Source organism: Streptomyces sp. UC4497, from assembly GCF_054871485.1.
Window position 1 is genome coordinate 1 of record NZ_JBTYHB010000016.1, and the last position, 115,343, is coordinate 115,343.

The 115,343-nt window shown below is 70.0% G+C and carries 86 protein-coding genes and 2 pseudogenes (1 of these 88 running past the window's edge); 51 read left to right on the forward strand and 37 right to left on the reverse strand.

Annotated elements, in window-relative coordinates; all coding sequences use genetic code 11:
• Window positions 1-186: 186 nt before the first annotated feature.
• Window positions 187-858 (reverse strand): potassium channel family protein, encoded by a 672-nt coding sequence (locus ACYSUO_RS22545; protein ID WP_306318135.1) that lies wholly within the window; start codon window positions 856-858, stop codon window positions 187-189.
• Entirely contained in the window at window positions 858-1,526 is a 669-nt protein-coding gene (locus ACYSUO_RS22550; protein WP_266715003.1) for a potassium channel family protein, read from the reverse strand. The genes ACYSUO_RS22545 and ACYSUO_RS22550 overlap by 1 nt, the downstream gene beginning before the upstream one ends.
• Window positions 1,527-1,807: 281 nt before the next feature.
• Between ACYSUO_RS22550 and ACYSUO_RS22555 the strand changes: the two genes are divergently transcribed.
• The 4 genes from ACYSUO_RS22555 to ACYSUO_RS22570 all read left to right on the forward strand — a co-directional run bounded on the left by ACYSUO_RS22555 (window position 1,808) and on the right by ACYSUO_RS22570 (window position 8,856).
• Window positions 1,808-3,853 (forward strand): APC family permease, encoded by a 2,046-nt coding sequence (locus ACYSUO_RS22555; protein ID WP_461778022.1) that lies wholly within the window; start codon window positions 1,808-1,810, stop codon window positions 3,851-3,853.
• A gap of 126 nt (window positions 3,854-3,979) precedes the next feature.
• Window positions 3,980-5,308 (forward strand): class I SAM-dependent RNA methyltransferase, encoded by a 1,329-nt coding sequence (locus ACYSUO_RS22560; protein WP_461778023.1) that lies wholly within the window; start codon window positions 3,980-3,982, stop codon window positions 5,306-5,308.
• 190 nt (window positions 5,309-5,498) lie between these two features.
• On the forward strand, window positions 5,499-6,740 hold the full coding sequence (locus ACYSUO_RS22565) for an ATP-grasp domain-containing protein (RefSeq protein ID WP_461778024.1): 1,242 nt from the start codon (window positions 5,499-5,501) through the stop codon (window positions 6,738-6,740).
• A 52-nt stretch (window positions 6,741-6,792) separates the two neighbouring features.
• The gene (locus ACYSUO_RS22570; RefSeq protein ID WP_461778025.1) at window positions 6,793-8,856 is read left to right on the forward strand and encodes a hypothetical protein; all 2,064 of its coding nucleotides are present in this window, start codon (window positions 6,793-6,795) and stop codon (window positions 8,854-8,856) included.
• Here ACYSUO_RS22570 and ACYSUO_RS22575 read toward each other — a convergent pair.
• The gene (locus ACYSUO_RS22575) at window positions 8,819-9,847 is read right to left on the reverse strand and encodes a LacI family DNA-binding transcriptional regulator (RefSeq protein ID WP_461778026.1); all 1,029 of its coding nucleotides are present in this window, start codon (window positions 9,845-9,847) and stop codon (window positions 8,819-8,821) included. The two genes, ACYSUO_RS22570 and ACYSUO_RS22575, sit on opposite strands and share 38 nt — an antisense overlap.
• Window positions 9,844-12,246 (reverse strand): glycoside hydrolase family 2 protein, encoded by a 2,403-nt coding sequence (locus ACYSUO_RS22580; protein ID WP_461778027.1) that lies wholly within the window; start codon window positions 12,244-12,246, stop codon window positions 9,844-9,846. The genes ACYSUO_RS22575 and ACYSUO_RS22580 overlap by 4 nt, the downstream gene beginning before the upstream one ends.
• Before the next feature lie 223 nt (window positions 12,247-12,469).
• On the opposite strand from ACYSUO_RS22580, the gene ACYSUO_RS22585 reads away from it, so the two are divergent.
• The 4 genes from ACYSUO_RS22585 (at window position 12,470) to ACYSUO_RS22600 (ending at window position 16,745) form a co-directional block, all read left to right on the forward strand.
• On the forward strand, window positions 12,470-13,792 hold the full coding sequence (locus tag ACYSUO_RS22585) for an ABC transporter substrate-binding protein (RefSeq protein WP_461778146.1): 1,323 nt from the start codon (window positions 12,470-12,472) through the stop codon (window positions 13,790-13,792).
• 162 nt (window positions 13,793-13,954) lie between these two features.
• Window positions 13,955-14,806, forward strand: coding sequence for a carbohydrate ABC transporter permease (locus tag ACYSUO_RS22590; RefSeq protein WP_461778028.1), 852 nt, complete (start codon window positions 13,955-13,957; stop codon window positions 14,804-14,806).
• Complete coding sequence (locus ACYSUO_RS22595; protein ID WP_461778029.1) at window positions 14,803-15,678, forward strand: carbohydrate ABC transporter permease; 876 nt, start codon at window positions 14,803-14,805, stop codon at window positions 15,676-15,678. Before ACYSUO_RS22590 ends, ACYSUO_RS22595 begins: the two co-directional genes overlap by 4 nt.
• Entirely contained in the window at window positions 15,675-16,745 is a 1,071-nt protein-coding gene (locus ACYSUO_RS22600) for a LacI family DNA-binding transcriptional regulator (RefSeq protein WP_461778030.1), read from the forward strand. The genes ACYSUO_RS22595 and ACYSUO_RS22600 overlap by 4 nt, the downstream gene beginning before the upstream one ends.
• Here the strand turns inward: ACYSUO_RS22600 and ACYSUO_RS22605 are convergent.
• The 8 genes and pseudogenes from ACYSUO_RS22605 to ACYSUO_RS22640 form a co-directional block, all read right to left on the reverse strand.
• Window positions 16,735-17,766 (reverse strand): glycosyl hydrolase, encoded by a 1,032-nt coding sequence (locus ACYSUO_RS22605; protein ID WP_461778031.1) that lies wholly within the window; start codon window positions 17,764-17,766, stop codon window positions 16,735-16,737. The two genes, ACYSUO_RS22600 and ACYSUO_RS22605, sit on opposite strands and share 11 nt — an antisense overlap.
• 146 nt (window positions 17,767-17,912) lie before the next feature.
• The gene (locus ACYSUO_RS22610; RefSeq protein WP_461778032.1) at window positions 17,913-18,338 is read right to left on the reverse strand and encodes a DUF3237 domain-containing protein; all 426 of its coding nucleotides are present in this window, start codon (window positions 18,336-18,338) and stop codon (window positions 17,913-17,915) included.
• A gap of 12 nt (window positions 18,339-18,350) precedes the next feature.
• Window positions 18,351-19,067 (reverse strand): annotated as a pseudogene (locus tag ACYSUO_RS22615) (ABC transporter ATP-binding protein); the annotation flags it as partial.
• A gap of 103 nt (window positions 19,068-19,170) precedes the next feature.
• Window positions 19,171-20,139 carry an ABC transporter ATP-binding protein gene (locus tag ACYSUO_RS22620; RefSeq protein WP_461778033.1) on the reverse strand — a complete coding sequence of 323 codons (969 nt, stop codon included), beginning with the start codon at window positions 20,137-20,139 and terminating at the stop codon, window positions 19,171-19,173.
• Window positions 20,136-21,008 carry an ABC transporter permease gene (locus ACYSUO_RS22625; protein ID WP_461778034.1) on the reverse strand — a complete coding sequence of 291 codons (873 nt, stop codon included), beginning with the start codon at window positions 21,006-21,008 and terminating at the stop codon, window positions 20,136-20,138. The genes ACYSUO_RS22620 and ACYSUO_RS22625 overlap by 4 nt, the downstream gene beginning before the upstream one ends.
• Entirely contained in the window at window positions 21,005-21,955 is a 951-nt protein-coding gene (locus ACYSUO_RS22630; protein WP_461778035.1) for an ABC transporter permease, read from the reverse strand. The genes ACYSUO_RS22625 and ACYSUO_RS22630 overlap by 4 nt, the downstream gene beginning before the upstream one ends.
• Window positions 21,952-23,616 (reverse strand): ABC transporter substrate-binding protein, encoded by a 1,665-nt coding sequence (locus ACYSUO_RS22635; protein WP_461778036.1) that lies wholly within the window; start codon window positions 23,614-23,616, stop codon window positions 21,952-21,954. The genes ACYSUO_RS22630 and ACYSUO_RS22635 overlap by 4 nt, the downstream gene beginning before the upstream one ends.
• The gene (locus ACYSUO_RS22640) at window positions 23,592-25,367 is read right to left on the reverse strand and encodes a CocE/NonD family hydrolase (protein WP_461778037.1); all 1,776 of its coding nucleotides are present in this window, start codon (window positions 25,365-25,367) and stop codon (window positions 23,592-23,594) included. The genes ACYSUO_RS22635 and ACYSUO_RS22640 overlap by 25 nt, the downstream gene beginning before the upstream one ends.
• A 111-nt stretch (window positions 25,368-25,478) precedes the next feature.
• On the opposite strand from ACYSUO_RS22640, the gene ACYSUO_RS22645 reads away from it, so the two are divergent.
• Together ACYSUO_RS22645 and ACYSUO_RS22650 are read left to right on the forward strand one after the other, a co-directional pair.
• Window positions 25,479-26,054 carry a TetR/AcrR family transcriptional regulator gene (locus ACYSUO_RS22645; protein WP_461778038.1) on the forward strand — a complete coding sequence of 192 codons (576 nt, stop codon included), beginning with the start codon at window positions 25,479-25,481 and terminating at the stop codon, window positions 26,052-26,054.
• 115 nt (window positions 26,055-26,169) lie between these two features.
• Complete coding sequence (locus tag ACYSUO_RS22650) at window positions 26,170-27,621, forward strand: amidase (RefSeq protein WP_461778039.1); 1,452 nt, start codon at window positions 26,170-26,172, stop codon at window positions 27,619-27,621.
• Between the two features lie 15 nt (window positions 27,622-27,636).
• On the opposite strand, the gene ACYSUO_RS22655 is transcribed toward ACYSUO_RS22650, so the two are convergent.
• From ACYSUO_RS22655 to ACYSUO_RS22685, 7 genes are all read right to left on the reverse strand, one after another.
• A complete protein-coding gene (locus ACYSUO_RS22655; RefSeq protein WP_461778040.1) occupies window positions 27,637-29,193 on the reverse strand; it encodes an AbgT family transporter in 1,557 nt (518 codons plus the stop codon).
• A 14-nt stretch (window positions 29,194-29,207) separates the two neighbouring features.
• A complete protein-coding gene (locus tag ACYSUO_RS22660; RefSeq protein ID WP_461778041.1) occupies window positions 29,208-30,167 on the reverse strand; it encodes a CE1 family esterase in 960 nt (319 codons plus the stop codon).
• A 78-nt stretch (window positions 30,168-30,245) separates the two neighbouring features.
• Window positions 30,246-31,019, reverse strand: coding sequence for a creatininase family protein (locus ACYSUO_RS22665; protein WP_461778042.1), 774 nt, complete (start codon window positions 31,017-31,019; stop codon window positions 30,246-30,248).
• On the reverse strand, window positions 31,016-31,714 hold the full coding sequence (locus ACYSUO_RS22670) for a FadR/GntR family transcriptional regulator (protein WP_461778043.1): 699 nt from the start codon (window positions 31,712-31,714) through the stop codon (window positions 31,016-31,018). Before ACYSUO_RS22670 ends, ACYSUO_RS22665 begins: the two co-directional genes overlap by 4 nt.
• Before the next feature lie 75 nt (window positions 31,715-31,789).
• The gene (locus ACYSUO_RS22675; RefSeq protein WP_461778044.1) at window positions 31,790-32,422 is read right to left on the reverse strand and encodes a response regulator; all 633 of its coding nucleotides are present in this window, start codon (window positions 32,420-32,422) and stop codon (window positions 31,790-31,792) included.
• Entirely contained in the window at window positions 32,419-33,630 is a 1,212-nt protein-coding gene (locus ACYSUO_RS22680) for a sensor histidine kinase (RefSeq protein ID WP_461778045.1), read from the reverse strand. Before ACYSUO_RS22680 ends, ACYSUO_RS22675 begins: the two co-directional genes overlap by 4 nt.
• Window positions 33,631-33,635: 5 nt before the next feature.
• Entirely contained in the window at window positions 33,636-35,816 is a 2,181-nt protein-coding gene (locus ACYSUO_RS22685; RefSeq protein WP_461778046.1) for an MMPL family transporter, read from the reverse strand.
• A gap of 175 nt (window positions 35,817-35,991) precedes the next feature.
• Between ACYSUO_RS22685 and ACYSUO_RS22690 the strand changes: the two genes are divergently transcribed.
• The 5 genes from ACYSUO_RS22690 to ACYSUO_RS22710 all read left to right on the forward strand — a co-directional run bounded on the left by ACYSUO_RS22690 (window position 35,992) and on the right by ACYSUO_RS22710 (window position 39,749).
• The gene (locus ACYSUO_RS22690) at window positions 35,992-36,813 is read left to right on the forward strand and encodes an ABC transporter ATP-binding protein (protein WP_461778047.1); all 822 of its coding nucleotides are present in this window, start codon (window positions 35,992-35,994) and stop codon (window positions 36,811-36,813) included.
• A gap of 106 nt (window positions 36,814-36,919) precedes the next feature.
• Window positions 36,920-37,300 carry a cell division protein SepF gene (locus ACYSUO_RS22695; RefSeq protein ID WP_422411687.1) on the forward strand — a complete coding sequence of 127 codons (381 nt, stop codon included), beginning with the start codon at window positions 36,920-36,922 and terminating at the stop codon, window positions 37,298-37,300.
• A gap of 182 nt (window positions 37,301-37,482) precedes the next feature.
• Window positions 37,483-38,649: an AAA family ATPase gene (locus ACYSUO_RS22700; RefSeq protein ID WP_461778048.1), complete on the forward strand. Its 1,167-nt coding sequence runs from the start codon at window positions 37,483-37,485 to the stop codon at window positions 38,647-38,649.
• The gene (locus tag ACYSUO_RS22705) at window positions 38,646-39,062 is read left to right on the forward strand and encodes a nucleotide pyrophosphohydrolase (RefSeq protein ID WP_461778049.1); all 417 of its coding nucleotides are present in this window, start codon (window positions 38,646-38,648) and stop codon (window positions 39,060-39,062) included. The genes ACYSUO_RS22700 and ACYSUO_RS22705 overlap by 4 nt, the downstream gene beginning before the upstream one ends.
• A gap of 183 nt (window positions 39,063-39,245) precedes the next feature.
• Window positions 39,246-39,749, forward strand: a complete 504-nt coding sequence (locus ACYSUO_RS22710) for a DUF6099 family protein (protein ID WP_267068879.1) — start codon at window positions 39,246-39,248, stop codon at window positions 39,747-39,749.
• A 133-nt stretch (window positions 39,750-39,882) separates the two neighbouring features.
• On the opposite strand, the gene ACYSUO_RS22715 is transcribed toward ACYSUO_RS22710, so the two are convergent.
• Together ACYSUO_RS22715 and ACYSUO_RS22720 are read right to left on the reverse strand one after the other, a co-directional pair.
• A complete protein-coding gene (locus ACYSUO_RS22715) occupies window positions 39,883-40,071 on the reverse strand; it encodes a hypothetical protein (protein WP_461778050.1) in 189 nt (62 codons plus the stop codon).
• A 217-nt stretch (window positions 40,072-40,288) separates the two neighbouring features.
• Window positions 40,289-41,212: an LLM class F420-dependent oxidoreductase gene (locus tag ACYSUO_RS22720; protein WP_461778051.1), complete on the reverse strand. Its 924-nt coding sequence runs from the start codon at window positions 41,210-41,212 to the stop codon at window positions 40,289-40,291.
• Between the two features lie 105 nt (window positions 41,213-41,317).
• Here ACYSUO_RS22720 and ACYSUO_RS22725 point away from each other — a divergent pair, with 105 nt between their 5' ends.
• The 5 genes from ACYSUO_RS22725 to ACYSUO_RS22745 all read left to right on the forward strand — a co-directional run bounded on the left by ACYSUO_RS22725 (window position 41,318) and on the right by ACYSUO_RS22745 (window position 49,407).
• Window positions 41,318-42,820 carry a 3' terminal RNA ribose 2'-O-methyltransferase Hen1 gene (locus ACYSUO_RS22725; protein WP_461778053.1) on the forward strand — a complete coding sequence of 501 codons (1,503 nt, stop codon included), beginning with the start codon at window positions 41,318-41,320 and terminating at the stop codon, window positions 42,818-42,820.
• Window positions 42,817-45,375 (forward strand): polynucleotide kinase-phosphatase, encoded by a 2,559-nt coding sequence (locus ACYSUO_RS22730; protein ID WP_461778054.1) that lies wholly within the window; start codon window positions 42,817-42,819, stop codon window positions 45,373-45,375. The genes ACYSUO_RS22725 and ACYSUO_RS22730 overlap by 4 nt, the downstream gene beginning before the upstream one ends.
• A gap of 108 nt (window positions 45,376-45,483) precedes the next feature.
• The gene (locus ACYSUO_RS22735) at window positions 45,484-46,722 is read left to right on the forward strand and encodes an arginine deiminase (protein WP_461778055.1); all 1,239 of its coding nucleotides are present in this window, start codon (window positions 45,484-45,486) and stop codon (window positions 46,720-46,722) included.
• A 97-nt stretch (window positions 46,723-46,819) separates the two neighbouring features.
• Window positions 46,820-47,815 (forward strand): ornithine carbamoyltransferase, encoded by a 996-nt coding sequence (gene argF, locus ACYSUO_RS22740; protein ID WP_461778056.1) that lies wholly within the window; start codon window positions 46,820-46,822, stop codon window positions 47,813-47,815.
• A 119-nt stretch (window positions 47,816-47,934) separates the two neighbouring features.
• Window positions 47,935-49,407 (forward strand): amino acid permease, encoded by a 1,473-nt coding sequence (locus ACYSUO_RS22745; protein WP_461778057.1) that lies wholly within the window; start codon window positions 47,935-47,937, stop codon window positions 49,405-49,407.
• Here the strand turns inward: ACYSUO_RS22745 and ACYSUO_RS22750 are convergent.
• Window positions 49,367-49,825: an ATP-binding protein gene (locus ACYSUO_RS22750; RefSeq protein WP_461778058.1), complete on the reverse strand. Its 459-nt coding sequence runs from the start codon at window positions 49,823-49,825 to the stop codon at window positions 49,367-49,369. The genes ACYSUO_RS22745 and ACYSUO_RS22750 overlap by 41 nt on opposite strands.
• Window positions 49,826-50,082: 257 nt before the next feature.
• Here ACYSUO_RS22750 and ACYSUO_RS22755 point away from each other — a divergent pair, with 257 nt between their 5' ends.
• Window positions 50,083-50,913, forward strand: a complete 831-nt coding sequence (locus ACYSUO_RS22755) for an enoyl-CoA hydratase family protein (protein ID WP_461778059.1) — start codon at window positions 50,083-50,085, stop codon at window positions 50,911-50,913.
• A gap of 7 nt (window positions 50,914-50,920) precedes the next feature.
• A complete protein-coding gene (locus tag ACYSUO_RS22760) occupies window positions 50,921-53,209 on the forward strand; it encodes a bifunctional salicylyl-CoA 5-hydroxylase/oxidoreductase (RefSeq protein WP_461778060.1) in 2,289 nt (762 codons plus the stop codon).
• Window positions 53,210-54,061: 852 nt separating this feature from the next.
• Here the strand turns inward: ACYSUO_RS22760 and ACYSUO_RS22765 are convergent.
• Together ACYSUO_RS22765 and ACYSUO_RS22770 are read right to left on the reverse strand one after the other, a co-directional pair.
• A complete protein-coding gene (locus tag ACYSUO_RS22765; RefSeq protein WP_461778061.1) occupies window positions 54,062-54,946 on the reverse strand; it encodes a PaaX family transcriptional regulator in 885 nt (294 codons plus the stop codon).
• 4 nt (window positions 54,947-54,950) lie between these two features.
• On the reverse strand, window positions 54,951-56,591 hold the full coding sequence (locus ACYSUO_RS22770) for an AMP-binding protein (RefSeq protein ID WP_461778062.1): 1,641 nt from the start codon (window positions 56,589-56,591) through the stop codon (window positions 54,951-54,953).
• Window positions 56,592-56,741: 150 nt separating this feature from the next.
• Here ACYSUO_RS22770 and ACYSUO_RS22775 point away from each other — a divergent pair, with 150 nt between their 5' ends.
• From ACYSUO_RS22775 to ACYSUO_RS22785, 3 genes are read left to right on the forward strand one after another with little or no spacing between them, the layout of a single operon-like run.
• A complete protein-coding gene (locus ACYSUO_RS22775; protein ID WP_461778063.1) occupies window positions 56,742-57,872 on the forward strand; it encodes an acyl-CoA dehydrogenase family protein in 1,131 nt (376 codons plus the stop codon).
• Entirely contained in the window at window positions 57,869-58,312 is a 444-nt protein-coding gene (locus ACYSUO_RS22780; RefSeq protein WP_461778064.1) for a RidA family protein, read from the forward strand. Before ACYSUO_RS22775 ends, ACYSUO_RS22780 begins: the two co-directional genes overlap by 4 nt.
• A gap of 26 nt (window positions 58,313-58,338) precedes the next feature.
• Window positions 58,339-59,184: an alpha/beta fold hydrolase gene (locus ACYSUO_RS22785; RefSeq protein ID WP_461778065.1), complete on the forward strand. Its 846-nt coding sequence runs from the start codon at window positions 58,339-58,341 to the stop codon at window positions 59,182-59,184.
• Here ACYSUO_RS22785 and ACYSUO_RS22790 read toward each other — a convergent pair.
• The gene (locus ACYSUO_RS22790; RefSeq protein WP_461778066.1) at window positions 59,181-60,710 is read right to left on the reverse strand and encodes a UDP-N-acetylglucosamine 1-carboxyvinyltransferase; all 1,530 of its coding nucleotides are present in this window, start codon (window positions 60,708-60,710) and stop codon (window positions 59,181-59,183) included. The two genes, ACYSUO_RS22785 and ACYSUO_RS22790, sit on opposite strands and share 4 nt — an antisense overlap.
• 82 nt (window positions 60,711-60,792) lie before the next feature.
• Window positions 60,793-60,990 (reverse strand): DUF4236 domain-containing protein, encoded by a 198-nt coding sequence (locus tag ACYSUO_RS22795; RefSeq protein ID WP_461778067.1) that lies wholly within the window; start codon window positions 60,988-60,990, stop codon window positions 60,793-60,795.
• 355 nt (window positions 60,991-61,345) lie between these two features.
• Between ACYSUO_RS22795 and acnA the strand changes: the two genes are divergently transcribed.
• Window positions 61,346-64,060: an aconitate hydratase AcnA gene (gene acnA / locus ACYSUO_RS22800; protein WP_461778068.1), complete on the forward strand. Its 2,715-nt coding sequence runs from the start codon at window positions 61,346-61,348 to the stop codon at window positions 64,058-64,060.
• 63 nt (window positions 64,061-64,123) lie between these two features.
• Here acnA and ACYSUO_RS22805 read toward each other — a convergent pair whose 3' ends face one another.
• Both ACYSUO_RS22805 and ACYSUO_RS22810 read right to left on the reverse strand, forming a co-directional pair.
• The gene (locus ACYSUO_RS22805; RefSeq protein ID WP_461778069.1) at window positions 64,124-64,369 is read right to left on the reverse strand and encodes a DUF397 domain-containing protein; all 246 of its coding nucleotides are present in this window, start codon (window positions 64,367-64,369) and stop codon (window positions 64,124-64,126) included.
• A complete protein-coding gene (locus tag ACYSUO_RS22810; protein ID WP_404074552.1) occupies window positions 64,366-65,190 on the reverse strand; it encodes a helix-turn-helix domain-containing protein in 825 nt (274 codons plus the stop codon). The genes ACYSUO_RS22805 and ACYSUO_RS22810 overlap by 4 nt, the downstream gene beginning before the upstream one ends.
• Window positions 65,191-65,294: 104 nt before the next feature.
• Between ACYSUO_RS22810 and ACYSUO_RS22815 the strand changes: the two are divergent.
• The 4 genes and pseudogenes from ACYSUO_RS22815 to ACYSUO_RS22830 form a co-directional block, all read left to right on the forward strand.
• Window positions 65,295-65,675 (forward strand): annotated as a pseudogene (locus ACYSUO_RS22815) (ATP-binding protein); the annotation flags it as partial.
• Window positions 65,676-65,751: 76 nt separating this feature from the next.
• Window positions 65,752-68,937, forward strand: a complete 3,186-nt coding sequence (locus tag ACYSUO_RS22820) for an NACHT domain-containing protein (protein ID WP_461778070.1) — start codon at window positions 65,752-65,754, stop codon at window positions 68,935-68,937.
• 106 nt (window positions 68,938-69,043) lie between these two features.
• A complete protein-coding gene (locus ACYSUO_RS22825) occupies window positions 69,044-71,200 on the forward strand; it encodes an ATP-binding protein (RefSeq protein WP_461778071.1) in 2,157 nt (718 codons plus the stop codon).
• A complete protein-coding gene (locus ACYSUO_RS22830) occupies window positions 71,200-72,720 on the forward strand; it encodes an ABC transporter substrate-binding protein (RefSeq protein WP_461778072.1) in 1,521 nt (506 codons plus the stop codon). The genes ACYSUO_RS22825 and ACYSUO_RS22830 overlap by 1 nt, the downstream gene beginning before the upstream one ends.
• Before the next feature lie 33 nt (window positions 72,721-72,753).
• On the opposite strand, the gene ACYSUO_RS22835 is transcribed toward ACYSUO_RS22830, so the two are convergent.
• Entirely contained in the window at window positions 72,754-76,620 is a 3,867-nt protein-coding gene (locus ACYSUO_RS22835; RefSeq protein WP_461778073.1) for a GH92 family glycosyl hydrolase, read from the reverse strand.
• Window positions 76,621-76,880: 260 nt separating this feature from the next.
• Here ACYSUO_RS22835 and ACYSUO_RS22840 point away from each other — a divergent pair, with 260 nt between their 5' ends.
• A complete protein-coding gene (locus ACYSUO_RS22840; RefSeq protein WP_461778074.1) occupies window positions 76,881-77,945 on the forward strand; it encodes a PP2C family protein-serine/threonine phosphatase in 1,065 nt (354 codons plus the stop codon).
• A 25-nt stretch (window positions 77,946-77,970) separates the two neighbouring features.
• Here ACYSUO_RS22840 and ACYSUO_RS22845 read toward each other — a convergent pair whose 3' ends face one another.
• Entirely contained in the window at window positions 77,971-78,822 is an 852-nt protein-coding gene (locus ACYSUO_RS22845) for an SDR family oxidoreductase (protein ID WP_461778075.1), read from the reverse strand.
• Between the two features lie 92 nt (window positions 78,823-78,914).
• Here ACYSUO_RS22845 and ACYSUO_RS22850 point away from each other — a divergent pair, with 92 nt between their 5' ends.
• From ACYSUO_RS22850 to ACYSUO_RS22900, 11 genes are all read left to right on the forward strand, one after another.
• Complete coding sequence (locus ACYSUO_RS22850; protein ID WP_461778076.1) at window positions 78,915-79,286, forward strand: winged helix-turn-helix transcriptional regulator; 372 nt, start codon at window positions 78,915-78,917, stop codon at window positions 79,284-79,286.
• Window positions 79,287-79,687: 401 nt separating this feature from the next.
• Window positions 79,688-81,097: an N-acetylglucosamine/diacetylchitobiose ABC transporter substrate-binding protein gene (ngcE, locus tag ACYSUO_RS22855; RefSeq protein ID WP_461778077.1), complete on the forward strand. Its 1,410-nt coding sequence runs from the start codon at window positions 79,688-79,690 to the stop codon at window positions 81,095-81,097.
• A 7-nt stretch (window positions 81,098-81,104) separates the two neighbouring features.
• Window positions 81,105-82,166, forward strand: coding sequence for a carbohydrate ABC transporter permease (locus ACYSUO_RS22860; protein WP_461778078.1), 1,062 nt, complete (start codon window positions 81,105-81,107; stop codon window positions 82,164-82,166).
• Window positions 82,163-83,053, forward strand: coding sequence for a carbohydrate ABC transporter permease (locus ACYSUO_RS22865; RefSeq protein WP_461778079.1), 891 nt, complete (start codon window positions 82,163-82,165; stop codon window positions 83,051-83,053). Before ACYSUO_RS22860 ends, ACYSUO_RS22865 begins: the two co-directional genes overlap by 4 nt.
• Before the next feature lie 195 nt (window positions 83,054-83,248).
• Window positions 83,249-84,460: an ROK family transcriptional regulator gene (locus ACYSUO_RS22870; RefSeq protein ID WP_461778080.1), complete on the forward strand. Its 1,212-nt coding sequence runs from the start codon at window positions 83,249-83,251 to the stop codon at window positions 84,458-84,460.
• Between the two features lie 133 nt (window positions 84,461-84,593).
• A complete protein-coding gene (locus tag ACYSUO_RS22875; RefSeq protein WP_461778147.1) occupies window positions 84,594-85,700 on the forward strand; it encodes an ABC transporter substrate-binding protein in 1,107 nt (368 codons plus the stop codon).
• Between the two features lie 179 nt (window positions 85,701-85,879).
• Window positions 85,880-86,671: an ATP-binding cassette domain-containing protein gene (locus ACYSUO_RS22880; RefSeq protein ID WP_461778148.1), complete on the forward strand. Its 792-nt coding sequence runs from the start codon at window positions 85,880-85,882 to the stop codon at window positions 86,669-86,671.
• Between the two features lie 17 nt (window positions 86,672-86,688).
• Window positions 86,689-87,978, forward strand: coding sequence for a sugar ABC transporter permease (locus ACYSUO_RS22885; RefSeq protein WP_461778149.1), 1,290 nt, complete (start codon window positions 86,689-86,691; stop codon window positions 87,976-87,978).
• Window positions 87,979-88,231: 253 nt separating this feature from the next.
• Window positions 88,232-90,154 carry a 1-deoxy-D-xylulose-5-phosphate synthase gene (dxs, locus tag ACYSUO_RS22890; RefSeq protein WP_461778081.1) on the forward strand — a complete coding sequence of 641 codons (1,923 nt, stop codon included), beginning with the start codon at window positions 88,232-88,234 and terminating at the stop codon, window positions 90,152-90,154.
• A gap of 147 nt (window positions 90,155-90,301) precedes the next feature.
• Entirely contained in the window at window positions 90,302-91,819 is a 1,518-nt protein-coding gene (locus ACYSUO_RS22895; protein ID WP_461778082.1) for an amino acid permease, read from the forward strand.
• A 39-nt stretch (window positions 91,820-91,858) separates the two neighbouring features.
• Entirely contained in the window at window positions 91,859-93,421 is a 1,563-nt protein-coding gene (locus tag ACYSUO_RS22900; protein WP_461778083.1) for an ArnT family glycosyltransferase, read from the forward strand.
• Here the strand turns inward: ACYSUO_RS22900 and ACYSUO_RS22905 are convergent.
• Window positions 93,377-93,730: a PIN domain-containing protein gene (locus tag ACYSUO_RS22905; RefSeq protein WP_461778084.1), complete on the reverse strand. Its 354-nt coding sequence runs from the start codon at window positions 93,728-93,730 to the stop codon at window positions 93,377-93,379. The two genes, ACYSUO_RS22900 and ACYSUO_RS22905, sit on opposite strands and share 45 nt — an antisense overlap.
• 51 nt (window positions 93,731-93,781) lie before the next feature.
• Here ACYSUO_RS22905 and ACYSUO_RS22910 point away from each other — a divergent pair, with 51 nt between their 5' ends.
• A complete protein-coding gene (locus ACYSUO_RS22910) occupies window positions 93,782-94,807 on the forward strand; it encodes a hypothetical protein (RefSeq protein WP_461778085.1) in 1,026 nt (341 codons plus the stop codon).
• A 155-nt stretch (window positions 94,808-94,962) separates the two neighbouring features.
• Window positions 94,963-96,084 (forward strand): PLL family lectin, encoded by a 1,122-nt coding sequence (locus ACYSUO_RS22915; RefSeq protein ID WP_461778086.1) that lies wholly within the window; start codon window positions 94,963-94,965, stop codon window positions 96,082-96,084.
• 22 nt (window positions 96,085-96,106) lie between these two features.
• On the opposite strand, the gene ACYSUO_RS22920 is transcribed toward ACYSUO_RS22915, so the two are convergent.
• Entirely contained in the window at window positions 96,107-97,207 is a 1,101-nt protein-coding gene (locus tag ACYSUO_RS22920) for an LCP family protein (RefSeq protein ID WP_461778087.1), read from the reverse strand.
• Between the two features lie 408 nt (window positions 97,208-97,615).
• Here ACYSUO_RS22920 and ACYSUO_RS22925 point away from each other — a divergent pair, with 408 nt between their 5' ends.
• From ACYSUO_RS22925 to ACYSUO_RS22950, 6 genes are all read left to right on the forward strand, one after another.
• Window positions 97,616-99,232 (forward strand): stealth family protein, encoded by a 1,617-nt coding sequence (locus tag ACYSUO_RS22925; RefSeq protein ID WP_461778088.1) that lies wholly within the window; start codon window positions 97,616-97,618, stop codon window positions 99,230-99,232.
• A 15-nt stretch (window positions 99,233-99,247) separates the two neighbouring features.
• Window positions 99,248-100,861, forward strand: coding sequence for a sugar phosphotransferase (locus ACYSUO_RS22930; protein WP_461778089.1), 1,614 nt, complete (start codon window positions 99,248-99,250; stop codon window positions 100,859-100,861).
• A 2-nt stretch (window positions 100,862-100,863) separates the two neighbouring features.
• Window positions 100,864-102,621 (forward strand): stealth family protein, encoded by a 1,758-nt coding sequence (locus tag ACYSUO_RS22935; protein ID WP_461778150.1) that lies wholly within the window; start codon window positions 100,864-100,866, stop codon window positions 102,619-102,621.
• Window positions 102,618-104,714 (forward strand): glycosyltransferase family 4 protein, encoded by a 2,097-nt coding sequence (locus tag ACYSUO_RS22940; protein ID WP_461778091.1) that lies wholly within the window; start codon window positions 102,618-102,620, stop codon window positions 104,712-104,714. The genes ACYSUO_RS22935 and ACYSUO_RS22940 overlap by 4 nt, the downstream gene beginning before the upstream one ends.
• 70 nt (window positions 104,715-104,784) lie before the next feature.
• Complete coding sequence (locus tag ACYSUO_RS22945) at window positions 104,785-106,764, forward strand: hypothetical protein (RefSeq protein ID WP_461778093.1); 1,980 nt, start codon at window positions 104,785-104,787, stop codon at window positions 106,762-106,764.
• An 81-nt stretch (window positions 106,765-106,845) separates the two neighbouring features.
• Window positions 106,846-107,703, forward strand: a complete 858-nt coding sequence (locus ACYSUO_RS22950) for an endonuclease/exonuclease/phosphatase family protein (protein WP_461778094.1) — start codon at window positions 106,846-106,848, stop codon at window positions 107,701-107,703.
• Between the two features lie 121 nt (window positions 107,704-107,824).
• Here ACYSUO_RS22950 and ACYSUO_RS22955 read toward each other — a convergent pair whose 3' ends face one another.
• The 5 genes from ACYSUO_RS22955 to ACYSUO_RS22975 form a co-directional block, all read right to left on the reverse strand.
• Window positions 107,825-109,957: a 3-hydroxyacyl-CoA dehydrogenase NAD-binding domain-containing protein gene (locus ACYSUO_RS22955; protein ID WP_461778095.1), complete on the reverse strand. Its 2,133-nt coding sequence runs from the start codon at window positions 109,955-109,957 to the stop codon at window positions 107,825-107,827.
• The gene (locus tag ACYSUO_RS22960) at window positions 109,954-111,180 is read right to left on the reverse strand and encodes a thiolase family protein (RefSeq protein WP_461778096.1); all 1,227 of its coding nucleotides are present in this window, start codon (window positions 111,178-111,180) and stop codon (window positions 109,954-109,956) included. The genes ACYSUO_RS22955 and ACYSUO_RS22960 overlap by 4 nt, the downstream gene beginning before the upstream one ends.
• Before the next feature lie 309 nt (window positions 111,181-111,489).
• Window positions 111,490-112,791: an HRDC domain-containing protein gene (locus ACYSUO_RS22965; protein ID WP_461778097.1), complete on the reverse strand. Its 1,302-nt coding sequence runs from the start codon at window positions 112,789-112,791 to the stop codon at window positions 111,490-111,492.
• Window positions 112,792-112,890: 99 nt separating this feature from the next.
• Window positions 112,891-113,553: a response regulator transcription factor gene (locus ACYSUO_RS22970; RefSeq protein WP_266602921.1), complete on the reverse strand. Its 663-nt coding sequence runs from the start codon at window positions 113,551-113,553 to the stop codon at window positions 112,891-112,893.
• Between the two features lie 308 nt (window positions 113,554-113,861).
• Window positions 113,862-114,485, reverse strand: a complete 624-nt coding sequence (locus ACYSUO_RS22975; protein WP_461778098.1) for a DUF3000 domain-containing protein — start codon at window positions 114,483-114,485, stop codon at window positions 113,862-113,864.
• A gap of 214 nt (window positions 114,486-114,699) precedes the next feature.
• On the opposite strand from ACYSUO_RS22975, the gene hemE reads away from it, so the two are divergent.
• On the forward strand, window positions 114,700-115,343 hold the 5' portion of the coding sequence (gene hemE / locus ACYSUO_RS22980) for a uroporphyrinogen decarboxylase (RefSeq protein ID WP_461778099.1). The gene runs 445 nt beyond the window's last position; only the first 644 of its 1,089 coding nucleotides appear in the window; it begins with the start codon at window positions 114,700-114,702; the stop codon falls past the right edge of the window.

Below are 115,343 nucleotides of genomic sequence, written 5' to 3' on the forward strand. Positions count from 1 at the left end.
CCGGTCAGGGCCGACCGGGGGGTGCCACGGGCGGGGGGCCCCCCGCCGGGGGGGGCGGGCCTGGGCGGGGGGTTCTCCCCAGCTCCCCACCTCACACCCCCCCCCCACCGCCCCGCCACCCACCCGGGGGGGCCCCCCCGCAACGCGCGGGGCCCCGCCTCCTTGTGTGTCTGACTGAGCAGAGCGTTACGCGTCCTCGCGCCGCACCGACAGCAGGTCCTCCAGCTGCTCCTCGCGCGCCTGCGCCGCGACGAACAGCAGCTCGTCGCCCGCCTCGAGGGAGTCCTCCGGACTGGGGGCCAGCACGCGCGTGCCGCGGATGATCGTCACCAGGGACGTGTCCTGCGGCCACTGGACGTCACCGACCCGCGTGCCCGCCAGGGCCGACTCCTCCGGGAGGGTCAGCTCCACCAGGTTCGCGTCGCCGTGGCTGAAGCGGAGCAGGCGGACGAGATCGCCCACGCTGACCGCCTCTTCGACGAGCGCCGACATGAGGCGCGGCGTCGAGACGGCCACGTCCACGCCCCACGACTCGTTGAACAGCCACTCGTTCTTCGGGTTGTTGACGCGGGCGACGACCCGCGGGACCCCGTACTCGGTCTTCGCGAGCAGCGAGACGACCAGGTTGACCTTGTCGTCGCCGGTGGCCGCGATGACCACGTTGCAGCGCTGGAGCGCCGCCTCGTCCAGGGACGTGATCTCGCAGGCGTCGGCGAGCAGCCACTCCGCCTGCGGGACGCGCTCGACCGAGATGGCGGTCGGGGCCTTGTCGACGAGGAGGACCTCGTGACCGTTCTCCAAGAGCTCGCCGGCGATCGAACGACCGACCGCTCCGGCTCCGGCAATGGCGACCCTCATCACTGACCGCCTTCCTCAGGGCCCTCGGCGAACGCCGCCTCGACCTTCTCGACGTCGTCCGTGCGCATCATCACGTGCACGAGGTCGCCCTCCTGGAGCACCGTCTGCGACGTCGGCAGGATCGCCTCGCCGAGCCGGGTCAGGAACGCGACGCGCACGCCGGTCTCCTCCTGGAGGCGGCTGATCTTCTGGCCGATCCAGGACTCCGAGGCGTGCACCTCGGCGAGCTGGACGCCGCCGGTGGGATCGCGCCACAGCGGCTCCGCGCCGGACGGCAGCAGGCGCCGCAGCATCTGGTCGGCGGTCCAGCGGACCGTGGCGACCGTCGGGATGCCCAGGCGCTGGTAGACCTCCGCGCGGCGGGGGTCGTAGATGCGCGCCGCCACGTTCTCGATGCCGAACATCTCGCGGGCCACGCGCGCGGCGATGATGTTCGAGTTGTCACCACTGGAGACGGCGGCGAAGGCGCCGGCCTCCTCGATGCCCGCTTCGCGCAGGGTGTCCTGGTCGAAACCGACTCCGGTGACGCGACGGCCGCCGAAACCCGAACCCAGGCGACGGAACGCCGTCGGGTCCTGATCGACCACGGCGACCGTGTGGCCCTGCTGCTCCAGGGTCTGGGCGAGTTGGGACCCTACTCGGCCACAGCCCATGATCACGATATGCACGGCCCTACCCCGCACTCCTCATAGGCCTTCTGACCTGTGTAAACGTCCTGCTCATGGCTCTCTCTCGCGGGATGGTCCAGCCGGTGCGGCTCGATCTCGGGCACGATGCGGGCTGCTGTGCGGCTCGCGCTCTGGACCACCGTATCGGCTCTGTAAGAGATCTCCCCCTTCGCGTCGGTGGACAGTCGGTGGACGCATCCGCGCAGGCGTGGCACAGAGCACGAAGCTGAATGGGGGTGGTGGGTGGGCGGCCCCCCGTTCGAACGCTTACGATCCTCTCCGTGTCCAAACTGACCGACGTGCCCAAACGGATCTTGATCGGGCGCGCACTGCGCAGCGACCGGCTGGGAGAAACGCTCCTGCCGAAGCGCATCGCTCTCCCCGTTTTCGCTTCCGACCCGCTGTCCTCCGTGGCCTATGCGCCCGGTGAGGTCCTGCTGGTCCTCTCCATCGCGGGCGTGTCGGCCTACCACTTCAGCCCCTGGATCGCGGTCGCGGTCGTCGTGCTGATGTTCACGGTCGTCGCCTCCTACCGCCAGAACGTCCACGCCTATCCGAGCGGCGGCGGCGACTACGAGGTGGCGAACACCAACCTCGGGCCGAAGGCCGGCCTCACCGTCGCGAGCGCGCTGCTCGTCGACTACGTCCTGACGGTGGCCGTGTCGATCTCGTCCGGCATCGAGAACCTCGGCTCCGCGATCCCGTTCGTGATCGAGCACAAGGTGCTCTGCGCGGTCGCCGTGATCGTGCTGCTCACCTTGATGAATCTGCGCGGTGTGAAGGAGTCGGGGAAGCTTTTCGCCATTCCCACGTACGTCTTCGTGGCCGGCGTCTTCATCATGATCGCCTGGGGTGCGTTCCGCGGGCTCGTCCTCGGTGACGCCATGCACGCGCCCACCGCCGACTTCCACATCAAGGCGGAGCACCAGGGCCTCGCGGGCATCGCGCTCGTCTTCCTGCTGCTGCGCGCCTTCTCGTCCGGATGTGCGGCGCTCACCGGCGTCGAGGCGATCTCCAACGGTGTCCCGGCCTTCCGCAAGCCCAAGTCGAAGAACGCGGCGAGCACGCTCGCGCTGATGGGCGGCCTCGCTGTCACCATGTTCTGCGGCATCATCGGGCTGGCGCTCGTGACCGACGTGCGGATGGCGGAGAACCCGGCGAAGGACCTGATCCACAACGGTGCCGCGGTCGGCTCCGGCTTCATTCAGGACCCGGTGATCTCGCAGGTCGCCGAGGCCGTCTTCGGCGGCGGCAGCTTCATGTTCCTGGTCCTCGCGGCCGCCACCGCCCTCGTCCTCTTCCTCGCGGCCAACACCGCGTACAACGGCTTCCCGCTGCTCGGCTCGATCCTCGCCCAGGACCGCTACCTGCCGCGCCAGCTGCACACCCGCGGCGACCGCCTCGCGTTCTCCAACGGCATCGTGCTGCTGGCGGGCGCGGCGGCCCTCCTGGTCGTCATCTACGGGGCCGACTCGACGCGCCTGATCCAGCTGTACATCGTGGGCGTGTTCGTCTCCTTCACGCTCAGCCAGATCGGCATGGTGCGGCACTGGAACCGGCACCTGGCCACGGAGCGGGACCCCGCCAAGCGCCGCCACATGATCCGCTCCCGCGCGATCAACACGTTCGGCGCGTTCCTGACCGGCCTGGTCCTCGTGGTCGTCCTCCTCACGAAGTTCACGCACGGCGCGTGGGTCGCGCTGCTCGGCATGTGCATCTTCTTCGTGACGATGACCGTGATCCGCAAGCACTACGACCGGGTCGCCGAGGAGATCGCCGCGCCGGAGACCCCGACGGACGACAGTGTGCGGCCCTCGCGCGTGCACTCCCTCGTACTCGTGTCGAAGATCCACCGGCCGACGCTGCGTGCGCTCGCGTACGCCAAGTTGATGCGTACGGACACCCTTGAGGCGTTGAGCGTCAATGTTGATCCGGCAGAGACGAAGACGTTGAGGGACGAGTGGGAGCGTCGAGGCATTGACGTGCCGCTCAAGGTTCTTGACTCGCCGTACCGGGAAATCACCCGGCCGATCATCGAGTACGTCAAGAATCTCCGTAAGGAGTCCCCGCGCGACGCGGTCAGCGTGATCATCCCCGAGTACGTCGTGGGTCACTGGTACGAGCACCTGCTGCACAACCAGAGCGCGCTGCGGCTGAAGGGGCGACTGCTCTTCACCCCCGGCATCATGGTCACGTCCGTGCCGTACCAGCTGGAGTCCTCCGAGGCCGCCAAGAAGCGGGCCCGCCGACGGTCCGAGTGGAACGCGCCGGGTGCCGTGCGACGCGGTCCGGTCGAGAAGCGCCCCAAGGAGCCCACCCCGAAGTAGCCGGGTGGCCGCCTTGGTGAGCGGCCGGACGACAGCCACGTAAACTGGTGGGCTGTTGTCCGGCCGCTCTTCCGTTTTCGTGGCCGCGACGCCGAAGACTTTCCCCTTACGTACTGGAGCCCCGCCATGCAGGCAGAACCGACGACGTCACTGGTGGGGGAGGAGTACGAGGTCGAGGTCGGCCCCGTCGCGCACGGCGGCCACTGCATCGCGCGCACGGCCGAGGGCCAGGTCCTCTTCGTCCGGCACACGCTGCCCGGCGAGCGGGTCGTGGCCCGGGTGACCGAGGGCGAGGAGGGCGCGCGCTTCCTGCGCGCCGACGCCGTCCAGGTCATCGAGGCGTCCAAGGACCGCGTCGAGGCACCCTGCCCCTACTCGGGACCCGGCCGCTGCGGCGGCTGCGACTGGCAGCACGCCAAGCCCGGCGCCCAGCGCCGCCTCAAGGGCGAGGTCATCGCCGAGCAGCTGCAGCGCCTCGCGGGCCTCACGCCCGAGGAGGCCGGCTGGGACGGCACGGTCATGCCGGCCGAGGGCGACAAGCTCCCGTCGGGCGAGGTCCCGCAGTGGCGCACGCGCGTCCAGTACGCGATCGACGCCGACGGCAACGCGGGGCTGCGCCGCCACCGCTCGCACGAGGTCGAGCCGATCGAGCACTGCATGATCGCCGCCGAGGGCGTCTCCGAGCTCGGCATCGAGAAGCGTGACTGGTCCGGCATGGAGTCGGTCGAGGCGATCGCGGCGAGCGGTTCGCAGGACCGCCAGGTGATCCTCGCCCCGAAGCCGGGCGCCCGCCTGCCGATCGTCGAGCTCGACAAGCCGGTCTCCGTGATGCGGGTCGAGGAGAAGGACGGCGGCGTGCACCGCGTCCACGGCCGCCCCTTCGTGCGCGAGCGCGCCGACGACCGTACGTACCGCGTCGGCAGCGGTGGCTTCTGGCAGGTCCACCCGAAGGCGGCGGACACGCTGATGCGCGCCGTCATGCAGGGCCTGCTGCCGCGCAAGGGCGACATGGCGCTCGACCTGTACTGCGGCGTCGGCCTGTTCGCGGGCGCGCTCGCGGACCGGATCGGCGACAAGGGCGCGGTCCTCGGCATCGAGTCCGGCAAGCGCGCGGTCGAGGACGCCCGGCGCAACCTGGAGGACTTCGACCGGGTCCGCATCGAGCAGGGCAAGGTCGAGGCGGTCCTGCCGCGCACCGGCATCTCCGAGGTCGACCTCATCGTCCTGGACCCGCCGCGCGCGGGCGCCGGCAAGAAGACGGTCACCCACCTCACGACGCTCGGCGCCCGCCGCATCGCCTACGTGGCCTGCGACCCGGCCGCCCTCGCGCGCGACCTCGGGTACTTCCAGGAGGGCGGATACCGGGTGCGGACGCTGCGCGCGTTCGACCTGTTCCCGATGACGCATCACGTGGAGTGCGTGGCGATCCTGGAGCCGGCCAAGAAGGACGCCTGACCTGCGAGGCAGGCGCTGCGGGCGTGTCTTGGCGCTGAAGTGACGCTCGCGGCGCCCGGCTTGACGGGACGTCAGGCGCGGTGGGGATGACAACTGGACAGGATCAAGGTCGGCGTTTGTGTGTCGGATCGGCGGGAAGGCGAGTCAGCCACACCCCCGATGGGCGCACGCGCCGAAGGAGAAACTGTCTATGCCGCAGCGCGAACCGGTCACAAGGAACCCCGACAAGGGCTACGTAGCGCTTCTTGGCTGGAGTCTCAACGCGGTGGAAGCCCTCGACCGGTTCGATCGGAGATACGTCGTGGTGGCCCCGGAGTGGGCCGAGGAGTACTGCGTCGAGCACGACATCCCGTACGTGCCGTGGAATTTCGAGCGGCTCAACGACCGCTCCGTGGAGATCGCCGAGACGCTGCAGAACGAGGGCGTCGACGTCGCGATCCCGCTGTACGAGGAAACGGTCGAGTGGGCGGGGGCGATCAACTCCGTTCTGTTGGGCAACCCGCGGCTGTACGGGCAGGCCATGCTGCTGCGGGACAAGGCGCTGATGAAGCGCCGCGCCCAACTCGGCGGCATCCGGGTCGGCATCTTCGAGGAGGCGCACGACCGGGACGACGTGATCCGCTTCCTCAAGCGCGTCAACCAGACGCTGCTCAAGCTGGACGGCGACCCGAACGACCCGATCCACCTGAAGGCGTTCGACAAGGCGGGGTGCCTCGGGCACCGCGTCATCCGCACCCCGGACGAGATCGACTCGATTCCGGACGAGGAGTTCCCCGTCCTCATGGAATCCCACCTCGACGGCTGGGAGTTCGCGGTCGAGGCGTGGGTGCACAACGGGAAGATCAAGTTCCTCAACATCTCCGAGTACGTCACGCTGGGGTACTCGGTGTTCGTGCCGGCGACCCCTGAACTGGAGCGCTACCGCCCGCAGATCACGGCGCAGATCGAGAAGCTCATCAAGACGTTCGACATCGAGTTCGGCTTCGTGCACCCGGAGTACTTCGTCACCAGTGACGGCGAGATGTACTTCGGCGAGGTCGCCTACCGGCCGCCGGGCTTCAAGGTGTTCGAGCTCCTCGAGCGGGCATACGGCTTCAACGCGTACCAGGCGCTGGTGCTGGCCTTCGACCCGAAGACGACCGAGGAGGAGATCGACGCCTTCTTCCCGCGCGAGGTCGTCGACGCGTCCGGTGTCGCCGGCTGCTTCGGCGTCTACCCGCGCCGCCGGGTCGTCAGCGAACTGGAGATCCCCGAGGAGACCGAGGACGACGACTACTACGAGTCGCACGACCTCTCGACGCCGCTCGAGGAGACCGTGACCAAGAGGACCGCGTTCGGAACCCACTGGGGCCTGGTGTACTTCTTCGGTGACGACCCCTACCGAATGCGCGACCTGTTGAAGAAGCAGGAAGAGCTCGACTTCTACGTCTGACGGCCGCCCTGACGACCGTGTGGACGCAGGAGGCCAACCCGAGGGAAACCCTTTGAATCCGACCGCCGACGCCAATGGTGGGGCCACGACGCTGGAGAAGCGCGTGGCCTCACTCGACGACGCCATCCAGGCCATGGCCGAAACCCGTGACTTCGGCAAGCACACGAAGCTGCGGCGGCTCCTGGAAGCACTGCGGCGGGTGCTCGTACAGCCGGGCGGCGCCGCGGCGGTCCAGGCCAGGGCGCAGGCGCTCGAGGAAGCCGGCCTCTTCCAGGGGACGGACTGGGCGACACCGGAGATCCTGATTCCGGCGCTGGTCGGCCCGGGGCTGCACAGCGGGGACGCGGACACCGTCGTCATGGAGGCGACCAGTGAGCTGCGGATGCTCGCCGTCGCCCGCGGTGACTTCGCGCATCCGACGCTGCCCGCCGAGGACGCCCGCCAGTTTCTGTCCCAAGTGCTGGGGGCGAACCTGGAGTTGCTGTTCAACGTGCCCAGCGAGGCGGAGCGGATCCAGCAGGGCAGGACCGCGCAGCTCGTCCGTGACCTGTTCCGCCACCTCGCCGACGAGATCGGCTACGACACCGTCCTCGACAAGCTGGTGGACGAGATCTGGCGGATCCTGCGCCAGCGTCCGATCCAGGTCGAGGCGGCGCAGGCCCTGATCACCCGGATCTCGATCTACCGCAACGACCCGGACGTCGCTCTCGGCGTGTCGTCGGGGCAGGGCATAGACCGGCTCATCTCCAGCCTGTTCGGGACCACCGAGGCGTGCCGGGAGGACCCGGGCCTCGACGTCTTCCGCTCACGCCTTGAGGCGATGGACGCCGTCGGCCTGCAGTACGAGGCGACGGGGTTCGCGCGGGCGATGCACGACACCGGCCTGGTGTCGCCGTACCACGCGGAACTGCTCCGTTTCCTGCTGAGCGAGAGCGAACACCTCTACCTCGTCGGGGAGGCGCTCGGCCTCTCCGACACCGGCCGCAACTGCCTGATGCGCTACAGCCAGTTGGTGCACCGGCTGATCGAGGTGGCCGTGCACCCGCAGACCGCGCAATGCGTCTACGGGCTCGCGCTGCTGCTCGACCGCGGCATCCTGTACGAGCCGCCGGTGGTGCCCGCGCTCTGGCGCCAACTGGCGCTCGAACTCTCCCCGGTCGCCCACGAGCGGCTGACGACCGTCTTCGGCGACACGCCGGGGCCGCGGGCACGCCTGGTCGCCGGAGTGCTCTCGGTCCTTGGCCTGCCGCTCGGTGTCGGCCAGGGCGACAACCCCACCTGCCAGTCGGCCCGCGCGCTGTCGATGTGGGCCTACAACGACCCGGACTACCTGCTGCAAGTGGTGGTCTGGGCCGCCCGCGACGACGAGATCCTCATGCACTTCGAGGGTCAGCCGATCTCGTCGAAGGACAGCGGGGCCGGAGTCGCGAGCACGCTGCCGACGGACCTGGACCCCGTGTCGCTGCTCGTGGTGCCCCATCTGGACCGGATCTACGCCGAGATGGGGCGGCGCTGCGTCGATCGGCCGGGGGACCCGCACCGGTGGGTCAACCCCGAGTTCCACGGCTGGTGGACGGCCCGCGGGTTCCACATCAACGTCGACGTCGCGACGGGGAATCTGGTCGAACTCGACGAGTTTCTAAGGCAGTTCCACGCCAGCTACCACCCGTTCTACAACGGTGAGCAGCCGCTGATCCATCCGCAGCCGGCCGGTGTCGCCGTCACCGACAGTGCGGCCCGCTACGTCGGCTGGCACGCGATCACGATCCTGCGGGTCGCGCCGGACCCGCAGGACGTCATGCGGGTGTACTTCTACAACCCGAACAACGACAGCGGCCAGGACTGGGGCGACGGCGTCGTCGTCTCCACCGCGGGCAACGGCGAGCGGTTCGGCGAGGGTTCACTGCCGTTCGACCAGTTCGCCTCGCGGCTCTACATCTTCCACGCCGACCCGCTCGAGCACGGCGAACCGGAGCGGGTACCCGCCGAGGACGTCGCGCGCATCATCGGCTACATCGAGCGCAGCTGGGGCAACGACCGGCTGCCCGCGGGGATGCTGCAAGCCGTCGAAGGACCCGTCACGCCCGTGGTGGCGCCGTGGACCCCCGAGGCGTGAGCGAGGGCGTCGGTACGGGGCCCGGGTTCGCCGAGTTGCCCGCGATGATGTCGAAGAGGACGCGGGTGACCTGGGCCCCGAAGCTGTGCACGTCGTGGCTCATCGCGGAGAGCGTGGGGTGGGTGAGGCGGCAGAGCTGGGAGTCGTCCCAGGCAAGCAGCGACAGGTCGTCGGGGACCGCCACCCCCATCTCCGCGGCGACCCCGAGCCCGGCCACCGCCATGATGTCGTTGTCGTAGACGATCGCGGTCGGCCGGTCCGGGCGGAGCAGGAGCGAGCGCGTGGCGCGCGCCCCCTCCTCGTCCGCGAAGCCGGTGTTGAGGTGCAGGCCGGTGTCGAGGCCGAGCCCGCGCAGCGTCGACTGGAACGCCTCCTCGCGGATCACGCTGTGCCCGAGGTCGGCCGGGCCGCCGACGCGGGCGATCCTGCGGTGGCCGAGCGCCGCGAGGTAGCGGACCGCCTCGGTCATCGCGGTGGCGTCGTCGGTCCACACGGAGGGCAGGCCGCCCGTGAGGTCCGGGTGGCCGACCGCGACGGCCGGGAGCCCGAGGCGGGAGAGCGGTTCGACGCGCGGGTCGTCCTGGTGGAAGTCGACCAGGACGCTGCCGCCGATCTGCCGTTCGCGCCACCACGTCTGCTGGAGCGCGATCTCCTCGTCGAGGCTGCTGACCAGGCGCAGGAGCAGAGAACAGGAGTGTTCGGCGAGGACGCTCTCGATGCCGGAGATGAACTCCATGTAGAAGGGTTCGAGGCCGAGCAGCCGGGCCGGGCGGCACAGGGCGAGACCGATCGTGTCCGTGGTGCGCCGGGAGAGGCTGCGCGCCGAGGAGTTCGGTGCCCAGCCCAGCTCCCGTGCCGCGGCGAAGATCCGCTCGCGGGTGGCATCGGAGAGCCCCGGCTTCTGGTTGAACGCGATCGACACCGCGCCCTTGGACACCCCGGCGGCGGCCGCGACGTCCTTGATGGTGACGTTGCGGATCGGGGCGGTCATGCCGGTTCCACGCAGAAGAGGGCGGAACGGATCGCATTGGCGCCCGCGCCGCCGGCGCCGGTGAGGCGGATCCGGGCCCGCTCGCCGGGCAGCAGCGTGACCAGTCCGCGGTCGGCGCGCGCGTGCGGGGCGACACGGTCGGGCTGGAGCAGCAGGTCGCGTACGAGGGTCTGGGCGGTCACCACGACGTCGACTGTATCCGGGTCCCCGCCGACGGTCTCGGTCACGACCGTGAAGCGGGGCTCGGGGTACCCGAACTCCTTGTCCCGTACGGGGAAGTGGAGCGCGCGCGAGCCGTCCGCGTCCGCGACCAGGAACTCCTTGGCCGAACCCGCGGCGGGCACCACGGAGGGCGGAACCGGTATGCGGACCACCTCGCGCGCACCCGCGGTCGCCCGCAGCCGGGTCTGCCCGGCCATGCTCCCGTCGGCGCGCATCAGGCGCAGGGTGACGGTGGTGTCCCATGGTGCGGGGCCCAGGTTGGAGAGGACCAACTCCGGTGTCTCACGCGCTGGTTGCAGTGTCAGGAGGTGGTCCGCGTAGACCCGGCGCAGTTCGTGGTGGAGGGGCTTGAGGCGGCCGTCGCCGTCGACGGCGGACCAGGAGCTGACCGGCCAGCAGTCGTTGAGCTGCCATACGACGGTGCCGGCGCAGCGCGGCCAGTTGGCGCGCCAGTGCTCGATGCCGGTGGCGACGGCGCGGGCCTGGACGACCTGGGTCAGGTAGTGCCAGCGGTCGAAGTCGCCCTCGGGCGAGGCGAAGTGGCGTTCCAGGCCGCGCTGAAGCTTGCCGTTCCCGTCCTCCGCCTTCTGGTGGTGCAGCATGCCGGGGGAGTCGGGCGCGAGCTTCTCGCCGGGCAGGGCGCGGCGCAGGGTGGCCAGCGCCGGGGGCGCCTGCCAGCCGAACTCGGCGACGAAGCGCGGGACTTCGGACAGGTACTCGGTGTAGTCCAGCCGGTTCCACACCTCCCACGAGTGGAACGTGCCGTGGTCGGGGTCGTTGGGGTGGTGGTCCCAGGAGCCGGACCAGGGACTGCCCGCCGTGTAGGTGCGGGTGGGGTCCAGCTCGGCGACCACGCGGGGGAGCAGGCCGAGGTAGTAGCCCTCGCCCCAGGAGTCCCCCGCGAGTTCGTCCTCCCAGCCCCAGTCGCGGAAGCCCCACAGGTTCTCGTTGTTGCCGTTCCACAGGACGAGGCTGGGGTGCGGCATGAGGCGCACCACGTTCTCGCGGGCCTCGGCCTCCACCTCGCCGCGCAGCGGCTGCTCCTCGGGGTAGGCGGAGCAGGCGAAGGGGAAGTCCTGCCAGACCATGAGGCCGAGCTCGTCGCACGCGTCGTAGAAGGCGTCGTCCTCGTAGATCCCGCCGCCCCAGATGCGTACGAGATCGACGTTGGCGTCGGCGGCCTGGGTGAGGCGGGTGCGGTAGCGCTCGGGGGTGATGCGGGAGGGCAGGACGTCGTCGGGGATCCAGTTGATGCCGCGTGCGAAGATGCGGACGCCGTTGACGACGAAGGTGAAGCCGGTGCCGTGTTCGTCGGCGCTCTGGTCGATCTCGACGGTGCGGAAGCCGATGCGGTGCTGCCAGGTGTCCAGCTCCCGGTCGCCTTCGAGCAGCGTCAACCCGACGTCGTACAGCGGCTGTTCGCCGTAGCCGCGCGGCCACCAGAGATGTACGTCGGGGACGTTCAGGACGAGTGTCGCCGCGTCACCTTCGAAGGTGACGCGCGTCTCGACGCCCGCCACCGTGGCCCGCGCCGTGAGCGGGCGCCCGGCTCCCTGCTGGGTGCGCTCGATCTCAACTCGCAGCTCTACTCGTCCTGTTGAGCCCTTGACCGTCACCAGCGGTCGCACCCGTGCGAGGCGCGCGGTCGACCAGTGCTCGATCCGGACCGGGCGCCACAGGCCCGCCGTCACCACGGTGGGCCCCCAGTCCCAGCCGAACGAGCAGGCCATCTTGCGGATGTACTGGGACGGCGCCGGATAGACGTTGGGGCGCCCGCCGGTCAACTCCCTTACGGCGGCGGCCTCTTCGTAGGCGGAGGCGCACTCCACCCGCAGTTCGCCGGAGCGGCCGGTGACGTCGAAGCGGTACGAGCGGTGCATGTTGCGGGTGCGGGCGAGGGGCTTCCCGTCGAGGGTGATGTGGACCGCCGTGTCGATGCCGTCGAAGACCAAGTCGGCGCGCTCGTGCGGACCTTGACGCGCTTCGAGCGTGCGGGTGTACGTCCAGGAGCGCCGGCCCACCCACTCGATCTCGTGCTCGTTCGTGCCGAGGAACGGGTCCGGGATCAGGCCCGCGGCCAGGAGGTCGGTGTGGACACAGCCGGGGACACGGGCGGGGAGCCCGGTCCCGTCGTGGTCGAGGCACCAGCCCTCGTCGAGCTGGACGGCGTCCTTCATAGTGCGGCTCCCATCGTGCGACTCCCATCGGACGTGCGGCGGGCCTGAGTTCGCGATCCGCGCCAACCTAACTCCGGTTGAGTGAACCGGTCTAGTCCCTTCACAGATGGCGATTTGAAAGCCGACTGCTTCAAGGCCTTTACCGGTTCACAGTTCGCTGCCATAGTGCCGTCAGCCGCTGGGCCGGAGCCGTCAAACCCTCGAAGGAGTGGGGCACATGAGGATGAAGCCGAGCAAGCCGTTGGGCGTCGCGCTGCTCACCACCGCGATGCTGGCAGCCGCAGGGTGCAGTGGAGGAAGTACCGGGACGGGCGGGGAGGCGAAGGCGCCGACCGACCCCAAGGACGTGTCGGGCACCATCACCGTCCTGACCCACCGCACGGACCTCGTACAGAGCGGGGCGATGAAGAAGTACGCCGCCGAGTTCAACAAGACGTACCCGAAGGTGAAGGTCGAGTTCGACGGCATCACCGACTACGAGGGCGAAGTCAAGATCCGCATGAACACCGAGAACTACGGTGACGTGCTGATGATCCCCGCGGTTATCGGCAAGAACGACTACCCCAAGTTCTTCGCCCCGCTCGGCGACACCGCGGACATGGAGAAGAAGTACCGCTTCACCGACAAGACGGACGTGGGCGGCAAGACGTACGGGGTGGCGAGCTTCGGCACGGCGAACGGCTTCCTCTACAACAAGGCCGTGTGGAAGAAGGCCGGCGTCACCGAGTGGCCCACCACGCCGCAGGAGTTCCTCGACGACCTGAAGGCGGTCAAGAGCCGGACCGACTCGGTGCCGTACTACACGAACTTCAAGGACGGCTGGCCGCTGAGCAGCCCGTGGTCCAACTCCATCGGCTCGGTGAGCTGCGACGTGAAGGCCAACGACAAGCTCGCGTCCGACAAGAAACCGTGGGCCGACGGCAGCGACCTCAACGTCATCGACACGCTGCTGTACGACATCGTCCACGACAAGTACGCCGAGAAGGACCCGACCACCACCAACTGGGAGAACTCCAAGAACCTGCTGGCCAAGGGCAAGATATCGAGCATGCTGCTCGGCTCCTGGGCCGTCACGCAGATGCAGGACGCCGCGAAGAAGGCGGGCGAGAACCCGGACGACATCGGGTTCATGCCGTTCCCCGTCCAGAAGGACGGCACGTTCTGCGCCACCCTGCTGTCCGACTACCAGCAGGCCGTGAACATCCACTCCGAGCACAAGGCCGCCGCCCGCGCCTGGCTCGACTGGTTCACCGAGAAGTCCGGCTACGCGGCCAAGGAGGGCGCCGTCTCCGCGCTGCGCTCCGCGCCGATGCCGGCCACGCTCAAGCCGTACGAGGACAACGATGTCAGGTACATCGAGCGGTCGGAGGCGAAGACGGGGCAGGTCAACGCGATCGACAACGCGTCCGAGATCGGGCTCAGCAAGCAGGACTATCGGCAGAAGCTGATCGACATCGCGCGGGGTGCGCAGAAGGGGTCGTTGGAGGGGTACTTCGACGAGCTCGACAAGCGGTGGGGCGAGGCGTCTGCGGCTGCGGGTGGGTGAGTGATGGGTTCCGACGCGAAGTTCACTTCGAGGCCCACCGTTCCGACGTCGCGGGGCTCTGCCCCGGGCCCCGCTGCTCAATCGCCGCAGGGGCTTGAAATGCCCGCTGCTCAATCGCCGCCGTGGGTTGAAAAGCCTGCTCGAACGTCGCAGGGGCTGAAGATGGTCACCCCGTGGCTGTTTCTGCTGGTGCCGCTCGCGCTGCTGATCACGTTCACGTACGTCCCGGTCGGGAACATGATCTATTACAGCTTCACGGACTGGGACGGGGTCAGCCCCGACCGGAATTTCACCGGGGTCGACAACTACACCCAGCTCTTCACGCGGCCCGAGCTGTTCAGGGTGTTCTTCGTCAGCTTCTACTATCTGGCCGCGTCCGCCGTGCAGATCGTGATCGCGCTGTACTTCGCGACCGTGCTCAGCTTCGACCTGCGCTTCCGGAACCTCTTCAAGGGCATCCTGTTCTTCCCGTACCTGATCAACGGTGTCGCCATCGGCTTCGTCTTTCTGTACTTCTTCCAGGACGGCGGCACCCTCGACTCGGTGCTCTCGTGGTTCGGGGCCGGCGGCGACCATGCATGGCTCGGTGACGCGGAGTCGGCGAACACCTCGCTCGCGGGGGTGTCGGTGTGGCGGTTCACCGGGCTCAACTTCGTGCTCTTCCTCGGGGCGATCCAGTCGATCCCGGGGGAGTTGTACGAGGCCGCGCAGCTCGACGGCGCCTCGCGGTGGCAGCAGTTCCGGCACATCATCGCGCCGGGCATCAAGCCGGTGCTCAGCCTCAGCGTGATCCTCGCGATCTCCGGCTCGCTCGCGGTCTTCGAGATCCCGTACATCATGACCAGCGGCGCGACCGGAACATCGACCTTCGTCATCCAGACGGTCAAGCTCGCCTTCCAGTTCAACAAGACCGGGCTCGCCTCGGCCTGCGCCGTGGTGCTGCTCCTGATCATCCTGCTGATCACCTGGATCCAGCGACGCCTTGTGCCCGACGAGAAGGTGGACCTCGTATGACCGCGCTACCTGTACCTGTAGGGGACCGAGCTGCCACCGCCCGCAGGCGGCCGCGCGTCGGGACGGTTCTCACCTATCTCTCGCTGGTCGTCGCCTCGCTCGTGGTCCTCGTCCCGCTCGTCGTCGTACTGCTCACGTCGTTGAAGTCGTCGCACGAACTCACCGACGGGGGCGGGGCGTTCAGCCTGCCCGACGACTGGCTGAACCTCTCCAACTACGTGACAGCCTTCCGCGACGGCAAGATGCTCATGGCTTTCGGGAACACGGCGTTCATCCTGCTGTTCTCGATCACCGGCACCGTTCTCATCGGCTCGATGACGGCCTACGCGATCGACCGCTTCCAATTCCGGATGAAGAAGACGGTCATGGCGCTGTTCCTGTTCGCCACGCTCGTGCCGGGGGTGACGACGCAGGTCGCCACTTTCCAAGTGGTCAACAGCTTCGGCCTGTTCGACTCGCGGTGGGCTCCGATCCTGCTCTACATGGGGACGGACATCGTCTCGATCTACATCTTCCTGCAGTTCATCCGGTCCATCCCGACCTCCCTCGACGAGGCCGCCCGGATCGACGGTGCCAACACCTTCACCATCTACTGGAAGATCATCCTGCCGCTGCTCAAGCCGGCCATCGCCACCGTCGTCATCGTCAAGGGCATCACGACGTACAACGACTTCTACATCCCGTTCCTCTATATGCCCTCTGAGGACAAGGGGACGATCTCCACCGCGCTGTTCCGGTTCAAGGGGCCGTTCGGTGCGCACTGGGAGGACATCTCCGCCGGCGCGATCCTCGTGATCCTGCCGACGCTGCTCGTCTTCCTGTTCCTGCAGCGCTACATCTACAACGGCTTCGCGGCCGGTGCCACCAAATGACCGGCCCGCCGCCCGCACGACGCGTCACGATCACCGACGTCGCGGCCCGCGCCGGGGTGTCGCGGGGCGCGGTCTCCCTCGCGTACAACAACCGCCCCGGCCTCTCCGATGCCACCCGGACCCGCATCATGGCGGCGGTCGCCGAATTGGGCTGGTCGCCGCATCGGACACCGAGCAAGCTGTCCGGTACGGCGACCGGGGCCGCGGACACCGTAGGACTCGTCATCGCACGCTCGGCGCGGCAGCTCCAACTGGAGCCGTTCTACGTGGAGTTCATCTCGGGCGCCGAGTCGGTCCTGGAGGAGCACGGCTGCTCGCTCCTTCTCCACCTGGTGCGCGACACCGCGCGGGAGATCGCCGTCCACCGACAGTGGTGGCGCTCCCGCCGGATCGCCGGATCCATCCTGGTCGACATCCAGCACGACGACCCCCGGATCGCGGCCCTGCGCGCGATCGGCCTCCCGGCCGTGGCGGTCGGCCATCCGTCCCTGACCGGCGGCTACACCTCGGTGTGGACCGACGACGAGACCGCCGTACGGGAGGTGGTGCGCCATCTCGCGGCGCTCGGGCACCGGCGGATCGCCCGGGTCGGCGGCCATCCGGCGTTCGGCCACACCGGCATCCGTACCGCCGCGCTGAACACGGCCGTCGCCGACCTCGGCCTCGAACCGGCCCACAACGTCACCACCGACTTCTCCGGCGAGCAGGGCGCCCGCGCGACCCGCCGGCTGCTCGCCTCCGCGCGGCGGCCCACGGCGATCGTCTACGACAACGACATCATGGCGGTCGCGGGCCTCGCGGTCGCCGCCGAACTGGGCCTGAGCGTCCCGGAGGACGTCAGTCTCATCGCCTGGGACGACTCCCAGCTGTGCCGGCTCACGCACCCGGACCTGTCGGCCATGAGTCATGACGTCTTCGCGTTCGGCGCCGATGTCACCCGTCGCCTCTTCGACGTCGTCCACCGCCGCAACCCTTCGTCGGAGCCCGTCGCGCTGCCCGTGCTCGTGCCCCGCGGCAGCAGCGCGCCGCCGCGGGGCGTGGGGGAGGGGGCGGAGGTCAGAGTGTGAGCTCGCCCTGGTTCAGGACGCGGGGGTGGAAGTACGTCGACTGGATCTCGGCGTTGGTGTTGTTCCCGCGCAGCTGCTCGGACCAGAGCATGAACCAGGCCCACTGGGGCTGACTCGTCAGCAGCGAGTCGTTCGGCATTTTGCCCATCTCGGCGATGGCCATCGGCTTGGTTCCCGCGATGCTCCGCATCTGCTGATAGTCGGCGGAACTCGGGTAATTCTTGTACCAGGCGTCGAGGGACACGACATCCACGTATTGGCTGCCCGGGTAGTAACTGCTCCAGCCGCCCGCCGGATTGTCCTGCACGTTCCACACCCAGATCAGATTGTCGAGACCCTTGGTGGTGGCCAGGTAGTCGTGCGTGATCTGGTACAGGCGTGCGCTGCCATTCGTGCCGGGTCGGTTACCCCACCAGTTCCACGACTCGTTCATTTCGTGGAGCGGGCGGAAGAGGACGGGAACGCCTGCGTCCTTCAACTGCTTGAGGTAGGGCACGGCTTCATCGAGGCGCTTCTTCCATGCCGTGTTCAACGCGCTGCCGTTGGTGACGAGTTGAGAGAACTGCGCGTCCGAGATGTTCGACTTCACTCCACCCTCGAACGCGCAGCTGCTGCCTCCGGTCGGCGGGCAGACGTGCCAGGTCAGCGACACCAGCGAGCCGTTCTTCCACTCCGTCTTGGCCTGGTCGATCACCCGCTGACGGTTAGCCACGTCCGTGGCGTTGAACATCAGGTCGCCGCCCCACAGGCCGGGGTACTGGCCGGTGACGTCCTTCACCTGTTGCGTGTACGCGCCGGGCGAGGTGGCGGGCTCCTTGTTGTGCTGACCGGAAATGATGTGATTCCCGGAAACGGACCGTAAGTAATTCAGTACGGTCTGCTTGGAACTCGGCGGGAACGCCTGCGCCGATTCCGTGGCGGGCCAGGCGAAGAGGCTTGCCGCGATGGCTGCGGCCGCCGCGAGGAAGGCGACGCAGTGTTTGATTCTTTTCGCGGGTTTCGCGGGTTTCGTGGATGTCACGGATGTCATGGGGGTCCCAGCTCTCGGGGATGAGCGGAATGCTTGTCGCCAAGACGGTGGCGGTAATTCCGGCGGGCGTCAATGGATTGCGCCGCATCCCGAGAGCTGTCGACCGCACTATTTACTGAACGTTTTGTAAACGGCGCTCAGTCCACGCTGTAGCAGCGGATCACGATGGCGACCCCGTCCTCCGGGTTGCCCTCGTCCCGCGCGTGTCCGACGAAGACCGTCCGCGCGAGCCAGAGATGGGCGGGCGCGTCGGTGCGGAACGTCGGCGCCGTGCGGAAGTAGCCGGAGTCCTCCACGTAGTAGCCGCGGTTGACGATGTCGATGACGGCGCCGTCGTCCGCCCGCAGGAGGTAGCGGGCCTCCAACTCGCAAACACCGCCTCGGGTGTTCGACCAGTCGCCGCCGCCGGGCAGCACCGTGCCGTTGAGACGCGGGCCGGTCACGGTGCCGCCGGTGATCGGGGTGAAGTCGGTGCGCTCGCCGGCGCCGTGGCCGATGTGCAGCGGCTCGGTGACCTCGGCGCGGATCTCGAAGGCGAAGGAGAGGGAGGGGGTGTGGGTCACGTGAACTCCTGTTCAGTGGGCGGGCATTGGAGGGGTGCTGCTGCGGCGCGGTTTCCAGCCCGGGCGCGGCACCGATTCGAGCAGTGTGCGGGTGTACGCGGCCGTCGGCTCGGTCAGGACCGTGCGGGCGGGGCCGCGTTCGACGATGCGGCCCCTGTGCATGACCACGATGTCGTCGCACACGTGCTGGACGATGCCCAGGTCGTGGGTGATGAACAGGTAGGCCACCGGCGTCCGTTCGCGGATATCGCGCAGCAGCGTGAGGATCTGCGCCTGCACCGAGACGTCGAGCGCGGCCACCGCCTCGTCGAGGACGAGGACGCGTGGTGCGACGGCCAACGCCCGTGCGATGGCGACGCGTTGGCGCTGGCCGCCCGACAGGGCCCGGGGAAGCGCGGCGGCCTGCCGCTCGTCGAGGCTCACCTGGTCGAGGAGTTCGGCGACGCGTCGGTCGAGGTCCGTGCCGCGCAGGTCCGTGTGGAGCGCGACGACCTCGGCGACGCAGTCGCGCACCCTCTGGCGGCGGTCGAGGGAGGCGTACGGGTCCTGGAAGACCATCTGGATCTCGCGGGCGGCGCGGCGGCGCTCGGCGGTGCGGCGGGGCGGGCGGGGACGTTCGCGACCGGCGAGGCGGATCGTCCCGGCCGTCGGGCGCTCCAGGCCCGCGATCATCCGTGCCGCGGTCGTCTTGCCCGAGCCGGACTCGCCGACGACGGCGAGGGAGCCGCCGGGGGCGAGCCGCAGATCGATGTCGTCGACCGCCACGAGATCGCCGAACTCCTTGCGCAGTCCGGTGACTTCGAGCACCGCGGATCCGTCCGGTGCGGTCGTGTCAGGCGTCATCGGCGGGCTCCTCGGGGTAGTGGCAGGCGGCGACGCCGTCACCGACGGGGCGGAGCTCGGGGCGTTCGACGCGGCACAGCTCCCCGGCCGCCGGACAGCGCGGCGCGAACGCGCAGCCCGCGCCGGTCTCGAACGCGGACAGCGGCCGGCCCGGGATGGCCCGCGGTGGCCGGGCGTCCGCGCCCGGCGCCGGCCGGGAGGCGAGCAGTGCTCGGGTGTAGGGGTGCCGGGCCGACTTGTGCAGCCGGTCGGCCGGGACCTCCTCCACCACCGACCCCGCGTACATCACGGCGATCCGGTCGCACACCGCCGCGGCCAGGTCCAGGTCGTGCGTGATGAACAGCATCGCAAGACCCCGGTCCTTGCGCGCCTCGTCGATGATCGCCATCACTTCGGCCTGCGTCGTGACGTCGAGCGCGGTCGTCGGTTCGTCCGCCAGGAGCAGCCGGGGCCCACCTGCGAGCGCCGCCGCGATCATGACGCGCTGGAGCAGCCCCCCGGACAGCTCCGGCGGACGCTGCCGCAGCCGGCGCTCCGCGTCCGGGATGCCGACGTCGCGCAGCAGCCCGGTGACCGTGGCGGTGGCCTCGCGGGTCCGGGTGCCGCGCGCGATCAGGCCCTCGGTGAGGAAGTCGCCGATCGTGCGGACCGGGTTGATGTGGGCGCGCGGGTCCTGGAAGACCATGGCGACGTTCGTCGAGCGCAGGGCGCGCAGCGCGGCGGGGCCCATGGCCGGGACGGACGCGCCGTCGACGCGTACGTCGCCGTCGGCCCGGGCCCCCGGCGGCAGCAGCCGCAGCACGGACCGCGCGGTGAGCGATTTGCCGGAACCGGACTCGCCGACCAGGCCCACCGCCGTACCGGCGGGCACGGACAGATCGACGTGGTGGATGACGGGGCGGTCGACCCCCGCCACCGGCAGGGTGACGCGCAGGCCACGGATGTCGAGGAGCGTCATCGGGGGGCCTCCTCTCCCAGAAGGCGTCGGGACAGGCCGTTGCCGAGCAGCGTGCAGGCGATGACGAACACGACGATCACCAGACCCGCGTACAGCGACTGCTCGGCCCGGCCCGCGAGCACGCCCGACGCGCCCTGCGCGACCATCAGGCCCCATTCGGCCGTCGGCGGCTGCGCGCCCAGGCCGATGAACGAGAACGCGGCGACGTCGAGCAGCGTGTAACCGAACGACACCGTCACCTGCACCAGCACGAGCGGCAGCAGCGCGGGCGTCAGATGGCGCAGGCAGATCCGCCACCCCGGCAGGCCGAGCATGCGCAGCGCGGACACGTACGGCAGGTGCACCTCGCGCAGCGCGGCGCCGCGCACGGTCCGCGCGACGTACGGGAGGTAGGCGATGGACAGCGTCACGATCGCGATGTGCAGCCCCGCGCCGAACACGGCCGCGCCGACGATCGCGAGGATCAGACCGGGGAAGCCGAACACGATGTTCAGCGCTGCCGAGACACAGCGGTCGTACCAACCCCCCAGCCACGCACCGGAGATGGCGAGCGCCGTGCCGACGAGGCTCGCGGCGACCGTCACGACGGCGGGCGCGAACAGGCTGAGCCGCGCCCCGTACAGGATGCGGGAGAGGATGTCACGGCCGGTGTCGTCGGTGCCGAGCCAGTGCGCGCCCGTACTTCCCTGGTAGACCGCCAGCGGGTCGACGGCCTCGGGATCGTACGGGGCGATCAGTGGCGCGCACACGGCGGCGACGATCACGAGGGCGACGACGGCGCCGGCGGCGATGAGCACGCCGTTGCCGCGGGCAGTGGCCCGGGCACGCCCCAACGCCCCAACCCTCGCGGCGAGTTGGATGGTCGTCATGCCGACGCCTCCAACGGTGTACGCCGGTCGAGCAGGGCCGAGACCACGTCCACGACGGTGTTCACGCCGATGAACAGGACGACGCTGATCAGCGCGAGCGCCTGCACCACCGCCAGGTCCTGCTTGGCGGCGCTCTGGACGAGCAGCGCCCCGATGCCGTTGACGCCGAAGGCCTGCTCGACGATCGCGCAGCCCGCGATCAGGCCGGCGACGGCCACCCCGGACACGGAGAAGATGGGCGCCGAGGCGTTGCGCAGCACGTGCTTGCGCACCACGAGACGCTCCGGGAGGCCCCGGCCGCGCGCGGTCTGCACATGTTCGGACGCGAGTTCCGCGCGCACGGCCGAGCGTGTCACCTGGGCGACGTACGCGAGCCAGGTCGCGGCCAGCGCGAGCGCGGGCAGCGTGAGGTGCTCCAGGCGGCCGGCGAATCCCTCGCCGCTCCCGTACGCGGGAAACAGCCGCCAGCGGACCGAGAGCCCCCAGATCAGCAGCACCGACATCACGAAGGTCGGCACCGCCATCAGCGTCGTCGTCACGACGGTCACCGCCGTCTCGCCCCAGCCGCCGCGCAGCGCGGCGAACGTGCCGAGGGCCACGCCCGCCACGATGATCACGACGGCGGCGTAGGCGACGAGGAACAAGGTGTTGCCGAGGCGGTCGCCGACGAGATGGGTGACGGAGTCGCGATAGCTGAGGGACTGGCCGAGGTCGCCATGGAAGAGAGCGCTGAACCAACGCCAATAGCCTTGCAGGAACGGGTCGTTCAGGTGGTACTGGCGGTTGATCTCGGCGAGCAGCCGTTCGCTCGGCGGCTTGCCGCCGCCCACGAGGAGCGTCGCCGGGTCACCGGGTGAGATGAACAGCGCCCCGTAGACGGCGACGCTCGCGACGAACGCCGTCGCGGCCAGCATCGCCGCGCGCCGCGCCATGAAGCGCCAGATCATGAGGACTCCCGGCCGGTGCCGCCGAGCAGCGCCGCCCACGGCATGTTGATGTAGGCGAAGGAGGCGGGGGCGCCGCTGAGCCGCTTGTTGAGGAACATCCGCTCGTACGGGCAGGCGATCGGCACGATCGGATAGTCCTTCGCGTACAGCGCCTGCGCCTTGGTGAACTCGCGTGCGGCGGTGTCCGGATCGGTCGTCGTCCTGGCCGCGGTGAGGTGTGAAGTCACCTCACGGTTGCGGTAGTTGATCCAGTTCATCGGGGACTTCGGGTTGGTGAGCATGTCCGCGTAGCTGAGCGGGTCGGGGATGTCGACGAAGCCGATGGCCATGGTGGCGTCGAGGCCCTTGCGCAGCGCCGGGTTGAAGAACAGGCCGGACATCTGGGTCGGCTGGAGCTGCCGGACGACGATCTTCAGCCCGATCTTCTTGGTGGCGGCCTGGAGGAACGTGAGCGTCTGGAGGGACTGCTGGTCGCCCGCGGCCATCGCGATGGTGAGGGTGCGGCGCTTCGGCGCGGCCTCGTCGACCAGCTTCTTCGCCTTGGCGGCGTTCGGCTTCGGCGGCTCGGGCAGCGCGGCGTACCCCTTCGCGTACACGTCCTTGGCCTCGCTGTTCTTCCAGACCAGCGAGGGCATGAAGGTCTTCTGCTGCTGGGCGGCGCCGTCGAAGACGTTCTTGACGAGGGCGTCGCGGTCGAGGACGAGGGAGAGCGCCTGCGTGATGCGGTGGTCGGCGACCGGCGATGCGGGGCCTGTGGCGCTCAGGAACACGGTCTGCGCGGAGGGGCCGTAGTAGAGCTTGCCGGTCTTCGCGCCGCGCAGCGCCTTCGCGGACGTCGACGGGATCTCGTAACTCCCGTCTATCTGGCCCGACATGAGGGCACTGGTGAGCGTCCCGTTGTCGGTGATGAACCGGAACGTGAGCTTCTTGACCTTGGGGCGCAGCGCGCTGTCCCAGTACGCCGTGTTGCGCACGGCGGTGATCGACTCACCGGAGCGCCAACGCGTCAGCTTGAAGGGGCCCGTGCACATCAGGCCGCCGCGCGCGGTGCCGTAGGAGGTGCCGGCCTTCTTGACGTACGTGGCCTTGCTGACGGCGCCGAAACCGTTCACGAGGAACTTCAGGAACAGGGAGTCCGGGACGCGGAAGCGGACGGTGACCTGATGGTCCGAACTCGCCTTGATGGTAGTGACGTTCGCGAGGACCGGGGCGTTGACGCTCTGCGTGGCGGGCACGCGCTGGCGCTCCAGGCTCGCGACGACATCGGCCGCGGTCATCGGGCTGCCGTCCCAGAACCGCACGCCGCGCCGCAGGTTCAGGACGAGCGTCTTCGGGTCGGGCTGCCGCCAGGAGGTGGCGAGGCCGGGCGCCGTCGAGTAGTCGGGCTTCAGGCGGATCAGCGGCTCGCAGAGGTTCGAGGCGACCGTGCTGGGGGAGTAGTCGCCGACCTTCGCCGGGTCCAGGGTGGTCGGCTCGCCCATCGGCAGGTTCCAGGTGACGTGGTCGACGGTGCCCCGGGCGGGAGGGGTGGTGGCCGTGAGATCGATGGCGGCGGAGGGGTCTGACGTGTCACCGCCGCCGGAGGAACAGGAGGTCAGCGCCAGTACGAGCACGGTGGCCAGTGCGGTGAGAGGGGCTACGGTGAGTCGGGGAGCGTGCATGAGTGTGCTCCTGAGGAGTGGAGTGCCGAGACCGTGAGACGTGTGGGGTGGTGGCCGCCGGTGCGCAGCGTCTGGGTGGAGGGCTTGGCGGCGGGCGTGGTCCAGGGGTTGTCCTCGCTGCCGGACGAGGGCAGGAAGAGCGGGTAGTCACTGGAGGCGAGGAGGATCCCGAGCCGGTGTCCCGGGCGCACCCGGTAGCCGGTGTGCCCGAGGTCGACGCGGATCTCGTCGGGCGCGATGTCGGTGCGTACGCAGACCTCGCCGCGCGCGATCTGGTGGGCGCGCCCGTCGGGTCCTACGTCCATGAGCCTGGCGAAGACGTCGAACACCGGGGCCGTGCTGGCGACATGGAGGTACAGGGCGAGCGGCCCGGCGAGGTCGAGCGGCTCCGTGAGCGGCGCCCCGGAGAAGACGAGCGTGTCGTCCCGGGCGGCCGTACCGGCCAGGTCCGGGTAACTGTGCAGGTACGCGAAGGAGTTGGGGACCTCGGACGGCACGAGCGCCTCGGGGTCGTACGCCCATTGGACGGAACCGGTCTGATCGGTGGCCGAGTTGACCAGTGAGCCGCCGGGCAGCGGCCCTGGCGCCCGCTCGGGATCGGCCAGCCAGAATGTGTGCTCGGTACTGTCCGGCGGTGGCCAGCTGCTCGCCGTACGCCATCCCTCGTGGCCCAACTCCCAGCGCACCTTGCGCAGTTCGGAGACCGGCCGGACCCCTTTGAGGAACACGTCGAAGAACTCGAGCGCCGGCCCCACGTACTGCGGCAGCATCCGGTCGAGGGCCGCCGGGTTCTCCGCGTGATCGGTGTCCTCGGTCGCGGGAGCCTCGGCGAGGTGGTAGTTCTCGTGGTCGACCGCGCCCGCCCACAGGTACTGCACCGCGTCCCAGCCGGGGCGGGCGGCCAGCTCCGAAAAGTCCCGCAGATGCGGGATCAGGATGTTGTCGAACCAGCCGACGCAGTGCAGCACGGGCACCGGCCGCGCGTCGTAGGGGTGCCGGCCGCGCGCCGGGAACAGGTCGGTGAAGTGCGGCACCAGCGTGTCGAACCAGGCCGAGCGGGCGCCGATCGCCCGGAACGCCTCCTCGAACTGCTCGACGACGGGCCGCACCGAGCGGTCCGGCTCGAAGTCGTACAGGCCCTGGTCCACCCAGTAGTGGGCGTAGTACTCGATGCCCTCCAGCCAGACGGGACGGCCGACACCCGGCGGATCGTGCGGACCGCGGCCCTGGTTCGTCGCGTTGAAGTCGACCGTGGTGACCCGGGGCACGACGGCGCGCAGCGCGGGGTGCTCGGACGCCACCGCCGCCCACTGCGTGAAGCCGTAGTACGAGTCGCCGAACATCCCCACCAGGCCGTCGGACCAGGCCTGTTGGACGATCCAGTCGATGGTGTCGTAGCCGTCGTCGGATTCGCGCAGGAACGGCAGGGTCTGCCCCTCGGAGCGGAACTTGCCGCGCACGTCCTGCACGACGACGGCGTAGCCGTGGGCGGTGAAGCGGGCCGCGATCTCGTCGAAGTACACGTAGCGGCTGTTCTTGTCGTACGGCAGCCGTACGAGGACGGTCGGGAACTCGGCGGCGGCCGGGTCGGTGGCCGGGCTGTCGGCCGATCCGTCGGTCGATCCGACCGTTGCTTCCTCGGGCAGATAGACGTCCGTGGCGAGCCGGATCCCGTCGCGCATCCGGACCCGGAACTCCTGGGCCCGTGGGGATCCGGGCGCCGGGCCGACACGCGTGAAGGTGAAGGTCATGTGGGTGGTCTCCCGGAGCAGGGATGAACAACGCCGTGATGTAACAGCGTTGTATGACAACATTGCAGCTCCGTGTGAACGCGGTCAACCCATTGCGTTAAGGTCGGCGACATGCCGATCGAGGTAGATGAGGAGAGGCGGCTCGACGAGATCGCGACCGCCACCATTCAGGTCGCCAAGGACCGGGGTGTGCGCTCCGTGACGATCCGGGCCGTGGCCCAGCAACTCGGCGGCTCCACCGCGATGGTGACCAACTACGTCTCCAGTCGCGCCGCCCTGATGATCAACGCGCTGCGCCGCGCGGAGGCCGACTGGACCCGCGAGTTGGAGCGGGCCATCGAAGGCGTCGAGGGCGAGGAGAAGCTGCGCGCCGCCGTCCGCTGGATGTGCACCACCGAGCAGGACGACGAGGTGCTGCGCCGGCTGATGATGGAGATCGCCGGCGCGGGTCCCGGTACCGGGATCGACGAGGCGCGCGTGGCCAGCGCGCGCAGCGACTACAAGGGGCTCGGCGAGCTGGTCGCCGAAGCGGGCCTTCCCGACGCGGAGTTGAGCGGCGACATCCTCCACCTGGTCCTGCGCGGCTACTGGCTGGCGACGCTGGAGGACGCCGAGAGCTGGCCCGCGGAGCGCGGTGAGCGGGCCATCCTGGCGGTCGTCGACCGGTTGCGGGAGTCCGGGTCCTGAACTCGGCCCGCCGGAGCGGGGGTTGACATCCCCGCCTACCTGGGATCAGTCTGTGCGCGAAATAAAACGCCGTTGTATCACCGGGTAGTGCAGCTGGAACCGGAAGAGGTGCTCCATGGGAAGTCCCGGCCAGAACACCGAGTGGTGGCAGCGTTCCGCCGCCGAGATCGCCGAAGCCGTACGCGGCGGGGAGGTGTCGTCCTACGAGGTCGTCACGTCCTGCCTCGACCGCATCGAGGAGACGAACCCCAAGGTCAACGCGCTGGTGGAGGTCCGCCGCGACGAGGCGATCACCGCCGCCCGGCAGGCCGACGCCGCTGTCGCCGAGGGCGCCGAACTCAGTCCGCTGCACGGCGTCCCCGTCTCCATCAAGGTCAACACCGAGCAGCGCGGCCACGCCACCACGAACGGCGTGACGGCCCTCGCCGGGAACGTCGCCGACGAGGACGCGGCCTGCGTCACCGCGCTGCGCCGCGCCGGAGCGATACCGCTCGGACGCAGCAACGTCCCCGCGTTCTCCCTGCGTTGGTTCTCCGCGAACGACCTGCACGGGCGGACCCTCAACCCGTGGGACACCGCGCGCACGCCCGGCGGCTCCAGCGGGGGAGCGGCCGCCGGGATCGCGGCCGGGATGACGCCGCTGGCGCAGGGCAACGACATCGGCGGATCGATCCGCTTCCCCGCGGCCTGCTGCGGAGTCGTCGGGATGCGGCCCACCGTGGGTCGGATCTCGGGCTGGGCGCCGCCCGCGTACGCCGACACCCCCGAGGGGCGGGTGCCGCTCGACTTCCCGCCCACCGTGCAGGCCTGCGCGGTGCAGGGGCCGCTCGCCAGGACCGTGGCGGACGCCCGGCTCGCCCTGCACGCCATGAGCGTGCCCGACCCGCGCGACCCCTACGGCGTCCCGGCGCTGCCGCCCAGGGGCCCCGCCCCGACGCGGGTGACGGTCGTCCGCGGCAACGACGGCGCGAAGAACCACCCGGCCGTCGACACCGCCCTCGACGCCGCGGCCGCCCGCCTCGCCGACGCGGGGTACGAGGTCGACGAGGTCGCGGCCGAACCGCTGCTCGCCGAGGCCGCCCGGCTGTGGCTGCTCCTGCTCACCGAGGACACCCGTCCGCTGCTCCGGGTCGTCGAGCGGATCGGCGACGACGCCATCCGCACCGCGCTCGCGCGGCACTTCGCGGCGTCCGCCGCCGTGTGGGGCGGGCGCCCCGACCTGGAGACGTACATCGACGGCTGGGGCCGGCGCGGCACACTCGTCACCCGGCTCCAGCAACTTCTGGGTGCCGACCGCCTGTTGCTCACTCCGGTGTGCGCGGAGCCGCCCTTCGAGCAGGACGCCGACCTCGGCGAGGAGGCCCGCGCCCTGGAGCTCTTCCCAGCGATGTGGCCGATGACGTCGGTGCCGATCCTCGGCTTCCCGGCCGTCACCGTCCCGGTGGCCGCGCACGACGGGGTGCCGATGGGCGTGCAGTTGGTGGGCGGCCGGTTCACGGAGGACGGGCTGCTGGACGCGGCGCAGGCCGTGGAGGAGCGGTCGCCGGTGCTGCGGGCGTGGGCGTAGGCCAGGGGTCACCCATCAGCGCACCGGAGCCCCCGGCCCGAGCGGGATCCCCAGCGCCCACCACGCGAGGAACAGCAGCGTCCACGCCGCCGTCATCGCGATCGCGAGCGGCAGCGTGTACGCGGCGAGCGTGCCGATGCCCGCGTCCTTGCGGTAGCGCTGGAGGAAGCCGAGGGCCATCACGAAGTACGGGCTCATCGGTGTGATCGCGGTCGACCCGGAGTCGGCGATGCGGAACAGCGCCTGCGTCGTCTCGGCCGGCACGTGCGCCAGCATCAGCATCGGTACGAGGACGGGCGCGGCCAGCGCCCACATCGCGGAGCCGCTGGTCACCATCACGTTCACGACGGTCAGCAGGAGCAGGATCAGCAGGAACACCACGACGATCGGCATCCCGCTGTGCTCCAGGAGCTCGGCCGCCCGCACCGCCAGTACGTCGCCGATGTGCGTCCAGTCGAAGTAGGCGAGGAACTGGGCGATGGCGAAGAAGAGGACCAGCACCGGTGCCATCTGCTTGACGCCCGCCGCCATCAGCTTCGGTACGTCGCCGGGCTTCGCGATCGACCCCGAGCGCGCCCCGTACACGATGCCGGTGAGCGCGAACAGGACGGCCACGACCGCCGCGATGCCGTCGATGAACGGCGACTCGACGATGCTGCCGCCGTCCCCGCGCAGCGGAGAGGACGTGGGCGCGAGCGCCGCCACGACCAGCACCAGACCGCCGCCGAGCGCGAGCAACGCCCTTCGCAGCGCGGAGCGTTCACGCTCGCTGAGGTCCAGCGTGCCCAGGTCCTCGACGTCCGCGTCGGGGTCCGGGTCGAGGTCCGGCCGCTTGGCCAGGACCCAGCGGGTGACCAGTGTGATGACGGTGGCGAGGAGCAGGGAGGACGCGATGTTGAAGAACCAGTTGGACAGCGGTGACACGTACGCGTCGTCGCCGCCCGCGATCTTCGCGGCGGCCGTCGTGATGCCCGCGAAGATCGCGTCGTTCGGCGTGGGCACCGGGCTCGCGTCGTAGCCGGAGGCGATCGACGTGTACGCCACGACGATGCCGAGGATCGGGGAGCGGCCCACGGCGCGGAAGGCGAGCCCGCCGAGCGGCACCAGGATGATGTACGCGGCGGCCGACGCGACGTGCGCGACCGTCCCGGCGAACGCGACGGCGAACACCACCCACGACGCGGGCACCCGCGCGACCCCGACCTTCATCGCGGCGGACAGGAATCCGCTGCGCTCGGCGACGGCGACGCCCATGATGACGACCAAAATCGTCGCCATCGGCGGGAACTCGGCGAAGTTCGACACCATCGTCGACACCGCCATGGCGAGCCCGTCGCCGCTGAGCAGGTTCTGCACGGCGACCGTCTTGTGGTCGGCGGGCGACACCACGGACACGTCGAACCCGGCGAGCACGGCGCTGACGACGGCGAGCACCGCCGACAGGATCCAGAACAGCCAGAACGGGTGCGGCAACCTGTTCCCCGCCCGCTCGACGACGCCGAGGGCGCGGATGACGAAGGGCAGGCGCCCGGCTGCTTCGTCGTGCGGTGGTGCCTCTCTTTGTACGGTCATGGCTGCGGCTCCAACTAGCGCTGATGGGTTGGGAGTTCGTAGTTCCTGAAGAACGCCCACATCACCTTGTGGGCCTGGATCGTCTGCGTGGTGTAGCCGCCGCCGCTGTAGCCGTCGGCGCCCGGCCAGGTGTGTCCGCCGTCGGTGACCGCGACGTGTGTCACCTCCGCGCCGTCCGCGCAGCCGGTCCACCGGGACGTCGTGATGTCGGGCTCGGTGACCTCGTCGGGCGCCCGGGTGCGGCAGCCGTCCCGGTCGGCCCACTCGCGCACCCAGTCCTGGATGGCGGGCAGCCCGCGGTCGGTGTCACCGGCGTACGGGATGGTGGTGTCGCCGGTGCCGTGGAAGTCGAGGACGGGCATCGGGCGCTGCGGGTCGCAGCCGCCCTCGCGGGTGCCGGGGTAGAAGGCCCCGGCGACCGGCGCGATCGCCGCGAACCGGTCGGACATCCGACAGGCGAGCAGGCCGGTGAACCCGGCGCCGTTGGACTTCCCGGTGGCGTACACCCGCCGCTCGTTCACGCACAGCGAGCCTTCGAGGGAGTCGAGGAGATCCCCGGTGAACGCGACGTCGTCCACATCGGCCGCCGCGTACGGGGCGCCCTGCCAGGCCTGCCGCTCCCCGTCGCCGGTGCCGACGACGCCGTTCGGGTAGGCGACGATCGCGGGCAGCGTGGAGAGGCGGGAGAACGCCTCGGTGCCGGCTCCGGTGTTGCCGCGCCCGTGGTAGGCGACGATCAGCGGCCAACTGCGGTCCGGTGTATAGCCGTTGGGGAGGTGCAGTTGGTACGTGCGTTCGCGGCCGCCGCTGGTGATGGTGTGCGGGGCGCTGGTGCCGGGTTGTTGCGGGGCGGGGGTGCCGCAGCCCGTGGGGTGCGCGGTGGGGTGGACGGCCGGGGCGGCTTGGGCCGGGGCGAACGGTACGGCGACGAGTGCGGCGGCCAGTACGCAGGCACGCCGAAGCAGACCCTTCATGTGCGGCTCCAAATGAGGGTTGTTGGGGGGAGGGGCTTACAGGTAGGGAATTACAGGTAGGGACTTACAGGTAGGGACTTACAGGTCGAGCCACTCCTCGACGAACGCGGTCACACGGTCGACGGCGGCGGCCACGATGGCCTGCCCGTCCTCGGCCGTGACCGACGTCGGGTCGCCGAGCACTCCGTTGGCGCTCAGTTCGTCGTACGGCAGGGTCAGTGTCGGCTGCGAGAAGGTGCGGGCGAGGCGGGCCTCTGGCTTGAGTCCTTCGAGGGCGACCGAGCCCGGCTTCAGGCGGTCACGGTGCACCAAGTCCGGTGCCAGGTGCAGCATTTGGGCGGTCTCCGCCTCGCCGCTGTGCCCGCTGACCTCGCTCACCCCCATCTCCGCCACGACGCCGGACGCGAGCGAAGTCACCGGTGTCCAGGCGAACCGCACGTCGGGGTGGGAGACGAGCAGGTCCTGCGCCACCGTGGTGAGCGTCGCGTTGTTGCCGCCGTGCCCGGTCAGCACCAGGAACCGTCGCCAGCCGTGCCGCCGCAGGCTCTCCACGTACTCGCGCACGACCGCGGCGAACGTGGTCGTCGTCAGCGTCACCGTCCCGGCGAACGCCATGTGGTGCGGAGAGACGCCGACCGGGAGCGGCGGGCCGATCACCACGCGTCCGGCGAGCCGGGCCCCGACGAGGTCGGCGATCCGGTCGGCGCGGATGGTGTCCGTGGCGATGGGCATGCCCGGGCCGTGCTGTTCGTAGGCGCCGGCGGGGATGATGACGACGGGGGCGCTGGTGACGGCCTCGGCGGCCTCCTCGGTCGTCAACTCGGCCAGCCGCAGCGGTTGTTCGGGGTTCACGCCAGCTCACCCCCGTCGGGGAACTCGGCGGTGAGGACGGTGTCCCGGATCGCGGTCAGGTGCTCCCGGGTGATCCGCTCGGCCGCCGCCGCGTCACCGTCCCGTACCGCCTCGACGATCTCCAGATGCTCGGCGTGGTCGCGCTCCCGGTCGTTGTAGCGGTGCCGGATCTCGACCTGGTCGCGGGCGCGGACCTGGAGCAGCGCCTCGACGGTCTCCTTCAGGAGCGCGTTCCCGCTGGCCGTCGCGAGCGCCACATGGAAGTGCACGGAGCGGCGCAGCGACTCCTCGGGCGGGAACAGGGCGTTGGCCGCCGCGTGCTCCAACTGCTCGATGCCCTGCGGGAGTCGGATACGGGCAGCCTCGGCCGCGACCGCCGGTTCGACGACGAGGCGCGCCTCGACGAGTTCGAGGACGGACCGCCGGGAGGTGCGCGGGCGGTGCGGATTGGCGAGCAGCCGCCGCTCGACACCGGGCCCGACGTACGTACCCGAACCGTGCCGGAACTCCACGACCTGCATGGCCTCCAGGCGCCGCAGCGCCTCCCGCACGGTCGGCGTCGTCACCTCGAACCGCTTGGCCAGTTCGCGCGAGGAGGCCAGGGCGTCGCCGGGGGAGAGCCGCTCGGTGCGGATGATCTCGACTATGTCGTCCGCGAGGCGCTCGGACAGCGAGGGTTGATCGGCGTAACTCATAAAGTGAATAGATCACTTGATCAGTGGGAGTGTCAACGGTCGTGCACGGCTCTACTTTTACGGGGCGCGACCGGCCTACAGCACCCCGCGCTCCATCGCCACGACCACCGCCCGCGTCCGGTCGCTCACGTCCAACTTCGCGAAGATGCGGAGTAGATGTGTCTTCACGGTCGCCTCGCCGATCACGAGGCGCTTCGCGATGTCGGGGTTGGACAGGCCGTCCGCGACCGCCGTCAGGACGTCAACCTCGCGCGCGGTCAGCGCCGTCTGCGTCGGTCGGCGCAGCTTCGCCACGAGCTTCTGTGCCACGCGTGGGGCCAGCACCGTCTCGCCGCGCGCCGCCGAGCGGATCGCGTCGACGAGCTGCTCGCGCGTGGTGTCTTTGAGCAGGTAGCCGATCGCCCCGGCCTCCACCGCCCGTTCGATCTCGGTGTCCGTGTCGTACGTCGTCAGGATCAGGACGCGGGTACGGCTCGGGCCCGCGACGATCCGCTCGGTCGCCGCCACCCCGTCGAGCCCCGGCATCCGCAGGTCGAGCAGCGCCACATCGGGGCGCAGTTCCTCGACGAGCGCCACGCCGGACCGGCCGTCGTCCGCCTCGCCGACGACCTCGATCCCGGGCTCCGGCGCGAGCAGGGCGACGACGCCGGCCCGCATCACGGTGTGGTCGTCGACCACGACGACCCTCAGCTTCGCCGCGTCACTCATGCTTGCTCCTCTTCGGTCCGGGTGCCGGGCAGTTGGGCCAGGACGCGGGTGCCGTCGCCCGGTGAGCTGGTGACGGTCAGTTCGCCGCCGAGCTCGGCGAGCCGCTTGCGCATGCCGTCGAGGCCGAAGCCGCGCGCCGTGGCGACATCGAAACCGCGTCCGTCGTCGGTGACCTCCAGGTCGATGCCGTACGCGCCCTGCTCCAGCACCACGGCGACGGTCGAAGCGGCGGCGTGCTTACGGACGTTGGCGAGCGACTCCTGGGTGCAGCGCAGCAGCGCGATACGGGTCTGCTGGTCGCAGTCGACCTCGGCCAGATCGGCGTCCACCGTGATCCCGGTGTCCTGCGCGAACCGGTCGAGGATACGGCGCAGCGTGCCCGCCACCGGGCCCTGCGCGGCGCCGCCCGGTGGTGGAGTGGCGCCGACCAGGGCCCGCGCCTCCGCCAGGTTCTCCCGCGCCGTGTGCTCGATCGACGTCAACTGCTGCGCTGAGCGCGCCGATTCGGGTGGGAGGCCGGCGCGGGCCGCTTCCGCGAGGACGATGATCGAGGCGAAGCCCTGCGCGAGCGTGTCGTGGATCTCGCGGGCCATCCGCTCCCGCTCGTCCGTGGCGCCCTGCTTACGATGCGCTTCCGCCAACGCCGCTTGCGTGTCTGCGAGTTCATCGGACAGCCGCTGGGTGCGCGCCTCGCCCTGCTGGGTGATCCGGTGCACGAGGAGGCCGACCGTGGACCCGGCGGCGTACCCGGCGAGAGTGAACACGACGTTCCCGCCGACGAGTTGAGTGCCCGGATCGCGTCCGGCGATGGTGCCGCCGACGGTGAGCGCGGCCGCCGCACCGCTGAGGGCGAGGGCGGCGCCGGGCCCGGACGCGTAGATCCAGAAGTGCGGCAGCGACACGATGAACAGGGCGGCCCCGCTGCCCATCGTGTACGCCACCGCGCCGACCCCGGCGGCGAGCAGTGAGAGGTAGGCGGTCGGCCGCAGCAGCTCCCGCCCGGGGAACATGGCCACCGCCGCGTACGCGCAGGTCATGGCGGACAGCAGCACGAACGTCGGGTACTTCGTCCCGGGCGGGGTGTCCGCCACCGCGAGGGCGGGCGGTACCAGGCCGCACAGCACCCACAGCACGGCGTTCCAGCGGTGCGGTACGGGCACGGCGGCCGTCTGCCGCGGCGCGAGGAGAGGCGCTCGGCTGCTGTCCACGACGATCAGCCTACGTTCGCCAGCGGGCGCTCGGCCGTGGACTTTCCGGCCCGCAGCGGGCCGCGCGAGGGCCACCAACTCCGTTCGCCCAGCAGCAACATGAGGGCGGGCAGGATCAGCACCCGGATGACGAAGGCGTCCAGGAGCACCGCCACGGCCAGGCTGAACCCGATCTGCTTCATCTCGATGAAGTGCAGCGAAACGAAGCTGGCGAACACGGTCACCATCACGAACGCCGCGCTGGTCACCACCCCGGCCGAGCTGCCGACCCCGTCGAGCACCGCCTGACGCGTCGGCACCCCGCGCTCCGCGGCCTCCTTGATCCGGCTGATCACGAACACCTGGTAGTCCATGGAGAGCCCGAAGAGGATCACGAAGAGGAACAGCGGCACCCGCGACCCGATCGATCCCGTCGACTGGAAGTCCAGCAGCTGCTCGGCCCAACTCCCTTGGAACGTAAGCGTGAGTACGCCGAGCGAGGCGGCCGCCGACAACAGATTCAGCGCGACCCCGACGAACCCGAGCACCACGGACCGGAATGCCCACACCGTCATCGCGAACGTCACGAGCAGCAGCGCTCCGATGATCAGCGGCAGCTTCTCCTTCTGATGCGCGGGATAGTCGGCGTAACGCGCCACGTCACCACTGACCGCGACATCGACGCCCCCGCCCAACTCGCTCACGGCTGCGGGCAGATACTCCGCCCGCAGCCGCTGCAACGACTCCTGCGCCGGCTCGGTGCTCACGTAGTGGGGGACGGGCAGTTCGAGCGAGGTGACGCGGTGGTCGGCGGAGCCGCGCAGGGTGTACGTGCCGTTCAGGCCGGGGTCGTCCTTGGCGTCCGCGGCGAGCGAGCGCAGCGCCCCGGCCACCTCGTCGGCGCGCCCGGCGTCGGCCCGTACGAGAACCTGATGCGAGGCCTTGACCTCGGGGAACGCCGCGTTCAACCGGTCGAAGGTGGGCATCGACTGCGTCTGCCGCGAGTGCGTCTCACGGCCCATGTCGGTCAGCTTCAGGCCGAGCAGCGGAGCCGCGAGGGCCAGCATCGCGAGAACCGCGACGATGAGAACGGCACCGGGACGACGGGCGGTGAGCCGCAACAGGGCGTTGTGCCGCACGGACTTCTGCACCCCCGCCTTACGCGACTTACGTGGCTTGCGTGCGGCGCGACGCTCGGCGCGCGCCCCGATCTTCACGAGCAGCGCGGGCAGCACCGTCAGCGAGCTGACCACGGCGACCAGTGTCACCAGGATCGCGGCCGTCGCGATCGAGGAGAAGATCACGTCGTCGGCGAGATAGAGCGTGGCGCTGGAGACGGCGACCGCGAGCCCGGACAGTACGACCGCGCGCCCGGAGGTGGCGGCAGCGATCTCCACGAGTGCCCGCGAGTCCAACTGGCCCTCCGAACCGGCCCGTTCCTCCCTCTCCCGCTTCAGATAGAACAACGTGTAGTCGACGCCGACGGCGAGCCCGATCAGCAGAATGATGTTCGTGCCGACCCCCGCGTCGGGGAAGACGTGCGAGGCGAGCATCGACAGGCCGATCGACGCGACGATCGCGGACAGCGCGAGCAGCAGCGGTACGGTCGCCATCGCCACCGACCGGAACACCAGCAGCAGCGTGAGCAGCGTGATGGGCAGCGCGATCATCTCCGTACGGGAGAGGTCGCTGCCGCGCAGCTTGTCGACGCCCTGACTGATGGACGGCCCGCCGGTCTCCTCGACCCGCAGCCCGGGATGCGCCTTCTGCACCTCGGCGGTCTGCGCCCGCAGCGGATTGACGTGCTTCTTCCCGTCGAGTTCGGCGCCCTTCATGGTGATGTCGACGCGCACCGCCCGGCCGTCCTTCGACCACACGGGCTCGGCCACGGACCGCACCTCGGGCAGCCCCCGCATCCGGTCGACGACATCCTCGGCGACGGCGCCACCTGTCGCCCGCGCCAGCCGCCCGGCGCCGCGCTCCTCGATCAGCACCCGCTCGACGGGCCGCTGCGCGAGCCCACCCTCACGAGCGATCGCCTCACCGCGCCCCGCCTCACCGACACCGAAATCGGCGGACGTAGCGGCGTTGCCACCCACGGCGATCCCGGCACCGAGACACAGAACGACAAACAAGAACCAGCCGGCGATCGCCCTCCACGGGTGCCCGGCACTCCAACGAGCCATACGTACGGGGTAGTTGGTCATGACGTCCATGCTGGTCGCGGGGGTGCGGGCACGGACAGCGGGGACCGGTGGAACTCGGGGTCCACCGGTCGGTGGACCCCGGACGACCCGGACCGGTCCACGACTCGGACGCCCGCCCGGATAAATGCCACCTACAGCTAGTCTCCGTCGCACGCACGACGAATCGGGAGGCGCCATGAACGGGACGGACGGGAACCGGAGCGACGGCCACGTGGTGGCGGCCCTCGACGGCGTCAGTATGCGCCGCTACACCACCGGCCAGGTCATCCTCGACGGCATCGACTGGACCGTGCGCTCCGGCGAGCACTGGGCCCTGCTCGGTCCGAACGGCGCCGGCAAGACCAGTATCCTGCGGCTCGTCGGGGCCACGAATCACCCCACCACCGGCAGCGTCGAGGTCCTCGGTCACCGGCTCGGTCGCGTCGACGTCCGCGAACTACGTGCCCTCATCGGCCACGTCTCGACCTCGCAGCGCGTCCCCCAGGACCTGCCGGGGCACACCGTCGTCCTCACCGGTCACAGCGGCACCGTCCAGCCGCTCTGGAAGTCGTACGACGACGAGGTGCGCGAGCGGGCCCACGCGCTGCTCGCCGAGCTCCAGATCAAGGAGCTCGCCGACCGTCCGTACGGGGTGTGCTCCGGCGGTCAGCGCGCCCGGCTCCTCATCGCCCGTGCCCTCATGGCGGACCCGGCGCTGCTTCTGCTCGACGAGCCGTTCAACGCGCTCGACCTGCCCTCGCGCGAGGACCTCATCGACACGATGCGTCACATCGCGGAAGCCCGCCCCGAGTTGGCGACGGTGACCGTCACCCACCACCTCGAAGAGCTCTCCCCGGCCATCAGCCACGCCCTCCTGCTGCGCGAGGGCCGCGTTCTCGCCCGTGGCGCCGTGGACGAGGTGCTGACCAAGGACCTGATGACCTCCTGCTTCGGCCGCCCCATCGAGGTCACCCGGCACGCCGGGCGCTGGCTGGCGCGCTCCGGTGACCAAGTGTGACCGGACGCACGGGTCCCGGACCGTGTCGGTGTTGGGCCGAACGGGTTACATGACGTAAGAATTGGGCCGTACAGACAAGAGTGCGAGCCCAAACGGGGTGGGGGAACTGAACAGCCACGACGTCACCGACGAACAGTGGGAAGGTCTCGCCCAGGTCGTGCCGCTGCGCAGCCGCAACGAGTGGCCGTCCGCGGTCGACCACCGGGCGATGCCGGAAGCGGAGACCGAACCGCGCCGCCGCTTCGTCGTCCTGCGGGTCAACGTCTTCGGCGACGCCCGCGAGGTCGCCGAGACCGTCATGTCCGGCATCCCGGTACTGCTCGACCTCACCGGCGCCGAGACCGAAGTCGCCAAGCGCGTCCTGGACTTCAGCAGCGGCGTCGTCATGGGCCTCGGCTGCGGCATGCACCGCGTCGACCGCAACGTCTTCCTGCTGGCACCTCCCGGTACGGAGGTTCAGGGCTTGGTGCAGGGCGCGGTCTCGTAGCCGAGCCACAGTTAGCCCCGCCGGCGATTGAGGCGCGGGGTCCGGGGCGGAGCCCCGAGGCCGTAACGCCGGTTGACCGCAGGGTCACCGCCGGGGCAAGCCCGAGGGGCATAGTCCCCCGATCGTAGGAAGGCCGCTCCGCGCAAACGGTTCTGCGCGGAACGGACCCCTACGTTCAACCCATGACCGTGCCCCGGCGCGACGCACCCCCGCTCCCCGGCGCGTCCCCAGACCGCCCCCGCGTGACCCGGCTCAGGCTCGCCGCCTTCGCCCGGCACCGCGGCACCATCGTCCCCCTCGGCCCCTTCACCGCCCTGTCCGGCCCCAGCGGCAGCGGCAAGACCAGCGCGCTGCGCGCCTTCGCGGCGCTCGCCGGACTCGGCGGCGGTGCACACCTCGCGGACGTGTTCCCCGATCCCCACGCCTACGTTCCCGAACGCGCACGCCCCGACGCCGAACGCCGCCGCGGATTCCACATCGGCTGCACCGTCGAAGGCCCGATGGGACCCGTACGACTCGACCTGGCCGTTCAGGCCGAACCCGAACTCCGCGTCGTCGGCGAGCGGTTGACCGGACCCGACATCACCTACCTCCAGACCGCCCTGCGCGACCCCGGCCGTCGCGACGTCCAGGCCGCCTGGCACACCGCGGGCTCGGTGCCCGTGACCCGCGGACCGCTCCCCGACGACCTGCTCGGCACGGCCATGCTCCCGCTGCGCGTCGCGGGCCGAACCGAAGGGCAGCGCAAGGTGCTCGCCGCGGCCGAACAGGTCGTCGTCGGCCTGCGCTCCACCTTCGCCTGCGACCCCGACCCCACGCGGATGCGGACCCCGGCCCCCGCGGCGGCCGACCGGCTGCACGGCGGCTGCGACAACCTCGCCGCCGTACTGCGCCGCACCGGAGCTGAGTGCGGGACCCGGCACGCGCTGCTCGTCGCGGCGGCCCGCGCGGGCCTCGTGGGACCGGTGACCGACGTACGGGCCGAGACCGCGCCCAATGGGTCCGTGCGCGCCGTCGTGGATCGTGGTGGCGGGGTCACCAGCCCCGTCGAGCGGCTCGCGGACGGCGAGTTGAGGTACCTCGCCCTCGCGCTGGTCCTGCTCACCGGGCCCCGGGTGCTCGCCGTCGACGCGGCGGCCGAGGTCCCGGAGGCGTACCAGAGCCTGACCGTCCTCGCGGACGGCTTCGACCGGGGCCTCGACCGCGCCCAGTGCGCCGAACTCACCGCGCTGGCCGCCCGTATGTGCGCCCGCGGCCACATCCGGCTCGTCGCCGCGGTGGGCGAGGGCTCCGCGGCGGAGAGGGGAGCGCGGGCGGAGGGGGCGGCGATGGTAGACCTGGGTCGATGAACGAGGAACGTGAAGAATCCCGCCGCGCGGATGACAGCGAAGAAGCCTGCCGTGCCGGCGACGACCGTGAAGAAGGCCGACCGCTCGACGTTGCCACCCTGCAGGCGCGCCTCGCCCGGTTCGCGGTCGCCCGCGACTGGCAGCCCTTCCACACACCGAAGAACCTGGCGGCCGCGCTGAGCGTCGAGGCGTCCGAACTGGTCGAGATCTTCCAGTGGTTGACCCCCGAGCAGTCGACCCGCGTGATGGCGGACCCGGAATCGGCCCACCGCGTCGAGGACGAGGTCGCCGACGTCCTCGCGTATCTGCTGCAACTGTGCGAGGTGCTGGGCATCGACGCGCTGGCCGCACTGTCGGCGAAGATCGACCGCAACGAGCGGCGGTTCCCGGTGCGGGGCGAGGACGCCGGATAGAGCGGACGCCCCGGCTCCGCCAACTGCCCACCGAGACACCGATTGTCACTCTCCGGAGTCATCGACTTATCCACATTGAACGTTGTGTCCACAGATTTCGGGCTTCCCCTGGCTTTTCGCCGCTCATACCTTCACTCTTAGTAGTGGACGAAGGAGTTCGGGCGGGAGACGGACGGGGACGCGATGGATGCGGTGCGGCTCATCGGGGTCGGCCGACGGGCCCTGGCGGAGAGCCAGGACCCGCGGGACATCATGAGGGAGGCGTGGCAGGCACAGGCTTTGGCGCAGGCGATAGGGAGTCGCCTCGCGATGCAGGGGCCGCCGGAGTTACGAGGCGAGGCGCTGGGACTGAGCGAGGCGGGGGCGCGCGGCAGCGGGGGTTCGGCGACGCCGATCGTGGGGGCCGGCGGAATACGGGCGGCCCAGCTGACCGAACTGGGCGATGTGCACCGGGCGTTGATGGATCTCGGCGTACTGCTCGGTGACGTGGGCATCGCCCTCGTCGGGGTGGCGAGCGAGTCGTTCGAGGAAGGGGCCTATTGGCAGTGCATGGAGGCGATCGACGCGGCAGATGAGTCGAGGGACAGAATCCTCGAGATATTGCGGCGGCTCCCGGAGGGCTGCCGCGCGCTGCCCCTCGCCGACCGGGAGCCCGCACCGGAACCGGACTCGGACTCGGCGGCCTGAGACCGGCGACCCAGGGCCCGGGCGGGCCCGGCCCTGGCGCCGACCCGAGGTGATGCGGCGGACGCCTGACGTAGCGGACGCCTGACGTAGCGGGCGCCCGACGTGGCGGGCGCCGGCGCGGCGAGCGTCCCGCTCAGACGTCCTCGCCGGCCGGGGGCGAAGTCCTGGGCGGCTGTTGGAGGTCGGCGTCGAGCTGCGTCAGGTCGGCGTTGAGCGCGGCCATCAGCTCTTCCATCTGCTGCAGCAGACCCTTGGGTGCGCCTTCCTGCTCCGGCGTGGACGTGTCGTGCACGGCCTCATCGGGCACGGCTTCCTGGGACATGGCGGCCTCCTCGGCCCTCGCCCTCCCTCGCGGGAAGGCAGTTGACGCAATCGTGGCGCCCGGCAGCGACCGCCGGCGCGGGTGCCGGGCGGTCCGGCTCCGCCCGAGTCAACGATCACGACCGGGGCCGGGTCACTGGGCGCCCCCGCCACCACGCACCGGGTTGACGCAATTTCACCCGACCGTGGCGACGGGGCCGAAGGAGCGGCGCGCCCGCTCAGCTCAGTTGTGTCGCCACCTCGGAGGCGATCAGTTCCAAGTGGTCCAGGTCGTCGAGGTCGAGCATCTGGAGGTACATCCGTTGGGAGCCCACGGACTGGTATGCGGCGAGGCGTTCGACGACCTCGGCGGGGGAGCCGGCGAGACCGTTGGCCTTGAGCTCGTCGACGTCGCGGCCGATGGCGTCGGCGCGGCGCTTGACCTCCGCGTCGGTGCGGCCGACGCAGACGATGAGGGCGTTGGAGTAGGTGAGCGCGTCCTGGGCGCGACCGTGCTCACCGGCCGCGGCCTTCACGCGCTTGAACTGCTGCTCCGTGTCGGCGATCGAGGCGAAGGGGATGTTGAACTCGGTGGCGTACTTCGCGGCGAGCGCCGGGGTCTTCTTGGCGCCGTGGCCGCCGATGAGGATCGGGACGCGCGGCTGGGTGGGCTTGGGCAGGGCGGGGGAGTCCTTCAACTGGTAGAAGGTTCCGTCGTAGTTGAAGCGCTGCCCGACCGGCGTCTCCCACAGGCCCGTCACGATGGCGAGCTGCTCCTCGAGGCGGCCGAACTTCTCCTTCGGGAACGGGATGCCGTACGCGGAGTGCTCCTCCTCGTACCAGCCGGAGCCGAGCCCCAGCTCGACGCGGCCGCCGGACATCTGGTCGACCTGAGCGACCTGGATGGCGAGCACGCCGGGGAGCCGGAAGGTGCCGGCCGTCATCAGCGTGCCGAGCCGGATCCGGCTCGTTTCCCGGGCGAGGCCGGCGAGCGTCGTCCAGGCGTCCGTGGGCCCCGGCAGGCCGTCGACGGAGCCCATGTGGAGGTAGTGGTCCGACCGAAAAAAGGCTCCATAGTTCAAGTCCTCGGCGGCCTTGGCGACGCGGAGCAGCGTCTCGTAGGTCGCACCCTGCTGCGGTTCGGTGAATACGCGAAGATCCATGAACCCATCATGCAGGTCAGGGGCGCGCGCTTCGATGATGCGGGCACCGTCGAGCGGGCGAAAACCCATGGTGGGGAGCGCGGGGTCGGAGCCATACTCGGCCGTGTGCTTCTGACGATCTCGACCACTGGCAATGCCGCGAATCCGGCCACCGACCTGGGCTTTCTGCTGCACAAGCATCCAGCGAACGCCCAGGCCTTCAGCACGGCGCACGGCACCGCGCACGTCCTCTACCCCGAGGCCGGCGACGAGCGGTGCACGGCCGCGCTGCTGCTGGAAGTGGACCCCGTGGCGCTGGCCCGGCGGGGCAGAGGCAAGGGGCGGGGCGGTGCGCCCGACGCGGCGCTCGCGCAGTACGTCAACGACCGGCCGTACGCCGCGTCGTCGCTGCTGGCCGTCGCGTTGAGCAACGTGTTCTCCAGCGCGCTGCGCGGTGTGTGCAAGGCCCGCCCGGAGCGCGCCGAGCAGGCGTTGCCGCTGCGCATCGAGGTGCCCGCGCTGCCGGCGCGCGGCGGGCCCGACCTCGTACGGGAGCTGTTCGAGCCGCTGGGGTGGACGGTCGAGGTGACGGCCGTTCCGCTGGACGAGCAGTTCCCGGAGTGGGGTGACTCGCGCTATGTGCGGCTCGTCCTTGAGGGCGAGTTGCGGCTCGCGCACGCGCTGCGGCACCTGTATGTGCTGCTGCCGGTACTCGACGACGCCAAGCACTACTGGGTCTCGGCCGACGAGGTCGACAAGCTGCTGCGCGCGGGGGACGGCTGGCTGCCCGAGCACCCCGAGCAGAAGTTGATCGTCGGCCGGTATCTGTCGCGGCGCTGGTCGCTGACCCGGCAGGCCATGGAACGCCTGGAACTGGCCCGGTTGGCGGACGCCGACGACACGGACATCGACGAGATCGACAACGCCGTGGACGAGGAGAGCGACACCGAGGAGCGTCCCGTACCGCTGGCGGTGCGGCGCCGGGAGGCGGTCCTCGCCGCGCTCCGGGAGTCCGGCGCCGCCCGGGTGCTCGATCTGGGCTGTGGGCAGGGCCAGTTGGTACAGGAGTTGCTGAAGGACGTGCGGTTCACCGAGATCGTGGGCGTCGACGTGTCGATGCGTGCGCTCACCGTCGCGTCCCGGCGGCTCAAGCTGGAGCGGATGGGCGAGCGGCAGGCCTCCCGCGTACAGCTCCTTCAGGGCTCGCTCGCGTACACCGACAAGCGGCTCAAGGGGTACGACGCCGCGGTGCTCAGCGAGGTCATCGAGCACCTCGACCTGCCGCGGCTGCCCGCCCTGGAGTACGCGGTGTTCGGTGCGGCGCGGCCCCGGACGGTCGTCGTGACCACGCCGAACGTCGAGTACAACGTCCGCTGGGAGTCCCTGCCCGACGGGCACGCCCGGCACGGGGACCACCGGTTCGAGTGGACGCGGGCCGAGTTCCGCGACTGGGCGGAGCGGGTCGCGGCGCGGCACGGATACGCCGTGCGGTACGTGCCGGTGGGGGACGACGACCCGGAGGTGGGGCCGCCCACGCAGATGGCGGTGTTCACGACGACCAAGACCGCAGACACGACAGACACCGCAGTGACCACAGCCGGGAACGAGAAGGGGGCGAAGGCCGTATGACCACCACCGACACCACAGGGCGCGTGCTGCCCGTCACCGACCTCGCTCTCGTCGTGCTGGTCGGCGCGTCCGGCTCGGGCAAGTCCACGTTCGCGCGCGCCCACTTCAAGCCGACCGAGGTGATCTCCAGCGACTTCTGCCGCGGCCTGGTGGCCGACGACGAGAACGACCAGGGCGCCAGCCGTGACGCCTTCGACGTGCTGCACTACATCGCGGGCAAGCGGCTCGCGGCCGGGCGTCTGACGGTCGTCGACGCGACCAACGTTCAGCAGGACGCCCGCCGTCAACTGGTCGACCTGGCGCGGAAGTACGACGTGCTGCCCATCGCCATCGTGCTCGACGTGCCGGAGGACGTGTGTGCCGCGCGGAACGCCGGGCGGACCGACCGCGCCGACATGCCGCGCCGCGTCATCACCCGGCACACCCGCGAACTGCGCCGCTCCCTCAAGCACTTGGAGCGCGAGGGCTTCCGCAAGGTGCACGTGCTGCGCGGCGTCGAGCAGGTCGAGGGCGCGAGCGTCGTGCGCGAGAAGCGGTTCAACGACCTGACGCACCTCACAGGACCGTTCGACATCATCGGCGACATCCACGGATGCGCGAGCGAACTCGAGGCGCTGCTCGGCAAGTTGGGTTACGTGGACGGGGAGCACCCCGAGGGCCGGACCGCCGTGTTCGTCGGCGACCTCGTCGACCGCGGCCCCGACACACCCGGCGTGCTGCGCCGCGTGATGGGCATGGTGAAGGCCGGTACGGCACTGTGCGTGCCGGGCAACCACGAGAACAAGCTGGGGCGCTGGCTGAAGGGGCGCAACGTGCGGCACACGCACGGCCTCGCCGAGACGGTCGAGCAGCTGGGCGGGGAGAGCGAGGAGTTCCGCGCCGAGGTGCGCACCTTCGTCGAGGGGCTGGTCAGCCACTACGTGCTCGACGGCGGGAAGCTCGTCGTGTGTCACGCAGGGCTGCCCGAGAAGTACCACGGCCGCACGTCGGGGCGGGTCCGTTCGCACGCGCTGTACGGGGACACGACCGGCGAGACCGACGAGTTCGGGCTGCCGGTGCGCTACCCGTGGGCGGAGGAGTACCGCGGCCAGGCGGCCGTGGTCTACGGCCACACCCCGGTGCCGACCGCTACGTGGCTCAACAACACCATCTGCCTCGACACCGGCGCCGTGTTCGGCGGGAAGCTCACCGCGCTGCGCTGGCCCGAGCGCGAGCTGGTCGACGTACCGGCCGAGCAGGTCTGGTACGAGCCGACCAGGCCGCTCGCGACCGAGGCGCCGGGCGGGCACGAGGGACGGCCGCTGGACCTCGCCGATGTGCACGGCCGCCGGAGCGTGGAGACGCGGCACACCGGCCGGGTCACCGTGCGCGAGGAGAACGCGGCGGCGGCGCTGGAGGTCATGAGCCGGTTCGCGGTCGACCCGCGGCTGGTGCCGTACCTGCCGCCGACGATGGCGCCGACCGCGACGTCCTCGCAGGACGGCTACCTGGAGCACCCGGCCGAGGCGTTCGCCCAGTACGCGGCCGACGGTGTGGAGCGGGTCGTGTGCGAGGAGAAGCACATGGGTTCGCGGGCCGTGGTGCTGGTGTGCCGGGACGCAGAGGCGGCGCGGGAGCGCTTCGGGGTCTCGGAGGAGAGCGGTGGGCCGGTCACGGGTTCGGTCTACACGCGCACCGGGCGGCCGTTCTTCGACGACACGGAGACCGCCGAGGCGGTCATCGGACGGGTGCGGGACGCCGTCACCGCCGCGGGCCTCTGGGAGGAACTGGAGACTGACTGGGTGCTGTTCGACGCCGAGTTGATGCCGTGGTCGCTCAAGGCGTCCGGGCTGCTGCGGGCGCAGTACGCGGCGGTGGGCGCGGCGTCCGGTGCCGTGTTCCCGAGCGCGCTCGGGGTGCTGGAGGCGGCGGCCGGGCGGGGCGTCGACGTGGGCGATCTGCTGGAGCGTCAGCGGGGCCGGGCGGCCGACGCCGCCGCGTTCACGGACGCGTACCGGCGCTACTGCTGGAGCACGGACGGGCTCGACGGGGTGCGGCTCGCGCCGTTCCAGATCCTGGCCGCGCGGGGACGTTCGCTCGCCGGGCTGCCGCACGACGAGCAGCTCGCGCTGATCGACCGGGTCGTCGCGCACGACACGACGGGGCTGTTGCGGACGACGCGGCGGCTGTACGTCGACACGGGGGACGCCGAGTCGGTGCGGGCCGGGGTCGACTGGTGGCTGGAGATGACCGGGCGGGGCGGCGAGGGCATGGTCGTCAAGCCGGTCGGGGCGCTGTTGCGGGACGCCAAGGGGCGGCTCGTGCAGCCGGGGGTGAAGTGCCGTGGGCGCGAGTACCTCCGGATCATTTACGGGCCGGAGTACACGCGGCCGGAGAATCTGGCGAAGCTGCGGCAGCGGTTCCTCGGGCACAAGCGGTCGTTGGCGATCCGTGAGTACGGGTTGGGCCTGGAGGCCCTGGACCGGCTCGCGGAGGGGGAGCCGTTGTGGCGGGTGCACGAGGCGGTGTTCGCGGTGTTGGCGCTGGAATCGGAGCCGGTCGACCCTCGGCTGTGACGCGATGCCACGGTTCGGCATATTGAGCCCCGCTCTGGGACGAGAGGCCGCGGGGTCTGGGGCGGAGCCCCAGGGGGCAAGCGCGGTGCGGCGGGTAAGGATGGGGGCATGGGATTCCACGTCGACTCCGAGGCCGGCCGCCTGCGCCGAGTCATCCTGCATCGACCCGATCTGGAGCTGAAGCGGCTCACGCCCAGCAACAAGGACCAGTTGCTCTTCGACGACGTGCTGTGGGTCCGCCGGGCCCGCCAGGAGCACGACGGGTTCGCCGACGTCCTGCGAGACCGGGGCGTCGACGTGCACCTCTTCGGCGACCTGCTCACCGAGGCCCTGGACATCGACGCCGCCCGCGCCCTCGTCCTGGACCGCGTCTTCGACGAGAAGGAGTACGGCCCGCTGGCCACGGGCCATCTGCGGGAGGCCTTCGAGACGCTGCCGTCCACGGAGCTCGCCGAGGCGCTCATCGGTGGGATGACGAAGCGCGAGTTCCTGGCGGCGCACCCGGAGCCGACCTCCGTGCGCTTCCACGTCATGGAGCTCGACGACTTCCTGCTCGGCCCGCTGCCCAACCACCTGTTCACCCGCGACACCTCGGCCTGGATCTACGACGGGGTGTCCATCAACGCGATGCGCTGGCCTGCCCGGCAGCGCGAGACCGTCCACTTCGAGGCGATCTACCGGCACCACCCGCTGTTCCGGGACGCGCAGGACGGCTTCCACGTCTGGTCGGAGGGGCAGGCGGACTATCCGTCGACCATCGAGGGTGGCGACGTGCTCGTCATCGGGCAGGGCGCCGTCCTCATCGGGATGAGCGAGCGGACCACGCCGCAGGCCGTGGAGATGCTCGCGCACAAGCTGTTCGCGGCGGGCTCGGCGCGCACCATCGTCGCCCTCGACATGCCGAAGAGACGCGCCTTCATGCATCTCGACACGGTCATGACGATGGTCGACGGCGATACGTTCACGCAGTACGCGGGGCTCGGCATGCTGCGCTCGTACACCATCGAACCGGGCTCGTCCGGCGCGGAGTTGAAGGTCACCGACCATCCGCCCGAGCACATGCACCGGGCGATCGCCGCCGCGCTCGGGCTCTCCGGGATCCGGGTGCTGACCGCGACGCAGGACGTGCACGCCGCCGAGCGCGAGCAGTGGGACGACGGCTGCAATGTGCTCGCCGTCGAGCCGGGCGTCGTCGTCGCGTACGAGCGGAACGCCACGACGAACACGTTCCTGCGCAAGCAGGGGATCGAGGTCATCGAGATCCCGGGCAGCGAGCTGGGGCGGGGGCGCGGCGGCCCGCGCTGCATGAGCTGCCCGGTCGAGCGGGATGCCGTCACCCCACGCTGAGCCGATTGTTCACTCGATCCATGAATATAAATGTGGAGTATCGTATAGACTTCCACTGTCCCGACCCCGTCCCCGAGTCATGCGCAGGAGCCCCCGAATGAACCTCACCGGCCGCCACTTCCTCAAGGAGCTGGATTTCACCGCCGAGGAGTTCCGAGGCCTGGTCGACCTGGCCGCGGAGCTGAAGGCGGCCAAGAAGGCGGGGACCGAGGCGCAGCACCTCAAGGGCAGGAACGTGGCGCTAATCTTCGAGAAGGCGTCCACGCGTACGCGCTGCTCCTTCGAGGTCGCGGCCGCCGACCAGGGCGCGTCGACGACGTACATCGACCCGGCCGGCTCGCACATCGGCAAGAAGGAGTCGAGTAAGGACACCGCCCGCGTGCTCGGCCGGATGTTCGACGCCATCGAGTTCCGGGGCGACGAGCAGGCCATCGTGGAGACGCTCGCCGAGTACGCGGGCGTGCCGGTCTACAACGGCCTGACCGACGACTGGCACCCCACGCAGATGCTCGCCGACGTGCTCACGATGACCGAGCACAGCGCCAAGCCGCTCACCGAGATGTCCTTCGCCTACCTCGGCGACGCCCGGTTCAACATGGGGAACTCGTACCTCGTCACCGGTGCCCTGCTCGGCATGGACGTCCGGATCGTCGCGCCGAAGGCCTACTGGCCGGCCGAGGAGATCGTCGCCAAGGCCCGCGAGCTGGCCGCCACCAGCGGCGCCCGCATCACGCTCACCGAGACCGTCGAGGAGGGCGTCGCAGGCGCCGACTTCGTGGTCACCGACGTATGGGTGTCGATGGGCGAGCCGGAGGAGATCTGGGACGAGCGGATCAAGGCGCTCGCGCCGTACGCGGTGACGATGGACGTGCTGCGCGCCACGGGGAACGCGGACGTGAAGTTCCTGCACTGCCTCCCCGCCTTCCACGACCTGGGCACCAAGGTCGGCCGCGAGATCCACGCCAAGTACGGCCTGGAGTCCCTCGAGGTCACCGACGAGGTCTTCGAGTCGGAGCACTCCGTCGTCTTCGACGAGGCGGAGAACCGGATGCATACCATCAAGGCCGTCATGGTCGCGACGCTCGGCCGGTAGCGACAAACCGCACATTCACTGAGTAACCGTTCAAACTGGTGGGGCCGGAACACCCTCTCCGACCCCACCGGCAAGCGGCCCACCCCGCCGCACCGCACACCAGAAAAGAGCACCACCCCATGTCGCCGACCCCCTCCGGCCTGCGCATCAAGTCGCCCGAATCCCTCATCGCCGAATCGGGCGCCGACCTCGAAGGCCACGGCCTCAAGCGCACCATGGGGCTTTTCCAGCTCGTGTGCTTCGGCGTCGGCGCGATCGTCGGCACCGGCATCTTCGTCGGCCTGTCCGACACGGTCGCCGAGGCCGGCCCCGCCGTCATCCTCTCCTTCGTCCTCGCCGCGATCACCTGCATCTTCACGGCGTTCTCCTTCGCCGAGCTGGGCAGCGCGATCCCGGTCTCCGGATCCTCGTACTCCTTCGCCTACGCGACCCTCGGCGAGCGCGTCGCGTTCCTCGTGGGCTGGTGCCTGCTCCTGGAGTACGGCGTCTCGGTGTCGGCCGTGGCGGTCGGCTGGAGCCAGTATCTGAACGAGCTGCTCGACAGCGTCTTCGGCCGGCAGCTGCCCGAGGCCCTGTCCGCCGGGCCCGCCGACGGTGGCGTGATCAACCTGCCCGCCGTGCTCGTCATGGTGATGGCCGCGACCCTGCTGGTGCGCGGGATCAGGGAGAGCGCGGGGGCGACCGCCGCGATGGCCGTGCTCAAGATCGGCATCCTGATCGTGTTCTGCGCGATCGCCTACTCCGCCTTCGAGGCCGGCAACCTGACCCCGTTCCTGAAGGACGGCATGGCCGGTGTCACCTCCGGCGCCTCGCTCGCCTTCTTCTCGTACATCGGCTTCGACGCGGTCACCACGGCCGGCGAAGAGGTCAAGAACCCGCGGCGCAACATCCCGCTCGCGATCCTGATCTGCATCGGCATCGTCACGCTGCTCTACGTCGCCGTGGCCGTCGCCGCCATCGGCGCGCTCGGCGCGGACGCCGTAGGGGACAAGCCGGCCGCGCTCTCCCTCGTCGTCGACCAGGTCACCGGGTCGACCGTCGGCGGGGGAGTCATCGCCTTCGGCGCGGTCGTCGCCATCGCCTCGGTCGTGCTCGCGGTGATGTACGGGCAGACCCGGATCCTGATGTCGATGTCCCGCGACGGACTGATCCCGCGGGTCTTCGAGCGGGTCTCCCCGAAGACGCACACGCCGGTCGCCAACACGTGGATCGTCGCGACCGTCTTCGCGATCCCGGCCGCGTTCTCCTCGCTCGACGCCGTCGTCAACCTGACGACCATCGGCACGCTCGCCACCATGGTTGTCGTGAACATCGCGGTGATCGCGCTGCGCCGCTCGCACCCCGGTCTGCAGCGCTCGTTCCGGGTGCCGCTGTACCCGGTCAGCCCGATCCTTGGCGTCGGCTTCTGCCTCTATCTGATCTGGGGCACGGGCTGGACGACCTGGGTCCAGTTCGCGGTGTTCCTCGTCGTGGGCGCGCTCGTGTACGCGCTGTACGGCCGCCGCAACTCGCGGCTCGGCGACGGCGACGGTGACGGTGGTGGCGGCGGGGCTACGCCTCGGACGCCGGACGCTGCGCCGGCACCGCGGTAGGAAGAGTGAACCACACCGCCTTGCCGGAATCGGTGGGGCGGTGCCCGCACGACGAGCTGAGCGTGCGGATGAGGAGCAGGCCCCGGCCGTGCTCCTGCCAGGGGTCGGGCGGCCCCTCGTCCTCGGGGTTGGTGAGATCGGTGGGCGGCGCCGGGTCCGTGTCGTGCACCTCGACCTGACAGCCGGAGTCCAGCAGCTCCACGACCAGCTCGATCGGCGTCTCCCCGGTCGTGTGCTCCACCGCGTTCGCCACCAGCTCCGCCGTCAGCAGCTCCGCCGTGTCCGCGTCCGCGGCCGGTGACTCGATGTCGGACAGCGCGGTCCGCACGAGGGCACGCGCGACCGGCACGGCCGCGGCCGTGTGCGGTAGGGCTATGCGCCACGACGTGGGCGTGGGGGGACCGGAGAAGGGAGTCACGGCGGAATCCTGGGGGCGGAGGGCGCTTATGCGGCTCGGGGGCGGGCTCGGAGGAACGGGCTCAAGGGGGACTGTCCTGCGTTCAACCTTATGAATGGTACGGCGTGGGGCGAAAGAGGCTCCCGTCGGTGCAGCTCGGGACGTCCGACCCTTTCCGGTTATCGCGCACTCGTGACGGAAGTCACGATGCGGTGATACGGTCATCGGGTCTCGCCCCCTCCTCGGCACGCCCGCCCGCCACCCGCCGGAGGCACCGCATGAGTCCCTTCACCGGCTCCACCCGCCGCACCGACTCCTGGCAGCACCTGACGTACGCCGTGGACGAGAGCGGCGTCGCCACCGTCACGCTCGCCCGCCCCGAGAAGCTCAACGCGCTCACCTTCGGCGCCTACGCCGACCTGCGCGACCTCCTCGCCGAGCTGTCCCGCGAGAAATCCGTGCGCGCCCTCGTCCTCACCGGCGAGGGCCGCGGCTTCTGCTCGGGCGGCGACGTCGACGAGATCATCGGCGCCACGCTCTCCATGGACACCGCGCAGATCCTCGACTTCAACCGGATGACCGGGCAGGTCGTACGGGCCGTGCGCGAGGCCCCGTTCCCGGTGATCGCCGCCGTGCACGGGGTCGCGGCAGGCGCGGGCGCTGTCCTGGCGCTCGCCTCCGACTTCCGCGTCGCCGACCCGAGCGCCCGCTTCGCGTTCCTGTTCACGAAGGTCGGCCTGTCCGGCGGCGACATGGGCGCGGCCTATCTGCTGCCCCGCGTCGTCGGCCTCGGCCACGCCACCCGCCTCCTGATGCTCGGCGACGCGGTCCGCGCGCCCGAGGCCGAGCGCATCGGCCTGATCAGCGAGCTGACCGACGAGGGCCGGGCCGACGAGGCCGCGCTCGCCCTCGGCCGGCGCCTCGCCGAGGGGCCGGCGCTCGCGTACGCGCAGACGAAGGCGCTCCTGACGGCGGAGCTGGACATGCCCCTCGCCGGAGCCATCGAGATGGACGCGGCCACGCAGGCGCTGCTCATGCACGGTGAGGACTACGCCGAGTTCCACGCGGCGTTCACCGACAAGCGCCCGCCGAAGTGGCAGGGGCGGTGACCCGCGGATGACCGTACGCGCCCGGCGCATCGCCGTCATCGGAGGCGGCCCCGGCGGCCTGTACGCCGCCGCCCTCCTCAAGCGCCTCGACCCGGACCGGGAGATCACGGTCTGGGAGCGGAACGCCCCGGACGACACGTTCGGCTTCGGCGTCGTCCTGTCCGACGAGACCCTCGGCGGCATCGAGCACGCCGACCCGGTGGTCTACCGGGCGCTCCAGGACGAGTTCGTCCGCTGGGACGACATCGACATCGTGCACAGGGGACAGCGCCACACGTCGACCGGCCACGGTTTCGCGGCGCTCGGCCGACGCCGCCTCCTGGAGATCCTGCACGGCCGCTGCCGCGAACTCGGCGTGGACCTGCGCTTCCAGGAGGAGGCGCCGCCGATCGCCGCACTCCGCGAGACATACGACCTGGTCATCGCCGCCGACGGTGTGCACAGCAAGACCCGCGACACGTACGCCGACGCTTTCGGGCCGCGCATCGAGGAGCACCGCAACCGCTACATCTGGCTCGCCGCCGACTTCGCCTTCGACGCCTTCCGCTTCGACATCGCCGAGACCGAGCACGGCGTGATGCAGCTGCACGGATACCCGTTCAGTGTGGGCGGGTCCACGGTCATCGTGGAGATGCGTGAGGAAGTGTGGCGAGCGGCAGGCTTCGCCGCCATGGACGTACGCGAATCGATCGAGGCCTGCGCGAAAATCTTCAAGGACGCGCTCGGCGGCCGGGCCCTGAAGACCAACAACTCCTCGTGGCTGACCTTCCGGACTGTCGTCAACGACCGCTGGTCGCACGGCAATTGCGTGCTCATCGGTGACGCCGCGCACACCGCGCACTTCTCCATCGGCTCCGGTACGAAGCTCGCCGTCGAGGACGCGCTCGCGCTCGCCGCGTGCCTGACCGAGCAGCCCACGACCGACGCGGCGCTGGCCGCGTACGAGGAGGAGCGCAGGCCCGTCGTGGCGTCGACGCAGCGGGCGGCGCGGGCCAGCCTCCAGTGGTTCGAGGAGTTGGGTCGCTATCTCGACCAGCCGCCGCGCCAGTTCGCGTTCAACCTGCTCACGCGCTCGCGCCGGGTGACGCACGAGAACCTGCGGCTGCGGGACGCGGGGTTCACGGAGGCGGTGGAGCGGGAGTTCGGCTGCCCCGAGGGCACACCGCCGATGTTCACGCCGTTCCGGCTCGGTGGCCTGGAGTTGAGGAACCGGGTCGTGGTCTCGCCGATGGACATGTACTCGGCGGTGGACGGGGTGCCGGGCGACTTCCACCTCGTGCACCTGGGAGCGCGGGCGCTCGGTGGGGCGGGCCTGGTGATGACGGAAATGGTGTGCGTGAGCCCGGAGGGCCGCATCACGCCCGGGTGCGCGGGCCTGTATTCGTCCGAACAGGCGGCGTCCTGGCGCAGAATCGTGGACTTCGTCCATACGCAGTCACCCGGTACGGCGTTCGGGGTACAGCTCGGCCACTCGGGCCGCAAGGGTTCGACGCGCCTCATGTGGGAGGGCATGGACGAGCCGCTCCCGCAGGCGGACGACAACTGGCCGCTGGTCGCGGCGTCAGCGCTCCGCTACCGGCCGGACAGTCAGCTGCCGCGCGAGTTGACGGTGGCCGAACTGGCGGATGTGCGTGAGCAGTTCGTGGTTGCGGCACGGAACGCGGCGGACGCGGGCTTCGACCTCCTCGAACTCCACTGCGCGCACGGGTACCTCCTCTCCGGCTTCCTCTCGCCGCTGACGAACCGGCGCACGGACGCGTACGGCGGTTCGCTGGAGGGCCGGCTGCGGTTCCCGCTCGAAGTCTTCGACGCCGTACGCGAAGTGTGGCCGGACGACCGGCCGATGACGGTGCGGATCTCCGCCACGGACTGGGCGGAGGGCGGCACCAGCGAGGAGGAGGCTGTGGCGATCGCCCGCGCGTTCGCCGCGCACGGCGCCGACGCGATCGACGTGTCCACGGGGCAGGTGGTGTCGGACGAGCGGCCCGCGTTCGGGCGCTCCTACCAGGTGCCGTACGCGGACCGGATCCGGGCGGAGGCGGGTGTCCCGGTCGTCGCGGTCGGCGCGATCTCGTCGTGGGACGACGTCAACTCCCTTGTCCTGGCGGGCCGTACGGACCTGTGTGCGCTGGCGCGTCCGCACCTGTACGACCCCAACTGGACGTTGCACGCGGCGGCGGAGCAGGGGTATGTGGGGCCGGGGGTGGTGTGGCCGCGACAGTACGGTGCGGGGAGCCGGCGGCCGCAGACGGGGCGGTTGGATGCGCCGAAGCCGAGGCTTGTGCTGCCTGGTTGACCGGGTGGTCGGGTGGGCGCCCATGGAGCCGACTGGGCGGCACCGGGGTTCGCCCATGCCGGGGCAGGGCCCCTCGCTTCCGTTGCGCGGCACCGCGTTCCGGCCCGCCCGGGGCCGGGGCCCCTCGCTCTCGGCACGCGGCACCGGGGGCCGGGGCCGGTGTCGTCCGTTCCCGTCGCGCGATACCGGGGTGGGCGCCCCGGTGGTTGCACCCACGCCGCCGTGCCGGCCGCGTTTCCCCGCTCATCCCCCACCCGCCCGCCCTCTCCGGGGGCTTCGGCTCCACGGGGTGTTGCCGGGGCGGCGGCTGGCGTGAACGGCGCCCGGCACCGGGGTTTTTGAGCTGTGTCGGGGTCGAGCCTCCCGTTTCCGTTGCGCCGCACCGGGGTGCCGCCTTGCCCACCCTGCCGCCCCAGGCGGCAGATTGCCCAAGGCGGGGGCGGCGTCGCCCGTTACGGGTGGGGGCCGGGGGCGATGGCGGATTGCCTAAGGCGGCGGGCGTCGCCCGTTACGGGTGGGGAGTCGTGGCTGACGGCGGGGTGTCCAAGGTGGGGCGCCACTCGCCGTCCGGGGTGGGGAGTTGTGGCTGACGGCGGGTTGCCCAAGGTGGGGGCGGTACCCCGTCGGGCCGACGCCCCCGGAGGGGGCGGGCGGGTGGGAGATGGGCGGTCGTCTGCCGGTAGGCGGGGCAACCCGAGCCCCGCGCTGGGACGAGACTCGCGGAGCTCGGGCGGAGCCCCCAGTCCGTAACGCCGGTTCGGCAAAATCAGCCCCGCCGGCGTTTGAGGCGCGGGGTCCGGGGCGGAGCCCCGTGGCGTGGGCACCGGGCCGTGGAGGAACCTGCGGGTTGCCTTAGGGCGCTGGCGCCGACCCCGGCGCCGAAGCCGACTCCGACCCCGCCCCCGGCGCCGATCCGGACCCCGCCCCCGCCGCCCGCGCGAACCCCGCCCCCGCCCCCCGCAACCGCTCATCCAACGCCCGGAACACCTCCGCCGCCCGCACCCCCGGCCACCCCTCCGGCAGGAGTTCCGGTGGCAGGCCCGGGTCCGCGTACGGGAGGTGGCGCCAGGAGTCGAGGGCCAGGAGGTAATCGCGGTAGGCCTCGCGCGGCGGGGTGTCCGCGCGGGCCTCCCACGCCCGCAGCACCGGCTCGTGCTCGTCCAGGAACGCCTCGTGGAGCTTGGCGAGGGCGGCGAGGTCCCACCAGCGGGCCACCGCGTCGGCCGTCGCCGTGAAGCCGAGGTGTTCGCCGCGGAAGAGGTCCACGTACCCGGCGCAGCCGATCCGCTCCAGCGTGTGCCGCGTCTCCTCGTAGACGGCGAGGGGCGCGAGCCACACGCCGGGCGCCGCCGTGCCGAAGCCGAGGCCGGTGAGCGTGGAGCGCAGCACGTGCCGCTTGGCACGCTCGGACTCCGGCACGGAGAAGACGGCGAGCACCCAGCCGTCGGCCGGGGAGCCGCTTCCGTAGATGCGGCGGTCGCCGTCGTCGAGGAGCTGGCGGGCGTCGTCGGAGAGCGCGTACCCCGCGGCCCCGGCCTCCGTGCGGGCCGGAAGCAGCAGGCCGCGGCGCTTCAGGCGCGACACCGCCGAGCGTACGGAAGGCGCGTCGACGCCGACCGCGCCGAGCAGCCGGATCAGCTCGGCGACCGGCAGCGGCCCCGGCAGGTCACGGCCGTAGGCGCCGTACAGGGTGACGATGAGGGAGCGGGGGGTGTGGGACGTGGGCTGCTCGGACACGCGATCACTCTACGGCCGAGGGCTCGCGGAGCCGGAACCGCTGAAGCTTTCCCGTCGCCGTGCGCGGCAGCGCGTCCAGGAACTCGATCGCGCGCGGGCATTTGTACGGGACGAGTTCCGACTTGACGAACTCGCGCAGTCCCTCCGCGTTCTGGCGGGCTCCCGGCCGCAGCACCACGTATGCCACGGCCACCTGGCCGCGTTCCTCGTCGGGGCGGCCGACCACCGCCGCCTCCGCCACGTCCGGGTGGCGCAGCAGCGCGTCCTCCACCTCCGGGCCCGCGATGTTGTACCCGGCGGAAATGATCATGTCGTCGGCGCGGGCCACGTACCGGAAGTAGCCGTCGGGCTCGCGGACGTACGTGTCCCCGGTGACGTTCCAGCCGTGCTGTACGTACACGGTCTGCCGCTCGTCGGCGAGGTAGCGGCAGCCGACGGGGCCGCGTACGGCAAGCAACCCGGCTTCCCCGTCGGGGAGTTGGCGGCCCTCGGCGTCGACGATCCGGGCCTCCCAGCCGGGTACGGGGACGCCCGTCGTGCCCGGCCGTATCGCGTCGTCGGCCGCCGAGATGAAGATGTGCAGGAGTTCGGTCGCGCCGATGCCGTTGATGATGCGCAGGCCGGTCGCCTCCTGCCAGGCGTGCCAGGTCGCGGCGGGCAGATTCTCGCCCGCGGACACACAGCGGCGCAGCGAGGAGATGTCGAACGAGGGGGTCTCTTCCAGCAGAGCGAGCATCGCCCGGTACGCGGTCGGCGCGGTGAACACGACCGACACCCGGTGCTCGGCGATCGCGGGCAGCAGCTTCTGCGGGCCCGCCTGTTCGAGCAGCAGCGCCGAGGCGCCCGCCCGCAGCGGAAAGATCACCAGGCCGCCGAGTCCGAACGTGAAGCCCAGCGGCGGGCTCCCCGCGAACACGTCGTCGGGTTCGGCCCTCAGCACATACTGCGAGAAGGTGTCCGCGACCGCGAGCACGTCCCGGTGGAAGTGCATGCACCCCTTGGGGCGCCCGGTGGTCCCCGAGGTGAAGGCGATCAGCGCGACGTCGTCGGCGGCGGTCGCGACGGCCTCGTACGCCGCCGGTTTCCCGGCCGCACGGTGCAGCAGGTCGTCGGGCCCGTCCCCGCCGAACGTGGTGATGCGCAGCCCCGGCACCTCCGCCTTGGCCAGGTCGTCGACGGAGCGGATGTCGCACAGCGCGTGCCCCACCTGCGCGATCCCGCACACCGTGGCCAGCTCGCTCGCCCGCGCCCCCGCGAGGACGGTCACGGCGACGGCCCCCGTCTTCATCACGGCGAGCCAGCAGGCCGCGAGGTGCCGGGTGGTGGGGCCGCGCAGCAGTACCCGGTTGCCGGGGACGACGCCCAGGTCGTCGGTGAGCACGTGCGCGATCCGGTCCACGGTCGCCTTCAACTCGGCGTACGACCAAGGGGGTTGGCCGGGGGAGTGGAAGGCGGGGCGGTCCGGGCCGTGGCGTTCCACGGTGGTGTCGAGGAGTTCGGCCCCGCAGTTGAGCCGCTGTGGGTAGCGCAGCTCGGGGAGGTCGAAGGCGATGCCCGGCCACAGCTCGGCCGGCGGCAGATGGTCGCGGGCGAAGGTGTCGACGTGCCCAGAAGGAAGCAGTGGGCTGAGCGGATGGTGGGTCATGGCCTGGCGCCCCCTCGTGGTGAGTGGCTGGCATGCCGTCGCCGGGTGAGGCGCCGCGCTTCGAGCGTATCGTGATGGTGACGACAGTCAACGGGGCGCGATACGGTTCCTTTGTGTGACCGGTAGGCAGTCGTGAGAGGAGCACCACGTATGGGGACATTCTCGCTCGAACCGGAGCAGCTCGCGTGGTGTGGGGAGCTACGGGCCCTCGCGGCCGACCGCCTCGCCCCACTCGCCGAGAAGGGTGAGCCGGGCCGGGTCAACCGCCCCCTCGTCGCCGAACTCGGCCAACTCGGGCTCCTTGAGCGGCTGTTCACCTCGGGCGCGCTCGACCTGTGCCTGCTGCGCGAGTCCCTGGCCCGCGTCTGCACGGAGGCCGAGACGGCGCTCGCGCTTCAAGGGCTCGGGGCGCACCCGATCCACGCGTACGGCAGGGCGGCGGTGCGCGAGCGGTGGGTGCCCGAGGTGGGCGCCGGTCGGGCGGTGGCGGCGTTCGCGCTGAGTGAGCCGGGGGCGGGCTCGGACGCGGCGGCGCTGTCCCTGCGCGCGGACCGGGACGGCGACGGCTGGCGGCTGACCGGCGAGAAGTGCTGGATCTCGAACGCCCCCGAGGCCGATGTCCACACCGTTTTTGCCCGCACCACCCCCGACGCGGGTGCGCGCGGCGTGACGGCCTTCGCGGTCCCCGCCGACCGCCCGGGGCTGACCGGTGAACACCTCGACATGATCTCCCCGCACCCCATCGGCACGCTCGCCTTCGACGGCGTCCCGGTCACCCGCGACGACCTGCTCGGCGAGGTCGACGCCGGGTTCCGCGTCGCGATGGGCACGCTGAACCTGTTCCGGCCCAGCGTCGGCGCGTTCGCGGTCGGCATGGCGCAGGCGGCCCTCGACGCGACGCTCACGCACACGTCCGAGCGGGAGGCGTTCGGCGCCCCGCTGAAGGAACTCCAGACCGTCGCGCACCAGGTCGCAGACATGTCGGTACGGGTCGAGTCCGCGCGCCTCATGGTCTACGCGGCGGCGGCCGCGTACGACGAGGGCGCACCGGACGTACCGCGCCGCGCGGCCGCCGCGAAGCTCATCGCCACGGAGGCGGCCCAGCAAGTCGTCGACGCCGCAGTGCAGTTGCACGGAGCGAGGGCGCTGCAACGCGGCCACGTCCTGGAGCATCTGTACCGCGAGGTCCGGGCTCCCCGCATCTACGAGGGTGCCTCCGAGGTCCAACGAGCCATCATCGCCCGCGAGTTGTACAAGGGACACAAGAAGGAGACCTCGTGAGCGGCAACAGCGGCAACAGCGGCAACAGCGGCAGCAACAGCAGCAACCTGCGGCGCATCAACCCGCCCGAACTCTCCCCGCCCACCGGCTTCTCCCACGCCGTCGTCGCGACGGGCGGCCGCCTCGTGATGCTCGCGGGCCAGACGTCCCTGGACGCCGACGGCAAGGTCGTGGGCGACACCCTCCCCGCACAGTTCACCCGCGCCCTGACGAACCTGCTCACCGCCCTGCGCGCCTCCGGCGGCACACCGGAGCAGCTGGCGCGCGTCACGGTCTACGCCACGGACGTGGCGGACTACCGGGAGAACGCCCGCGAACTCGGCCGGATCTGGCGCGAGTTGGCGGGCCGCGACTACCCGGCGATGGCCGTGATCGGCGTCAGCCGCCTGTGGGACGAACAAGCCATGGTGGAAATCGACGGAGTCGCGGTACTTCCCTGACGCCGACCCGCGCCTAGGGTCGGGTCATGACGCAACAGACGGAACTCTCGGTGGACCTCTCCGTGGGCCCGATCGCGTACGAGGACTCGGGAGGCGACGGCACGACCGTCGTCCTCCTCCATGGACTCGCCCAGGACGGCACGGTGTGGCGGCACGTCGTCGACGAACTCGGCACGTCCGTGCGGTGCATCGTGCCGCACCTCCCGTACGGGAGTCAGCACACGCCCGTGCGCCCCGGCGCCAAGATCACGCCGCACTCCGTGGCCCTGCTCATCGGCGAGTTCGCCGACGCGCTCAAGCTGAGCGACGACACGGTGTTCGTCGAGAACGACGCGGGCCGCCTCCAGCAGCTCGCCGCGGAGCGCCCCGACCGGGTGGGCCGGATGGTCATCGCGGGCTGCGAGGCCTTCGACAACTATCCGCCCGGCCCGGCGGGCAAGCTCCTGGCCGTCATGTCCCGGGTCCCCGGCGGCATCACGCTGCTCGCGCGCACCCTGTCCGTCCGGCCCCTGCGCCGCATCCCCGGCACGGGCTACGCGGTGATGTCGCAGCGCCCGGTCCCGCACGAGCTGATCGACCACTGGATCGAGCCCTTGCGCAAGGACCCGGCGGCACGCAAGCTCCTCCTCCACTACCTCCGCTCCGGCGTGAAGACGGAAATGATGGAGGCGGCTGACGCCCTACGCACCTACGACCGCCCGGCCCTGGTGGTGTGGGGCAAACAGGACAAGATGATGCCCCTGTCCCACGGCCGCCGCCTCGCGGAACTGCTGCCGCAGGGTCGCCTGATCGAACTGGACGACTGCGGAACACTGATCCCCCTGGACCAGCCGAAGGCCTTGGCGGCAGCGATCCGCGAGTTCGCCGTCTAGATGTCCCGGAACGTCTCGATCTGCGCGCCAACGGAGTTGAGCCGCTCCGCCAGGTCCTCGTAACCGCGGTTGATCACGTACACGTTGCGCAGCACCGACGTGCCCTCCGCCGCCATCATCGCCAGCAGCACGACCACGGCGGGCCGCAGCGCCGGCGGGCACATCATCTCGGCGGCGCGCCACCGCGTCGGGCCCTCGACCAACACCCGGTGGGGGTCGAGGAGTTGGAGGCGGCCGCCGAGCCGGTTCAGGTCGGTCAGGTAGATCGCCCGGTTGTCGTAGACCCAGTCGTGGATGAGGGTCTTGCCCTGGGCCGACGCCGCGATCGCCGCGAAGAACGGCACGTTGTCGATGTTCAGGCCGGGGAACGGCATCGGGTGGATCTTGTCGATCGGCGCCTCGAGCTTCGACGGGCGGACCGTGAGGTCGATGAGGCGCGTGCGCCCGTTGTCCGCCGGGTACTCCGCCGAGCGGTCGTGGTCGAGGCCCATCTCCTCCAGGACCGCCAGCTCGATCTCCAGGAACTCGACCGGCACCCGCTTGACCGTGAGTTCGGACTGCGTGACGACGGCCGCGGTCAGCAGGCTCATCGCCTCGACCGGGTCCTCGGACGGCGAGTAGTCCACATCGACGTCGATGTGCGGCACGCCGTGCACGGTCAGCGTCGTCGTGCCGACGCCCTCGACCTCGACGCCCAGCGCCTCCAGGAAGAAGCACAGGTCCTGGACCATGTAGTTGGACGAGGCGTTGCGGATGATCGTCGTGCCGTCGGCGCGGGCCGCGGCGAGCAGCGCGTTCTCCGTCACGGTGTCGCCGCGCTCGGTCAGCACGATGGGACGGTCCGGCGCGACGTCCGGGTGGACCTCCGCGTGGTAGAGCCCCTCGGTCGCCGTGATGTCGAGGCCGAAGCGGCGCAGCGCGATCATGTGCGGCTCGATCGTGCGGGTGCCGAGGTCGCAGCCGCCCGCGTACGGGAGCTTGAAGCGGTCCATGCGGTGCAGCAGTGGGCCGAGGAACATGATGATCGAGCGGGTGCGGCGCGCGGCCTCCGCGTCGATGGCGTTCATGTCGAGCTCGGCGGGCGGCACGATCTCCAGGTCCGCGCCGTCGTTGATCCAGCGGGTGCGGACGCCGATCGAGCCGAGTACCTCCAGAAGGCGGTACACCTCCTCGATGCGGGCGACCCGGCGCAGCACGGTGCGGCCCTTGTTGAGCAGTGAGGCGCACAGCAGCGCCACGCACGCGTTCTTGCTCGTCTTGACCTCGATCGAACCCGACAGGCGGCGTCCGCCGACCACGCGCAGGTGCATCGGTCCCGCGTACCCGAGGGAGACGATTTCACTGTCGAGAGCTTCGCCAATTCGAGCGATCATCTCAAGGCTGATGTTTTGGTTCCCGCGCTCGATGCGGTTCACCGCGCTCTGGCTGGTGTTCAGCGCCTCCGCAAGTTGCGACTGCGTCCAGCCCCGGTGCTGGCGGGCGTCGCGGATGAGCTTACCGATGCGTTCGAGGTAGTCGTCTGCCATAGCGGCAGGTTATCTCAGATATGAGATGTTGCATGCGGGTGGGGCCATGTGGAGGAGTGTCCTCCGTGTGACCCCGGTGGCCTCAGTGGCGCCGGGTGGTGCGGGTGCGGCGCCAGCCGAAGGGGCCCGGCAGGTCCATGGAGGTGGTGCGGCGGCCGGTGCTGCTGTGGGTGCGCTTCGGGCCGTGCCGTCCGCCGGTGGTGATCGACCAGGACCGGCGATTGATGTTGAGGCGCACGCCGGGAAGGATGCGGAAGCTCTTGCGGAAGGTGAGTGCCATGAGTGTGCCCCCCTCTGCGATGGAACCCGCCGAGTACCCGCACCCGCCCGGATCAGTCGCCGGATCGGTCGCCGGGCCGCCGGATCGGTCGCCGTATCCACTGGCCCGCATCCCGTCCGCGTACGACCATGAGGGGAGCGCGCACAGGTATGTGCACGGTGGCGCTTGAAGGCACCACCGAGTGATGTATTAGAGTTATCTCGACATCGAGATATCTACCGAGGCGCACCGTGGCCGCACGGTATTCGAGGGTCGGACGGTAAGGTTTACCTAACTTAGCCTTACCTTAGCGGATCGTCGAGTCGGCGTGGCGGCAGGATGCGGTGGAACGCGCACATATATGAAGGAGACTGTCGTGTCGGCGAACAGCTTCGACGCCCGCAGCACGCTGCGCGTGGGCGACGAGTCGTACGAGATCTTCAAGCTGGACAAGGTTGAGGGCTCGGCCCGCCTTCCCTACAGCCTGAAGGTCCTTCTGGAGAACCTGCTCCGCACCGAGGACGGCGCGAACATCACCGCCGACCACATCCGTGCGCTCGGCAACTGGGACTCCCAGGCTCAGCCCGCGCAGGAGATCCAGTTCACGCCGGCCCGCGTGATCATGCAGGACTTCACCGGCGTCCCCTGCGTCGTGGACCTCGCCACGATGCGTGAGGCCGTGAAGGCCCTCGGCGGCGACCCGGCGAAGATCAACCCGCTGTCCCCGGCCGAGATGGTCATCGACCACTCCGTCATCGCCGACAAGTTCGGCACCTCGGACGCGTTCAAGCAGAACGTGGACCTGGAGTACGGCCGCAACAAGGAGCGCTACCAGTTCCTGCGCTGGGGCCAGACCGCGTTCGACGACTTCAAGGTCGTCCCGCCGGGCACCGGCATCGTGCACCAGGTCAACATCGAGAAGCTGGCCCGCACGGTCATGGTCCGTAACGGCCAGGCCTACCCCGACACCCTGGTCGGCACGGACTCGCACACCACGATGGTCAACGGCCTGGGCGTCCTGGGCTGGGGCGTCGGCGGCATCGAGGCCGAGGCCGCGATGCTCGGCCAGCCGGTCTCGATGCTGATCCCGCGCGTCGTCGGCTTCAAGCTGACCGGCGAGCTGCCGGCCGGCACGACCGCCACCGACCTCGTGCTCACGATCACCGAGATGCTGCGCAAGCACGGCGTCGTCGGCAAGTTCGTCGAGTTCTACGGTGAGGGCGTCGCCGCCACCTCCCTCGCGAACCGCGCCACCATCGGCAACATGTCGCCGGAGTTCGGCTCCACCGCCGCGATCTTCCCGATCGACGACGAGACGCTGAACTACCTGCGTCTGACCGGCCGTGACGCCCAGCAGGTCGCGCTCGTCGAGGCCTACGCCAAGGAGCAGGGTCTCTGGCTGGACCCGGCCGCCGAGCCCGACTTCTCCGAGAAGCTGGAGCTCGACCTCTCCACGGTCGTCCCCTCCATCGCCGGCCCGAAGCGCCCGCAGGACCGCATCGTCCTCGCGAACGCCGCCGAGCAGTTCGCGGTCGACGTGCGCAACTACGTCGCCGACGACGAGGAGGCCGGCAAGGAGTCCTTCCCGGCGTCCGACGCCCCGGCGCACACCAACGGCGTCCCGTCGAACCCGGTCACCGTGACCGCCGCCGACGGCTCGACGTACACGCTCGACCACGGCGCCGTCACCGTCGCCGCGATCACCTCCTGCACCAACACCTCGAACCCCTACGTGATGGTGGCCGCGGCCCTCGTCGCGAAGAAGGCCGTGGAGAAGGGCCTGACCCGCAAGCCGTGGGTCAAGACCACCCTCGCCCCGGGCTCGAAGGTCGTCACCGACTACTTCGACAAGTCGGGTCTCACCCCGTACCTCGACAAGGTCGGCTTCAACCTCGTCGGCTACGGCTGCACCACCTGCATCGGCAACTCGGGCCCGCTGCCCGAGGAGGTCTCGAAGGCCGTCAACGACCACGACCTGGCCGTGACGTCCGTCCTCTCCGGTAACCGGAACTTCGAGGGCCGCATCAACCCCGACGTCAAGATGAACTACCTGGCGTCCCCGCCGCTGGTCGTCGCGTACGCCATCGCCGGTTCGATGAAGGTCAACATCACCAAGGACGCCCTCGGCGTCGACCAGGACGGCAAGCCCGTCTACCTGGCCGACATCTGGCCGACGGAGGCCGAGGTCAACGACGTCGTCGCCAACTCCATCGGCGAGGACATGTTCTCGAAGTCCTACGAGGACGTCTTCGCGGGTGACGCCCAGTGGCAGGCCCTCTCGGTCCCCACCGGCAACACCTTCGAGTGGGACAGCGAGTCGACCTACGTCCGCAAGCCCCCGTACTTCGAGGGCATGGGCATGGAGCCGGCCCCGGTCGAGGACATCACGGGCGCCCGCGTCCTCGCCAAGCTCGGCGACTCGGTCACCACCGACCACATCTCCCCGGCCGGTGCGATCAAGGCCGACACCCCGGCCGGCAAGTACCTGTCGGAGCACGGCGTCGAGCGTCGTGACTTCAACTCGTACGGTTCGCGTCGCGGCAACCACGAGATCATGATCCGTGGCACGTTCGCCAACATCCGCCTGCGCAACCAGATCGCGCCGGGCACCGAGGGCGGCTACACCCGCGACTTCACCCAGGCCGACGGCCCGGTGTCGTTCATCTACGACGCGTCGCAGAACTACCAGGCGCAGGGCACCCCGCTCGTCATCCTGGGCGGCAAGGAGTACGGCTCCGGTTCGTCCCGCGACTGGGCCGCCAAGGGCACCGCGCTCCTCGGCGTCAAGGCCGTCATCACCGAGTCGTACGAGCGCATCCACCGCTCGAACCTCATCGGCATGGGCGTCCTGCCGCTCCAGTTCCCGGAGGGCCAGTCGGCCGACTCCCTCGGCCTGACCGGCGAGGAGGCCTTCTCGATCTCCGGCGTGACCGAGCTGAACGAGGGCCGCACCCCGGCCACCGTCAAGGTCACCACCGACACGGGCGTCGAGTTCGACGCGGTCGTCCGCATCGACACCCCCGGTGAGGCGGACTACTACCGCAACGGCGGCATCCTGCAGTACGTGCTGCGCAGCCTGATCAGCGAGTAAGCGAGTCAGTAACGCAGTTGGGCCGCGATCCCCGTGGGGGTCGCGGCCCTTCGCGTTCTCCGCTCAGCCGCGGCGTGCGCCGCCGAGGAACGCGGTCCAGGCTTCCGGCGCGACGGTGAAGTGCGGGCCGCCGTCGGCGTTCTTGGAGTCGCGGACGTGGATGGCGGTGGGGTGGGAGGCGACCTCTACGCAGGCGCCGTGGTTGAAGTCGCTGTAGCTCGACTTCCGCCAGGTGTAGGCGACTTCGAGGCACGCGCCGCCTTCGCTGCTGCTGTAGCTCGACTTGAACCAGTGAAGTGCGGTGGTCATGGCTCTCCTAGCAGGCGATCCAGCAGGCCCTGGGTCGCTTTTGGGGTGAGGGCCTGAGATCGCAGCATCGCATACTTGCACGCCAGGATGGACACCTCGTTGGCGTCGGAAACCCACTGGCTGCCGCGCTGAGACTCCGTGTAGGCCAGGTGTTGATGCTCCGGTGTTTCCAGGAGGATGAAGGGGCCTGCGTCCCCAGCGTTTTCGGGTGCGTCCAGCGGCAGCACCTGGAGCGACAGCCCCGGAATGCCCGCGCACTCACGCAGAAACCTCAACTGCGCCGCACGCACCAGCGGTTCGGTGAACGCCATCTTGAGCGCGGGCTCCCACACGACGAAGCTCATCGTCGGAGGGGTCTTGCGGTGGAGGATCGTCTGGCGGTCGACGCGGGCCGCCGTCTTGGTCTCCACCTCGTCCTCGCTGTACGCGGGTACGCGCTGTCCCAGCAGTGTGCGGGCGTACTCCGCGGTCTGGAGGATGCCGGGCACGACCAGCGCGTCGTACCACGACAGGGCGATGGCCTCCCGCTCGTGCTGGATGTACGACTCCGCCCACAACGGAAACTGGTCCACCTCCGGCATCGCCGCCACCGCCGCGGCCAACGCCCCCTTCGTCTCCAGGAGTTGGTCCATCGACGCCGCCAGCTTCGGCACCAGCGGGCGCCGCGCCTGCTCGATCGCCGCGATCGTCGACTCGGCCACTATCAGCCGCTCCGCGAGCGCCGCCTGCGTGTAGCCGGCGGCCTTCCGGAAGAGGGCGACGAGGTCGGCGACCAGCCTCATCGCCGATGGATTCTTCGGCGGATGTTGCGCAGGGCTCATGACGGGCAATCTCCCCGCCCCCGTTCCTTCTTGACCTCACTCGAACCCCGACAAAAAATCTGTCGGGGTTGATTGACTGTCGCCAGTCAATCACTCTCCGCAACATTCCACTTGTGAACCTGGAACCCCGCGAGCGCTTCTACCGCCGCGAACGCCAATCCGTCCCCGCCGCCCGGGAGTTCACCCGCGCCGCGCTCGCCGACTGGGGCGTGGGGGACGACCGCGCACACGACGTCCTGCTGTGCGTCAGCGAACTCGCCACCAACGCCCTGCTCCACGGCGTCCCGCCCGGCCGCGGCTACCTCCTGCGCCTCCTGCCCCACGCGGACGCGCTCAGGGTCGAGGTCCACGACAGCGGTACCGGCGTGCCGCGCGTGGTGCGGCCGGACGAGGGTGGCCGCGGGCTGATCCTCGTCGCGGCGCTCGCGGACGCGTGGGGCGTGGGGGAGCGGGACCCCGGCAAGGTGGTGTGGTGTGAGTTCGGACATCTGGTGCCCCGGCCCCGTACACGTAAAGTAGGAGACACGTGGGCGACGGGGGTGAGCAGTGGAACTGGGCGCAATGGGGCTGAAGCTCGCGTCCTCGGTGGTGGTGCCGCTGCTGAAGCGGTTCGTGCTGCCTCCGGCGAAGGTGGCGGGAGCCGAGTTCCCCGGTGAAAAGCCCGTCCGCGTACGGTCGTTGCTGTCCTTCGTCGGCGATCACCCCGCTCTCAGCCGTGACGACATGCACCGGCTGTCGCGAGAGCTGGTGCGCCGCGCCGTGCGGGCCGCGCCGCCGCACGAGGCCCGGCTGCCCGACGACGAGCACGACGCGGTGGGCCAGGCCCTCACCCGTACGCTCTTCGCGCTCGGACAACTCGACATGAACGACGTCGACGTGGTGGTGCTCGGACCCGAGGAGCTGGCCGCCACGCTGTCCAGCGCGGCGGAGGCGGACATCAAGGGGCTGCTCACCGCGGACGCGGCCCGCTTCCACGACGCGCTGCTCGTCACCGCCTGCGTGCACCTCGTACGGTTCTTCACCGAACGCCCCGGCTTCGAGGCCCGCGCCCAGTTGTCGAACTTTCGCCAACTCCGCGAACAGAAGGAGCTGTTGGAGCGCGTGCTGCGGACCGTCTCCGGTGAGGACCACCAGGCCGCCGACATCCGCTTCGAGGAGAGTTACGCCGACTACGTCGTCGGGAAGCACGGTCGGCTCACCATCTACGGCGTCGACCTGCGCGACCCCGCCGGACCCGAATGGCCGCTGGACGACGCCTACTTGAGCCTCACCGCCGTACCGATCGTGGCCGCGGAGGAGGACGGCGACTACGAGACCGTGCCCGAGGAGAGCGTCGAGACCGCGCTCGCCGGGCGCGGCAAGGTCCTGCTGCACGGCCTCGCCGGCACCGGCAAGACGACGCTCGTACAGTGGCTCGCCCTGACCACCGCACGCCAGGAAGCCGTGCCGGTCGCGCTGCCGCAGCTGATCGGGCGCGTCCCGTTCGTGCTGCCGCTGCGCACCCTCGCCCGCCAAGGGTCCGAACTCCCGCTGCCGGAAGAGTTCCTGGAGTGGATGCGCTGCGGCCTCAGCGGCAGCGAACCCGACGGCTGGGTCGTCCGCGTCCTGCGCAACGGCCGCGGGGTGCTGCTCGTCGACGGTCTCGACGAGATCCCCAAGGCCGACCGGCGGCGCGCCCGCCAGTGGCTGCGCGACCTCGTGCAGCAGTTCCCGGGCAACCTGTGGCTGTGCACCACCCGGCCCTCCGCACTCGAACCTGGCTGGCTGCGCGGCGAGGGCTTCCACGAGCTGAGCCTCAACCCGCTCAGCCCGGCCGACCTGCGCCGCTTCATCGCGCGGTGGCACATCGCGGCCGGCGCGCGCGAAGGCCTCGGCGAGGAGCTCGTCGAATCCCTGCGCTCCAACCCCGAACTGAGCCGCCTCGCCACCAACCCCCTGATGTGCAGCCTCATTTGCGCCCTGCACCGCGAACGCCGGGGCTTCCTGCCGAACGGACGGGCCTCGCTCTACCGGGCCGCCCTGTCCATGCTGCTTGAGCGGCGCGACGTGGAGCGGGACCTGTACGGGCGGGGCGACGACCGGCCCCGGCTCGACGAGGAATCCGCGACCGAGCCGCTCAAACGGCTCGCGTACCGGCTGATCCGCAACGACGACACGCAGATGGAGCGCGACGACGCCATCCATGAGCTGAGCAGACTCCAGCCGCAGGTGCCGAGTCTCGAACGGCTCGGCGGGCCCGAGCACGCGCTGGAGTATCTGCTTGAGCGATCCGGACTGCTCCGCGAGCCCGCTCCGGGTGCCGTTGACTTCATTCATCGTACGTTTCAGGACTACCTGGGTGCCAAGGCTGTTCTTGAGGACCGTGACTTCGGCATGCTGGTGAAACACGCTCACATGGACCAGTGGGAGGACGTGGTGCAGATGGCTGTCGCGCAAGCCGATCACAATGGGCGGGCCGACCTGCTGATGCGCCTCAGCGACCGCGGAAAGCGCGAGAAGGACGTCACCGTCCAGGCCAGGATCCGCCTCCTGGCGCTCGCCTCGCTCGAACAGGCCACGCGGCTCGAACCCGCCGTGCGCCAGACCATCGAGGCCGAGGCCGCGAGCATGCTCCCGCCGCGCAGCCTGCGCCAGGCCCGCGTCCTCGCGCGTACGGGACCGCTGCTGCTCGGGCTGCTCCCGAGGGCCGACGAACTCGACGGGGACGCCGAGCTGGCGACCGCGCACGCCATCTGCCAGATCGGCGGCGACGCCGCCATCCCGCGGCTGCGCGAGTTCCTCACCACCTCCCAGTCCACCGTGCGCGCCCAACTCCTCGGCCACTGGGACCGCTTCGACACCGAGACGTACGCCCGCGAGATCATCGCCCCGCTCCTCGAAGCCGCGCCCGGCGAGCCCGTCACCGTCCGCTCCCAGGCCGAACTCGACGCCCTGTCCCGGCTGCCGGGATGCGAGCGCGTCGGCATCCACGGCGACTTCGCCCCCGACGCCGTACGCGCCGCCCTGTCCCCGGAACACCTGCGCGAGCTGCGGCTGCGCGGGGCGCTCCAGATCGACGACCTCTCGCTCCTCCACGACTTCCAGCACCTGGAGAGCCTCACCCTCCAGGGCTGCCGCAACGTCAAGGACCCGGGGCCGCTCACCGGCCTCCCTCGGCTCCGCAGCCTCCACCTGGAGAACGTGCCGCAGTTCGAGCCGCTGGAGCAGCTCGACCAGTGCGCGCGCCTCGAAGTCCTGCACATCGGCGCGGGCGTCCCCTGGCGCGGCGTCGCCGAACTGCCGAGGCCCGGCCGGCTCAAGACGCTGTCGCTGCCGCCCGGCACCTCCGACCTCTCGGATATCACCCGGTGCGTCGCCCTGGAGGAGCTGCGCCTCCAGGACGCGAGCAGCCGGCTGCTCCCCGACGGCTGGGGCGCACTCCTCGGCCGGCTGCCCGAACTGCGCACGCTCTGCGTCTCGGCCGAACAGCTCAGCACCCTCCTGTTCAACCCGACCAGCCAGATCCCGCAGTTGACCAAGCTCTACGTCTACGCCCAGCAGGGCACCCCGCTGCAACTGCGGCGCATGTCCCGCCGACTGCAAGGACTTGAGGAGCTGCATGTGACGCAGGGCGGCGACGTCGACCTCTCCCCGCTCAAGGGGATCGCGTCGCTGCGCAAGGTCCGGATCGCCTATCCGGGCGGCGTCGTCCAGGGCGTCGAGGAGCTGCCCGAGGGCGCCGAGCTGGAGATTTATCCGCAACCGTGAACGGGCGCGCGGCCGTGCGGACCATCTGGCAGGAGATCGGCACCAACGGTAAGTTCTAGGGTTCACGCAGAAGTTGACGATCCCTAGGGAAGCAGGACAGCCGAAGATGGCCCGGCCCAAGGCGCCCTTTCTGTACGGGCGTGAACCCCTGGTGGGATCGCTCGTCCCCTCGCTCACCGGGCTCGCCTTCCACGAACGTGCCCGCGTGAAGCGGGAGTTCGGATCCGGCGTGCCCGTCGTGCTGCTCACCGGCGAGCACGGCACCGGACGCAGCGTCCTCCTCGACGCCCTCGCCCGTGGCTACCGGGGCCGCCTCCCGCTCGCCCATGTGCGCGCCGTCGTGCCGGGCTCGGTCGCGGCCGGCCTCACCGAGGAGGTCCCCGAAGGCAGCGTGCCGCCGCAGACCGCCGGGTCGCCCGCCGAGATCCTGGAGCGCCTCGTGTGCGCGCTCACCCCCACGTACGGCATCTTCCGGACGCTGCTGCCCGCCCTGTTCGCCGTGTCCGGCTGGCACGTGGGGCAGACGGACGAGCGCGACGAGGTGTGCCGCCGGCACGCCCGGATGCTCATCGCGAGCAACCTCGCGCGCGGCTCCGAACGCGAGGTCGCCCGCGACTGGGCCACCTCGGTCGAGACCTCGCTCACCCGGGCCGCCGCCCGCGACGGCGACCCCGACGACCCGGACGGCACGCAGCCCGTCACCGCCGCCGTGCTGCGCCAGCTCGCCACCAGGATGCCCCTCGACCCGGCCCGCACCTGGTTCCGCAAGCGGCACACCACGCCCGACGGCACCATCGCCGTGGAGGACCCGCTGTGGCTGCTGTCCCGCCGCTTCCACCGCGGCGGCGACTACCTCCACGCGGCGGAACAGGCCCTGACCGCCGCCTTCCTGGAGGAGCTGGCCCATGCCCACGGCCTGGTACGCCGGCTCAACCGTGAGCCCTGGCCGCTGATCCTGCTCGACGAGGCGCACACCCCCGCGGGCTCCCGCTTCCTGGAACTCCTCCTGGAGCAGCGGGCCCTGGGGGAGCGCAAGTACGACGACCGGACCGTCGTCGTCGCCACCCGGCTCGGCGACCTGCCGCACGAGGACGCACCGCACGCCGTACGCCGGGAACTCGTCGACCTGCTGCCGCCCGGCGGCGTCAGACGCCCCGGACACGCCGCCACCCTGTGGAAGCGGACGGGACACGAGCCGTCCGAGGGCCTCCTCGTCCTCCCGCTCACCCCGCTGACCAGGGACGACATCCTGTCCATGCTCGACCGGGCGTCCTCGCGCCTGCTCCACCCGCACCTCGCCTCCGCGCTCCACGCGCTCACCGGCGGCCACCCCTCGGCCAGCACCGTCCTCGCCGACGCCGCCGTCGAGACCGCCAAGCAGAACCGCACCGTCGTCCCGCGCGACCTGCTCGACCTGCGCGTCGAGGGCGGCCGCGCCGTCACCGAGGTGCTGCTGCGGGACCTGCTGCCCGACCGCAGACAGCGCGACCGCCTCGTCAAGCTCTGCCTCGCCCGGGACTCCAAGGCGGCCGAGGCGCTCGCCCAGGACCTCGGCCTCGTCGGGCCCGAGCAGCTGCCCGCCACGGCCGCCGCGCAGTACCTCGTCGAGCGCAAATGGCAGGAACTCCCGGCCGCCGACGGCCCGCTGGTCACCAGCGGGCTGCTGCGCACCCTCCTCGTCCACGAGGCGCGGCGCACCCTGCCGCCGGGCGACGAACCGCACAGCTGGCGCTCCGTGCACGCCTTCCTCCACCTCCACCACGTCCAGCGCGCCGAGACGGAGGAGGCCGACGCGCTGCGCCACAACCTCGCCGCCGGGAACCCGCAACAGGTCGTCGCGATGCTCGCCGACGAGTTCGACGCGGAGGAGGCCGAACAGAGCGTCGAGCACTGGCTGCTGTGCCTCCAGCGCTGCGCGAGCGCCCCCGTGCCGCCCGCCGACGACACCTGGCGCGACCAGCGCGTCGAGATCGCCGACGGCGAGCACGCGGCCCGCTACGCACGCCTCGACCCCTCGGGACGCAGCATCAACCGCCTGCTGCACGCCCTGTGGTACCTCTCCGAGCCGTACGCCGACGCCGCCCTCGACCCGGACGCCGACCGGATGTGCAGGGCCGTGGGGGAGGAGCTCGGCTTCCTCGCCCGCCGCCACCCCACCTGGTACGCGGCCCTCGGCCAGGCGGCCCGCGACTGGCCGACGGCCGCCCGCAAGAGGCAGGAACTGCCCGTTCCCGCAAGCACCAACTCCGGGGAGGGAGGCTGATGTTCGGCAGCAGGATCAGGGAGTGGGGTCCGCTGGACTGGTGCGTCGCGGTGTTCGTCGTGCTCGCGCTCGTGGCGGGCGGGATCTACGGCGGCTCGAAGCTGCTGCGCAGGTGCGACGACGGGCTGAGCGACATCAACGGGCAGTGCATCGGCGTGACCACCCAGTCCTTCGAGGCGGACGAGGGCATCGACTCGCTCCTCGACGCCATCGCTGACGAGAACGACCAGGTCGCATCGGAGAGCGGCACCCCCTACGTCCGCGTCGCCCTGATGATGTCCTTCACCTCGGGGGACACGAGCGCGATGACCGCCGACATGATCCGCCGCGCCCTCGCGGGCTCCCTCGCCGCGCTCAAGGAGGCGAACGACGGCGCGGGCGGCCCGCAGGTCCAGCTGATGCTCGCGCCGGTCGGCCGGCACCTCGACCAATGGCGGCCGGTGGTCGACAGGCTGGGCGAGCTGTCCGCGGACCCGAAGCACCCGCTCGTCGGCGTCACGGGCATCCCCAGCAGCCAGACGGACACCAAGGACGCCCTCGAAGAGCTGAGCACCCGCAAGATCCCCACGGTGGGGCCGGTGATCAACGCCTCGTCGATGAACTTCGAGTACTTCTTCAAGACCGCGCCGGACGACAAGGAGTTCGCGAACGCCCTGGACCACTACCTCGACACGTACCCGCAAGGAAAGAAGAAGGGGCTGCTGCTCCTCGACCGGCACACGGGCGACGTGTACTCGGCGGATCTGACGAACACCCTCAAGAGCCGCTTCAGCAAGGACTACGGCCTCGCCACCAGCTCCTCCCTGTTCACCGGCTCCTCCGGCAGCGACGAGGGCGAGCCGGGCATCTTCGTCGACGCGGTCAACAAGATCTGCAGCGAGCGCACGGACACGGTCTTCTTCGCGGGCCGCGACCAGGACCTCCCGGGCTTCATCGACGCCCTCTCCGATGCGGGCAGCTGCAACCACGGCGGCCCCCTGCGCATCGTGAAGACCGGCATCGGCCTCGAACCCAGCCTCACCAGGCCGGAGGTCGAGCGCGACCTGAAGAAGGCGAAGGCCACGATCGTCGACGCCGCCTCCTTCGACCCGCGCTGGGAGAAGGCGGGCTCCGCGGACCGCCCCGCCGGCATCGACGACTTCCTCGACCGCTTCGACGAGCTCAAGACCGCGCACACGCTGGGCGACAAGCCCTTGGACGACGGCTACGCGGCTTCGTACTACGACGGCCTCCGGCTGCTCACCGAGGCGGTGAAGCGCACCTTCGCCGAGATGAACAAGGACAAGGACACCGAGCAACTGCCCACGAAGCAGGAGCTGTACACGACGCTGTCGCAGTCCACCGTCAACAGCTCCGGCATGCTCCAAGGGGCGACCGGAACGTACGGCTTCGCGGGGCAGAGCACGAACAACCGGTGGTCGACGTGCAAGCCGGTCCCGGTCGTGGAGTTCCCCGCCCCGCGGCACGACCGCAAGCTGTCGCTGTACCGGACGTTCGACAGGGGCGACTGCCCCGGGTGACGCGCCGCGTGCGGCACGCCACCCGGGACCGCGTCACGACAGCAGCTCGACCTCAGCCACCGTCGCCGCCCCGCCGGTGAACACCAGCCGGTAGTGCTTGTGCGCCGCCGGGGACGGCACGGAGAACGCCCGTGTCTGCTTGTCCCAGGCGAAGGACTCACCGGAGCGCCGGTCGACGGTCTTCCAGTCCTTCCCGTCGTCCGACGCCTCCAGCTTCCAGCCGGTCGGCGCCTTCGCCTTGTCCGCCGACGTCAGCGTGTACTGGACCGCCTTCGCGCCGTCCGCGCCCACCGGCAGCTCCACCGACTCCGAACTCGCGCTCGTGTCGGAGGTGTTGTCGAAGAGCGGCCCCGAACCGTTGATCGCGTCCGAGCGCGGCGAGGGCACCTCGTCGTCGTTCGTGATCGACTTGGGAGCCGCGTCGGCGCCCGTGCCCCACTTCGACGGCTTGTCACCCATCGCGAACTCGATGACGCCGCCCTTGGCGATCGCCGAGTGCGGCAGCGACGTCTTCGTCCACGTACGGCCGTTGACCTTCACGCCCTGCACGTAGATGTTCTTCGCGCTGTTCTTCGGCGCCTTGACGACGAGGTCCTTGCCGCCGTCCAGGTGCAGCGTCATCTTCGTGAACTGCGGGGAACCGATGGCGTATTCGCCGCTGCCCATGACCAGCGGGTAGAAGCCCAGCGAGGAGAACAGGTACCAGGCCGACTGCTCGCCGTTGTCCTCGTCGCCGTGGTAGCCCTGCCCGATCTCGCTGCCGGTGTAGAGGCGGGAGAGGACCTCGCGGACCTTCTCCTGCGTCTTCCACGGCTGACCCGCCGCGTCGTACATGTACGTGACGTGGTGCGCGACCTGGTTCGAGTGGCCGTACATGCCCATCCGCACGTCACGCGCCTCGGTCATCTCGTGGATGACCCCGCCGTACGATCCGGCGACGTCCTTGGAGCCGGTCTCCGGAGTGTCGAAGTACGTGTCGAGCTTCTTGGCGAGACCGCCCCGGCCGCCGTACAGATTGGCGAGGCCGCGGCTGTCCTGGACGGCGGTGAACGCGTAGCCCCAGGCGTTGGTCTCCGTGTAGTCGTAGCCCCAGATCGCCGGGTCGAAGTCCTCGGACTTCACACGCCAGTTGCCGTCCCTGCCCTTGCCCTGGAAGAAGCCGGGACTTGAGCTCCCACCGGCCGCCTTGTCGTCGAACATGTTGACGTAGTCACGGGCGCGGTTGAGGAAGTACTCCGACTCCTCCTTGTAGTGCTTCTCGCCGGTCTTCTTGTAGAGCTTCTGGCCCATCTCCGCGATGCCGTAGTCGTTGAGATAGCCCTCCAGGGCCCACGACATGCCCTCGTGCGTCTCCGACGGCGTGTAGCCGAGGAAGGGCGACGTCTCCATGCCCTTGCGGCCCACACCGGCCGAAGGCGCCACCACGGTCGCGTTCTTCACGGCCGCCTTGTACGCCGACTCGACGTCGAAGTCGTCGACGCCCTTCACGTAGGCGTCCGCGAACGCCACGTCGGAGGAGGTGCCGGTCATCAGGTCCGCGTAGCCGGGGGACGACCAGCGCGAGGTCCAGCCGCCGTCCCGGTACTGCTGCACGAACCCGTCGACCAGCTCACCGGCCTTCTTCGGCGTCAGCAGCGAGTAGGCGGGCCAGGTCGTCCGATACGTGTCCCAGAATCCGTTGTTGACGTACGGCTTGCCCTCGACGATCTTCGCGCCGGTGTGGGTCGGGGTGTCGGGACCCGGCATCGGCGAGAACGGCGACGCGTACTTGTACGTCGCCTTGCCGCCCTGCGAACGGACCTTCTCGAAGCCGGAGTTGGGGTACAGGTACAGGCGGTACAGCGAGGAGTACAGCGCCGTGCGCTGGTCGTCCGTCGCGCCCTCGACCTCCACCTTCTTCATCAGCGTGTCCCACTGGGCGCGCGCCGCGTTCCGCACGTCCGCGAAGGACCGCTTCTGCGGCAGCTCCTGCGCCAGGTTGTCCTTCGCCTGGTCGAGGCCGATGAGCGACGTCGCGAGGCGCAGGGTGACCGTGCGGTCCTTGCCCGCGTCGAACGTGAAGTGGCCCTTCACACCGGACGAGTCGGCGTCCTTCACCGGCTTGTCGAAGACGCCGTACACGAACAGCCGCGTCGCACCCGCCGACAGGCCGGACTTCACGTCCGAGTAGCCCGTGACGACCCCGTTCTCCTTGTCGAGCGTGAGGCCGCCCTGGTCGGAGACGTTGTCGAAGACCACGCTCGCGTCGTCGTCCGGGTAGCTGAAGCGGAGCGCCGCCGCGTGGTCGGTCGGCGCCATCTCCGCCCGCACACCGTTCTGGAACTTCACGCCGTAGTACGAGGGCGTCGCCGTCTCGTCGTCGTGCTTGAACGGCAGCGCGCGGCCGGAGCGCGAGGTGTCCAGCGCGTCGCCCGACTTCGCCGACGGCATCACCTGGAACGTCTGCCGGTCGCCCATCCACGGGCTCGGCTCATGGCTCGCCGCGAAGGCCTCCATCGTCGGCAGGTTGTCCGCGTTGTTGTCGCGCGCATAGTCGTACAGCCAGCTCAGCGAGCCCGCGTTGGTCACCGGCGTCCAGAAGTTGAAGCCGTGCGGGACGGCCGTCGCCGGGAAGGTGTTGCCGCGCGAGAAGTTGCCGGTGGAGTTCGTGCCGCGGGTCGTCGACGCGTAGTCGCTCAAGTGCGCCTTCGGCTTTGCCGGTCGGGCCTTGGCGATGCTCACGTCGTCGAGCCACCCGCGGAACTTCGCCGGCCCCTTCGGGGAGTCGTACGCGACGAGGACCCGGTCGACCGTCTTTCCGGCCGCCACGGACCCGATCCCGGACTTCACGGCGTTCCACTGGTTCACGTAGAGCCGCTTGGCCGCGCCCTGTCCCTGCGGGGTCAGCGCCCCGCCGTAGGAGTCGACCGCCTTGAGGTCGCTCAGGTACGTGCCGTCGGTGAAGGCGAGGTCGACGGAGACGTTCGTGGCGTCGTAGTCGCGGTCGCCGTCCGCCATGGACGGGAAGATCTTGTACGCGAGCTCGGTGTCCTTGGCCACCGCCACATCGACGTCGAAGACCTTGTTGTACGAGTAGGCGCGGCCGTCTCCCTTGTGCGTACCCGCGTAGCGCAGCGCGCGCGTGCCCGTGAAGCCGACGCCCGCCTTGGCGGTCGGCGAGGCCGTCGGCCCGCGGTCCACCAGCGAGAGCATGTCCTCGGGGGCCGGCGTGGAGTCGTCGCCGGTCGACAGCTGGAAGTCGGCGAGCTGCAGCGCGTCGCTCGCGCCGTTGTTCTTCGTGAACTCGATACGGAAGTGGGAGTACTCCGCCGGGCTCTGGATGTCGTACGACTTCAGCTGCTGACGCTTGTCCCACGTCTCGCCGGAGCGGGAGTCGAGCGTCGTCCACTCCTTGCCGTCCGTCGACCCCTTCAGGGTCCAGTCCTTCGGGTCGCGCTCGTCGTGGTCGTTGGCCGAGGTGAGCGCGTACTTGGTGATCTTGACCGGCTCGTCGAGGTCGTACTCGACCCAGGAGGTCGGCTTGAACGACAGCCACTTCGTCGTCGGCTCGCCGTCGACGAGGTTCTCCTTGGTCTCACCGCCGCCCGCGTTCTCGTCGCCGGCCCGGACATCGGTGACATGGCCGTTCACATTGCCCGGCATGCCGCTGCTGTACGCGCCGTCCACTCCGCTCGCCCGCTTCTTCCCGGCGGCGTCGGTCTCGACGGTGTTCAGCCAGTCGGGGGCGGGCTGACCGGCCTCGAAGGAGGAGCGGAACTCCGGCTTTCCCTCGGCGGCGTGGGCGGTGGTGGCGGGGCCGAGGCCCTGACCTGCCGCCGTGAGCACAAGTGCGGCCGCGCCGAGCGCGGCCACGGTCCCGAGTCTGTGTCTGGATCTGAGCTGTCTGGAATCGCCACGCATAAAGGGCGCACCCTCCGGCTACTGGACAACGTTGTCAGTTGGTGAACAGGGTCCAGTAGGGGCTCAAGTCCCCAGTGGTGTCAAGGGTGTTGAACCCTTTGGGCGGTTCGGGCGGGAAGGGCGGGTCCGACACGCCGTGTGTGCCCCCTTTCGACGGGCTGTGATCGCCGGTCGACTGGGCGAATCGCCGATGTACAGTGGCAAATCTTGGTAAAAACTCCCATTTGAACCCTTTTGCTTTAAGGTCCCCAGGAGGCGTCATGCGCGCTCCCGCGCTCCCCGCGTGGCCCGCCGCGCTCTGCCCCGGCCTCGTGGCCGCGGCCGGTGTCGCGGTGCTCGACGTGGTCCTTGGGGCGGAGGTCGGCCTGCTGCCCCTGTTCGCGGTCGGGCCCGCGCTCACGGCCTGCTGCGCGGCGGCCCGCCAGGTCGTCACCTGCGGACTCGTCTCCTTGGTGCTGTGCGCCGCGGTGGCGGTCTACGACGACCTGCTCTTCACCCGGCGCGGTGTGGTGGCTCTCGTCAGCGTGGCCCTGGTGACCGTGGCCTCCGCCTTCGCGGCGCACGCGCGCGTGCAGCACGAGCGGCGGGCCGCGAGACAGCGCCGGATCTCCGAGTTCGTGCAGGGCGTCATCCTCGCCCCGGTGCCGCAGGACACCGCACCCGCCCGGATCGCCGCCTCCTACGTCTCCGCCACCGAGGACGCCCGGATCGGCGGCGACTTCTACGAGGCGGTCCCGGCGCGCGACGCCGGTGTGCGCGTCGTCATCGGCGACGTACAGGGCAAGGGGCTCGGCGCCGTGCGCACGGCCACCATCATGCTCAGCGCCTTCCGGATGAGCGCCCATGAGGCGGCGGACCTTGACGAGGTCGCCGCCAAGATGTCCGGGGCGCTCGGCCGCAGGGGCGTCGACGAGCAGTTCGTCACCGCGGTCCTCGCCGAACTCGCCCCGTCGGGACGGCTCACGCTGCTCTCCTTCGGGCATCCGCCACCGCTCGTCGTGCGGGCCGACGGCAGCCATGAGCTCGCCCACCCGCCGAGCCCCGCCCTGCCGTTCGGCCTCGACTGGCTGGAGCAGGACCCGCCGCGGCCGAGCCACGTCGAGCTGGCGGACGGTGACCGCGTGCTCCTCTACACCGACGGGCTCGCCGAGGCGCGGAACGCGGAGGACGCCTTCTATCCGCTCGTCCAGCGCGTCTCGCTGCTGCGCGGAGAGTCCCTCGACGACTGCCTGGTGCGGTTGCGCGGCGATGTGCAAGCGCACACGGACTCGGGCGTGGACGACGATTCCGCGTTGCTGTTGATGGAGTACCGCACGCCGGTGTAGGCGGCGCCGGTGCGTGTGCTTCGCCTCAGCGGAAAGCGGCGAGGTTGCGGGCGACCCAGTCGCCGAAGGGGCGCGGGGCGCGGCCGGTGACCCGTTCCACGTCCGGGCTGATCCGCAGCTCGGCGGGGTTCGGGGCGCCGATGATGTCCAGCGTGTCGTCGGCGAGCTCCGCCGGTACGAACCGGGTCATCGCTGCCTTGGCCTCGTCGCGGGTGAGCTCCTGGAACCGTACCGGCGAGCCGAGTGCGGCCGCGATGACCGCAGCCTGCTCGCGCGGCGTGATCACCTCGGGACCGGTCAGTTCGTAGACCCCGCCGGAGTGCCGGTCGTCCAGCAGGCAGGCGGCCGCGACCTCGGCGATGTCCGCCGGATCGACGACCGGGACCCCGACATCCCCGAAGGGCGCGGCGACCGTCCTTCCCGTACGGACGGAATCCGCCCAGGCCAGCGCGTTGGAGGCGAAACCGCCCGGTCGCAGGACCGCCCAGTCCAGGCCCGACTCCCGCAACGAGTCCTCAAGGGCGCGCATCGCGACCCGCGTCGGGCCGAGCGGCCTGGTCGACACACCCTGCGAGGACAGCAGGACGACCCGGCGCACCCCGTTGGCCACGGCCAGGTCGACGATGTCGGCCGGCCTCGCCTCGGGGGAGTGCAGGTCGCCGGCGAGCAGAAGGAACAGCGCCTTCGCCCCGTCCAACGCGGGGGCGAAGCCCGCCGGTTCGGCCAGATCGGCCGCCACGTGCCGAACCCCGTCCGGCATCGGCGCCGACACCTGCGCCGCGTTCCGCGACACGGCCGTCACCTGCTCGCCCGCCTCGGCGAGGGCCTGCGTCAAGGGCCTTCCCACATTTCCGGTGGCTCCGGTTACCACGATCATTTCCAGCTCCAAGTCCGTTGTTCGCTAAGGCAATTGACGCTAGGGCCCGGACTTACTTTCCGTAAGAACATACCCAGAGGTAAGCTCAAGACATGGGGGAAAGTGTGCAGTTGACACAGGGTGGGGCGGACGCTCGGTATGAGGTGTTTCACACCGACTGCCCGGCGCGCGACATGGTCGATCACGTGACCAGTCGGTGGGGCATCTGGGTCCTGATCTCCTTGCGGGGCAACGACCTTCGGTTCTACGAGCTGCGCGACAGCATTCAGGGCGTCAGCGAGAAGATGCTCGCCCAGACCCTGCGCGCACTGGTCAAGGACGACCTGGTCTGGCGGAAGGTCGAACCGACGACCCCGCCCCAAGTCACATACGGACTCACCGAGTTCGGCCGGGATGTCAGCGAGCCGCTGACGGACCTGTTCGACCGGATCACTCGGAGTCTTCCGCCCCGCGACGACCGATAGTCGAAACGCGGGATTCCACAAGCGGCGCGACGGATTCCGTTACACCCTTTGTATGCAAGGAAGTTGGAAAGCTCGGTTCGTCGCTCGTGCGACGTATTTCCGGGAGGTCTCAACTCGGAAAAGACCGATACCCAAACCTGCATTCGATCTTGCCCCCCTCGCAGGGAGTGGACTATACCTGTCGCCACCACCCCGGCCGTGCGTCCTGCCGGGCGGGCACCACCCAGCTCTACAGGCCTTTTCCGACATCGCTCAGCTGATCACCATCGGTGCCGCTGAGGCACCGAAACCAGGACGCGCTCACAGAGAAGTGCGGCAAGCGCATGGCCAATCTGGCCCGGCAGCCGAACATGCAGCAAACCGTTAGAGATCCAATCGATCAGTTCAGTGAGGATGCAGAGATGACCATTCGTGCCGGCTCTCTTGACAGGCGGACGCTCCTGCGCGGGGCGATCGCGACCGCGGCCATGGGTTCGTTCGCCGTTGCGTGTGGCTCCCCCTCCAGCGACGACGGTGACAGCAACGGCTCGAAGAACAAGACGAGCAGCAAGAACCCGTTCGGCGTCGACAAGAACTCCACGGTCGAGGCGGCCATCTTCGACGGCGGCTACGGCACCGACTACGTCGAGTACGTCAACAAGGTCATCGGGGCCCAGATCGCCGGTACCAAGGTCAAGGTCAAGCCGGTCGTCGACATCGCCCCGGAGCTCCAGCCCCGGTTCGTCGGCGGCAACCCGCCGGACCTCATCGACAACTCCGGTGAGGACCAGATCGGGTTCCTCGGCATCCTCGACCAGCTCGAGGAGCTCGACGACCTCTTCGAGGCCAAGACCTACGAGGGCAAGAAGATCGCCGACATCGTCTACCCCGGCGTCAAGGAACCCGGGACGTACAACGACAAGTTCGTCGCGCTCCGCTACGTGATGACGGTGTACGGCGTCTGGTACTCGAAGACGCTGTTCGAGGAGAACAACTGGACCCCGCCGAAGACCTGGGACGAGGCGCTCGACCTCGGCCAGAAGGCGAAGAAGAAGGGCAAGTACCTCTTCGTCCACGGCAAGGAAGCCGCCACGTACTACCAGACGATGCTGTTCGCCTCGGCGATCAAGGAGGGTGGCGACGAGGTCCGGCTCGCTCTGGGGAACCTGGAGAAGGACTCCTGGTCGCACCCGGCCATCCAGGGCGTGCTCAAGGTCATGGAGACCATGGTCAAGGAGAAGATGTTCGTCCCCGGTGGCTCCGGCACCCAGTTCCAGAAGGCGCAGGCGATCTGGAGCAACGACCAGAAGGCGCTGCTCTACCCGTCCGGTGGCTGGATCGAGAACGAGATGAAGGACGCCACCAAGAAGGACTTCCAGATGACCGGCTTCCCGGAGATGACGCTCACCGACAAGCCGAAGCTGCCCTACGAGACGCTGCACGCGGCCTCGGGCGAGCCGTTCATCGTCCCCAAGCAGGGCAAGAACCCGGCAGGCGGCAAGGAAGTCCTGCGGGCCATGCTGTCGGAGAAGGCGGCCGCCAACTTCTCCAAGACGAAGCTGGCCCCGACGGTCGTCAAGGGCACTGTGCCCGCCGACGGCTTCGGCTCATCGGCCCTGGTCTCCCAGACGAAGATGCTCGACGCCGCGGGCGACAACATCTACGACATGCGGAGGTTCGTCGAGGCCTACGGCATGAACACCGACCAACTGGTGCCGTGGAACTCGTTCCTCGCCGGCGACCTCGACGCCAAGGGCCTGACCAGCGCCCTGCAGAAGATCTCCGACAAGGTCCGGGAAGACGACTCCGTCGACAAGATCAAGATCAGCTAGTCCCGCCATGAGTGACACGATCTCCAAATCCGCAGCCGCGAGCGACCGGCCAAAGTCGGCCGCTCGCGGCGAGCGTCCCAAGCGCCGCAAGCTCACTTTCGACCGCGTGACGTTCTTCCTCGCGTTCCTCGGCGTCCCACTGGCCGTCTTCGTGCTCTTCGTCCTGTACCCGTTCGCCCAGGCGATCTTCTGGGGAATGACGAACTGGCGTGGTTTCAGCCCGGATTACGACTTCGTCGGGCTCGACAACTTCGTCAAGATCTTCCAGGACGACGTCTTCCTGAAGGCGTTGGGCAACGTCGCGCTGCTGGCGGCCGTCGTCCCGTTGGTGACGTTGACCCTCGCCCTCGGGGTCGCGGTGGCCGTCACCCTGGGCGGACCCAGCATCGGCCCCGTCCGGGGGATCGGGAACGCCTCCTTCTACCGGATCATCTCGTTCTTCCCGTACGTCGTGCCGGCGATCATCGTCGGCCTGATCTGGGCGCAGATGTTCGACCCGAACGCCGGTCTGGTCAACGGTGTCCTCACCTCGCTCGGTCTCGACCACTTCAAGGAATTCGCCTGGCTGGGCGAGACGTCGACCGCGATGCCGGCCCTGATGTTCGTCTTCGTCTGGGGGCTCGTCGGGTTCTACGCGGTGCTCTTCATCGCCGCGATCAAGGGAGTCCCCGCCGAGCTGTACGAGGCGGCCAGGATCGACGGGGCCGGCCGGTTCCGGATGACGATCTCGGTCACCCTGCCGGCGATCCGGGACAGCGTGCAGACGGCGTACATCTACCTGGGCATCGCCGCCCTCGACGCGTTCGTCTACGTACAGGCGATGCTGCCGAACGGTGGCCCCGCCAACTCGACCCTGACGATCAGTCAGCGGCTGTACCACATGGCCTTCACCAAGCAGCAGTTCGGCCTCGCCACCGCGATGGGCATCGTCCTCGCCGTCGTCACCCTGGTGTTCGCGGCGCTCGTGTTCACCGTCAACCGCCTGACCGGCGGCGGCGAGAACGAGGGCAAAGAGAAAGCACGTGGGTTGAAGTCCCGGCGTGCCGGAGCCAAGGGAGGTGCCCGGTGAGCGCCGTAGCCGCCGCCCGGAAGCCGGTGAGCGACCGGAAGCTGACGAGAGCCGTCGCGGGCAGCGACCGCAGGTTCGCGGTGCTCTCGCACGGCCTGCTGATCCTGTGGTCCGTGATCGTGATCGTGCCCATGCTGTGGGTGGTGCTGTCGTCGTTCAAGTCGACGGGCGAGATCCTGTCGTCACCGTTCGACCTGCCGAACCACTGGCGGGTCGAGAACTACGTGAACGCGTGGACCGACGCGAACATCGGGAAGTTCTTCCTGAACTCGGTGATCGTCGTTGTCTCCGCACTGTTCCTGGTGATGCTGCTCGGCGCGATGTGCGCCTACATTCTGGCCCGGTTCGAGTTCCCTGGACGCCGGCTGATCTATTACCTGATGCTGGCCGGACTGACCTTCCCGGTCTTCCTGGCGATCGTGCCGCTCTTCTTCCAGCTCCAGAACTTCGGGCTGCTGAACACCCGGCCGGGACTGATCCTCACCTACGTCGCGTTCGCGCTGCCGTTCACGGTGTTCTTCCTCTACTCGTTCTTCCGGTCACTGCCGCATGACGTCTACGAGGCTGCGCAGATCGACGGCGCGGGTGAATGGCGGGCGTTCTTCCAGGTGATGCTGCCGATGGCCACTCCGGGCATGGCCGCGGTGGCGATCTTCAATTTCCTGGGACTGTGGAATCAGTTCCTGCTGCCGGTGGCGCTCAACACCGACCAGGACAAGTGGGTGCTGACCCAGGGGATGGCCGCCTACGCGTCTTCGCAGGTGTACGACATCGACTACGGCGCGCTGTTCGCGGCGATCGTGATCACGGTGGTGCCTGTACTGGTCGTATACATCATCTTCCAGCGCAGGATCGCCGGTTCGGTGTCGCAGGGCACCTTCCGCTGACGCCATCTGTCGCGCAACAGGCGTCGGGCCCCGGAGAGACGACTCTCCGGGGCCCGAGCCCTGCGTACGGCGGAGAGAAGCTATTTCCGTCAAGGGCTTGACGCCGGAGACACCTTCAGCGGAGTTTGGAGTTCATAACTTGTACAAGGTCTGGTCACATAGGGTGACGTGGGCCAAGGGACTAAGGGTGGGTCAATGGAGACTCCGGGGTCGCAGTCCTCGCTGCACCGGGCCAATCTCGAGCGGGTCGTACGTGCCGTACGTCTTGCCGGATCGCTCACGCAGGCCGAGATCGCGAGGACGACAGGCCTGTCCGCCGCGACGGTCTCCAATATCGTCCGGGAGCTGAAGGACGGCGGAACCGTCGAGGTCACGCCCACATCGGCCGGGGGCCGCAGGGCCCGCAGCGTCTCGCTGAGCGGGGACGCGGGCATCGTGATCGGCGTCGACTTCGGCCACACCCACCTGCGCGTGGCGGTCGGCAACCTCGCCCACCAGGTGCTCGCCGAGGAGTCCGAGCCGCTCGACGTGGACGCCTCCGCCGCGCAGGGCTTCGACCGGGCCGAAGAGCTGGTCGAGCGCCTCATCGTGGCCACCGGCGTGGACCGCGCGAAGGTCGCCGGTGTCGGGCTCGGCGTGCCGGGCCCGATCGACGTGGAGAGCGGCACGCTCGGCTCCACCTCGATCCTGCCGGGCTGGTCCGGCACCAAGCCCGCCGAGGAGCTCGCCCGCCGCCTCGGCGTGCCGGTGCACGTCGACAACGACGCCAACCTCGGCGCCCTCGGCGAGCTGGTGTGGGGCAGCGGCCGGGGCGTGAAGGACCTCGCGTACATCAAGGTGGCCAGTGGTGTCGGTGCGGGCCTCGTGATCAGCGGGAAGATCTACCGCGGGCCCGGCGGCACGGCGGGGGAGATCGGGCACATCACGCTCGACGAGTCGGGGCCCGTGTGCCGCTGCGGCAACCGCGGCTGCCTGGAGACGTTCACCGCCGCCCGCTACGTGCTGCCGCTGCTCCAGTCCAGCCACGGCACCGACCTCACGATGGAGCGCGTCGTGCGGCTCGCGCGCGACGGGGACCCGGGCTGCCGCCGCGTCGTCGCGGACGTGGGCCGGCACATCGGCTCCGGCGTCGCGAATCTCTGCAATCTGCTCAACCCCAGCCGGGTCGTCCTCGGCGGCGATCTGGCGGAGGCCGGGGAGCTGGTCCTGGGGCCCATCAGGGAGTCCGTGGGGCGCTATGCGATCCCCAGCGCCGGACGCCAACTCTCGGTCCTCCCAGGGGCGTTGGGGGGCCGCGCGGAGGTGCTCGGGGCACTGGCCCTCGCCCTGAGCGAGATGGGTGATTCGATGCTTTTGGACGGGTCCGGTGCGGGTGCTGTGCCCGCAGCTACACCTGCCTTCACTTAGAGAACGCATGACACCGTTGCCAACCCGTTAAGGATTTACTCCTTGACGCTGCGGTTGCGGCCGAGTTGACTTCCAGCCACCTCGGCCGCAACGACGCGGCCTCGTCAGGGAGGTTTCTGAAGTGAACACGCGTATGCGTCGTGCCGCCGTTGCATTCTGTGCCACCGCCATGGCCGCGTCCCTCGCCGCCTGTGGCAGCGCCAAGGAGTCCGGTGGTGAGGGCGACAAGTCCACCGCCAAGAACACCGACGCGCTGAAGATAGGCCTGCTCCTTCCGGAGAACCAGACCGCGCGTTACGAGAAGTTCGACAAGCCCATCATCGAGCAGCAGGTCAAGAAGCTGACGAATGGCAAGGGCAAGGTCCAGTACCTCAACGCCAAGCAGGACGCGTCCGTCCAGTCGCAGCAGATCGACACGATGATCACCAACAAGGTGGACGTGCTGATCCTCGACTCCGTCGACGCCAAGGCCGTCGCGGGCGGTGTGAAGAAGGCCAAGGACGCGGGCATCCCCGTCGTCGCGTACGACCGCCTGGCCGAGGGCCCGATCTCCGCCTACACCTCGTTCGACAACGAGGAGGTCGGCAAGGTTCAGGGCAAGGCCCTGCTGAAGGCCCTGGGCGACAAGGCCAAGCCGAGCAACGAGATCGTCATGATGAACGGTGCCGCCACGGACCCGAACGCCGGCGACTTCAAGAAGGGCGCCCACTCCGTCCTCGACGGCAAGGTGAAGGTCGCCAAGGAGTACGACACCAAGGAGTGGAAGCCGGAGAACGCCAACGCCAGCATGGAGGCCGCGATCTCCGCGCTCGGCAAGGACAAGATCGTGGGCGTCTACTCCGCCAACGACGGCCTCGCCGGCGGCATCATCACCGCGCTCAAGGGCGCGGGCGTCTCCAAGCTTCCCCCCGTCACGGGCCAGGACGCCGAGCTTGCCGGCGTGCAGCGCATCGTGACCGGCGACCAGTACATGTCGGTCTTCAAGTCGTACCCGCAGGAGGCCGAGACCGTCGCCAAGATGGCCGTCTCGATCGCCAAGGACGGCAAGCTCGACAGCTCGCTGGAGACCACCAAGGTCGACAGCGGCACCGAGAAGGGCATCCCCTCCGTGATCGTCCCGGTGGTCTCGCTGACCCAGGACAACATCAAGGACACGGTCATCAAGGAGGGTTACTACACGGTCGACGAGATCTGCACGGCCAAGTACAAGAAGGCCTGCGACAAGATCGGCCTGAAGTAACCCGGGAGCTCCAAGCAGCTTCCCCTGCGGCCCTGACGGGCCCCTGATGCACGTCCGGCGCCCCGCCGCCAACAGCCCCGCAAAGCTCAACGGCCGGGCGCCGGACGGAACACCAACACCCCCCTCATTCTTCTGAGTTCAACCTCCCGCCGGGTATCAGACCTGTGGCGGTGAAGGAGATGGTTCACGTGTCCGCTACGCCCGTGCTGGCGTTGCGCGGGGTCTCCAAGCGATTCGGTGCCGTGCAGGCGCTCACCGACGTAGAGCTTGAAGTCCACGCCGGTGAGGTGGTCGCCCTGGTCGGCGACAACGGTGCCGGAAAGTCCACCCTGGTCAAGACGATCGCCGGCGTGCATCCCATCGATGACGGTGTCATCGAGTGGAACGGCAAGGCCGTCGCGGTCAACCGGCCGCACGATGCCCAGGACCTGGGCATCGCGACCGTCTATCAGGACCTCTCGCTGTGCGACAACATCGATGTCGTCGGCAACCTGTTCCTGGGCCGCGAGATCAAGAAGCGCGGCATCCTCGACGAGGTCGAGATGGAGCGCCGCGCCCAGGAACTGCTCGACACCCTGTCGATCCGGATACCCAGCGTGCGGATCCCGGTCGCCTCGCTCTCCGGCGGTCAGCGCCAGGTCGTCGCGATCGCCCGCTCCATGCTCGGCGAGCCCAAGCTGGTGATCCTCGACGAGCCGACCGCCGCCCTCGGCGTCGAGCAGACCGCCCAGGTCCTCGACCTCGTCGAGCGGCTGCGCGAGCGCGGCCACGCGGTCATCCTCATCAGCCACAACATGGCCGATGTGAAGGCCGTCGCCGACAAGGTCGGCGTGCTGCGGCTCGGCCGCAACAACGGCGTGTTCGACGTCAAGAGCACGTCCCAGGAAGAGATCATCTCCGCCATCACCGGCGCCACGGACAACGCCGTGACCCGTCGTGCGGCACGCGCGAACGTGGAGGCTCAGAAGTGAGCGTCAACAAGCCCGAAGTGAGCGTCACCAAGGCCGACAGGCCCGAGGCCGCCGTGGACGCACCGGGAGCGGCCGCCGGCGCCGCCGTGACCGCCGTCGACCCCCGCCTCCTCGTGCGCGAGCAGGGCTTCGCGGGCTACATCAGCGAGTTCAAGCGCAAGGTCAAGGGCGGTGACCTGGGCGCCATCCCGGTCGTCATCGGCCTGATCGTCATCGGCGCGATCTTCCAGAGCATGAACTCGGCGTTCCTGGGCGCGGAGAACCTCAGCAACATCTTCGTCGCGATGGTCGCCACCGGCATGATGTCGGTCGGCATCATCTTCGTGCTGATGCTCGGCGAGATCGACCTGTCGGTCGGCTCCGTCTCCGGTGTCTCCTCGGCGATCACCGCGGTGCTGAGCGTCACGCACGGCATGAACGAGTGGCTCGCCGTCCTGATCTCGCTCGCCGCGGGCGCGGTCATCGGAGCCCTGCACGGCTTCTTCTTCGCACGGCTCGGCGCCCCGGCGTTCGCCGTCACCCTGGCGGGCCTGCTGTTCTGGAACGGCTTCATGCTCCAGATCCTGGGCTCCAACGGCACGATCAACCTCGACGGCGACGGTGTGGTCGGCAAGCTCACCACGTACTACTTCTCGGACGTCGCCGCCGCCTACGGTCTCGCCGTCGTCGCGATCCTCGGCTACTTCGTGCCGACCTTCCTCGGCAACCGGCGTCGCGAGGCCGCGGGCATCCCGTCCCGGCCGCTCAGCGACATCGTGCTGCGCACGGTGCTGCTCGCGATCGCCGTCTTCGGCGTGGCGATCATCTTCAACCAGTACAAGGGCCTGCCGCTCGCGGTGCTGCTGTTCGGCATCGTCCTCGTCGGCACCGACTTCATGCTGCGCCGCACTTCGTACGGCCGAAAGATCAACGCGCTCGGCGGCAGCGTCGAGGCCTCCCGGCGTGCCGGTATCAACGTCACGGCGATCCGGATCTCGGTCTTCTCCCTCGCGGGCCTGTTCGCGGCGGTCGGCGGCCTCTTCTGGGCCTCCAAGATCGCGGCGGCCAACCAGGGTGCCGGTGCCGGTGACCTCCTGATGAACGTCATCGCCGCGGCTGTCATCGGCGGCACCAGCCTCTTCGGTGGCCGGGGCCGCACCTGGAACGCGCTGCTCGGTGTGCTGGTGATCACGTCGATCCAGTACGGCCTCCAGCTCCAGGGCATCGCCACCCCGATCCAGTACATGATCACGGGCGCTGTGCTCCTCGCCACGGTCGTCATCGACTCGATCACCCGTAAGACCCAGAAGACGGCCGGCCGCGCCTAGCGCCGCTCGGGCGGGCAGGCCCTGACGGCTGCCGGTCACCCTTCTGGCCTCGATCGACTGTGCCCGGTGTCAATGGTGACGCCGGGCACAGTCACGCCGGGACCCGGTGGGATCCGTTCCGTTTCGTGACGAGGGCGTGACGTGGAACGCACGGCCCGCACGCCGTCGCGAGTGACAGAACATTAGAATCGACAGGCCCGGCAAGCTCGACAGCTCAACCAGCTACTCACAGCTCTATCGCAAGGAGGCACGGGTGCCGCTGCTGACCCGCATCACGGGACCGCGCGATCTGGACCGGCTCAGCCTGGAGCAGCTGGACCAGCTGGCAGGCGAGATCCGGACCTTCCTCGTCGACGCGGTCTCCAAGACCGGCGGCCACCTCGGCCCGAACCTGGGCGTCGTCGAGCTGACGATCGCCCTGCACCGCGTCTTCGAGTCCCCCCAGGACAAGGTCCTGTGGGACACCGGCCACCAGTCCTACGTGCACAAGCTGCTCACCGGCCGCAAGGACTTCTCCAAGCTGAAGATGAAGGGCGGCCTCTCCGGCTACCCCTCGCAGGCCGAGTCCGAGCACGACGTGATCGAGAACAGCCACGCCTCCACCGTCCTCGGCTGGGCCGACGGCCTGGCGAAGGCGAACGAGATCCAGGAGCGCGACGACCACGTCGTCGCGGTCATCGGCGACGGCGCCCTCACCGGCGGCATGGCCTGGGAGGCGCTGAACAACATCGCCGCCGCCAAGGACCGCCCCCTCGTCATCGTCGTCAACGACAACGAGCGCAGCTACGCGCCCACCATCGGCGGCCTCGCGAACCACCTGGCGACCCTGCGCACCACGGACGGCTACGAGCGCTTCCTGGCCCGCGGCAAGGACCTCCTGGAGCGCACCCCGGTCGTCGGCAAGCCGCTGTACGAGACGCTGCACGGCGCCAAGAAGGGCCTCAAGGACTTCATCGCCCCGCAGGGCATGTTCGAGGACCTCGGCCTGAAGTACGTCGGCCCGATCGACGGCCACGACATCGAGGCCCTGGAATCGGCCCTCACCCGCGCCAAGCGCTTCGGCGGCCCGGTCATCGTGCACTGCCTCACCGAGAAGGGCCGCGGCTACAAGCCCGCCCTCCAGGACGAGGCCGACCGCTTCCACGGCATCGGCCCCATCCACCCCGACACCGGCCTCCCGATCAAGGCCTCCGGCGCCGACTGGACCTCCGTCTTCGGCGACGAGATGGCCAAGCTCGGCCGCGAGCGCGAGGACATCGTGGCGATCACCGCCGCGATGCTCCAGCCGGTCGGCCTGAAGAAGTTCGCCGACGAGTTCCCCGAGCGGGTCTACGACGTCGGCATCGCCGAGCAGCACGCGGCGACCAGCGCGGCGGGCCTCGCCCAGGGCGGCCTGCACCCCGTCTTCGCGGTGTACGCGACGTTCCTCAACCGCGCCTTCGACCAGCTCCTCATGGACGTCGCCCTGCACAAGTGCGGGGTCACCTTCGTCCTGGACCGGGCCGGCATCACCGGCACCGACGGCGCCTCGCACAACGGCATGTGGGACATGTCCCTCCTCCAGGTCGTCCCCGGCGTCCGCATCGCCGCGCCGCGCGACGCCGACCAGGTCCGCGCCCAGCTGCGCGAGGCCGTCCAGGTCGACGACGCGCCCACCGTCGTCCGCTACTCCAAGGGCGCGGTCGGCCCGGCCGTCGAGGCGGTCGGCAAGGTCGGCGGCATGGACGTGCTGCGCGAGCCGAAGTCCGACAAGCCGGACGTCCTCCTGGTCTCGGTCGGCGCGCTCGCCCCGATGTGCCTGGAGATCGCCGACCTCCTCGACAAGCAGGGCATCACGACGACCGTCGTCGACCCCCGCTGGGTCAAGCCGGTCGACGAGGCGATGGCCCCGCTGGCCGAGCGCCACCGCGTGGTCGTCACGGTCGAGGACAACTCCCGCGTGGGCGGCGTCGGTTCGTCCATCGCCCAGGCCCTGCGCGACGCGGGCGTCGACGTCCCGCTGCGCGACTTCGGCATCCCGCCGCGCTTCCTGGAGCACGCCTCCCGCAAGGAGATCATGGCGGAGATCGGCCTCACGGCCCCCGACATCGCCCGCCAGGTCACGGGCCTCGTCTCCAAGCTGGACGGCCGCTACGAGGAGTCGACCTCGGCCACGGTGGAGCCGGCGCGGGACTGAAATTTCCCGAGTGGCGCGTGGGGTCGGTCGATCCCCCATAAGGGGGCTCGGTCGGCCCCATTCGCATGAATTGGTATGACTCACCCACCCGCCGAGGGCAACTCGTCTCGATCATGTCGGGGACGACGTAGCCAACGGAGGTAGCCGGTGAGCACCCAGCCAGACACGGGCCCGGAGCGGAGCCGCAACGGCCTGTTCAGGACCAAGTCCATCGAGCAGTCCATCCAGGACACCGAGGAGCCCGAGCACCAGCTCAAGAAGACCCTCTCCGCCCTCGACCTCACCGTCTTCGGCGTCGGCGTCGTCATCGGCTCGGGCATCTTCGTCATCACCGGCACCGCCGCCACCGACTACGCGGGCCCGGCGGTCACCATCTCCTTCGTCGTCGCCGCCGTGGTCTGCGCCCTCGCGGCGCTCTGCTACGCGGAGTTCGCCTCGACGGTCCCGGTCGCGGGATCCGCGTACACCTTCGCCTTCGCCTCACTCGGCGAGTTCCCGGCGTGGATCATCGGCTGGGACCTGATCCTCGAACTCGCCCTCGGCTGCGCGACGGTCTCGGTCGGCTGGTCCGGCTACGTCCAGTCCCTCCTGGACAGCTGGGGCATCCCCCTGCCGGCGGCCCTCCAGGGCCCGGGCTCGGGCCACGACGGCTTCAGCTTCAACATCGCCGCGTTCCTGCTGGTCGTCGCCGTGATGACGGTCGTCGTCGTCGGCATGAAGCTGTCGGCGTGGGTGACATCGGTGGTCGTGGCCATCAAGGTCACGGTCGTCCTGATCGTGATCGCGGTCGGCGCCTTCTTCATCAAGTCCAGCAACTACACCCCGTACATCCCGCCCGCCAAGGACACCGAAGGCGGCTCGGGACTCACGGCGACACTCCTGGAAGCGGTCGCCGGGTTCACCCCGCAGAGCTTCGGCGTGATGGGCATCTTCACCGCCGCGGCCGTCGTCTTCTTCGCGTTCATCGGCTTCGACGTCGTGGCGACCGCGGCCGAGGAGACCCGCAACCCGCAGAAGGACGTCCCGCGCGGCATCCTCGGCTCCCTCGCCATCTGCACGGTCCTGTACGTGGCCGTGGCCGCCGTCGTCACCGGCATGCAGAACTACAAGGAGCTGGACCCGGGCGCCCCGCTCGCGGAGGCGTTCAAGTCCGTCGGCCACCCCTTCTGGGCGGGCCTGATCTCCTTCGGCGCGGTCATCGGCCTGACGACCGTCTGCATGATCCTGCTCCTCGGCCAGAGCCGCGTCTTCTTCGCGATGAGCCGCGACGGCCTGCTGCCCCCGGTCTTCAGCGCGGTCCACCCCAAGTTCCGCACGCCGTACCGCTCGACGATCATCCTGGGCCTCCTGACGGCCCTGGTGGCAGGCTTCATCTCCCTCGAGGAACTCTCCAAACTGGTCAACATCGGCACCCTGTTCGCCTTCGTCGTGGTGGCGCTGGGCGTGTTGATCCTCCGCCGCACCCGCCCCGACCTCCCGCGCGCCTTCAAGGCCCCGTGGGTCCCGGTCCTGCCCATCGCCTCGGTGGCGTGCTCGGTGTGGCTGATGCTCAACCTGTCCGTGGAGACGTGGCTGCGGTTCGCGGTGTGGATGGTGGTCGGCGTGGTGATCTACTTCATCTACGGCCGCCGCCACAGCCGCGCGGCGCGGGGCAACGCACAGTAATCACCAGCAGTTCGCCCCGCCCCCGTATGTCCTTCGCAAATGGAACATACGGGGGCGGATAGTTTGGCGCCCATGCTCACCGAGGTGCCCACGTCGCGACTGTACGTATCCGAAGGCCGCGACGGCACCTCGGGCCGCAGACGCACGCGCCACTACTGGCCCCGCCTGCTTCTCTCCCTCACGGCGCTGGCCTGCGTCACCCGCATCCCGTCCTTCACCCACCCGCTCTGGAACCCGGACGAGGGCTATCTCGCCGTCCAGGCAAGGATGTTGGCGCACGGCGGCACGCTCTACGAAACCGTTGTCGACCGCAAACCCCCGCTGGTCCCTTGGCTCTACGAGGCGGTGTTCGCCCTCTTCGGCTCGGACTCGCTCACGCCGGTGCGGGTGTGCGCGGTGGCGGCGCACGTGGCGACGGCGGTGTTCCTGGCGTCACTGGCCCGCGGCCGCTGGGGCGACACGGCGGGCCGCACGGCAGGAGCCCTCTATCTCGTCCTCTCCATCGGCCTGAACCCGGAGGACACGCAGGCCGCGACCTTCGAGGTCTTCATGCTGCCGTGGACCGCGGCGGCGATGTGGTGCGCGGACCGCCGCAGGTGGGCCTGGTGCGGACTGGCGATCGCGGGGGCGTTCCTGTCGAAGCAGACCGGGGGAGCGGTGGTGGTGCCGGTGGTGTGGATGTTGTGGCGGGCGGGGTGGCCGCCAAATGGTGTGCTGCGGTGCGGTATTGGGTTGGTCGCGCCGATCGCGACCGCGGCCCTCGCCACGACCCCCGCGGGCTTCGTCTTCTGGACGGTGACGGGCTCGGGCGCCTACGCCTCGATCTCCGGCTCCGAACTTCACGTCCTTCTACGGGGCTTGACGAACGCGGCGATCCTGTCGGTGGCGGGCGTGGGGGTGCTGCTGCCGATCGCGCGGGTGCTGAGGATTGCGCGGACGGGGTGTGGGGAGCTGTGGTTGTGGCTGGGGGCTTCGGCGGTCGCGGTCCTGGCGGGATTCCACTTTTTCGGCCATTACTACCTGCAACTGGTGCCGGCTGTGGCCCTGTTGGGGACGGCGGCCCTGCAGGTCCTGCCGCGCGAGCGCCTCGTGGGCTCCCTCCTCGTCTCGGCCTGTTCCTGCGCCCTGTTCCTGTCCTGGGGCCTGCTCGCTCCACGCCCCGAACTCGCCCACGTCCAGCACGTCGCGGCGGCGGTCCGTGCGCACTCGGCCCCGGGCGACCGCGTCCTGGTCTGGGGCATGCACCCGGAGACGTACTGGCTGGCGGACCGGACTCCGGCGAGCCGCTTCCTCACGGCGGGGTTGCTGACGAATTTCAGCGGGGGCAGGGACGGGGGCGGGGTGGGGGAGCGCTTCGCGGTGCCGGGCAGCTGGGCCACGTTCCGCTCGGAGATCCGGGACCGGCCACCGGCGATGATCGTCGACGATTCGCGGGGTGAGCCGTATGGGCCGGGGCGGATGCCGTCCCTGCGGCGCGTTCTCGGGGCGTACCGGGAGGTGGCCCGGGTGGACGGGGCGGTGGTGTACGTGCGGGGGTGGGTGACGCTCGTGCATGAGTTACGGGTAGACGGTTCGCGGCCCAACGCATGTCGCCCCCAGTGACTCCACCCGACCGCGCAACTCGCGGTCGGCCGTCACCACCATGCAAGGTTCGACGGATTCGGCGACCACGGCGACGATGTGCGAGTCACCGTCGGTGGGTGCTTCCGAGACACGTACTCCGGGAACGGATGCCACCCCGCGGGCGGCGCCCTCCACGACCAGCACCACCTCGGCCTCCGGATGGTCCCCGGCGTAGTCCGCCAACCGGTCGCGCAACCGGACCGCGGCCGCCCTCCGGTCGCGCCACCAGCCGTCGGGCACGGACCCCACCACATTGGCCCCATCGACCACCACAAGTCCCGCGTTCATGGGGCCAGGGTCCCACGAGAGGTTTCGGACCACCCGATTAAGGTGGAGTGCGTGAACGGCGACTGGCTGGTACGGACACGCGACGGCAGGCTTTGCGTCTATGAGTACGCCCCCGAGGGTGATGCCGTCGGCTGCCGTCTGGAGGGAGGCCCGGACGGGCCGTGGAGCACCGCTCGCACCGTCGGAGGTGAGCAGCGCCTCCTCCGTGGCCTCGCTCTCGCCCAAGGCCCTCATGGCTACGTCCACTTGGTCTCCTGGCGGCCCACCGTGCCCGGAGAAGCGGGGCTGGTGCACGCGACGCATTTCCAGCCCCACCTCGCCGCGCTCGACTGGGCCCCGATCGGCCACCCGAACAAGGAGGGTGACCGCACAGGTCCGCCCGCCGTCGTCGTGGACGCTCAAGGGCGTGCCCATGTCTTCGTGCGCAACCGCGGGGGCGGCCTCAGCATGCGCGTACAGGGGGAGAAGGGCGGCTGGGGCGCGTGGACCGATCTCAAGGGGTCCGGGGTGCGGGGCGAACTCGCCGCAGTGTCGGGGGAGTCGGGTCTGGTGGAGGTGTATGCGGTCACGGCCGACGGGATCGTCTGCTGGAGACAGCGGGAGCCGGGCGCGAAGCCGGTGCATGACGGCGAGGCGTTGTCCGTCAAGGCCCGCGAGCCGAGCCTGACCGCTCTGGCCACGTCCGCGACCCGCAGCACACTCTTCTTCACGGACGAGGACGAGGTGCTGCACGCCTGGCGCGAGGACGAGCAGCCCGTGCCGCTCCTCAAGTCGGCCGGACCGGGCCCGGTCGCGGCCGTACGCTGCGTACTCGATGGCCATGACTGCACGGTTCTCGCGCAGCGCACGACCTCCGGTCGTGTGGCCCTTGCCGCGTATCCCACGGAGCAGGAGTCGGCCGGTGCTTGGTGGGCGGAGTCGGGGCCGGGCCTCCCGGGGGACGCGGAGGTGGCGCTGGCTCTCGATCGCCGGGGCGATGTCACCGCAGCCTCGGCCTCGCCGTCCACGGGGCAGTTGCTCGTCGCGCGACGCAAGGACGAGCCGGGGCTCGCGCTGACGGCCTGGCAGCCGGTCTGAACCGGAGCCCCAGCACCACTGGATGCGGTCGTGCACGGGATCACCGCGCCATGTTCACTGGTTCGTCACTTTATGATGGGACGGCTCGGGGCGCACACAGGTTCGGAACAGATGATCGGTCGCCGCCCCGCGTCAGAGAAGGGGCAGGTCACGTCATGCGGACCAGATCCGGGCGCGGCGCCGCCCGAGACAGAGCGATCGTCGAGACGGACAGTGCGGTGGACGTCCCTCGCGGGGCCGAGGGGCCAGTGGCCGGCCGCTGGCTGGTCCTCGGCAAGGACGGCCGGCTCACGGCCTACGCCCGCACCCGCACCGGGCTGCTGAGGTGGACGGAGCGGCGGCCGGGCGGACCGGACTGGCAGGGGCCCGAGGTCATACCGATCGCCGATCTGACCCACGTGTACGCGGCCCAAGGGGCCGACGCCTACGTCCACTTCGTCGGACGCCGTCAGGTGCGCAAGGGGGACGGGCCGCCCGCGGTCGACGTCGTGCACGCCATCCAGTACCAGACCGGACGCCCCGTCACCGAGTGGCGTTCGTTGGGCAATCCGCACAAGGACCGGGAGAAGGCGGCCCGCTTCGGCATCCCGGCCGCCGCGGTCAGCGCTTCCGGCACCGTGTACGTCTTCGTCCGCAACGCGGGCCGCGGCGTCATGCTGCGCAGGGAGCTGCCCGGCGGCAAATGGGACGGGTGGGCCGACCTCAAGGGCAGTCAGGCCGAGGAGCCGGTGGTTGTGGTCGACCACTCCAACGGTCATGTCGAGGCGATGGTCCCCGGCCCGAACCTCATCATGCGGTGGGCGCAGGAGGAGCCCGACGGGGAAGTCCGACAGCAGCCCGACATCCCCGTCCCGGTGGCTCCCGGCAGCGCCGTGGCCCTGGAGACCGCGCCGGGCCGGACCACGTACTACTGGACCGACCCCACCACCGGCGGGATCGCGGGGCACCGGCCGGGAGGCTGGGTGTACCCGCTGGGCGGAGCGCCCGGCGAGGGGGCGCTGGCCGCGCTGCGCGCCCCGATCGACGGCTACGACTGCACCGTACTGGCCCATCGCGACGTGGACGGGCAGGTCATGCTGGCCGCCTTCGGCACGGAGAACGAGCAGGCTGGCCTCTGGTGGTCGGCGACCGGTGAGGGCTGCGTGGGCGCTCCTGCCCTTGCGTGCGACGCGTTCGGGCGGGTGGTGCTCGGCATGATCGGCGCGGACGGCGGTCTGCACATCGCGCGCCAGACCGCCGAGTCCGGCCTGCGCCTCGCGCAGTCGCAGCGGGCCTGATCGCAGGGGCGGCGGGGGAGGGTCAGCCGGAGGTTCCGCCGGTGGCCGGGGACTTCTTCGCCGACTCGGGGATCTCCTTGTCCGCGCGCAGCGCCTTCCACAGCTCGTTCGCCTGCGGCTCCGCGGCCACGACGCGATTGCGGTCTTGTTGGTCGTAGGCCACCGGCAGCATGATCGTCTCCATGGAGCCGGGATCCAGGCCGTTCATGCTGCGCGCGAAGTCGGCCAGCTTGGTCAGCGAGGAGAGGCCGGAGTCCGTCGTCATCGACTCGGTCAGATTGTCCGCGATCTTGTACGCCTTGGTGGGACTCCCCAACAGGTCCTGCTTCTTTATCTCGGACAGCAGGGCGATCATGAACTTCTGTTGCAGTCCGATGCGGCCGAGGTCGCTGCCGTCGCCGATGCCGTGCCTGGTTCGGACGAACGCCAGAGACCGGGTTCCGTCCAACGTGTGTGTGCCGGCTTCCAGGTCGAGGCCGCTGGACTTGTCGTGGATGGCCTTGTCGACGGTGACGGGCACGCCGCCGATCGCGTCCACGAGGCCCTTGAAGCCGGCGAAGTCGATCTCCACGAAGTGGTCCATGCGTACGCCGGACATCTGCTCCACCGTCTTGACCACGCAGGCCGGACCGGCCGCGGAGTAGACGGAGTTGAACATCACGCGCTTCGCGGACGGCAGAGTGGAGCCACCGTCCGTGGTGCACTCGGGCCGGGTGACGAGGGTGTCGCGCGGGATGCTGATGGCGACGGCCTGCTGACGGCCCTCGGGTATGTGCATCACGAGGGCGGTGTCGGAGCGGGCGCCGGAGACCTTGCCGGTGCCGAGCGAGGCGTTGGCGCCGGAACGTGAGTCGGAGCCGAGCACCAGGATGTTCTGTCCCGAAGTGGGCAGCTTCTCGGGCCTGTTGGTGCCGATGGCCTTGTCGAGATCCACGCCCTTCAGGTTGCCGTTCAGGTTGCTGTAGAGCCAGTACCCCGTGCCGCCCGCGGCCAGGAGCACGACGACCAGGGCCAGCAGGATCCAGCGCCATACGCGGCGTCGTCGCGCGGGCTTGCCCCTGCGGCGCCCGGGCGCGCGCCTTGATCTGTGGGTCTGCTGCGGCTCCGTCAGGGCGTGCGTCATGCCGCGGTGTCCTCTCTCGCAGGTGGCTCGGTGCAAGGAGGCACCGACCCGGGTGATGACGGGTGGGGAGGCCACGAGTGGGGGGAGGGGCAGGCCGCGGGGCCGACCGGCGGGCCGTGCTGTGCCCGAACTATAGACCGACTCCGAACTTTTTGTTTTGTGGAGAGGCTTCTAACTCCTGTTGACAGATGTGTGATGACTTAGTGAAGATGTGCGCGACATCTGTGAGGCTGAATCGGTCTTTCGATGATCAAATCCGGCTATCTATTGCCGGTTAGTGAGTGGTCGCGGTTTTCGAGCCGGGGGGCACAAGGGCGTGCGACCGCTGGGGCTCGTTCTCGGCTCAATGCCGGGCGAGAAGGGGAGGGTGGGAGTGCGATCTCTGCACGCCCTTGAAGGGCAGCGCTGGTGACAATCGTTTCGGAACCCGCCGTCCACCAGGCTTCGCCTCGAATCTCGGTCGGACCGGCGCAGCACACGCCTGCCGTTCCCACGGGGGCATCGGCATCCGGGGAGCACTCCGACGTCTACGTCGAGCCCGGTGTCACGCCGCTGGCTGCCCGTGAGGCGAACCGCAGAGCGGTTACCTCGCTGCTCGACGCCGCGGGTGTGGCCCACTTCGCGGTGCGCGGCACCTCCGACCACGGCACTGTCGTGGCCGTAGCCGAGCACGACCGGGAGCGGGCCCTCGGTGCCGTCTTCCGGGGCCTCGGCCAGTATCCCGGCCACCTGAGCGTGGTGAATCCGGACGCCCTTCGCCCGGCCAAGCCCGTCTCCTCGCGAGACCCGAAGGCCTGGCGCGACGTCTCCGGTGCCCGCGTGCTGAACGTGAGTTGGTACCGCACCGACCTAGGTCGGCATCTGCTGCTCGGTCACGAGTACGGCTGCGCCATCGAGTTCTGGCAGCAGCGTGGCACGTACCTCGTCGCGCCCCGCGCCAACCGGGCCACCTGGGCCGTTGCGGCGGACGGCACGAACGTGCTGGGCGCTGCCCGTCTGTTCAGCCGTTTCGTCTCCGACTGGACCGACCCGAACCTCGCGCCGCCGCTGCCCACCCGGCCCGAGTTCCTGGTGAACTGCGCCGACGACATCGCCTTCCCCATCGACGCCGTTTACACGTGGGTCGACGGCAACGACCCCGCCTGGCAGCGTCGCAAGGCGACCGCGAAGGGCGAGGCGTACCACGCGGAGTCGGCCAGCGACGCGCGCTTCATCAGCCGGGACGAGCTGCGCTACTCGGTGCGCTCCCTGCACCTGTTCGCGCCCTGGATACGCAACATCTACATCGTCACCGACGACCAGGTGCCGGAGTGGCTGCGCGAGGATCTGCCCGGCCTGCGGATAGCCGACCACCGGGAGATCTTCCGCAACCCGGCGGACCTGCCGACGTTCAACTCGCACTCCATCGAGAGCCAGTTGCACCACATCGAGGGGATCGCCGAGCACTTCCTCTACTTCAACGACGACATGTTCATGGGCCGGCCCGTCGCCCCGCACGCGTTCTTCACGCCGACCGGAGTCGCGCGCTACTTCCCCTCGCGCAACCGCATCCCCCAGGGCCCGGTCGCTCCGACCGACACACCCGTCGACGCCGCCTGCAAGAACAACCGCGCCCTGCTGCGCGAGCGTTTCGGCCGGGTCATCACGCAGCCCATGGAGCACATCCCGTACGCCCTGCTCAAGTCGGCCATGGACGAGGCCGAGCGGGACTTTCCCGAAGCCTGGGCGCGCACCTCGGCCAGCCGGTTCCGTGCGATCACGGACCTCTCGCCCACCTCGTCGTTCGCGCTCTACTACGCGGCGCTCACCGGCCGCGCCCAGCCGGGCTCGATGCCCTTCACCTATCTCCAACTGGCCGTGCCCGACCTGGCGGATCGTTTGCAGCGGCTCCTGGACGGCAGGAACCAGGACTCGTTCTGCCTCAACGACGCCTTCTCGACCCCCGAGGACATCGAGGCCCAGCAGGAACTCCTCGACGGATTCCTCACCTCCTACTTCCCCACGCCCAGCCCCTACGAGCGATGAGACGGAGTTCATGACGTGGCAGATCAGACGTCGCTGAGCTCCGCGGCCCACGTATACCGGCGGCTCGTCCCGCAGCCCGTGCGCTCCGTCGCCACCACGACGGTTCCCAGACGGGTGCGGCGCAAGCTCCAGAGTTCGCTGGCGCAGACCCTCCGCCGCCGCGAAGCGCGCCTCCACCGGCGTGCGCTGCGGCGCGTCCGCAGAGTCGAACTGGGCCGCTCCGAGCGCCGGGTCGCGGCACCGGACAGCCGTATCGGGCACGTGCACACCGGGCTCACCTTCGACCTGGCCCGCAGGCTCGACCTCGACCTCGTCACCCACGCGCTGGACGCGGCCGAGATTCCCTGGTTCGCGGTCCCGGCCCTCGACGACCGGCGTATCGCGCTCGCCGTGGACCAGCGGGACAAGGGAGCGGTGCGCCGCGCCCTGCGCGCCCTGCTGGAGGAGCACACCGGGTACGTGGTCTCGGTGTCGCCGGCCAACAGCGACACACAGACGATTCCCGGCAGCCACGTGAAGGCGTGGAAGCACTTCGGCAAGGCACGCGTCGTCCGCCTCGTGTGGCTGCGCACCGATCCGACCGAGAACCTGTGGCTCGGCGACGACCAGGGCATCGAGATCGAGTTCTGGACCCGCAACACCGACCTGCCCCAGGAACGGCTCGTCGGTCCACGGCCCAACCGGGTTCAGCGGGCCGTGCCCGCGGACGCGCACGGCATCGAGATCGGCCTCGACCGACTGAGCGGCTACTGCGACATCGACGGCGCCATGGAGCCGACGATCACGCTGGAGCACTTCGACGTGCCGAGGCTGGAAGAGATCACTTTCCCCGTCGACGCCGTCCTGCTCTGGCAGCACCCCACCCCGTGGGGCGAGGAATTGCTCAGGGCGGCCCTGCGTTCCGTGCACCAGTACGCACCGTGGATCGACGTCGTTCACGTGGTCGCCCAGGCGCCCGTGCCCGATTGGCTGCACTCCGACGACAGGCTCAGCATCGTCCCGGCAGGCCCCGCCGCCGAGTGGCAGATGCATCAACTCCCGGATGTCGCGGAGCACTTCGTGCTGCTGCGCCCCGGTGCCCTGTTCGGCCGGCCGGTGCGCCCCTTCGACTACTTCAGCCCGCATGGCGTCACCCGCCCGCGCCGGGGACGGTGGACGGCCGAGGAATCGTTCGCCCCCTGGACCCGGGCCGCGTACACGGCAACCGGGAGTGTCACAGCCCACGGCTACGCGGGCGGCCCACAACCCCATCGCTGCACCACCTTCGAGCGCCTCACGCAGTCGGCTCCCGCGCCACTGTCGCTCTTCGACGGGCAGACGGTTCCAGCGGTCCCCGGTGGCCATCCGCTGGACAGCGTGCTCCATCACATCGGATACACGTCCGCGATCGCCGACCCTTCCGGTGAGGCGTCCACGGCGCTGCATGCGGCCCTGCCCGGCATCGACCTCCGCCTGGAGCGACTGCTCGTGCGCCGGGACACCCAGCAGATCCAGCTCTACGGTCTTGGCGACCAGCGAGCCCTGGGCCAGGGCGGAACCGAGGCCGTTGTCCGCTTCCTGCGCCGCTACTACCCCGTCCGCAGCATCTTCGAGCGCGGGGCTTCGAGGGAGTCGGACAACCAGTCGTGAGCATGGGAAATCCCGAGGCGTCCGCGGTCGTCGGGGCGTACCGCACCCTTGTCCCGAGCGGGCTGCGGCGCCGGATCGCGCGCCGTGTACCGATCCGTCTGCGGACAGGACTCAAGCAGCTGTTGCGCCATGCGACAGCCGTGACCCTGCTGGCCCGCGCCCTGCGCGCCGCGCGGGCGCGCCGGCGCTGGCCGCATCTGTTCAACGCGCAGGAGCGGCTCGCCGTCCTGGCCGGACACAGCAGACACGTCGCACTTGTGCGCCCCACGGTGTCACCACTCGGACTGCGTGAGGCCAACCTCGAACTCGTCTCGACCCTGTTCGAGGAGGAGGGCGTCGACTACTTCGCGATCCGTGGTGAGTCGGACTACCGCTCGTGCCTCGCCGTCGCCGAGGCGGACCGCGACCGGGTGGCTCGGGCGCTGAGCCGCAGCATCGCCACCGGACCCGTCTATGTGACCGCCTGCCGCGGCGACGTCGAGGTGGGCCGTCGGGCCCTGTGCGGATCCGGTCGTGCCCGCCAACTCGTGGGCAGAGCGGAAGTGCTGCGTGTCGGCATGGTGTGGAGCGATCCCGCCGCGTCCCTGGTCATCGGCCTCGCCCACGGCTGCGACATCGAGTTCTGGAAACTGCAGGAAGGCCGGCTCGTTGCGCCGAGGCCCAACCGCGTCACCGACGACGTGGCCTTCGACGAGCCCCGTGTCGTCGTGCCGGTCAGCAGGCTGACCGGCTTCGCGGCGCTGCACACCCGCCGCACCCGCTCGGTGCGCACCATCGCACCGTGCGCCGACGCACTGCCCGAGGACGTCCGCTTCCCCATCGACGTGGTCTACACGTGGGTCGACGGGGACGACCCTGAGTGGCAGCATCGCCGGGCCGTGTACGGCGAGGGCGGCTATCACACGGAATCCGCGAACGCCGCCCGCTACATCAGCCGGGACGAACTCCGCTACTCGCTACGCGCGTTGGAGCAGAACGCCCCTTGGGTGCGCCATGTCTATCTGGTGACGGACCGTCAGCGCCCCGGCTGGCTCAATGAACGCCATCCGCGGATCACCGTGGTCGACCACTCGGAGATCTTCCACGACTCCGCTGCCCTGCCCACGTTCAACTCCCATGCGATCGAGAGCAGGCTGCACCACATCAAGGGCCTGTCCGAGCACTTCCTCTACTTCAACGACGACATGTTCCTCGGGCGTCCGGTCACCCCGACCGACTTCTTTCTGTCGAACGGCATGACCCGCACCTTTCTGTCGCCGTCCCAAGTGCCCCGGTGGGAGCGGACGCTGGGTGACCGGCCGGTCGACGCGGCCGGGAAGAACAACCGCAGACTGCTGCTGGACAACTTCGGCTCGGCCATCGTCCAGAAGATCCGGCACGCCCCCTATGCGCTGCGGCGCAGCGTGCTCCAGGAGATCGAGACGGAGTTCGCGGAGGCGCACCGGGAGACGTCCATGAGCCGGTTCCGCAGCGCGGACGACATCTCCATCCCGTCGTCGCTGTACCACTACTACGCCTACTTCACCGGTCGAGCGATCCCCTCCGAGATCACCTTCGCCTATCTCGACCTGGCCAGGCCCGAGATACAGCGGCGGCTCGGCATCCTGCTCGCCCGCCGTGACCGGCAGGCCTTCTGCATCAACGACACCCTGTCCGACGGCCGCGACGTGGTCCGGCAGACCGCGATGCTCAGCAGCTTCCTTCGGGCGTACTACCCCGTACCAAGTCCGTTCGAGCGCAAGGAGGACGAGGTCCGATGAAGATCTCCTTCCTCATCAACAACATCTACGGCATCGGCGGCACCAACCGCACGGTCATCAATCTCGCGGAGGCGCTGGCCGTCCACCACGACGTGGAGATCGTCTCGGTGTTCCGGCGTACGACCGCGACCAAGTTCGAGATCTCTCCACGGATCACCGTCCGCGCCCTCGTCGACCTGCGCCCCGGCTCCGCGGACCACACCGCGGCCGGTGGTAAGGAGCCCAGCGAAGTGGTGCCGCGCCAGGAGGAGTTCTACGCGCAGTACAGCAAGTTCACTGACGCCCGCATCATCCGCGACCTGGAACGCACCGACGCCGACGTGGTCGTGGGCACCCGGCCCAGCCTCAACCTGTTCGTCGCCGGGTACACCCGCGACAGCGCGCTGCGCGTCGCCCAGGAGCACATGACGCACCTGGGTATCCCCGCTGCGGTACGCGCCGAAATGGCCCGGGTCTACCCGCGGCTCGACGCCATCACCACGGTCACCGAGGCCGACGCCCGCTCGTTCATGGAGAACACGCCGATCCCCGGCATCTCCGTCGTCGGCATCCCCAACAGCGTGCCCGAGCCGTCCGTACCGCCGTCCGACTGTACGCACAAGGTCGTGGTCAGCGCCGGACGCATGCACCACATCAAGCGGTACGACCTGCTGATTCGGGCCTTCGGGGAACTCGCCGACGAGTTCCCCGACTGGCAACTGCGCATATACGGCGACGGCGGCGAGGCCGGCAAGCTCCGCACCTTGGTCTCGGAACTGGGCCTGGCTGGGCGGGCGTTGTTGATGGGCGGCTTCTCACCGATCGATTCGGAGTGGGCCAAGGGATCCATCGCGGCTGTCACTTCCAGCGCGGAGTCGTTCGGTATGACGCTGGTCGAGGCCATGCGCTGCGGACTGCCCGTGGTGTCCACCGACTGCCCGGTCGGACCGCGCGAAATTCTCCACCCGGGGGAGGACGGCTTTCTCGTGCCCAATGGGCAGGTCGAGGGCATTGTCTGGGGGCTCCGCCGACTCATGTCCGATGAACCGCTGCGCCGCGCCATGGGCTCCGCCGCCCTGCGCAACGGAGCCAATTACGACCCGTCCGCCGTGGCAGCCCGCTACGTCTCGCTGTTCGAGGAGGCCGCCCGCAAGCGAGCCGCCGCCCAGCGGGGCTACCGGCCCCCGGCGTCGGCCCGCCGCGTCGGCAGCGGCGTTCGCACCGTGCCGCCGGTGACGCTGGGCGCGGCCACCGTGGACGTCACCACCGATGACACGGGCTGGCTGCGTTTTTCGGCCGATGGTCCCGGGGAGGGCCGCCGCCGCTGGCAGTTCACGCTGCGCCACAAGCCGTCGGACGGTGAGCGCCGCCCCGATCTCCCCTTGCGCACCTCGCGCAAGGATCTGGACAACGGTGCGACCCGATATTCCGCCGCGCTCACGCCGTCCGCCTTCGACGCCCTCGGCGACGGGCGCTGGCAGGTGACCATGAGCGCTCCCAATGTCGCCCCCGTGCACATGAAGGCCGGAGTCCGGGACACCCGTGCCCTGATCGACGCGCGCGCCCGCGTGATCGACCGCCCGCCCACCGGCCCCATCGCCTGGAATCTCCCGTACGCCCAGCCCAACGGCAGGCTCATGCTACGGACCGTGCTGCGTGAGGAGCACGTCGAGTGCACCGAAGTCGCTGTCGACGCCGACACGATCGCCCTGCGCGGTGTGCTGTGCGGCGGCCTCCGGATAGAGCCCGGCGCCCAGTTCGTCGTCAGCCGCCGTGGCCGGCATGTGCGCAATGTTGCCGTGCAGGTAGGAATCCTTGGCCGGCAGTCGTTCCGGGCCGAGGTGCCGTTGCGTCACGTCGTCGATCTCCGTCTGGAGCGATGGGAGGACTGGGACTGGTGGCTGCAGCCCGATCCGTACGACCGGCGCAAGGTGCGCGTCTGTCATCTGCTGGAGGACTTCCACGACGTGAAGAGCGCCTACGTCTATCCGTCGGTCCCGCTCGCGGGGGAAGAGGCCTCGGAGTTCGCAGTCGTCCATCCGGCGCGCCCTGTGTGGGTGCGGCCGTACTGCTCGGCGTCGGGGGCCATGGCCATGAACGTGGTGGACCGATGACCCGCACGACGGCCCACGCGGCCCGCAACCACCACCGACCGCTGTCGATCCCGACGACCGAGGAGGCCCGATGACCGCCCCGGAGACCTCGCCGCCCCGTTCCGTCCTGCACATCGTCGCCCATCAGGACGACGACCTGTACTTCATGAACCCCGACCTGGTGCGCTCCCTGCAGGACGGCGACGATGTCACGACTGTGATTCTCACCGCGGGAGAGGGCGACGGCATCAACGTCGACACCGAGGAACCGCAACGCAAGGCCGTGGCACCGGACTTCGCTCGCTACAGCACCGAACGCGGGTGCGGTCTGCGCTCGGCGTACGCCAGGATGGCGACGGGCGACCGCGACCGTCCCTGGCACCGCGAGGCGGTGGAGGTCGTACCCGGGTTCGTTGTGGAGCGGTTCACCCTCGTTGGCCACGCCTCCGTGTGTCTGTACTTCTTCCAGCTGCACATGGGCGCACCCACGGAGCGGGGCAGCCGCACCAGGCTGCACGAGCTGTGGGAAGGGGCGCTGCGTACCCAGCGCACGCTGCCCGTGCACGGCGGGGTCGTGACCGAGGCTCAGCACATCACCCGCGAACAGGTCATCGGCGGACTCACGGCATTGCTCGGCCGCATCCGGCCGACCACCGTCCGCACCATGGACCCCGACCCCGAACACGACGGTGGCAAAACGGAGTTCGTCTGTTCCGACCACGTCGACCACACGACGACCACCCAGTTCGCTCTCGCGGCACTCACTCGGCACCGCGAGGCCGGACACACCATCGTCGTCGAGCACTACCGCAGCTACGCGAACCGCTTCTGGGGCTACAACCTCGACTCGGACGCGGTGACGGAGAAGGGCGAGTACCTGGCGACGTACAGCGGTCTCGACGCCCCCGACGTCTGCCGGCACGGCACCTGTCACACCTGCGGTGACCGGCAGTTGGGACCGGATCCGTTCCGCAGCACACACATGATGAGCGCCGCCTACCGGTACTCGCCGACCACCGGGTGGCTGCGGCTCGGCCCGGGCGGCCGGCTCAACGCCTTCGGAGTGCTGGGCGGCAGGCTTGCTTTCTGGACGGAGACCGGGCCGGCGAGCGGCGAGTGGAAGGGGCCGTTCGTGCTCGGTGAGGGCTGGGTGGCGCCCACCCTGGCTGTTGCCGGGCTTCCCGGTGGACCCGCGGAACTCGCGGCCCTGCGCCGCCAGCACGTCATCGGCAGCGGAGTCACCGTCGACGTCGTCCACACCACCCAGGACCAGGACGGCAACGGATTCAGCGGCTGGCAGAGCCTGGAGAACCCCGACTGGGCGCACGGCGACGCGCGCCGCCAGCGGGAGTTGGGCGTGCCGCACGCTGCAGTCGACGCGGCCGGCCGACTGTACGTCTTCTGCCGTGACTTCGACCAGGGCATCAGCGTGCGCCGCAGGGAGACGGACGGTACCTGGGGGCCGTGGGAGAGTATCGGCGGCAGCTTCGTTCAGGACGCGGGCATGGCCGTCGCCACCGAGCGCGGCACCGTGGAGTTGTTCGTGCCGGGCAAGACCTCGGTCTGGCGCTGGCACCAGACCGAACCGGGAGGCCCGTTCCTGCTGGACGACACCCTCAAGACGGGGCGGCCGGCGACCGGCGGGCTCTCGGCGGTCGATTCCGGAGACGGTCGCACCTGCCTGTATTTCCGGGAGGCCGGGACCCAGCAGATCATGGCCTACCGGCAGCACGCCGACGGTCGCTGGCCCGGTTCGGGGGCGGGGCTCGGCGGCCATGGGGGCACCGGCGCGGTGGCCGCACTGTGGGCCCCCGAACGCGGGGCACGCGAGGCCTTCTTGGCGCATCGCGGTAGCCGGGGCCGAGTGGTCGTTTCCATGCCCGACAGGGACAAGGACGTCTCTGGTACGCACTGGCGGGAGTCGGGGGAGATGTTCGCGAACGCCCCGTCGATGGCGTACGACGCGTCCGGGGCGTTGGCCGTCGCGGTCATCGGCCTGGACGGCCGACTGCGGGTGCGGCGCCAGCTGGCACCCAGGGCAGGGAGCCCGCTGGGGCCGTGGAGTTCCTGACGTAGAACGTTCGTATGGCGTTCATGCGCCCTGTATGCGCACAATCCCACCATTGGTGGCGTCCTGGACACCAGGGGGAAAATGTCACGCAGACGATGGGTGAGCTGTGTCGCCTCCGCGGCCATGGGGCTCATCGTGATCATCGGAGTGCTGGTCGCGATGCCTGGCGACAAGGGCTTCACCGCCGCGCAGCGGCCGACCGTGCGGGTCATCCACTACAACCTGTGCGGTGCGGCGGCGCACTGCCCGTGGAACGCGGGCGGGAGCGGCGTCGGAACGTCGATCGCACGCCTCGCGCGGAGCGCGGCCCGGTATCGGCCGGCCCTGATCACCGTCAACGAGATCTGCCTGACCCAGTACGCACAGCTCAAGAAGAGGCTGGCGAAGGCGGGTTGGACGATGGACGGTACGTACGCCTCCTCGCAGGACAACGTACCGGCCTGCGGAAGCAGCGGACGGTTCGGTACGGCGGTGCTCAGCCGCGGGAACGTCCCGGACGGACAACAGGACTACCGTCGCTTCCGGCACACCGGCGGTGAGACCTATACCAACGGAGGCCGCACCGTCCTGGTCCGTAGGGGCCTGCTCTGCGCCCACACCAAGGCCCACGGCAGGCGCATCGTCGCGTGCACGGCGCACACATACTCCAAGGCCCCCGAACAACTGCGGGAGATCAGGGACTGGACGAGTGCATTGCCCAGGAACGTGCCCGTCGTGCTCGCCGGAGATCTGAACCTGCCGCCGGACGCGCAGGCGCTGTCCTGGCTCACGTCCCGGTTTGTCGAGGCGGACCGGGCGGACAGCGAACCCACCGCCGGAGGGCGGAAGATCGACTACCTTTTCGCCGGGCAACGGCACGTACAGTCCTGCGGCGCCGACGCCGTGAAGTATCGCGAGTCCGACCACGCGATGCTGAAGGGATGGTTCAGGACGAGGTGAGCCCCCCCCGGACAGAAAACTGTGGCGGCTACCCACGAACCATTCGTAGGTAGCCGCCACAGTCACATCCGACGCGCACCGTGCGTCACAACCGCACCGTCACGTCAGCAGCACACCGCCGTTACGCCGGAACCGAAGCCACCCCGGCCTCCAGGAACTTCTTCCCGTTGACCCGCTCCGAGACGCCCGCCCGGTCCAGGTACGGAGTGATTCCGCCCAGGTGGAAGGGCCAGCCGGCACCCGTGATCAGGCACAGGTCGATGTCCTGGGCCTCGGCCACGACGCCCTCGTCGAGCATCAGGCCGATCTCCTGGGCCACCGCGTCGAGGACGCGGTCGCGGACCTGGTCCTCGGACAGGACGACATCGCCCTGCTTGAGGAGCGCCGCGACCTCCGGGTCCAGCTCCGGCTTGCCGGAGTCGTAGACGTAGAAGCCGCGCTTGCCCGCCTTGACGACGGCCGCGAGGTTCGGGGAGACCGTGAAGCGCTCCGGGAAGGCGCGGTTGAGGGTCTCCGAGACGTGGAGACCGATCGCCGGGCCGACCAGCTCGAGCAGGACCAGCGGGGACATCGGGAGGCCGAGGGGCTCGACCGCCTTCTCCGCCACCGCCACCGGCGTGCCCTCGTCGATGACGTTCTGGATCTCGCCCATGAAGCGGGTCAGGATGCGGTTGACCACGAACGCCGGGGCGTCCTTGACCAGGACCGCCGTCTTCTTCAGCTTCTTGGCCACGCCGAACGCTGTCGCCAGCGCCGCGTCGTCCGTCTGCTCGCCGCGCACGATCTCCAGGAGCGGGAGGATCGCGACCGGGTTGAAGAAGTGGAAGCCGACCACGCGCTCGGGGTGCTTCAGCTTGGAAGCCATCTCGGAGACCGAGAGGGACGACGTGTTCGTCGCGAGGATCGCGTGCGCCGGGGCGACCGCCTCGACCTCCGCGAACACCTGCTGCTTGACGCCGATCTCCTCGAAGACCGCCTCGATGATGAAGTCCGCGTCGGAGAAACCGGAAGCCTTGTCGAGGACGCCGGAGACGAGGCCCTTCAGGCGGTTCGCCTTGTCCTGGTTGATGCGGCCCTTGCCGAGCAGCTTCTCGATCTCGGCGTGGACGTAGCCCACACCCTTGTCGACGCGCTCCTGGTCGATGTCCGTGAGGACGACCGGGACCTCCAGGCGGCGCAGGAACAGCAGGGCCAGCTGCGAGGCCATCAGGCCCGCGCCGACCACGCCGACCTTCGACACCGGGCGTGCCAGGTTCTTGTCCGGCGCGCCCGCCGGGCGCTTCGCGCGCTTCTGGACGAGGTTGAACGCGTAGATGCCCGCGCGCAGTTCGCCGCCCATGATCAGGTCCGCGAGGGCCTGGTCCTCGGCGTCGAAGCCGGCCTGGAGGTCACCGGACTTGGCGTTCGCGATGATGTCCAGCGCGCGGTACGCCGCCGGGGCAGCGCCGTGCACCTTGCCGTCGGCGATGAACTTGCCGCGCGCCACGGCCTGGTCCCAGGCCTCGCCGCGGTCGACGTCCGGGCGCTCGACCTTGACGTCGCCCTTGAGGACCTGAGCGGTCCAGAGGAGGGACTGCTCGAGGAAGTCCGCGCCCTCGAAGAGTGCGTCGGCGATGCCCAGCTCGTAGACCTGCTTGCCCTTGAGCTGCTTGTTCTGGTTGAGGCTGTTCTCGATGATGACCGAGACGGCCTTGTCCGCGCCGATCAGGTTCGGCAGGAGCGCGCAGCCGCCCCAGCCGGGCACGAGACCGAGGAAGACCTCGGGGAGGGAGAAGGCCGGGAGCGCCTGAGAGACGGTCCTGTAGGAGCAGTGGAGGCCGACCTCTACGCCGCCGCCCATCGCCGCGCCGTTGTAGTACGCGAACGTGGGGACCGCGAGGGCGGAGAGGCGCTTGAAGACCTCGTGGCCGCCCTTGCCGATGGCGAGCGCGTCGTCGTGCTTCTTCAGCAGCTCGACGCCCTTGAGGTCGGCGCCGACCGCGAAGATGAACGGCTTGCCGGTGACGCCGACGCCGACGATGTCGCCCTCGGCGGCCTCCTTCTCCACCTGGTCGATCGCCGTGTTCAGGTTGGCGAGCGAGGCCGGGCCGAAGGTGGTCGGCTTGGTGTGGTCCAGGCCGTTGTCCAGCGTGATGAGGGCGAACTTGCCCGCACCGTACGGGAGATCGAGGTGACGGACGTGCGCGGACGTCACTACCTCGTCGGGGAAGAGGGCCGAGGCGCCCTTCAGGAGCTCAGCGGTGGTGGTGCTCACTTGTCGCCTCCGGCGTCCTTGTGGTGCGGGTTCTCCCAGATGACCGTGGCGCCCATGCCGAAGCCGACGCACATGGTCGTGAGGCCGTAGCGGACCTCCGGCTGCTCCTCGAACTGGCGGGCCAGCTGCGTCATCAGACGGACGCCGGAGGAGGCGAGCGGGTGGCCGTACGCGATGGCGCCGCCGTACTGGTTGACGCGCGCGTCGTCGTCCGCGATGCCGTAGTGGTCCAGGAAGGCCAGGACCTGGATGGCGAACGCCTCGTTGATCTCGAAGAGGTTGATGTCCTCGATCGACAGGCCGGCCTTCGCGAGGGCCTTCTCCGTCGCCGGGATCGGGCCGTAGCCCATGACCTCCGGCTCCACGCCCGCGAAGGCGTAGGAGACGAGGCGCATCTTCACCGGGAGGTTGTTCTCGCGGGCGAAGTCCTCGGACGCGATGATCGAGGCCGTCGCGCCGTCGTTGAGACCGGCCGCGTTGCCGGCCGTGACGCGGCCGTGCGTGCGGAACGGGGTCTTGAGGCCCGCGAGGCTCTCGAGCGTCGTGCCCGGGCGCATCGGCTCGTCGGCCGTGACCAGGCCCCAGCCGGTCTCGCCGACCTCGGCGTTGGTGTTGCGGACGGAGATCGGGACGAGGTCCTGCTGGATCTTCCCGTTCGCGTACGCCTTCGCCGCCTTCTCCTGCGAGCGCACGGCGTACTCGTCGGCGCGCTGCTTGGTGATGTGCGGGTAGCGGTCGTGCAGGTTCTCGGCGGTCATGCCCATGAACAGCGCCGACTCGTCCACGAGCTTCTCGCTCACGAACCGGGGGTTCGGGTCGACGCCCTCGCCCATGGGGTGGCGGCCCATGTGCTCGACACCGCCCGCGATGACGGCGTCGTACGCGCCGAACGCGATGGAGCCCGCGGTGGTGGTGACGGCCGTGAGGGCGCCCGCGCACATGCGGTCGATGGAGTAGCCGGGGACCGACTGCGGCAGGCCCGCGAGGATGCCCGCGGTGCGGCCGATGGTCAGGCCCTGGTCACCGATCTGCGTGGTCGCGGCGACGGCGACCTCGTCGATCTGCGCGGGGTCCAGGTTCGGGTTGCGGCGCAGCAGCTCCCGGATGGACTTGACGACCAGGTCGTCGGCGCGGGTCTCGTGGTAGATGCCCTTCGGGCCCGCCTTGCCGAACGGGGTGCGGACGCCGTCGACGAAGACGACGTCCCTGACGGTACGAGGCACGATGGCTCTCCTCCAGGTGCGGGAATGCGCTGCCGCGCGGCGCGGGCGTCCGGTACGGACCCGTTTCCGGGTACGCGGACGGCGCGCTGCGAATACCGTCATGCTACTTGCGGGTAACCAAGTCTTGAAGCCCCCCTGCCCGGAGCGGCGAAGGTCACATGCTTTTGAGCCCCTGCGGCGATTGAGCAGCGGGGTCTGGGGCGGAGCCCCAGGGCGGAGGAGGACGGGGGCCGCCCCCTCCATGGGGCCCGTAAACGCCGTACGCCCCCCGACCTGAAGTCGAGGGGCGTACGAAAGAGGGGGACGGGATCAGGCCGTCAGCGCCGGAAGCAGCACCGGAGTCACCTGCTCCACCTGCCAGCGCCGCGCCCCGTGCGAGGCCAACGCCTCCGCCACGGATTCCGCGTCCACGACCGCCGGAGGCTCCCAGCACACCCGGCGCACGGTGTCCGGCGTGATCAGGTTCTCCTGGGGCATCGAGAGCGTCTCGGCGAGGGCCGTGACCGCCGCGCGCGCCGCCGAGAGGCGGGCCGCAGCGGCGGGGTCCTTGTCGGCCCAGGCGCGGGGCGGGGGCGGCCCGGTCGTGGCCTGGCCAGGCTGCGGCAGCTCGGAGTCCGGCAGAGCCCGCGCCCGGTCGACCGCCGCCTGCCACTGCTCAAGCTGGCGCCGGCCCATGCGGTGGCCGAAGCCGGGCAGCGCGGACAGCGCGTGCACATTGGGCGGCAGCGCGAGCGCGGCCTCGACGATCGCCGAGTCACCGAGCACCTTGCCCGGCGACACGTCCCGCCGCTGCGCGACCTGGTCGCGCGCCGTCCACAGCTCGCGGACGACCGCCATCTGACGCCGGCGCCGCACCTTGTGCATGCCGGACGTCCGCCGCCAGGGGTCCTTGCGCGGGGGCGGAGGCGGGGCCGAGGCGATGGCGTCGAACTCCTCGTGGGCCCACTCCAGCTTGCCCTGCCGGTCGAGCTCCTTCTCCAGCGCGTCGCGCAGGTCGACCAGGAGCTCGACGTCGAGCGCGGCGTAGCGCAGCCAGGGCTCGGGCAGCGGGCGCGTCGACCAGTCGACGGCGGAGTGGCCCTTCTCCAGTACGTAGCCAAGAACGTTCTCGACCATCGCGCCGAGGCCCACCCGCGGGAAACCGGCGAGCCGTCCGGCCAGCTCCGTGTCGAAGAGCCGGCCGGGCCGCATGCCTATGTCGCGCAGGCACGGCAGGTCCTGGGTGGCGGCGTGCAGGTCCCATTCGGCGTCGCCGATGGCCTCGCCGAGCGAGGAGAGGTCGGGGCAGGCGACCGGGTCGATGAGCGCGGTGCCCGCGCCCTCGCGGCGCAACTGCACCAGATAGGCGCGCTGCCCGTAGCGGTAGCCGGACGCGCGTTCGGCGTCGACGGCGACGGGTCCCGTGCCGGCGGCGAAGGCCGCGACGACATCGGCGAGCGAGGCCTCGTCGGCGATCACCGGCGGGATGCCCTCGCGGGGTTCGAGGAGGGGAGTGGGCGCACCGTCGACTGAACCAACAGATCCTTCAGCAGAAGATCCGCCGTCGTCCAGAGGGGCGCCTCCGGTGGTGCGCAGTGAACTGTCTGCTGCGGTCTCTTGGGCGTCGGTCACCTGTCAAGAGTATCTGTGAACGCACGGCGCCCGTCGACGGAACGTTCCGTCGACGGGCGCCGTGCCGAAGTAAACCGGACGAATCCGGCCACGGGTCGATCAGTGGATGATGCCGGTACGCAGCGCGACCGCGACCATGCCGGCCCGGTCACCCGTGCCGAGCTTGCGCGCGATACGGGCGAGGTGGCTCTTGACGGTCAGGGCGGACAGGCCCATCGAGACGCCGATGGCCTTGTTCGACTGGCCCTCGGCGACGAGCCGGAGCACCTCCACTTCGCGTCCTGAGAGTTCGCGGTAGCCGCCCGGGTGGCTCGGGGCACCCGGGGGGCGACGGTGCATACGGGCGGCCGCGGCGCCGATCGGGGCGGCGCCGGGGCGGGTGGGCAGACCGATGTTGGTACGGGTGCCGGTGACGACGTAGCCCTTGACGCCGCCCGCGAGGGCGTTGCGTACGGCACCGATGTCGTCGGCGGCGGAGAGGGCGAGCCCATTGGGCCAGCCCGCGGCTCGGGTTTCGGAGAGGAGCGTCAGGCCGGATCCATCGGGGAGGTGGACGTCGGCGACGCAGATGTCGCGGGGGTTGCCGATGCGGGGACGAGCCTCAGCGACGGACGAGGCCTCGATCACGTCACGAACACCGAGCGCCCACAGGTGGCGGGTCACGGTGGAACGGACGCGGGGGTCGGCCACGACCACCATCGCGGTCGGCTTGTTCGGGCGGTAGGCGACCAGGCTTGAGGGCTGCTCGAGGAGAACGGACACCAGGCCTCCTGGGGTGCGGGACGGAGCCGGCTCGGGGATGAAGCCGGGATGAACCGTGCTTTCAAGGTCACTGGGTCCTTCGGCACCAAACCCGTCCGCCTTTAGAGAATGATCACGATTTGGTGAGTAACAATGCGAGCAATTCGGACACACTGGCGATCATTCGAAAGGGTGCCGAATAGTCACGAGTCGCATCCAATCGAACCAAATCCGACCCACCGGGGCCATTTCGAAAGGACCCGAAACATGCGAAGGCCGCGTCGGAGCTGCTCCGACGCGGCCGAAAAAAGACCCTGTGAAACGGGCGGTCAGGAAGGTCGCGGTCCCCGCCGCTGAGGCAGCGTCACCACCGCGCCGTCCGGCCCCTGCGGCCCCGCCGCCACCGGCGGAAGGCCCGCGATCTGGCACAGCACCTCGCACCACGCCGCGAGATGCGCCGCCGTGTCCGGTACGCCGCCCAGGCCCTCGCGCGGTGTCCACGACGCCCGGATCTCGATCTGCGAGGCGGGCGCCCGGTCACTGAGCCCGCCGAAGTAGTGCGAACTCGCACGGGTGACTGTGCCCGAGGGCTCCCCGTACGAGAGGCCGCGGGCCTGCAGCGCGCCCGTCAGCCAGGACCAGGAGACGTCCGGGAGGAGGGGGTCGGCCGCCATCTCGGGTTCGAGTTCGGCCCGGACCAGGGTCACGAGCCGGAACGTGCCGTGCCAGGCGTCGTGGCCCGCCGGATCGTGCAGCAGGACGAGCCGGCCGTCGGCCAGATCCTCGTCACCGTCGACGACCGCGGCCTCGAGTGCGTAAGAAAAGGGGGCCAGGCGCTGCGGCGGCCGCGTCGGGTCGATCTCGATCTCCGGGCGGAGCCGCGCGGACCGCAGGGCGTCGACCGCCGTACGGAAGGCGGGCGGGGTGGGGTCGTGCTCCTGTGCAGCGTTCATGTCCCGAGCGTTCTGCCCCTCCCGCACCGATTCACTCATCCCGCCTGTGTCGTCGTGGTCGTCGCGCCCGTCGCCCGACCGTTGTCCCTGAGCCGCAGCCATGCCGGGAAGGTTAAGGGGAGGGAGCCCCGCGCGCGGGGAGGGACACCCCTCACGGAGCCCCCTTCCCCATGTCCTTCACAGGCGACCTTCAGGGCGTGCGAAACTTTCGGGTGTGAGTGCCAACACCGAGGCCACGGGCCAGCAGCCGTCAGCGACGTACGAAACCACCAAGGCCACCGAGAACTCGGCCTTCCTCAAGGCGTGCAGGCGCGAGCCCGTGCCGCACACGCCGGTGTGGTTCATGCGCCAGGCCGGCCGCTCGCTGCCCGAGTACCACAAGGTGCGCGAGGGCATCGCGATGCTGGACTCCTGCATGCGCCCCGACCTGGTCGCCGAGATCACGATGCAGCCGGTGCGCCGCCACAACGTGGACGCGGCGATCTACTTCAGCGACATCGTCGTGCCCCTCAAGGCCATCGGCATCGACCTCGACATCAAGCCCGGTGTCGGCCCCGTCATCGCCAACCCGATCCGCACGCGCGCCGACCTGGCCCAGCTGCGGGACCTCACCCCCGAGGACGTCTGGTACGTCACGGAGGCCATCGGGCTGCTCACCGCCGAGCTCGGCGAGAAGCCGCTGATCGGCTTCGCGGGCGCCCCGTTCACGCTCGCCAGCTACCTAGTGGAGGGCGGCCCGTCCCGCAACCACGAGCACACCAAGGCGCTCATGTACGGCGACCCGCAGCTCTGGGCCGACCTGGTCGACCGGCTCGCCGAGATCACCTCCGCGTTCCTGAAGGTGCAGATCGAGGCCGG

Bases quoted from the DNA above. Each gene is read 5' to 3' on its own strand.
- ACYSUO_RS22545 (WP_306318135.1), bottom strand. From the start codon at position 858: ATGAGGGTCGCCATTGCCGGAGCCGGAGCGGTCGGTCGTTCGATCGCC.
- ACYSUO_RS22560 (WP_461778023.1), top strand. From the start codon at position 3,980: ATGCAGGCAGAACCGACGACGTCACTGGTGGGGGAGGAGTACGAGGTC.
- ACYSUO_RS22565 (WP_461778024.1), top strand. From the start codon at position 5,499: ATGCCGCAGCGCGAACCGGTCACAAGGAACCCCGACAAGGGCTACGTA.
- ACYSUO_RS22575 (WP_461778026.1), bottom strand. From the start codon at position 9,847: ATGACCGCCCCGATCCGCAACGTCACCATCAAGGACGTCGCGGCCGCC.
- ACYSUO_RS22580 (WP_461778027.1), bottom strand. From the start codon at position 12,246: ATGAAGGACGCCGTCCAGCTCGACGAGGGCTGGTGCCTCGACCACGAC.
- ACYSUO_RS22585 (WP_461778146.1), top strand. From the start codon at position 12,470: ATGAAGCCGAGCAAGCCGTTGGGCGTCGCGCTGCTCACCACCGCGATG.
- ACYSUO_RS22590 (WP_461778028.1), top strand. From the start codon at position 13,955: ATGGTCACCCCGTGGCTGTTTCTGCTGGTGCCGCTCGCGCTGCTGATC.
- ACYSUO_RS22595 (WP_461778029.1), top strand. From the start codon at position 14,803: ATGACCGCGCTACCTGTACCTGTAGGGGACCGAGCTGCCACCGCCCGC.
- ACYSUO_RS22600 (WP_461778030.1), top strand. From the start codon at position 15,675: ATGACCGGCCCGCCGCCCGCACGACGCGTCACGATCACCGACGTCGCG.
- ACYSUO_RS22620 (WP_461778033.1), bottom strand. From the start codon at position 20,139: ATGACGCTCCTCGACATCCGTGGCCTGCGCGTCACCCTGCCGGTGGCG.
- ACYSUO_RS22625 (WP_461778034.1), bottom strand. From the start codon at position 21,008: ATGACGACCATCCAACTCGCCGCGAGGGTTGGGGCGTTGGGGCGTGCC.
- ACYSUO_RS22630 (WP_461778035.1), bottom strand. From the start codon at position 21,955: ATGATCTGGCGCTTCATGGCGCGGCGCGCGGCGATGCTGGCCGCGACG.
- ACYSUO_RS22635 (WP_461778036.1), bottom strand. From the start codon at position 23,616: ATGCACGCTCCCCGACTCACCGTAGCCCCTCTCACCGCACTGGCCACC.
- ACYSUO_RS22640 (WP_461778037.1), bottom strand. From the start codon at position 25,367: ATGACCTTCACCTTCACGCGTGTCGGCCCGGCGCCCGGATCCCCACGG.
- ACYSUO_RS22645 (WP_461778038.1), top strand. From the start codon at position 25,479: ATGCCGATCGAGGTAGATGAGGAGAGGCGGCTCGACGAGATCGCGACC.
- ACYSUO_RS22650 (WP_461778039.1), top strand. From the start codon at position 26,170: ATGGGAAGTCCCGGCCAGAACACCGAGTGGTGGCAGCGTTCCGCCGCC.
- ACYSUO_RS22655 (WP_461778040.1), bottom strand. From the start codon at position 29,193: ATGACCGTACAAAGAGAGGCACCACCGCACGACGAAGCAGCCGGGCGC.
- ACYSUO_RS22660 (WP_461778041.1), bottom strand. From the start codon at position 30,167: ATGAAGGGTCTGCTTCGGCGTGCCTGCGTACTGGCCGCCGCACTCGTC.
- ACYSUO_RS22670 (WP_461778043.1), bottom strand. From the start codon at position 31,714: ATGAGTTACGCCGATCAACCCTCGCTGTCCGAGCGCCTCGCGGACGAC.
- ACYSUO_RS22675 (WP_461778044.1), bottom strand. From the start codon at position 32,422: ATGAGTGACGCGGCGAAGCTGAGGGTCGTCGTGGTCGACGACCACACC.
- ACYSUO_RS22685 (WP_461778046.1), bottom strand. From the start codon at position 35,816: ATGACCAACTACCCCGTACGTATGGCTCGTTGGAGTGCCGGGCACCCG.
- ACYSUO_RS22690 (WP_461778047.1), top strand. From the start codon at position 35,992: ATGAACGGGACGGACGGGAACCGGAGCGACGGCCACGTGGTGGCGGCC.
- ACYSUO_RS22700 (WP_461778048.1), top strand. From the start codon at position 37,483: ATGACCGTGCCCCGGCGCGACGCACCCCCGCTCCCCGGCGCGTCCCCA.
- ACYSUO_RS22705 (WP_461778049.1), top strand. From the start codon at position 38,646: ATGAACGAGGAACGTGAAGAATCCCGCCGCGCGGATGACAGCGAAGAA.
- ACYSUO_RS22710 (WP_267068879.1), top strand. From the start codon at position 39,246: ATGGATGCGGTGCGGCTCATCGGGGTCGGCCGACGGGCCCTGGCGGAG.
- ACYSUO_RS22715 (WP_461778050.1), bottom strand. From the start codon at position 40,071: ATGTCCCAGGAAGCCGTGCCCGATGAGGCCGTGCACGACACGTCCACG.
- ACYSUO_RS22720 (WP_461778051.1), bottom strand. From the start codon at position 41,212: ATGGATCTTCGCGTATTCACCGAACCGCAGCAGGGTGCGACCTACGAG.
- ACYSUO_RS22730 (WP_461778054.1), top strand. From the start codon at position 42,817: ATGACCACCACCGACACCACAGGGCGCGTGCTGCCCGTCACCGACCTC.
- ACYSUO_RS22735 (WP_461778055.1), top strand. From the start codon at position 45,484: ATGGGATTCCACGTCGACTCCGAGGCCGGCCGCCTGCGCCGAGTCATC.
- argF (WP_461778056.1), top strand. From the start codon at position 46,820: ATGAACCTCACCGGCCGCCACTTCCTCAAGGAGCTGGATTTCACCGCC.
- ACYSUO_RS22745 (WP_461778057.1), top strand. From the start codon at position 47,935: ATGTCGCCGACCCCCTCCGGCCTGCGCATCAAGTCGCCCGAATCCCTC.
- ACYSUO_RS22755 (WP_461778059.1), top strand. From the start codon at position 50,083: ATGAGTCCCTTCACCGGCTCCACCCGCCGCACCGACTCCTGGCAGCAC.
- ACYSUO_RS22760 (WP_461778060.1), top strand. From the start codon at position 50,921: ATGACCGTACGCGCCCGGCGCATCGCCGTCATCGGAGGCGGCCCCGGC.
- ACYSUO_RS22770 (WP_461778062.1), bottom strand. From the start codon at position 56,591: ATGACCCACCATCCGCTCAGCCCACTGCTTCCTTCTGGGCACGTCGAC.
- ACYSUO_RS22775 (WP_461778063.1), top strand. From the start codon at position 56,742: ATGGGGACATTCTCGCTCGAACCGGAGCAGCTCGCGTGGTGTGGGGAG.
- ACYSUO_RS22785 (WP_461778065.1), top strand. From the start codon at position 58,339: ATGACGCAACAGACGGAACTCTCGGTGGACCTCTCCGTGGGCCCGATC.
- ACYSUO_RS22790 (WP_461778066.1), bottom strand. From the start codon at position 60,710: ATGGCAGACGACTACCTCGAACGCATCGGTAAGCTCATCCGCGACGCC.
- ACYSUO_RS22795 (WP_461778067.1), bottom strand. From the start codon at position 60,990: ATGGCACTCACCTTCCGCAAGAGCTTCCGCATCCTTCCCGGCGTGCGC.
- ACYSUO_RS22805 (WP_461778069.1), bottom strand. From the start codon at position 64,369: ATGACCACCGCACTTCACTGGTTCAAGTCGAGCTACAGCAGCAGCGAA.
- ACYSUO_RS22810 (WP_404074552.1), bottom strand. From the start codon at position 65,190: ATGAGCCCTGCGCAACATCCGCCGAAGAATCCATCGGCGATGAGGCTG.
- ACYSUO_RS22820 (WP_461778070.1), top strand. From the start codon at position 65,752: ATGGGGCTGAAGCTCGCGTCCTCGGTGGTGGTGCCGCTGCTGAAGCGG.
- ACYSUO_RS22825 (WP_461778071.1), top strand. From the start codon at position 69,044: ATGGCCCGGCCCAAGGCGCCCTTTCTGTACGGGCGTGAACCCCTGGTG.
- ACYSUO_RS22830 (WP_461778072.1), top strand. From the start codon at position 71,200: ATGTTCGGCAGCAGGATCAGGGAGTGGGGTCCGCTGGACTGGTGCGTC.
- ACYSUO_RS22835 (WP_461778073.1), bottom strand. From the start codon at position 76,620: ATGCGTGGCGATTCCAGACAGCTCAGATCCAGACACAGACTCGGGACC.
- ACYSUO_RS22840 (WP_461778074.1), top strand. From the start codon at position 76,881: ATGCGCGCTCCCGCGCTCCCCGCGTGGCCCGCCGCGCTCTGCCCCGGC.
- ACYSUO_RS22845 (WP_461778075.1), bottom strand. From the start codon at position 78,822: ATGATCGTGGTAACCGGAGCCACCGGAAATGTGGGAAGGCCCTTGACG.
- ACYSUO_RS22850 (WP_461778076.1), top strand. From the start codon at position 78,915: ATGGGGGAAAGTGTGCAGTTGACACAGGGTGGGGCGGACGCTCGGTAT.
- ngcE (WP_461778077.1), top strand. From the start codon at position 79,688: ATGACCATTCGTGCCGGCTCTCTTGACAGGCGGACGCTCCTGCGCGGG.
- ACYSUO_RS22860 (WP_461778078.1), top strand. From the start codon at position 81,105: ATGAGTGACACGATCTCCAAATCCGCAGCCGCGAGCGACCGGCCAAAG.
- ACYSUO_RS22870 (WP_461778080.1), top strand. From the start codon at position 83,249: ATGGAGACTCCGGGGTCGCAGTCCTCGCTGCACCGGGCCAATCTCGAG.
- ACYSUO_RS22875 (WP_461778147.1), top strand. From the start codon at position 84,594: ATGCGTCGTGCCGCCGTTGCATTCTGTGCCACCGCCATGGCCGCGTCC.
- ACYSUO_RS22880 (WP_461778148.1), top strand. From the start codon at position 85,880: ATGGTTCACGTGTCCGCTACGCCCGTGCTGGCGTTGCGCGGGGTCTCC.
- ACYSUO_RS22900 (WP_461778083.1), top strand. From the start codon at position 91,859: ATGGAACATACGGGGGCGGATAGTTTGGCGCCCATGCTCACCGAGGTG.
- ACYSUO_RS22905 (WP_461778084.1), bottom strand. From the start codon at position 93,730: ATGAACGCGGGACTTGTGGTGGTCGATGGGGCCAATGTGGTGGGGTCC.
- ACYSUO_RS22915 (WP_461778086.1), top strand. From the start codon at position 94,963: ATGCGGACCAGATCCGGGCGCGGCGCCGCCCGAGACAGAGCGATCGTC.
- ACYSUO_RS22920 (WP_461778087.1), bottom strand. From the start codon at position 97,207: ATGACGCACGCCCTGACGGAGCCGCAGCAGACCCACAGATCAAGGCGC.
- ACYSUO_RS22935 (WP_461778150.1), top strand. From the start codon at position 100,864: ATGGGAAATCCCGAGGCGTCCGCGGTCGTCGGGGCGTACCGCACCCTT.
- ACYSUO_RS22940 (WP_461778091.1), top strand. From the start codon at position 102,618: ATGAAGATCTCCTTCCTCATCAACAACATCTACGGCATCGGCGGCACC.
- ACYSUO_RS22945 (WP_461778093.1), top strand. From the start codon at position 104,785: ATGACCGCCCCGGAGACCTCGCCGCCCCGTTCCGTCCTGCACATCGTC.
- ACYSUO_RS22950 (WP_461778094.1), top strand. From the start codon at position 106,846: ATGTCACGCAGACGATGGGTGAGCTGTGTCGCCTCCGCGGCCATGGGG.
- ACYSUO_RS22975 (WP_461778098.1), bottom strand. From the start codon at position 114,485: ATGAACGCTGCACAGGAGCACGACCCCACCCCGCCCGCCTTCCGTACG.